107 protein-coding genes and 1 riboswitch (1 of these 108 running past the window's edge) are annotated in these 111,040 nt (G+C 67.0%); of the genes, 29 read left to right on the top strand and 78 right to left on the bottom strand.

Translation table 11 applies throughout. From position 1 onward, the window contains the following. Positions 1–83 precede the first annotated feature (83 nt). From trmB to ACN0WF_RS05805, 18 genes are all read right to left on the bottom strand, one after another. The gene (trmB, locus tag ACN0WF_RS05890; RefSeq protein WP_417771871.1) at positions 84–770 is read right to left on the bottom strand and encodes a tRNA (guanine(46)-N(7))-methyltransferase TrmB; all 687 of its coding nucleotides are present in this window, start codon (positions 768–770) and stop codon (positions 84–86) included. 144 nt (positions 771–914) lie between these two features. Continuing rightward, positions 915–2,087: a methionine adenosyltransferase gene (gene metK, locus ACN0WF_RS05885; protein ID WP_417771870.1), complete on the bottom strand. Its 1,173-nt coding sequence runs from the start codon at positions 2,085–2,087 to the stop codon at positions 915–917. 400 nt (positions 2,088–2,487) lie between these two features. Beyond that, positions 2,488–2,895 (bottom strand): helix-turn-helix domain-containing protein, encoded by a 408-nt coding sequence (locus ACN0WF_RS05880; RefSeq protein WP_417771869.1) that lies wholly within the window; start codon positions 2,893–2,895, stop codon positions 2,488–2,490. 207 nt (positions 2,896–3,102) lie between these two features. Further along, the gene (gene lnt, locus ACN0WF_RS05875) at positions 3,103–4,755 is read right to left on the bottom strand and encodes an apolipoprotein N-acyltransferase (RefSeq protein ID WP_417771868.1); all 1,653 of its coding nucleotides are present in this window, start codon (positions 4,753–4,755) and stop codon (positions 3,103–3,105) included. A gap of 161 nt (positions 4,756–4,916) precedes the next feature. After that, on the bottom strand, positions 4,917–5,876 hold the full coding sequence (locus ACN0WF_RS05870; protein ID WP_417771867.1) for a hemolysin family protein: 960 nt from the start codon (positions 5,874–5,876) through the stop codon (positions 4,917–4,919). Positions 5,877–6,066: 190 nt separating this feature from the next. After that, a complete protein-coding gene (gene ybeY / locus ACN0WF_RS05865; RefSeq protein ID WP_417771866.1) occupies positions 6,067–6,624 on the bottom strand; it encodes an rRNA maturation RNase YbeY in 558 nt (185 codons plus the stop codon). Continuing rightward, complete coding sequence (locus ACN0WF_RS05860) at positions 6,621–7,670, bottom strand: PhoH family protein (RefSeq protein WP_417772156.1); 1,050 nt, start codon at positions 7,668–7,670, stop codon at positions 6,621–6,623. The genes ybeY and ACN0WF_RS05860 overlap by 4 nt, the downstream gene beginning before the upstream one ends. Positions 7,671–7,784: 114 nt before the next feature. Beyond that, positions 7,785–9,236 carry a tRNA (N6-isopentenyl adenosine(37)-C2)-methylthiotransferase MiaB gene (miaB, locus tag ACN0WF_RS05855; RefSeq protein WP_417771865.1) on the bottom strand — a complete coding sequence of 484 codons (1,452 nt, stop codon included), beginning with the start codon at positions 9,234–9,236 and terminating at the stop codon, positions 7,785–7,787. A 90-nt stretch (positions 9,237–9,326) separates the two neighbouring features. Then, a complete protein-coding gene (locus ACN0WF_RS05850; RefSeq protein WP_417771864.1) occupies positions 9,327–10,238 on the bottom strand; it encodes a lysophospholipid acyltransferase family protein in 912 nt (303 codons plus the stop codon). Between the two features lie 4 nt (positions 10,239–10,242). Next, on the bottom strand, positions 10,243–10,626 hold the full coding sequence (locus ACN0WF_RS05845) for a Fur family transcriptional regulator (RefSeq protein WP_417772155.1): 384 nt from the start codon (positions 10,624–10,626) through the stop codon (positions 10,243–10,245). A gap of 170 nt (positions 10,627–10,796) precedes the next feature. Next, positions 10,797–11,285, bottom strand: coding sequence for a ribosomal protein S18-alanine N-acetyltransferase (rimI, locus tag ACN0WF_RS05840; protein WP_417771863.1), 489 nt, complete (start codon positions 11,283–11,285; stop codon positions 10,797–10,799). 13 nt (positions 11,286–11,298) lie between these two features. Beyond that, positions 11,299–11,985, bottom strand: coding sequence for a tRNA (adenosine(37)-N6)-threonylcarbamoyltransferase complex dimerization subunit type 1 TsaB (gene tsaB / locus ACN0WF_RS05835; protein ID WP_417771862.1), 687 nt, complete (start codon positions 11,983–11,985; stop codon positions 11,299–11,301). Positions 11,986–12,143: 158 nt separating this feature from the next. After that, positions 12,144–12,698: a NifU family protein gene (locus tag ACN0WF_RS05830; RefSeq protein ID WP_417771861.1), complete on the bottom strand. Its 555-nt coding sequence runs from the start codon at positions 12,696–12,698 to the stop codon at positions 12,144–12,146. Between the two features lie 243 nt (positions 12,699–12,941). Then, entirely contained in the window at positions 12,942–13,436 is a 495-nt protein-coding gene (locus tag ACN0WF_RS05825) for a universal stress protein (protein ID WP_417771860.1), read from the bottom strand. 94 nt (positions 13,437–13,530) lie between these two features. Then, on the bottom strand, positions 13,531–14,835 hold the full coding sequence (hslU, locus tag ACN0WF_RS05820) for an ATP-dependent protease ATPase subunit HslU (RefSeq protein ID WP_417771859.1): 1,305 nt from the start codon (positions 14,833–14,835) through the stop codon (positions 13,531–13,533). Positions 14,836–14,859: 24 nt separating this feature from the next. Continuing rightward, positions 14,860–15,990, bottom strand: coding sequence for a hypothetical protein (locus tag ACN0WF_RS05815; RefSeq protein WP_417771858.1), 1,131 nt, complete (start codon positions 15,988–15,990; stop codon positions 14,860–14,862). 36 nt (positions 15,991–16,026) lie between these two features. After that, positions 16,027–16,584: an ATP-dependent protease subunit HslV gene (hslV, locus tag ACN0WF_RS05810; protein ID WP_417771857.1), complete on the bottom strand. Its 558-nt coding sequence runs from the start codon at positions 16,582–16,584 to the stop codon at positions 16,027–16,029. A 132-nt stretch (positions 16,585–16,716) separates the two neighbouring features. Beyond that, positions 16,717–17,298: an NADPH-dependent FMN reductase gene (locus ACN0WF_RS05805; protein WP_417771856.1), complete on the bottom strand. Its 582-nt coding sequence runs from the start codon at positions 17,296–17,298 to the stop codon at positions 16,717–16,719. Positions 17,299–17,414: 116 nt separating this feature from the next. Here ACN0WF_RS05805 and ACN0WF_RS05800 point away from each other — a divergent pair, with 116 nt between their 5' ends. Continuing rightward, positions 17,415–17,768 carry an MmcQ/YjbR family DNA-binding protein gene (locus tag ACN0WF_RS05800; RefSeq protein ID WP_417771855.1) on the top strand — a complete coding sequence of 118 codons (354 nt, stop codon included), beginning with the start codon at positions 17,415–17,417 and terminating at the stop codon, positions 17,766–17,768. Between the two features lie 81 nt (positions 17,769–17,849). Here the strand turns inward: ACN0WF_RS05800 and ACN0WF_RS05795 are convergent, their stop codons facing one another. Next, positions 17,850–20,240 (bottom strand): 1-deoxy-D-xylulose-5-phosphate synthase N-terminal domain-containing protein, encoded by a 2,391-nt coding sequence (locus tag ACN0WF_RS05795; RefSeq protein WP_417771854.1) that lies wholly within the window; start codon positions 20,238–20,240, stop codon positions 17,850–17,852. 157 nt (positions 20,241–20,397) lie between these two features. Further along, complete coding sequence (locus ACN0WF_RS05790) at positions 20,398–21,603, bottom strand: methionine gamma-lyase (protein ID WP_417771853.1); 1,206 nt, start codon at positions 21,601–21,603, stop codon at positions 20,398–20,400. A 149-nt stretch (positions 21,604–21,752) separates the two neighbouring features. Here ACN0WF_RS05790 and ACN0WF_RS05785 point away from each other — a divergent pair, with 149 nt between their 5' ends. Continuing rightward, complete coding sequence (locus tag ACN0WF_RS05785) at positions 21,753–22,205, top strand: Lrp/AsnC family transcriptional regulator (protein WP_417771852.1); 453 nt, start codon at positions 21,753–21,755, stop codon at positions 22,203–22,205. 42 nt (positions 22,206–22,247) lie between these two features. On the opposite strand, the gene ACN0WF_RS05780 is transcribed toward ACN0WF_RS05785, so the two are convergent. The 4 genes from ACN0WF_RS05780 to dnaK form a co-directional block, all read right to left on the bottom strand. Further along, positions 22,248–22,853 carry a class I SAM-dependent methyltransferase gene (locus tag ACN0WF_RS05780; protein WP_417771851.1) on the bottom strand — a complete coding sequence of 202 codons (606 nt, stop codon included), beginning with the start codon at positions 22,851–22,853 and terminating at the stop codon, positions 22,248–22,250. A gap of 114 nt (positions 22,854–22,967) precedes the next feature. Continuing rightward, positions 22,968–24,098: a molecular chaperone DnaJ gene (dnaJ, locus tag ACN0WF_RS05775; RefSeq protein ID WP_417771850.1), complete on the bottom strand. Its 1,131-nt coding sequence runs from the start codon at positions 24,096–24,098 to the stop codon at positions 22,968–22,970. Between the two features lie 11 nt (positions 24,099–24,109). After that, positions 24,110–24,997 carry an FkbM family methyltransferase gene (locus ACN0WF_RS05770; protein WP_417771849.1) on the bottom strand — a complete coding sequence of 296 codons (888 nt, stop codon included), beginning with the start codon at positions 24,995–24,997 and terminating at the stop codon, positions 24,110–24,112. A gap of 159 nt (positions 24,998–25,156) precedes the next feature. Next, the gene (gene dnaK / locus ACN0WF_RS05765) at positions 25,157–27,079 is read right to left on the bottom strand and encodes a molecular chaperone DnaK (protein WP_417771848.1); all 1,923 of its coding nucleotides are present in this window, start codon (positions 27,077–27,079) and stop codon (positions 25,157–25,159) included. Between the two features lie 386 nt (positions 27,080–27,465). Here dnaK and ACN0WF_RS05760 point away from each other — a divergent pair, with 386 nt between their 5' ends. The 8 genes from ACN0WF_RS05760 to modC all read left to right on the top strand — a co-directional run bounded on the left by ACN0WF_RS05760 (position 27,466) and on the right by modC (position 34,647). Then, positions 27,466–28,950 carry a SulP family inorganic anion transporter gene (locus ACN0WF_RS05760; protein WP_417771847.1) on the top strand — a complete coding sequence of 495 codons (1,485 nt, stop codon included), beginning with the start codon at positions 27,466–27,468 and terminating at the stop codon, positions 28,948–28,950. A 32-nt stretch (positions 28,951–28,982) separates the two neighbouring features. Beyond that, a complete protein-coding gene (locus ACN0WF_RS05755; RefSeq protein ID WP_417771846.1) occupies positions 28,983–29,837 on the top strand; it encodes a universal stress protein in 855 nt (284 codons plus the stop codon). A 115-nt stretch (positions 29,838–29,952) separates the two neighbouring features. After that, entirely contained in the window at positions 29,953–30,591 is a 639-nt protein-coding gene (gene pdxH, locus ACN0WF_RS05750) for a pyridoxamine 5'-phosphate oxidase (protein ID WP_417771845.1), read from the top strand. Positions 30,592–30,834: 243 nt separating this feature from the next. Next, positions 30,835–31,323, top strand: coding sequence for a DUF992 domain-containing protein (locus tag ACN0WF_RS05745; RefSeq protein WP_417771844.1), 489 nt, complete (start codon positions 30,835–30,837; stop codon positions 31,321–31,323). Positions 31,324–31,458: 135 nt separating this feature from the next. Further along, the gene (locus ACN0WF_RS05740; RefSeq protein ID WP_417771843.1) at positions 31,459–31,839 is read left to right on the top strand and encodes a winged helix-turn-helix domain-containing protein; all 381 of its coding nucleotides are present in this window, start codon (positions 31,459–31,461) and stop codon (positions 31,837–31,839) included. A 120-nt stretch (positions 31,840–31,959) separates the two neighbouring features. After that, positions 31,960–32,754, top strand: coding sequence for a molybdate ABC transporter substrate-binding protein (modA, locus tag ACN0WF_RS05735; protein WP_417771842.1), 795 nt, complete (start codon positions 31,960–31,962; stop codon positions 32,752–32,754). Between the two features lie 103 nt (positions 32,755–32,857). Then, on the top strand, positions 32,858–33,553 hold the full coding sequence (gene modB / locus ACN0WF_RS05730) for a molybdate ABC transporter permease subunit (RefSeq protein WP_417771841.1): 696 nt from the start codon (positions 32,858–32,860) through the stop codon (positions 33,551–33,553). Further along, the gene (modC, locus tag ACN0WF_RS05725) at positions 33,550–34,647 is read left to right on the top strand and encodes a molybdenum ABC transporter ATP-binding protein (protein ID WP_417771840.1); all 1,098 of its coding nucleotides are present in this window, start codon (positions 33,550–33,552) and stop codon (positions 34,645–34,647) included. The genes modB and modC overlap by 4 nt, the downstream gene beginning before the upstream one ends. 12 nt (positions 34,648–34,659) lie before the next feature. Here the strand turns inward: modC and ACN0WF_RS05720 are convergent, their stop codons facing one another. Then, entirely contained in the window at positions 34,660–36,381 is a 1,722-nt protein-coding gene (locus tag ACN0WF_RS05720; RefSeq protein ID WP_417771839.1) for a SulP family inorganic anion transporter, read from the bottom strand. A gap of 89 nt (positions 36,382–36,470) precedes the next feature. Next, the gene (locus tag ACN0WF_RS05715) at positions 36,471–36,767 is read right to left on the bottom strand and encodes a helix-turn-helix domain-containing protein (RefSeq protein WP_417771838.1); all 297 of its coding nucleotides are present in this window, start codon (positions 36,765–36,767) and stop codon (positions 36,471–36,473) included. 227 nt (positions 36,768–36,994) lie between these two features. On the opposite strand from ACN0WF_RS05715, the gene ACN0WF_RS05710 reads away from it, so the two are divergent. Both ACN0WF_RS05710 and ACN0WF_RS05705 read left to right on the top strand, forming a co-directional pair. Further along, positions 36,995–37,612, top strand: a complete 618-nt coding sequence (locus tag ACN0WF_RS05710) for a 2-hydroxychromene-2-carboxylate isomerase (protein WP_417771837.1) — start codon at positions 36,995–36,997, stop codon at positions 37,610–37,612. Continuing rightward, positions 37,609–38,118, top strand: a complete 510-nt coding sequence (locus ACN0WF_RS05705) for a GNAT family N-acetyltransferase (protein ID WP_417771836.1) — start codon at positions 37,609–37,611, stop codon at positions 38,116–38,118. Before ACN0WF_RS05710 ends, ACN0WF_RS05705 begins: the two co-directional genes overlap by 4 nt. On the opposite strand, the gene ACN0WF_RS05700 is transcribed toward ACN0WF_RS05705, so the two are convergent. Then, entirely contained in the window at positions 38,082–38,681 is a 600-nt protein-coding gene (locus ACN0WF_RS05700) for an RBBP9/YdeN family alpha/beta hydrolase (protein ID WP_417771835.1), read from the bottom strand. The two genes, ACN0WF_RS05705 and ACN0WF_RS05700, sit on opposite strands and share 37 nt — an antisense overlap. A 353-nt stretch (positions 38,682–39,034) precedes the next feature. Here ACN0WF_RS05700 and ACN0WF_RS05695 point away from each other — a divergent pair, with 353 nt between their 5' ends. The 6 genes from ACN0WF_RS05695 to ACN0WF_RS05670 all read left to right on the top strand — a co-directional run bounded on the left by ACN0WF_RS05695 (position 39,035) and on the right by ACN0WF_RS05670 (position 45,509). Next, on the top strand, positions 39,035–40,870 hold the full coding sequence (locus tag ACN0WF_RS05695) for an IlvD/Edd family dehydratase (protein WP_417771834.1): 1,836 nt from the start codon (positions 39,035–39,037) through the stop codon (positions 40,868–40,870). 105 nt (positions 40,871–40,975) lie between these two features. Continuing rightward, the gene (gene denD / locus ACN0WF_RS05690; protein ID WP_417771833.1) at positions 40,976–41,962 is read left to right on the top strand and encodes a D-erythronate dehydrogenase; all 987 of its coding nucleotides are present in this window, start codon (positions 40,976–40,978) and stop codon (positions 41,960–41,962) included. 19 nt (positions 41,963–41,981) lie between these two features. After that, a complete protein-coding gene (locus ACN0WF_RS05685) occupies positions 41,982–42,869 on the top strand; it encodes an NAD(P)-dependent oxidoreductase (RefSeq protein WP_417771832.1) in 888 nt (295 codons plus the stop codon). 39 nt (positions 42,870–42,908) lie between these two features. Next, the gene (locus ACN0WF_RS05680; protein ID WP_417771831.1) at positions 42,909–43,739 is read left to right on the top strand and encodes a GntR family transcriptional regulator; all 831 of its coding nucleotides are present in this window, start codon (positions 42,909–42,911) and stop codon (positions 43,737–43,739) included. A gap of 163 nt (positions 43,740–43,902) precedes the next feature. Next, complete coding sequence (locus ACN0WF_RS05675) at positions 43,903–44,637, top strand: SDR family NAD(P)-dependent oxidoreductase (RefSeq protein ID WP_417771830.1); 735 nt, start codon at positions 43,903–43,905, stop codon at positions 44,635–44,637. Positions 44,638–44,666: 29 nt separating this feature from the next. Then, positions 44,667–45,509 carry a fumarylacetoacetate hydrolase family protein gene (locus tag ACN0WF_RS05670; RefSeq protein WP_417771829.1) on the top strand — a complete coding sequence of 281 codons (843 nt, stop codon included), beginning with the start codon at positions 44,667–44,669 and terminating at the stop codon, positions 45,507–45,509. A 199-nt stretch (positions 45,510–45,708) separates the two neighbouring features. On the opposite strand, the gene ACN0WF_RS05665 is transcribed toward ACN0WF_RS05670, so the two are convergent. The 6 genes from ACN0WF_RS05665 to ACN0WF_RS05640 form a co-directional block, all read right to left on the bottom strand. Beyond that, on the bottom strand, positions 45,709–46,116 hold the full coding sequence (locus ACN0WF_RS05665; protein ID WP_417771828.1) for a F0F1 ATP synthase subunit epsilon: 408 nt from the start codon (positions 46,114–46,116) through the stop codon (positions 45,709–45,711). A 24-nt stretch (positions 46,117–46,140) separates the two neighbouring features. Further along, positions 46,141–47,580, bottom strand: a complete 1,440-nt coding sequence (atpD, locus tag ACN0WF_RS05660; RefSeq protein WP_417771827.1) for a F0F1 ATP synthase subunit beta — start codon at positions 47,578–47,580, stop codon at positions 46,141–46,143. 24 nt (positions 47,581–47,604) lie between these two features. Continuing rightward, positions 47,605–48,486 carry a F0F1 ATP synthase subunit gamma gene (locus tag ACN0WF_RS05655; RefSeq protein WP_417771826.1) on the bottom strand — a complete coding sequence of 294 codons (882 nt, stop codon included), beginning with the start codon at positions 48,484–48,486 and terminating at the stop codon, positions 47,605–47,607. A 33-nt stretch (positions 48,487–48,519) separates the two neighbouring features. Further along, on the bottom strand, positions 48,520–50,049 hold the full coding sequence (gene atpA / locus ACN0WF_RS05650; RefSeq protein WP_417771825.1) for a F0F1 ATP synthase subunit alpha: 1,530 nt from the start codon (positions 50,047–50,049) through the stop codon (positions 48,520–48,522). After that, the gene (locus ACN0WF_RS05645) at positions 50,049–50,609 is read right to left on the bottom strand and encodes a F0F1 ATP synthase subunit delta (RefSeq protein ID WP_417771824.1); all 561 of its coding nucleotides are present in this window, start codon (positions 50,607–50,609) and stop codon (positions 50,049–50,051) included. Before ACN0WF_RS05645 ends, atpA begins: the two co-directional genes overlap by 1 nt. Positions 50,610–51,040: 431 nt before the next feature. Continuing rightward, positions 51,041–53,284, bottom strand: coding sequence for a primosomal protein N' (locus tag ACN0WF_RS05640; protein ID WP_417771823.1), 2,244 nt, complete (start codon positions 53,282–53,284; stop codon positions 51,041–51,043). A gap of 275 nt (positions 53,285–53,559) precedes the next feature. On the opposite strand from ACN0WF_RS05640, the gene fsa reads away from it, so the two are divergent. The 3 genes from fsa to ACN0WF_RS05625 all read left to right on the top strand — a co-directional run bounded on the left by fsa (position 53,560) and on the right by ACN0WF_RS05625 (position 56,805). Beyond that, positions 53,560–54,213, top strand: coding sequence for a fructose-6-phosphate aldolase (gene fsa / locus ACN0WF_RS05635; RefSeq protein ID WP_417771822.1), 654 nt, complete (start codon positions 53,560–53,562; stop codon positions 54,211–54,213). A gap of 1,134 nt (positions 54,214–55,347) precedes the next feature. After that, positions 55,348–56,319, top strand: coding sequence for a tyrosine recombinase XerC (locus ACN0WF_RS05630; RefSeq protein WP_417771821.1), 972 nt, complete (start codon positions 55,348–55,350; stop codon positions 56,317–56,319). Between the two features lie 60 nt (positions 56,320–56,379). Further along, positions 56,380–56,805: a hypothetical protein gene (locus tag ACN0WF_RS05625; protein WP_417771820.1), complete on the top strand. Its 426-nt coding sequence runs from the start codon at positions 56,380–56,382 to the stop codon at positions 56,803–56,805. A 179-nt stretch (positions 56,806–56,984) separates the two neighbouring features. Here ACN0WF_RS05625 and lpdA read toward each other — a convergent pair whose 3' ends face one another. From lpdA to ACN0WF_RS05565, 12 genes are all read right to left on the bottom strand, one after another. Then, entirely contained in the window at positions 56,985–58,394 is a 1,410-nt protein-coding gene (gene lpdA, locus ACN0WF_RS05620) for a dihydrolipoyl dehydrogenase (protein ID WP_417771819.1), read from the bottom strand. 75 nt (positions 58,395–58,469) lie between these two features. Beyond that, positions 58,470–59,228, bottom strand: a complete 759-nt coding sequence (locus tag ACN0WF_RS05615) for an SDR family oxidoreductase (RefSeq protein WP_417771818.1) — start codon at positions 59,226–59,228, stop codon at positions 58,470–58,472. A gap of 40 nt (positions 59,229–59,268) precedes the next feature. Then, the gene (locus ACN0WF_RS05610) at positions 59,269–59,883 is read right to left on the bottom strand and encodes a LysE family translocator (RefSeq protein ID WP_417771817.1); all 615 of its coding nucleotides are present in this window, start codon (positions 59,881–59,883) and stop codon (positions 59,269–59,271) included. Between the two features lie 16 nt (positions 59,884–59,899). Then, on the bottom strand, positions 59,900–60,466 hold the full coding sequence (locus tag ACN0WF_RS05605; RefSeq protein ID WP_417771816.1) for an HXXEE domain-containing protein: 567 nt from the start codon (positions 60,464–60,466) through the stop codon (positions 59,900–59,902). Positions 60,467–60,590: 124 nt separating this feature from the next. Further along, positions 60,591–62,138, bottom strand: a complete 1,548-nt coding sequence (gene odhB, locus ACN0WF_RS05600) for a 2-oxoglutarate dehydrogenase complex dihydrolipoyllysine-residue succinyltransferase (protein WP_417771815.1) — start codon at positions 62,136–62,138, stop codon at positions 60,591–60,593. Positions 62,139–62,320: 182 nt separating this feature from the next. Further along, positions 62,321–65,305, bottom strand: coding sequence for a 2-oxoglutarate dehydrogenase E1 component (locus ACN0WF_RS05595; RefSeq protein ID WP_417771814.1), 2,985 nt, complete (start codon positions 65,303–65,305; stop codon positions 62,321–62,323). A 209-nt stretch (positions 65,306–65,514) separates the two neighbouring features. Further along, on the bottom strand, positions 65,515–66,423 hold the full coding sequence (gene sucD / locus ACN0WF_RS05590) for a succinate--CoA ligase subunit alpha (RefSeq protein WP_417771813.1): 909 nt from the start codon (positions 66,421–66,423) through the stop codon (positions 65,515–65,517). Then, the gene (gene sucC / locus ACN0WF_RS05585; protein ID WP_417771812.1) at positions 66,423–67,622 is read right to left on the bottom strand and encodes an ADP-forming succinate--CoA ligase subunit beta; all 1,200 of its coding nucleotides are present in this window, start codon (positions 67,620–67,622) and stop codon (positions 66,423–66,425) included. The genes sucD and sucC overlap by 1 nt, the downstream gene beginning before the upstream one ends. Before the next feature lie 75 nt (positions 67,623–67,697). Next, a complete protein-coding gene (gene mdh, locus ACN0WF_RS05580; protein ID WP_417771811.1) occupies positions 67,698–68,660 on the bottom strand; it encodes a malate dehydrogenase in 963 nt (320 codons plus the stop codon). A 109-nt stretch (positions 68,661–68,769) separates the two neighbouring features. Next, on the bottom strand, positions 68,770–69,945 hold the full coding sequence (zapE, locus tag ACN0WF_RS05575; RefSeq protein ID WP_417771810.1) for a cell division protein ZapE: 1,176 nt from the start codon (positions 69,943–69,945) through the stop codon (positions 68,770–68,772). A 185-nt stretch (positions 69,946–70,130) separates the two neighbouring features. After that, positions 70,131–70,559 carry a carboxymuconolactone decarboxylase family protein gene (locus ACN0WF_RS05570; RefSeq protein WP_417771809.1) on the bottom strand — a complete coding sequence of 143 codons (429 nt, stop codon included), beginning with the start codon at positions 70,557–70,559 and terminating at the stop codon, positions 70,131–70,133. A 33-nt stretch (positions 70,560–70,592) separates the two neighbouring features. Continuing rightward, on the bottom strand, positions 70,593–71,162 hold the full coding sequence (locus ACN0WF_RS05565; RefSeq protein ID WP_417771808.1) for a protease inhibitor Inh/omp19 family protein: 570 nt from the start codon (positions 71,160–71,162) through the stop codon (positions 70,593–70,595). 298 nt (positions 71,163–71,460) lie between these two features. Here ACN0WF_RS05565 and ACN0WF_RS05560 point away from each other — a divergent pair, with 298 nt between their 5' ends. Then, complete coding sequence (locus ACN0WF_RS05560; protein WP_417771807.1) at positions 71,461–72,033, top strand: GNAT family N-acetyltransferase; 573 nt, start codon at positions 71,461–71,463, stop codon at positions 72,031–72,033. 49 nt (positions 72,034–72,082) lie between these two features. Here the strand turns inward: ACN0WF_RS05560 and ACN0WF_RS05555 are convergent, their stop codons facing one another. Beyond that, positions 72,083–72,532, bottom strand: a complete 450-nt coding sequence (locus tag ACN0WF_RS05555; RefSeq protein WP_417771806.1) for a low molecular weight phosphatase family protein — start codon at positions 72,530–72,532, stop codon at positions 72,083–72,085. 215 nt (positions 72,533–72,747) lie between these two features. Beyond that, positions 72,748–73,095, bottom strand: a complete 348-nt coding sequence (locus ACN0WF_RS05550; RefSeq protein WP_417771805.1) for a carboxymuconolactone decarboxylase family protein — start codon at positions 73,093–73,095, stop codon at positions 72,748–72,750. 137 nt (positions 73,096–73,232) lie between these two features. Between ACN0WF_RS05550 and ACN0WF_RS05545 the strand changes: the two genes are divergently transcribed. After that, a complete protein-coding gene (locus tag ACN0WF_RS05545) occupies positions 73,233–73,610 on the top strand; it encodes an MAPEG family protein (protein ID WP_417771804.1) in 378 nt (125 codons plus the stop codon). Between the two features lie 88 nt (positions 73,611–73,698). Here the strand turns inward: ACN0WF_RS05545 and ACN0WF_RS05540 are convergent, their stop codons facing one another. From ACN0WF_RS05540 to ACN0WF_RS05485, 12 genes are all read right to left on the bottom strand, one after another. After that, positions 73,699–74,604 carry a carbohydrate ABC transporter permease gene (locus tag ACN0WF_RS05540; protein WP_417771803.1) on the bottom strand — a complete coding sequence of 302 codons (906 nt, stop codon included), beginning with the start codon at positions 74,602–74,604 and terminating at the stop codon, positions 73,699–73,701. Between the two features lie 14 nt (positions 74,605–74,618). After that, positions 74,619–75,551, bottom strand: coding sequence for a carbohydrate ABC transporter permease (locus ACN0WF_RS05535; protein ID WP_417771802.1), 933 nt, complete (start codon positions 75,549–75,551; stop codon positions 74,619–74,621). Positions 75,552–75,691: 140 nt separating this feature from the next. Next, positions 75,692–77,008 (bottom strand): ABC transporter substrate-binding protein, encoded by a 1,317-nt coding sequence (locus ACN0WF_RS05530; protein WP_417771801.1) that lies wholly within the window; start codon positions 77,006–77,008, stop codon positions 75,692–75,694. A gap of 124 nt (positions 77,009–77,132) precedes the next feature. Continuing rightward, positions 77,133–78,197: an ABC transporter ATP-binding protein gene (locus ACN0WF_RS05525; protein WP_417771800.1), complete on the bottom strand. Its 1,065-nt coding sequence runs from the start codon at positions 78,195–78,197 to the stop codon at positions 77,133–77,135. Between the two features lie 344 nt (positions 78,198–78,541). Beyond that, positions 78,542–79,540, bottom strand: a complete 999-nt coding sequence (locus tag ACN0WF_RS05520; protein WP_417771799.1) for an ABC transporter permease — start codon at positions 79,538–79,540, stop codon at positions 78,542–78,544. A gap of 22 nt (positions 79,541–79,562) precedes the next feature. Beyond that, positions 79,563–81,077 (bottom strand): sugar ABC transporter ATP-binding protein, encoded by a 1,515-nt coding sequence (locus ACN0WF_RS05515; protein ID WP_417771798.1) that lies wholly within the window; start codon positions 81,075–81,077, stop codon positions 79,563–79,565. Between the two features lie 90 nt (positions 81,078–81,167). Further along, the gene (locus ACN0WF_RS05510) at positions 81,168–82,232 is read right to left on the bottom strand and encodes a sugar ABC transporter substrate-binding protein (RefSeq protein ID WP_417771797.1); all 1,065 of its coding nucleotides are present in this window, start codon (positions 82,230–82,232) and stop codon (positions 81,168–81,170) included. Between the two features lie 248 nt (positions 82,233–82,480). Beyond that, positions 82,481–83,185 (bottom strand): ribose 5-phosphate isomerase A, encoded by a 705-nt coding sequence (gene rpiA / locus ACN0WF_RS05505; protein ID WP_417771796.1) that lies wholly within the window; start codon positions 83,183–83,185, stop codon positions 82,481–82,483. 45 nt (positions 83,186–83,230) lie between these two features. Further along, entirely contained in the window at positions 83,231–84,070 is an 840-nt protein-coding gene (locus ACN0WF_RS05500) for a MurR/RpiR family transcriptional regulator (RefSeq protein ID WP_417771795.1), read from the bottom strand. A 20-nt stretch (positions 84,071–84,090) separates the two neighbouring features. After that, the gene (gph, locus tag ACN0WF_RS05495) at positions 84,091–84,765 is read right to left on the bottom strand and encodes a phosphoglycolate phosphatase (protein WP_417771794.1); all 675 of its coding nucleotides are present in this window, start codon (positions 84,763–84,765) and stop codon (positions 84,091–84,093) included. Positions 84,766–84,793: 28 nt separating this feature from the next. After that, positions 84,794–86,311, bottom strand: a complete 1,518-nt coding sequence (xylB, locus tag ACN0WF_RS05490; protein ID WP_417771793.1) for a xylulokinase — start codon at positions 86,309–86,311, stop codon at positions 84,794–84,796. 1 nt (position 86,312) lies between these two features. Continuing rightward, on the bottom strand, positions 86,313–87,779 hold the full coding sequence (locus tag ACN0WF_RS05485; protein ID WP_417771792.1) for an NAD-dependent succinate-semialdehyde dehydrogenase: 1,467 nt from the start codon (positions 87,777–87,779) through the stop codon (positions 86,313–86,315). A gap of 249 nt (positions 87,780–88,028) precedes the next feature. Here ACN0WF_RS05485 and ACN0WF_RS05480 point away from each other — a divergent pair, with 249 nt between their 5' ends. From ACN0WF_RS05480 to ACN0WF_RS05465, 4 genes are read left to right on the top strand one after another with little or no spacing between them, the layout of a single operon-like run. Beyond that, positions 88,029–89,174 (top strand): fumarylacetoacetate hydrolase family protein, encoded by a 1,146-nt coding sequence (locus ACN0WF_RS05480; protein ID WP_417771791.1) that lies wholly within the window; start codon positions 88,029–88,031, stop codon positions 89,172–89,174. After that, positions 89,171–90,130 carry a C-terminal binding protein gene (locus ACN0WF_RS05475; RefSeq protein WP_417771790.1) on the top strand — a complete coding sequence of 320 codons (960 nt, stop codon included), beginning with the start codon at positions 89,171–89,173 and terminating at the stop codon, positions 90,128–90,130. The genes ACN0WF_RS05480 and ACN0WF_RS05475 overlap by 4 nt, the downstream gene beginning before the upstream one ends. A 29-nt stretch (positions 90,131–90,159) precedes the next feature. Further along, positions 90,160–90,921 carry an SDR family NAD(P)-dependent oxidoreductase gene (locus tag ACN0WF_RS05470; RefSeq protein ID WP_417771789.1) on the top strand — a complete coding sequence of 254 codons (762 nt, stop codon included), beginning with the start codon at positions 90,160–90,162 and terminating at the stop codon, positions 90,919–90,921. 24 nt (positions 90,922–90,945) lie between these two features. Beyond that, the gene (locus ACN0WF_RS05465; protein WP_417771788.1) at positions 90,946–91,983 is read left to right on the top strand and encodes an NAD(P)-dependent alcohol dehydrogenase; all 1,038 of its coding nucleotides are present in this window, start codon (positions 90,946–90,948) and stop codon (positions 91,981–91,983) included. A gap of 24 nt (positions 91,984–92,007) precedes the next feature. On the opposite strand, the gene ACN0WF_RS05460 is transcribed toward ACN0WF_RS05465, so the two are convergent. The 6 genes from ACN0WF_RS05460 to ACN0WF_RS05435 all read right to left on the bottom strand — a co-directional run bounded on the left by ACN0WF_RS05460 (position 92,008) and on the right by ACN0WF_RS05435 (position 98,864). Continuing rightward, positions 92,008–93,330, bottom strand: coding sequence for a TRAP transporter large permease (locus ACN0WF_RS05460; RefSeq protein WP_417771787.1), 1,323 nt, complete (start codon positions 93,328–93,330; stop codon positions 92,008–92,010). Beyond that, on the bottom strand, positions 93,327–93,926 hold the full coding sequence (locus ACN0WF_RS05455) for a TRAP transporter small permease subunit (protein ID WP_417771786.1): 600 nt from the start codon (positions 93,924–93,926) through the stop codon (positions 93,327–93,329). Before ACN0WF_RS05455 ends, ACN0WF_RS05460 begins: the two co-directional genes overlap by 4 nt. A gap of 64 nt (positions 93,927–93,990) precedes the next feature. Continuing rightward, a complete protein-coding gene (locus tag ACN0WF_RS05450) occupies positions 93,991–95,067 on the bottom strand; it encodes a C4-dicarboxylate TRAP transporter substrate-binding protein (RefSeq protein ID WP_417771785.1) in 1,077 nt (358 codons plus the stop codon). A gap of 56 nt (positions 95,068–95,123) precedes the next feature. Continuing rightward, positions 95,124–97,499, bottom strand: a complete 2,376-nt coding sequence (locus ACN0WF_RS05445) for a xanthine dehydrogenase family protein molybdopterin-binding subunit (RefSeq protein ID WP_417771784.1) — start codon at positions 97,497–97,499, stop codon at positions 95,124–95,126. Next, on the bottom strand, positions 97,493–97,996 hold the full coding sequence (locus ACN0WF_RS05440; RefSeq protein WP_417771783.1) for a (2Fe-2S)-binding protein: 504 nt from the start codon (positions 97,994–97,996) through the stop codon (positions 97,493–97,495). The genes ACN0WF_RS05445 and ACN0WF_RS05440 overlap by 7 nt, the downstream gene beginning before the upstream one ends. Then, positions 97,989–98,864, bottom strand: coding sequence for an FAD binding domain-containing protein (locus ACN0WF_RS05435; protein WP_417771782.1), 876 nt, complete (start codon positions 98,862–98,864; stop codon positions 97,989–97,991). The genes ACN0WF_RS05440 and ACN0WF_RS05435 overlap by 8 nt, the downstream gene beginning before the upstream one ends. Before the next feature lie 163 nt (positions 98,865–99,027). On the opposite strand from ACN0WF_RS05435, the gene ACN0WF_RS05430 reads away from it, so the two are divergent. Then, positions 99,028–99,687 (top strand): TetR/AcrR family transcriptional regulator, encoded by a 660-nt coding sequence (locus tag ACN0WF_RS05430; protein ID WP_417771781.1) that lies wholly within the window; start codon positions 99,028–99,030, stop codon positions 99,685–99,687. 36 nt (positions 99,688–99,723) lie between these two features. On the opposite strand, the gene ACN0WF_RS05425 is transcribed toward ACN0WF_RS05430, so the two are convergent. Beyond that, positions 99,724–100,341, bottom strand: coding sequence for a CoxG family protein (locus ACN0WF_RS05425; protein WP_417771780.1), 618 nt, complete (start codon positions 100,339–100,341; stop codon positions 99,724–99,726). A 211-nt stretch (positions 100,342–100,552) separates the two neighbouring features. Then, positions 100,553–101,896, bottom strand: a complete 1,344-nt coding sequence (locus ACN0WF_RS05420) for an NAD(P)H-dependent oxidoreductase (RefSeq protein WP_417771779.1) — start codon at positions 101,894–101,896, stop codon at positions 100,553–100,555. A 116-nt stretch (positions 101,897–102,012) separates the two neighbouring features. Between ACN0WF_RS05420 and ACN0WF_RS05415 the strand changes: the two genes are divergently transcribed. Continuing rightward, positions 102,013–102,684, top strand: coding sequence for a thiamine diphosphokinase (locus tag ACN0WF_RS05415; protein ID WP_417771778.1), 672 nt, complete (start codon positions 102,013–102,015; stop codon positions 102,682–102,684). A 25-nt stretch (positions 102,685–102,709) separates the two neighbouring features. Here ACN0WF_RS05415 and ACN0WF_RS05410 read toward each other — a convergent pair whose 3' ends face one another. From ACN0WF_RS05410 to ACN0WF_RS05360, 11 genes are all read right to left on the bottom strand, one after another. Continuing rightward, on the bottom strand, positions 102,710–103,486 hold the full coding sequence (locus tag ACN0WF_RS05410; RefSeq protein WP_417771777.1) for an ABC transporter permease: 777 nt from the start codon (positions 103,484–103,486) through the stop codon (positions 102,710–102,712). Beyond that, positions 103,483–104,211: an ABC transporter ATP-binding protein gene (locus ACN0WF_RS05405; protein WP_417771776.1), complete on the bottom strand. Its 729-nt coding sequence runs from the start codon at positions 104,209–104,211 to the stop codon at positions 103,483–103,485. Before ACN0WF_RS05405 ends, ACN0WF_RS05410 begins: the two co-directional genes overlap by 4 nt. Next, on the bottom strand, positions 104,208–104,942 hold the full coding sequence (tenA, locus tag ACN0WF_RS05400) for a thiaminase II (protein ID WP_417771775.1): 735 nt from the start codon (positions 104,940–104,942) through the stop codon (positions 104,208–104,210). The genes ACN0WF_RS05405 and tenA overlap by 4 nt, the downstream gene beginning before the upstream one ends. A 45-nt stretch (positions 104,943–104,987) precedes the next feature. Then, entirely contained in the window at positions 104,988–105,923 is a 936-nt protein-coding gene (locus ACN0WF_RS05395) for an ABC transporter substrate-binding protein (RefSeq protein ID WP_417771774.1), read from the bottom strand. Between the two features lie 17 nt (positions 105,924–105,940). After that, on the bottom strand, positions 105,941–106,591 hold the full coding sequence (locus ACN0WF_RS05390) for a thiamine phosphate synthase (protein WP_417771773.1): 651 nt from the start codon (positions 106,589–106,591) through the stop codon (positions 105,941–105,943). Next, a complete protein-coding gene (locus ACN0WF_RS05385) occupies positions 106,588–107,361 on the bottom strand; it encodes a thiazole synthase (protein WP_417771772.1) in 774 nt (257 codons plus the stop codon). Before ACN0WF_RS05385 ends, ACN0WF_RS05390 begins: the two co-directional genes overlap by 4 nt. Positions 107,362–107,364: 3 nt before the next feature. Next, complete coding sequence (gene thiS, locus ACN0WF_RS05380) at positions 107,365–107,562, bottom strand: sulfur carrier protein ThiS (RefSeq protein WP_417771771.1); 198 nt, start codon at positions 107,560–107,562, stop codon at positions 107,365–107,367. Further along, positions 107,531–108,571 carry a glycine oxidase ThiO gene (thiO, locus tag ACN0WF_RS05375; RefSeq protein ID WP_417771770.1) on the bottom strand — a complete coding sequence of 347 codons (1,041 nt, stop codon included), beginning with the start codon at positions 108,569–108,571 and terminating at the stop codon, positions 107,531–107,533. The genes thiS and thiO overlap by 32 nt, the downstream gene beginning before the upstream one ends. After that, positions 108,568–109,422, bottom strand: coding sequence for a bifunctional hydroxymethylpyrimidine kinase/phosphomethylpyrimidine kinase (thiD, locus tag ACN0WF_RS05370; RefSeq protein WP_417771769.1), 855 nt, complete (start codon positions 109,420–109,422; stop codon positions 108,568–108,570). Before thiD ends, thiO begins: the two co-directional genes overlap by 4 nt. Before the next feature lie 121 nt (positions 109,423–109,543). Continuing rightward, positions 109,544–109,646: riboswitch (TPP riboswitch) on the bottom strand. Between the two features lie 14 nt (positions 109,647–109,660). After that, on the bottom strand, positions 109,661–110,959 hold the full coding sequence (locus ACN0WF_RS05365) for a diaminopimelate decarboxylase (RefSeq protein ID WP_417771768.1): 1,299 nt from the start codon (positions 110,957–110,959) through the stop codon (positions 109,661–109,663). Positions 110,960–110,963: 4 nt separating this feature from the next. Beyond that, positions 110,964–111,040 carry the 3' end of a class I SAM-dependent methyltransferase gene (locus ACN0WF_RS05360; RefSeq protein WP_417771767.1) on the bottom strand. It continues 691 nt past the right edge of the window, so only the last 77 of its 768 coding nucleotides appear in the window; its start codon lies beyond the right edge, outside the window; the stop codon is at positions 110,964–110,966.

Raw genomic sequence — 111,040 nt, 5'->3', positions numbered from 1 at the left:
GCCCCGCGCACCACGGCCCGCGCCGTGCCCTTTGCCGGGCATGGCGGCGGACGCCCCGTTCGCGACGGCATATCGAGGCCGGATCAACGCCGGCGAAACTCGAGGTAGTGGCCGCGCCGGCCTTCACGGAAGGCCTTTTCCTCGTAGCGCGTACCGGACCAGGGCTGCCATGGCTCACGCCAGTCGGCGGCCTTCTCAGCCGTCCAGTCGAAATCGTCCCGGGCAGCGAACCGGGCGAGCGCCCAGTCGACATACGTGTCGATGTCGCTGGCGAAACGGTAGACCGCGCCCGGCTTCAGCACGCGCGCGAACCGGTCGATGTTGGTCGGATTTACGAAGCGGCGCTTCCAGTGCCGCCGCTTCGGCCAGGGATCCGGATAGAGCTGGTAGATGCCGTCGAGCGCGCCTGCCGGCAACCAGTCGAGCAGCTTGATCGCGTCATCGTCGAAGACGCGCACATTGTCGAGCCCCTGCTCGTCGACCTCCACCACGGCCTTGGCAAGGCTGTTGACGAACGGCTCGACGCCAATGAAACCGGTGTCGGCCAACCGACCGGCCTCATGCAGGAGATGCTCGCCACCACCGAAGCCGATCTCGAGCCAGACCGAGCCAACCGGAGCCTCGAACAAGGTCCGCAGGTCCGCCGGGGCGGGTGCGGAAAGATCGACGTTCAGGCGCGCGATCGCCGCATCGAACTGGGTTCGCCTGTTGACGCGCAACGGCTTGCCGACGCGCCTGCCGAAGAAGGAACCCTTGGTGTGATCGGTCATTGGGTGACGTCCGCCAAATGCGCCCGCGGCCTTACACCGGCCGCGCGAGGCCACGGGCCTGCGTACGGGCGATGCGTAAAGCGTCGCCCGGCACATGCGTCTGGCACATGCCGGGCGGGGCGACTGTCTCTCGTATCCGCGCGCTTAAGAAACGGCGTCGCGCAGGGCATGCACCAGGTCGATCTTCTCCCAGGAGAAGCCGCCATCGGCCTCCGGCTCACGACCGAAGTGACCGTAGGCCGCGGTGCGGGCGTAGATCGGGCGATTGAGGCTGAGGTGCTGGCGAATGCCACGCGGCGTCAGGTTCATGACCTCACGAACGGCAAGCTCGAGCTTCTCCTCGGCAACATTTCCCGTGCCGTGCAGGTCGACATAGACCGACAGCGGCTCGGCGACGCCGATGGCGTAGGAAAGCTGGATGGTGCACCGGTCGGCGAGATTGGCCGCAACGACGTTCTTGGCCAGATAGCGCGCCGCATAGGCGGCCGAGCGGTCGACCTTCGTCGGATCCTTGCCGGAGAACGCGCCGCCGCCATGCGGAGCCGCGCCACCGTAGGTGTCGACGATGATCTTGCGCCCCGTGAGGCCCGCGTCGCCGTCGGGTCCGCCGATCACGAACGCGCCGGTGGGGTTGACGTGCCATACGGTATCGTCGCCGATCCAGCCGCCGGGAATGGCGGTGCGGATGTAGGGCTCGACGATCTGGCGGATGTCGTCGGAAGACAGGCTGCCGTCAAGGTGCTGCGTCGACAGCACGATCGAAGTGATTCCGACCGGCAGGCCGTTCTCGTAGCGAACAGTGACCTGGCTCTTGGCATCCGGACCGAGAACAGGCTCCTTGCCGGACTTGCGCGCCTCGGCGAGAATCTCGAGAATCTTGTGCGAATAATAGATCGGCGCCGGCATCAGCTCCGGGGTTTCACGGCAGGCGTAACCGAACATGATGCCCTGGTCGCCCGCGCCCTCGTCCTTGTTGTCGGCCGCATCGACGCCCTGCGCAATATGCGCCGACTGCGCGTGCAGGTAGACCTTGACGTCGCAGTTCTCCCAGTGGAAGCCTTCCTGCTCGTAGCCAATGTCCCTGATCGCCATGCGCGCCAGATGCGCGATGTACTCATTGGTGATCGACGCGGGACCGCGGGTCTCGCCAGCGATCACAACGCGGTTCGTCGTGGCCAGCGTCTCGCAGGCAACACGCGCTTCCGGCATTTCGGAAAGAAAAGCGTCGACGACCGTATCGGAAATACGGTCGCAGACCTTGTCGGGGTGTCCCTCCGAAACGGATTCGGAAGTGAAAAGGTAGTTTTGACGAGCCACGTTCAACCGTCCTTCTGGGAAGAAATCGAAACAGGCGGCAGGATCACCCCGACGCCTGGCTCGACACATGCCAGTGAAGGCGCGGCTTCGTCAAGTTGATCGGAGGGTTCACGAGCGAACCGCCTCCGCGAATGGCAAAAAAATCCTCGAAAGCCCCCGATTGTGTCGGGACGCCTATTGCCGATTGCGGTTCAGCCTATTTCTGGCGGGAAATCTCGCTCGATCGAACGGGCGCGTCCACCCGGAGTGGACGCCGCGCCACGCGCAAATGAAACACCGACATCATTGACAAGGGGCGCATGCGCGCCCCGTTCAACCGCTCATGCTCCGGCCGGCCCTGTTTCCGGTCGGCCGGAGAGATATCGGTTCAGGCTCCCAACGCGAGGCCGCCCCGCGTGGGTCAGGCCTCTTCGCCGGCGAGCGCGCGAACCAGCTCGACCACACGGCGGCGAACCTTGGCGTCCTCGATGCGGACAAAAGCCTTGTTGAGCGAAAGGCCTTCCGAAGAGGAAAGAAAGTCGACAACATAGGAGGCCGGCTTGGCCTCGCCGAAGCCGGCAGCTTCGTCGGGCGTTCCCGGAGCGTCCTCGAAAAAGAAAGCGACCGGCACTTTCAGGATCGTGGCGATATGCTGAAGCCGGCTTGCACCAATCCGGTTGGTGCCCTTTTCATACTTCTGAATCTGCTGAAATGTAATTCCAAGAGCCTCGCCGAGCTTTTCCTGGCTCATGCCAAGCATCATGCGACGCAGGCGAACGCGACTTCCAACATGCACATCGATGGGGTTCGGTGCTTTTTTGCTGCTCATTATTTGTCTTCTTTCCGGTTTCGGGGATTTCTGTGACCAGACTTATTTTTATTTAGTCACATCAATAAAGAACTGCCAACGCGCGTTCACCACCCCCCCGGCGACGAGGTGCCGGCACGTTTTCTTCACGGCAGTTTCACAGACTACAACCCGCTGTACGATACGCGCGGATGCGGTTGTTATGATGCCGTGCCGCGCGTCGACTCGTCAATCATTACGCGCATCCCCTACGTATCGCGTCACGACAAGGAGTCCAAGCGAAAGAATCAGGATAATTAACAATGCCTTTTGTCGTATTATTTCCGACGCTATCGGCTTCATTGCCGAGGGAAGGCGGATGTCAATCCTGTCCGTGACGCCGAGAGAGCGGCTCGCGATGACCCGACCGAGCGGATCCACCACCGCGGAAATCCCGGTGTTCGCAACCCTGACCAGCGGAAGCCCTTGTTCGATCGCGCGCATTCGCGACAAGGCGAAATGCTGGTAGGGGCCGGCGGTCTCCCCGAACCATGCGTCATTGGTGACGTTGAGGAGAAAGCCCGGATGCTCGGGAAGTCCTTCCGCAACGACGGGGAAAATCGCCTCGTAGCAGATCATCGGCAGAAACGACGGACCTTCGACCGGAGCCAGAAGGCGCGGACGGAACCCGGCCCGGAATTCGCCGGGCAGCGGCACAAGCTTGGTGAGCCCGATCGCCTCGAGCCAGGGCTTGAGCGGCAGATACTCTCCGAAGGGAACCAGATGCACCTTGTCGTAGGCGTCACGGATCTCGCCGTCGCCGCCGAGCACATAGACGCTGTTGTAGAAAACGCGACCGCCGTCCTCGACACTGGCGCGAACTGCTCCGGTCACCAGCGTGTCGCGCGGGCCGAGCAGCGCGGCGATGGCCGCCAGCGCGTCGGGGGTTTCCGTCAGCAGGAAGGGAAGCGCGGACTCCGGCCAGATGACGAGGCGCGGCAACGTGTCCGTTCCACTCTCCCCCAGCTCGTCGCGCCAGGGCGCGCGGCTCATCTCCAGATAGGTCTCGAAGACGCGGGCGCGGTTTTCCGGCAACCACTTCTCTTCCTGCGGAATGGAAGGCTGAACGAGGCGCAGCGCCACGGGCTGCGGTTCCGGCACCTGCCTCAGCGCGAGACGGGCAGCGCCCAGCCCCGCGACCGCGATGAAGAGCGAGATGGAAAACACAGCCATGCGACGACCGCCGCGGGAGCCATCTGCAAGACCGGCCAGGCCGCAAAAGATCAGGGCGACGACAAAGCAGAGCCCGTAGAGGCCGATCACGGAAACCGGTTGGGCCAGCGCCGTGACGCCCGCGAATGCGTGAGCCCAAACGTTCCAGGGGAACCCCGTCAGCACATGGCCGCGCAGCCAGTCGCCGCAGGCAAGCGACAGCGCAAGCACCAGCATCCTGTCCCAGCCATCACGCCAGAACAGACCGGCGACCGCAACCGAGAGCCCGGTGAACAGCGCCAGCCCGGCCGGCAGGGCGACAACCGCGAGCGGGATCATCCAGGCGAAGACGTCGGCTTCCACCAAAAAGGCGCGACCGATCCACCAAAGGCCGGCCAGATGAAAGCCAAAGCCAAACCACCAGCCGATGGCCAGCGCAGGCCTGAACCTTGCCCGGCGCGGGCCGCCAACCTGCATGGCACCATCGATGAGCCAGACAAGGCCCGGGAAAGAGACGGCAAGGACGGGAAAGGCGCCGACCGGCGGCATGGCAAGCGCGGACAGCGCGCCAAGCAGAAGGGACAGAAGCCACCGACGCCAGCCGTCGGCAAGAAGAAACACCTGCGCCACTCGCAGCACTGCCGCAGCTCCTGTTGGTTGCGCGCCATGCGCACCGGCGCGACCGCTCATGCGGCATCCGCCATGCGGCGCGACGAGCGGGGTCCCGCCAGGCCCGGCCAAAACGAATCGCCCGCGCGTTCACGGACGATCCTCGCCAGCGCTTCCAGGGTCAAGAGCCGCGCATTGCGGAACCGGCGGTCAGCCCGCCCGGCGTTGCCGCTTCAGCGCTCTCAGGAGGCAGCATCGGGTCGGCGCACCCGCCGGCGTGCGTCCACGCCACGAGCCTCGGGCCGGCGGGCGCGGATCCGCAGGCGCTTGATGCGACGCGGGTCGGCATCGAGAACCTCGAACTCATAGCCCGGCAGTTCGCGGGCGGCGAGAAGCTCGCCGCGCACCGGAACGCGCCCGACCAGCGAGAAGACGAGGCCACCGAGCGTATCGACTTCCTCGGCAAGGTCGCCAAGCTGGAAATCGGTGCCGAGCGCCTCCTCGACCTCCTCGATCGGCACGCGCGGATCGGCGGTCCAGATGCCGTCGCCGGACTTTTCGATCATCGCCTCCTCGTCCTCGTCGTGCTCATCCTCGATGTCGCCAAAGACCGTCTCGACGATGTCCTCGAGCGAAACGAGACCTTCCGTTCCGCCATATTCGTCAATGACCAGGGCCATCTGAACGCGGTCGGCCTGCATGCGGGTCATCAGATCCGTCGCGGGCATGGAGGGGGGCACGAAAAGCACGGAGCGAATGATCCCGGCCTCGGAAAGCGGGGTGGAAAGATCCACCTGCGACAGATCCAGGTCGATCTCGCTGTTCGACCCGGCCTCCGTCTCGCGCGGCGTGCCATTGGTCGAACGCGCGTAGAAATAGGCCACCAGATCCTTGATGTGGACCATACCGCGCGGATCGTCGAGACCCTCGCGATAGACCGGCATGCGCGAATGGCCGGACTCGCGGAATACATCCATCAGCCGACCGAGCGAGACCGTGTCCTCGACCGCATCGATGTCGGCGCGCGGAACCATGACGTCATCCACGCGCAGCTCGCGCAGACGCAGGATGTTGGACAGCAGAATCCGCTCTTCAGGCGTGAAGCTGGTGCTCGGCCCGGCATCACGGGCAAGCTCGTCCTGAAGGTTCTGGCGCAGTGACGCGGGACCGTAGCGCCGGGACACGACGAGCCCGCGCACCATGGCGAGCACACGTCTCCGCCATTCCCTGAAAAGGCGGAACGGCGCAAGTGAAAAGGGATCCGTCCGTCGCCGCGCTGGACTGGCCGGATCTGTGGCGGTCTCTTCGCCGGGGGCGGCTTCGCCTCCCGTCTGACGGGGAGCGGAAGAAGTCTCGGAACTTCGGGCCTCGGAGTCGTTCATCTCGTATTTGTCACCCGGCACGGCCGGGGAACCTGTTCTCCATGTCATCATCGGTGCCGGGCGGATCGAGATAGGGGTCCGCGATGCCAAGCGTCGCGAGAATCCGCCTCTCGAGATCTTCCATCTCCTCGGCTTCGTCATCCATGTGGTGATCGTAACCGAAAAGGTGAAGGAACCCGTGCACCACAAGATGCGTCAGATGATCGAAAAAGGCGAGATCCATCTCCCCCGCCTCGCGCACGACCGTCTCGCGCGCCAGAATGAGATCCCCGAGCAACGGGCCATAGGGAGGCTTGTCTTCGTCTCCACCCGGGAAGGACAGAACGTTGGTCGCCGTGTCCTTGCCCCGCCACTCGCGATTGAGCTCGCGCACGCGGGAATCGTCGGCAAGCACCACCGAGAGCTCAGCCCCCGGCAGCAACCGGAGCGCCGCGATCCGGCACGCGGCGGCAACCGCGCGCGCGACGAGCGCCTCAAGTTCGTCCTCGTCGCCCCATCCATCGGCCTCGATGGCGAGATCGATCTCGGGAAGCGTCACGTCGGATTCCGTTTCCCGGGCAGGGTTCATGCGCGCGGCTCCCGCGGACGCCGCTCGGGTTGCGCCGGAACATTGCCGCCTGCAGCCGCCGCTTCCGCCCGCTCCGAAGCCTCGCGACCGGCCGCGTCATAGGCCCGCACGATACGCGCCACAAGCTCGTGACGAACGACGTCGACGTCGGAAAAGCGCACCGTCGCCACACCCTCGACGCCTTCCAGAAGGCCCAGCGCCTCGCGCAGACCGGAAATCTGCCCGGGCGGCAGGTCAACCTGGCTCGGATCGCCGGTGATGATCATCCGCGAATTCTCGCCGAGACGGGTCAGGAACATCTTCATCTGCATCGAGGTGGTGTTCTGCGCCTCGTCGAGGATCACCGCCGCGTTGGAGAGCGTGCGCCCGCGCATGAAGGCCAGCGGCGCGACCTCGATCATGCCCGACTGCAAGCCGCGCTCGACCTTTTCCGCCGGCATCATCTCGTAGAGAGCGTCGTAGAGCGGGCGCAGGTACGGATCGATCTTCTCCTTCAGGTCACCAGGCAGGAAGCCGAGCCGCTCGCCCGCCTCGACCGCCGGTCGCGACAGGATCAGGCGCGCGACATCTCCGCGCTCCAGAAGTGCGGCCGCATAGGCAACCGCCAGGAAGGTCTTGCCTGTGCCCGCCGGACCGACGCCGAACGTCAGGTCGCAACGGTCCATCGCGCGAATGTAGGCATCCTGCGCCGGGGTGCGTGCGAGCACCGTCTTGCGCCGGGTCGAGATCTGGGCGAACGCGAGATGCGACCGCCGCTCGAAGGTCGGGAGATCCAGTTGCGCCTCCTCTGCCGCCGCCATCCGCAGCGCGCCTTCGACGTCACCCGGATGCAGCTCCTGCCCTTGCTGCAGACGCGCGTAAAGCGCCTCCAGCGCGCGGCGAGCCTGCTCGCAGCCGGAATGCCGTCCCTTGATGATCACCTGATTGCCACGGGCCACCGCGTCCACGCCGAGCCGTTGCTCGATCAGCGCGAGGTTCTGGTCGAACTGGCCGAAGAGATCGCCGACAAGACGATTGTCGTCGAAGGCCAGCACGACATGCGTCATGTCGGAGGCGGGAACCGCGTCGCGGTTGCCGTTCCGGCTGGGGGTCCGGCTGTCGCCGGTCAAACGGCTTCTCCTGACATCCTGTCTCCTGACGCCCCGCCGCGTCGGTCCACCTTACGCCGAGGCTGAGGTTGCGACGGGGTCATTGTGCCCTGTCACCACCTCGGCGAACAGGGAATTCGCACCGGTTCCGGTGATTTCCACCGCAAGAATCCGGCCGATCAGGCTCTCCGGGCCGTCGACCAGAACCGGCTGCAGCCAGGGCGACCGCCCGGCGATCTGACCCGCGTTACGGCCCGGCTTTTCGAACAGGACCTCACAGCGGCGCCCGACCATTGAGGCGTTGAAGCCGGCCTGCTGGGCGGCGATGAGCGCCTGCAGCTCATGCAGGCGCGCGGTCTTCACGTCCTCCGGCACCTGATCGCCCATGCTTGCGCCGGGCGTACCGGGACGCGGGCTGTACTTGAAGGTGAAGGCGGAAGCGTAGCCGACCCTTTCCACCAGATCCATCGTGTCGCGGAAGTCGGCATCGGTCTCGCCGGGGAAACCGACGATGAAGTCGCCCGAAAGCGCCAGGTCCGGGCGCGCCGCGCGAATCCGGTCGATGAGGCGGAAATAGTCCTCGCGCCCATGCTTGCGGTTCATCGCCTTGAGAATGCGGTCCGAGCCAGACTGAACGGGAAGATGCAGATAGGGCATGACCTGCGGCAGGTCGCGATGCGCCTCGATCAGCGCATCGTCCATGTCACGGGGATGACTGGTGGTGTAGCGCAGCCGGTCGAGCCCCTCGATGCCGGCGAGCCGACGCAGCAGCTCCCCGAGCCCCCAGGTGCGACCATCCGCGCCCGCGCCGTGCCAGGCGTTGACGTTCTGCCCGAGCAGCGTCACCTCGCGCACGCCGCGCGCGGTCAGCCGCTCGGCCTCCGCGACGATCTGCTCGACGGAACGCGAGACCTCGGCGCCGCGGGTGTAGGGCACCACACAGAAGGTACAGAATTTGTCGCAGCCTTCCTGAACGGTGAGAAAGGCTGTGAGCGCGCGCTTGCCGTCGCGCGCCGGCGCAGGCGTTGCCAGATGGCGAAACTTGTCCTCGACCTCGAAGTCGGTCTCGACGACATTCTCTCCCGTGCCCGCCCGGCGCAGAAGCTCCGGCAGGCGGTGATAGGTCTGCGGCCCGAAGACGAGATCGACCACCGGCGCGCGGCGGGAAATCTCCTCGCCTTCCGCCTGGGCGACGCAGCCGGCAACCCCGATCACCGTCGCCTTGCCCTGCTCGGCACGCTCCGCCTTGAGCTTGCGCAGACGGCCAAGCTCCGAATAGATCTTCTCCGCCGCCTTCTCGCGAATGTGGCAGGTGTTGAGGATGATGAGATCGGCATCCTCAGCGCTCTGCGTCGCCTCGAAGCCTTCCGGCGCCAGCGCGTCGGTCATGCGCTCGCTGTCGTAGACATTCATCTGGCAGCCGTAGGTCTTGACGAAGACGCGGCGCGGCGTCGCCCCGACGCGCGGCAGGGCCGTCGCCTCGGCGGGGGAAGCGTCCAGGGCGGTGGAGGTCTCGTCGGTCATCCTGTCTCCGGGCGGGTCCAAGCCCCCCTTCTATATTCGTGTCAGCGGCAAACGCGATTGAAAGCGGGCGCGATTGAAAGCGGGCCTGCTTTAGCCGTTTTTGGCGCGCTTGAGAATAGGGGGCGCGCCCGCGTCAGGCGATCCCGCCGGTTCGGGCGCCGCCGCACCGACCTCCCGCGCCCCGCGATCTTCCGCGCTTGCCACGAGATGGGGCCCCAGCGGCCGTCCGGCAAGGGCCCCGGCCGCCATGTCGCGCACGCTGCGCTCGAGGCGAAGCGCCAGCGCCTTGCGATCCTCGCCCGGCGACACCCGCAAGGGCTCGCCCCAGACGACGGTCACGTCGATTCCGCCCTGCCGGACCACATTCATGAAATGCGGCACCATCTCCATGTCGCCGTACCAGGCGACATGATTGCGGAACTGGCGTCCCATCGGAAGTCCGTGAAGATGGGTGTAGGCAAGCGCCAGCGGCTGGATCCAGACATCATCGCCCTCGCCGGCGACCGCATGGCGGGCAGCGCCGATCAATGCCGAACGGAATGCCAGAACCTCATTGCCGCTGCTGGAGGTCCCCTCGGCGAAGAGCACCATGGCGTCTCCGGCGGCAAGACGAGTGCCCAGTTCCTGCGCGGTGCGGCCGGTGGCGCTGCGCCGCTGGCGATCGACGAACACCGAGCGCTGGAGCTTTGCGAAAAGACCGAAGACTGGCCAGCCGGCCACCTCGGACTTGGCCACGAAGGACAGCGGCATGCGGCCGCCGAGAACGGTGATGTCGATCCAGGAAACGTGGTTTGCGGCGATCAGCAGCGGTCGCCCCGCGGCCGGACTGCCGACCTCACGGACACGGATGCCGACAAGCGCGCAGGCCATGCGGTGCCAGACGACCGGCAGCCGACGCTTCACCTGGCCGCCGGTCTTCATCGCAAGCCACTGGACCGGGATGAGCGGCAGGGTGATCGCCGTCAGGATCCCCAGCACCAGGACCGCCCGCAGCCGCGCCATGTCCCTACTCCCGTTCCTTGGTTCCCAGCGGCACGCCGTAGAGTTCGAGGCGGTGGTCGACAAGCCGGAAGCCGAGGCTGCGGGCGATGGTCTCCTGCAGCCGCTCGATCTCCTCGTTGCGGAACTCGATCACCCGACCGGTCTTCAGGTCGATGAGGTGGTCGTGGTGCTCGTCCGGCACTGTCTCGTAGCGCGCCCGTCCGTCGCGGAAATCGTGACGCTCGATGATGCCCGCGTCCTCGAACAGCTTCACCGTGCGATAGACGGTGGAAATCGAAATACGCGAATCCTGCTCGACGGCGCGACGGTAGAGCTCCTCCACATCCGGATGGTCGCTCGCGTCCTCGATCACGCCGGCAATGGTGCGCCGCTGCTCGGTCATGCGCATGCCCTTGGCAATGCACTGCTCCTCAAGCGTCTGCGCGCTGCCGGGGACTGGCTCGCGCGAATGCGGGGGAGCGGAGCGGGGGGAACCGGTATCGGTCATCTCGCCTGTCCTCTTGCGGCCTGCCTCGCTGCCCGGCGGGCGGGCGGAGGGAACCCTCGTCGCCTTGCCGATTACGCCAGATCGATGCGCATGACAAGCGCGCCGCCGTCGCCCTCGCTCGCCTGGTAATACCCCCGGCGTTCGCCCACCTGGCGAAATCCGAGGCGGCGATAAAGGGCAAGGGCGGCTTCATTGGCCGCATCGACCTCCAGAAACAGCATCGCCACCCGATCGGCATAAAGCCTCTGGAAAACAGCGCGCAGCAGCTTGGCACCGATGCCGCGCCGGCGCTGGCGCGGATCGACGGCAATGGTCAGGATCTCCGCCTCGTCGGCGGCGACGCGCACCACGGCAAAGCCAAGCGCCGCACGGCTCCCCAGCACGCTGTCGCGCCGTGCCTTGAGCACGAAAACACCGGGCTGCGTGGCGAGCCGCGACAGTTCATCCGCGCCCCAGGAGAGGCGGAACGAGCGTTCGTGCAGATCGGCGAGTTCCGGGAAGTCCTCGAACACGGCCTCCTCGAGAACCGGCGCCGGCGTGGCAAACCACCACATGCTCATGCCGCAACCCCCTTCACGCCAGCAATCTCGTGTCGCGAACCGCCGGCTTGGCGTCCGGCGGTCGCAGGTAAAGCGGTTCAGGCGGCCCCTCCGGGGCGGTGGCCGCACGCCCCAGTCGCGCCACGCAGCAAATGTCCGGCCAGCCGGCATCGCCAAGAACGACGAGGCCGCGCTGCGCGGCGCATGTTGCGACGCTGGCCGCGCCGCTGCCGAAAAGCTGATCGCCCTCGGCCAGGGCGGCGGCAAGAGCCGAGACCTCCGCAACCCGCGGGGCATCGAGCGGCGTTCCGTCGCCGGCGAAGCCCTGCACATAGACCTCATTTCCCTTGGCAGCGATGACGGCATGGACCGGACGGGCCGGATCGAAGGCCGCGCTGCGGCGTCCCGCCTCGGCCAGCGCCGCCAGCGTGGTGACGCCGACGGCCGGTGCGCCAACCACCAGAGCGATGCCGCGCGCTGCCGAAAGGCCGACCCGCAGCCCCGTGAAGCTGCCCGGCCCCGTCGTCACGACAATGCGGTCGAGGCTCGCGAAGGTAGCTCCCGCCTCCGCCATGACCTCGCCGATCATCGCCATCAGCCGCTCCGCATGGCCGCGCCCGAGCACCTCGCTCGCCTGTGTCAGGCGCGCGTCTTCTCCCGCGCCGTCGAGGACGGCGACCGAGCAGGCATCGAGAGAGGTGTCGAGGGCGAGCAGGCGCATGGCAGGAGCAAACCAGTTTCGCTGAGGTCCGTCGATCAGACCTATTGATAGTGACCTGCCCTTAGTCGACGCAGGCGAAGGCGGCAAGCCGAAAGCCCCTGAAACGGAAAAGGCCCAGCCTTGCGGCCGGGCCCTCTCGATTTCGGTGGGGGGAAGCCTCAGAGGGCGCGAACTTCCTCCACCTCGGGAACGAAGTGGCGCAGGAGGTTCTGGATACCGTGCTTCAGGGTCGCCGTCGACGATGGGCAACCCGAGCAGGCGCCGCGCATCGACAGATAGACGACACCATCGCGGAAACCGCGGAAGGTGATATCGCCCCCGTCCTGGGCAACGGCCGGGCGAACGCGGGTCTCGATCAGTTCCTTGATCGTCCCAACGGTCTCCTCGTCGCCGTCCTCGAAGAACTCCTCGTCGCTGTCGGCGAGGGCCTCGCTGGCCATGACCGGCGCGCCGGACATGAAATGCTCCATGATCGCACCCAGCACCGCCGGCTTGATGTGCTGCCAGTCGACATCGCCCTTGGTGACGGAGATGAAGTCATGGCCGAAGAAGATGCCCTCGATGCCGGAAACCTCGAACAGCTTCTGCGCCAGCGGCGAGGCGCTGGCGTCCTCGGACTTGCGGAAATCCATCGTGCCCTCACTCAGGACGATGCGGCCGGGAAGGAACTTCAGGGTCGCCGGGTTCGGCGTGGCTTCTGTCTGGATGAACATGTCGGTCGTCCTCGTTCGCGGAGAATGCCGGTGCGTCCCGTTGCATCCTCGCTCGGATATCCTCATCGGCCAAGATGACCCGCCTTGCGCGCTGTCACCTGACCGGGCGGTCTCCCGCCTGTCGTTGACCCCAGTATATAGGGTCGGGCCCGGATAAACCAGATTGGAATGGTTCCAGACTATGTATTTTCCTGAAGGTGGGCACCCGGAAGGGTCGTCCTGCCGAAGGAAGATCGCTGCGGATCAGGCCAGAGCCGCGATTGCCTCGTCGTCGAGCGTGCCCGGAACGATGGTCACCGGGATCGGGAAACTCGCCGCGCCCTTTCCGGCAATGGCTGTGACCAGCGGGCCGGGGCCCTCGGAGCTGCTGCCGGCCGCCAGCACCAGAATGGCGATGTCGGCGTCATCCTCGATCAGGTTGAGGATTTCCTCAGACCTGTTGCCTTCCCGGATCACCTGTTCCGGCTCGGTGCGGGCGACGGCACGCACCCGGTCGGCGGCGCGCGAGAGGCAGGTCGTCGCCTCCTCGTGCGCCTCGGCGCGCATGATGTCCTCGACCCCGAGCCAGTGCTGAAAATCGCCCGGAGCCACGACATAGAGAAGGATCACCGTGCCACCGGTCCGCTCGGCTCGCTTGGCCGCATAGACGATGGCCCTGTCGCACTCGCTGGTCTCGTCGACGACGACCAGGAACTTGCGCTTGTGACCGTCCTCGAAACTCTTTCGGATCGCTACCATGCGCGCATGCTGCCATCGGGCCGGCGTCGCGGCAAGCGGCATGGAGCCGCAGGCCGGACGACGACGGCCGGTTTTCCGAAGATCCCACCACCCGTCACAGAATGAACCTCGACAAATCGATGTTCTTGGCGAGTTCCCCGATGTTGTCGCGCACGAAGTCGCCGTCGATGACGACCTTCTTTTCGCCAAGGTCGGGCGCGGTGTAGGAAATCTCGTCGAGCACGCGTTCCATCACCGTCTGCAGGCGGCGCGCGCCGATGTTCTCGACCGTGGCGTTGAGATCGACGGCAATGGAGGCGATTTCCGCGATGGCGTCGTCGGTGAACTCGAGTTCCACCGATTCGGTCGCCAGCAGAGCCACATACTGCTTGATGAGGCTTGCCTCCGTATCCGTGAGGATAGCGCGGAAGTCATCCTTGGTCAGGGCGCGCAGTTCGACGCGGATCGGCAGTCGGCCCTGCAGCTCCGGCAGCAGATCCGACGGCTTGGCGACATGGAAGGCGCCCGAGGCGATGAACAGGATATGGTCGGTCTTCACCGGCCCGTGTTTGGTGGACACCACCGTGCCCTCGATCAGCGGCAGCAGGTCGCGCTGCACGCCCTCGCGCGACACATCGCCGCCGGAGCGCTCGCCCCGGGCACAGATCTTGTCGACCTCGTCAAGGAAGACGATGCCGGAGTTCTCCACGAGGTCGATCGCCTCCGCCGTCAGCTTCTCCTCGTCGAGCAGCGCATCCGCTTCCTGCTCTATGAGGAGCTGGTAGCTGTCGCGCACGTTGACATGGCGCGGCTTGGTCTGACCGCCGAGTGCCTTGCCCAGCATGTCGGAGAGGTTCATCACCCCGACGTTGCCGCCGGGCATGCCCGGAATGTCGAAACTCGGCATCTGCGGCTGCGCCCGGACCTGGATCTCGATCTCCTTGTCGTCGAGTTCGCCGTCGCGCAGCTTCTTGCGATAGCTGTCCCGCGTCGCGGGGCTCGCGCTCTTGCCGACCAGCGCATCGAGCACACGCTCCTCGGCCTGGAGATGGGCCTTGGCCTCCACCGCCTTGCGCTTGGCGGTGCGCACCAGCGCGACGCCGGCCTCGACCAGGTCGCGCACGATCTGGTCGACATCACGGCCGACATAGCCGACCTCGGTGAACTTGGTCGCCTCGACCTTGACGAACGGCGCATGGGCGAGCTTTGCAAGCCGACGGGCGATCTCGGTCTTGCCGACGCCCGTTGGGCCGATCATCAGGATATTCTTCGGCATCACCTCCTCGCGCAGCCCTTCCTCGAGCTGCTGGCGACGCCAGCGGTTGCGCAGCGCAATGGCCACGGCGCGTTTGGCGTCCTTCTGGCCGATGATGTGCCGGTCGAGCTCGGAAACGATCTCGCGGGGGGACAGATTGGTCATTTGCGTGTCTTTCCCTCGATGAAGTCAGTCAAATGCGGGGACGTATCGGGCAATCGGCGTCGCGGTGACCGCCCGCCCGACAAGGCGGCGCACACCCCGCCAGGCGGACCCGAGAATCAGAATGAAGCCGCCAAGAACGATCAGCGCCATGGCCAACGCGCTCTCGCTGGAAACATCGGCCTCGACCAGCAACTGCCCGATGGCGACGCCGAAATAGCTGAGGCCGGAGACGAGCAGGGCGCGCCGGTCGACCACCACCGCCACGAAGGCGAGCGCCAGGAAGGAGCAGATGACGACGGCGGAAGCGAGCGCCGACTGCGTGGCAAGCTCATCGAAAAGATAGCCAAGAACCGAATGAGCGATAAGCGGCGCCGCCAGCAGATGAAGCCAGAAGGCCTTGTCGCTGGCAACGGTCGCCCGCCGCAGATCCCTGGCATCGAACCGCATCGCCGCGGCGAAGCAGGCCAGCCCCGCGATCAGCGAGAAGGTCGCCGGATGGTCTCCCAGGAAGCCGGGCGCGGCCACCTCCACGGGGACCGCCGCGAGCAGCAGGAGCGTTGCGGCAATGACGGCCACGCCCACGGGCACGCGAAACCGCCAATAGTGAAGCGCCCCACCGGCAAAGCCCAGGAAGGTCGGCAGAAGCATCAGGAGCGTCTCCGGCTGCCGTGCCAGCGCGTCGCCTGGATTGTCTGCACCGCTCGAGAGGCCGATCGCCGCCAGCAGAAAGGCGGGCGCGAAGGCGATCGTCAGCAGGAACGACGGCAAGGCAAGCCGCATCCTGCGAGCGAAAACCTCCGAAAGTCCCCATATCACCGCGGCAACCACACCGGCCGAGACAACCAGCGACACGGCATCGCTCAGCGCAAAAGAAAGACCGAAGAGCAAGACAGCGATGCCAATCGCAATGAAGACGTCGTGAAAGCCGCGCGCGAAGCGGACCTCCTCCGCATCCACGTGGCTGACCGAGACGTCGTCGTCTTCCCCCGCGTCGACCCAGAAATCCGCAAGCCGGCCAGCCTGCTCCTGAGACAGGACGCCAGCCGCGACGGCGTCATCCAGCCGTTGCGGATCGAGAGGCTCGGCGCGGCGGCCCGCCACCGGTCGCGGCGTCGGATCCGGAGCGGCCTGGTCAGCGTGCGTGGGAGCGCTCATGCGCGCGCTCCCGGCTTTCCCGGCACGCTCGCCTGCTTACTCCGCATCCAGCGTCTCGATGGTCAGATTGCCGTTGGTGTAGACACAGATCTCTCCGGCAATCGCCATCGCCTTGCGGGCGATGGCCTCGGCCTCGAGGTCCGTATCGACGAGCGCGCGCGCGGCCGCCAGCGCGTAGTTGCCGCCCGAGCCGATCCCCATGACACCGCCTTCCGGCTCCAGCACGTCGCCGGTTCCCGTCAGCACCAGCGAGACGGACTTGTCGGCGACAAGCATCATCGCCTCGAGCCGGCGCAGGTAGCGGTCCGTTCGCCAGTCCTTGGCAAGCTCGACGCAAGCGCGCATGAGCTGGCCAGGGTATTGCTCGAGTTTCGCCTCAAGCCGCTCGAACAGCGTGAAGGCATCGGCCGTGGCACCGGCGAAACCGGCGATCACCTCGCCCTTGGCCAGGGGGCGCACCTTGCGCGCCGTCGCCTTGATCACCGTCTGGCCGAGCGAGACCTGGCCGTCGCCGGCGATCACAACCTTGCCGCCCTTGCGCACGCTCAGGATCGTCGTGCCGTGCCAGCCCGTGGGATCGTCTTGCCCGCGCATCTTCGCCTCGTCTGCTTGTCTGTCGCGCCATGCACCATGCTGCGCATGACTTCTCCGGACTGCCTATGTAAGCGGCCGGGTCGCGATTGCAAATCCGGGGCGATGCCGCAGGCCGGCCCCAAAGCGGCCAGGCTACCTGCGCAGGCGCGCCTCCTCGATCATGCGCGCAACCATCGTCTTGAGCATTTCGCTGGCCCGTTCATTGGTCAGATCGTCGTGTTCATCATAGGCGGAACCTGCATTGGGAACGGTCACCATCTCCGGAATCACCAGCGCGCCGAGGCCGATTTCCAGGATGGTGCGCAGGCCCATCAGCCCGCGAATGCCGCCCAACGCGCCGGGCGAGGCCGCACCCAACGCAAAGACACGGTTCCTGAAGGCAGCAGCCGGCGGCTCGCCCGAATCGGACAGGCGCGACACCCAGTCGAGCGTGTTCTTCAGCAGCGGCGTTACTGCGGTGTTGTATTCCGGAGATGCGATGAAGATAGCATCGTGGCGCTGGAACAGCGTCTTCAGCCGCCGGGCTTCCTGCGGAACGCCCTTTTCCTTTTCCAGATCCTGGTCGAAGATCGGCAGAGGATAGTCGGCAAGCGAGATCTGCGCTACGTCAGCGCCCTCAATCGCCGCGCGCTTCGCCACCAATCCGGCGAGACGGGTGTTGAACGAGGCGGCGCGAATGGAGCCGGAAAGAACGAGAATGCGGATATCCTTCATGAAATTTCCTTTTTCAAGCTGACCTTGCCTGGGGTGGCCGCAGCCCCCCGTCACCGGGATATAGGCCGACGACGGGACGGGTCATCTCCCCTTTTTCAGAACGGAACGTGCCGACGATGACCCGCAACGAATTCGATGCCTTCTGCGCAAGTCTGCCCGCCACCACCCATGTGGTGCAATGGGGCGAGGCATCGGTGTGGAAGGTTGGCGGCAAGATCTTCGCGATCTGCTCGAGCTGGGCGACGAACGGCGTCGACGCGATCTCGTTCAAATGCTCGCAGCTCAGCTACACGATCCTGACCGAGCTGCCGGGCATTGTCCCCGCCCCCTATCTCGCCCGGGCGTCGTGGGTGCAGGTGCGTGCGCCGGCAGCGCTGTCGCAGGACGATCTTCTTGCCCATATAGAGGAGGCACACCGGCTGATCGCGGCGAAGCTGACACGGGCGCAACGCGCCGATCTCGGCCTTTGATAAGCCGGCTTATAAAACAACGAATGAGCAAGAAAAAGGGCCGGTGAACCGGCCCTTTTCCGTCTTTCGCGGGCTTTGCCTTCAGATCGGGGCGGCAAGGCGGACCGGACGTCCGGGCGCAAGCTCCGAGGCCGCGGCGACGATGGCATCCGCATCGATGCCGAAATGGTGGTGCAGGTCGGCGATGGTGCCGGTCTGGCCGAAGTGCTCGACCCCGAGCGCCGCCGTGCGGTGGCCGCAGACAGACCCCAGCCAGCCGAGCGTCGCCGGATGGCCGTCAAGCACGGTGATCATCGTGCAATGGGGCGGCAGTTTCGTCAGCAGACGCTCGATGTGGCTCATGGCCCCGCGCGCGCCGCGCTTGCGCATCCGCATAGCCGCGTGCCAGCCGGCATTGAGCCGGTCGGCCGACGTCACCGCGAGCACGCCGATGTCGCGACGGTCGGAGCCGATGCGGCCCGCCGCCTCGATCGCCTCCGGCCCGACAACACCCTGATAGGCGATCACCACCTCGCAGTTCGGGCCCGGCTCGCGCAGCCAGTAGGCGCCATCGATGACGCCGCGCCGAAAGGCCTCGTCCTCGCGGCGCATGGGCTGCTCCAGCGCGCGTGTCGAAAGCCGCAGGTAGACCGAGCCGCCCGTCTCGTCGCGCAGCCAGGTGCGCTCGTCATGAACCGCGTCGCCATCACGCTGCAGATAGTCGAAGCTCCAGTCCATGATCACCGAAAGCTCGTCCAGCCAGGCCGGCTCGAAGGAGGCGAGGCCATCCTGACTCATGCCGATGAGCGGTGTTCCGACCGACTGATGCGCGCCGCCCTCATGCGCCAGCGTCACGCCGGAGGGCGTGCCCACCACCATGAAGCGCGCATCCTGATAGCAGGCATAGTTCAGCGCATCGAGGCCGCGGGAGATGAACGGATCGTAGAGCGTGCCGACCGGAATGAGGCGTTCGCCGAAGAGCGAGTGCGACAGGCCGGCCGCGCCCAGCAGCAGGAACAGGTTCATCTCGGCAATGCCGAGCTCGATATGCTGCCCCTCGGGGGAGAACGCCCATTTCTGCGTCGAGGGAATGCGCTCGTCGCGGAACGTGTCGGCGACCGCATCGCGGGCGAAGAGGCCACGCCGGTTCACCCAGGGGCCGAGGTTGGTGGAAACCGTCACGTCCGGCGAGGTGGTCACCACGCGGCTGGCCAGCGGATGGTCCGACTTGGCGAGACTGTCGAGGATCTTGCCGAAGCCTGCCTGCGTGGAAAGCACCTTGTCATCGAGGAAATGCGGCCCCGGCGTCTCGATCCGGTCGGCGCTGTGCCGGCGCGGCCCCGGTGCGAAGAAGGGCGTTTCGCGAACGAGACGGCAGATTGCCTCGTCGCTCATGTCGAGCCCTTCGCCGGGTGCCCATTCGTGGCCCTCGCGCACGCCCATCGCCTGACGGAATCCATCCATCTGGGCCGGCGTCATCAGACCGGCGTGGTTGTCCTTGTGACCGGCAAGCGGCGTGTTCCAGCCCTTGATCGTATAGGCGACAAAGGCCACCGGCCGGTCGTGAAGGGCCTGCTCGGCGAAGGTCGCGGCCAGTGTCTCGAGGCAATGGCCGCCGAGATTGGTCATCAGTTCCTGCAGCTCTGCGTCGCTCCTGCGGTCGATCAGCGCGCTGACCTCTCCCTGATCGCCGATGTCGTCCTGCAGGCGCTTGCGCCAGGCGGCGCCGCCCTGGAAGGTCAGCGCCGAATAGAGCGCGTTGGGACAAGTGTCGATCCAGTCGCGCAGATGCGCGCCGCCGGCCTCCGCGAAGGCGGCGCGCTGCAAGGCGCCATGCTTGATGCGCACCACGTCCCATCCGAACGCGCCGAAGATCGCTTCGATGCGCCCGGCCAGCCCCTCGCGCACGACGCCGTCGAGGCTCTGGCGGTTGTAGTCGATTACCCACCAAGTGTTGCGCAGGTCGTGTTTCCACCCTTCCTGCAAGGCCTCGTAGACGTTGCCCTCGTCGAGCTCGGCGTCGCCGACAAGCGCCACCATGCGCCCCTCGGGCCGCTCACCCGCCCAGGATTTCGCCGCGAGATAATCCTGGATCATTGACGAGAACGCGGTGATCGCGACGCCGAGACCGACCGAGCCAGTGGAAAAATCGACATCGTCGATGTCCTTGGTGCGGCTTGGATAGGACTGTGCGCCGCCAAAGGCGCGAAACGCCTCCAGCTTTTCGCGCGTCTGGTTGCCGGCGAGATACTGCATGGCGTGGAAGAGCGGCGAGGCATGCGGCTTCACCGCCACCCGGTCCTGCGGGCGCAGCGCGGCGAAGTAGAGCGCCGTCATGATTGATACCATGGAGGCACAGGACGCCTGGTGGCCGCCCACCTTGAGGCCATCCCCCTTCTCCCGCAGGTGGTTGGCATTGTGTACCGTCCAGCAGGCGAGCCAGAGCAGCTTCTTTTCGATGGCCTTCAGTTCGGCCTTGCGCGCGGCATCCATGAGCTTTGCCTTCTCCTCCGATCATGGCAGATGCGCCCGACCTTATCGGGCGCATCCGGGTAATTTCTGATCCATATCAGCCGCACCCACTGCCATGAATTGAAATTTTATCCCCCATTTCGGCAATTCTCGCGAAAATTCGCACCTGCCGTTCCCGTCAGGCCGCGACGCGGCGGACACGGTCGAGCGCTTGCATCAGGTCGGCGAGAATGTCGTCGAGCGATTCCAGCCCGACCGAGATGCGCACGAGGCCGTCGGAAATTCCGTGGTGCGCGCGTTCCTCGGGCGTGTAGGTCGAATGGGTCATGCTGGCGGGGTGCTGCGCCAGCGTTTCGGCATCGCCCAGGCTGACGGCTCGGGTAACCAGGCAGAGCCCGTCGAGGAATTCCATTCCTGCGGCAAAGCCGCCTTTGAGTTCAAGTGCGATCATACCGCCAAAACCGCGCATCTGCCGACAGGCGAGATCATGCTGCGCGAAGGTCGCCAGCCCCGGATAGAACACCCGCGCCACCGCCGGATGGGCCTCAAGCGCCTCGGCAACGGTCCGCGCGCTGGCGCAATGCCGCTCCATGCGCAGCTCCAGCGTCTTGAGGCCGCGCAGCACCAGATGGGCGGTAAGCGGCGCCATCACCGCGCCGGTCATGTCCTTGAGGCCGAAAAGGCGCACCTCCTGCATGTCGTCCGCCGAACCGATGGCAACCCCGGCGACGAGATCGCCATGACCGCCCAGATACTTGGTGGCGGAGTGGACGACGATGTCGGCCCCCAGTTCCAGAGGCCTTGTCAGCACGGGCGTGGAGTAGGTGTTGTCGACCACCGTGCGCAAGCCGGCCTTGCGGGCGACGGCGGACACCGCCGCGATGTCGACGAGACGCATGTTCGGATTGGCCGGGGTCTCGAAATAGACGAGCCGCGTCGACGGGGTCAGCGCCGCCGCGACATTCGCGGGATCGCGCATGTCCACATGGGTGACGGTGACGCCGAATTTCGCCAGACCGTGATGCAGGAAGGAAAACGTGCAGCCATAGAGCGTCTGGTCGACGAGCACTTCGTCGCCCGGCGCCAGAAAGGTCCACAGCACCGAGGAGATAGCACCCATGCCCGAGGCGGTGGCAACGGCGGCCTCGCCGCCCTCAAGCGTTGCCATGCGGGCTTCCAGCAGGGAGACGGTGGGGTTGGAGATCCGGCTGTAGACGTGGCCCGCGCGCTCGCCGGCAAACATCTCCCCGCCCTCGCCCGCAGTTTCGAAGGCGAAGGTCGAGGTCATGTGAACCGGGGGCGTGAGCGCGCCCTCGTTCTGCATCGGGTCGTAACCGTGATGAATGGCGCGCGTGGCAAAGCCTGCTTCGCGGTTTCTGATCATCGTTCGCTCTCCTGTGGCGGGAGGCGCGACCCCTCGCCGCGTATCCCTCGTTCCCGATGTCAGAATAAGGGCGTATCAGCGCATTTTTCCGGCTATCTCCGCTCCAAGTGGGGCTACTCTTGGCAGATCCCGCCAATCTGGAGAAAAGCATGGACGATACGGACCGCAAGATCCTGCGTGAACTGCAAAGGGACGGACGCCAGACGATACAGGAACTTTCCGAACGGGCGGGGCTCTCGCCGTCGCCCTGCCTGCGGCGGGTGCGCAACCTGGAAAAGGCGGGCATCATTTCGGGCTACGCGGCGATTGTCGACCAGGAAGCCTACGGCCTGCCGGTAACGGTGTTTCTTCAGGTCAAGCTCAGCCCGCACACGGAGCAGACCGTCGCGGCCTTCGAACAGGCGGTCGCGCGGATCGACGAGATCATGGAGTGCTACCTGATGGCCGGCGACCGGGACTATCTGGTCAAGGTCGTCGTCGCCTCGCTCGCCGACTACGAGGATTTCATGCGCCGGCGCGTGCACAAGCTGCCGGGCATCGCCTCGCTCGAATCGAGCTTCGCCTTCGGTGTGATCAAGCAATCGCAGGTGTTACCGGGGTGACACCGGCGCCGGAGCAATCCCGGCGCCTGTCGCCCCTCTGGCTCAGGCGTGGGCGCGGTAGACCCAGACCCGCGCCGGCGGCAGGTTCTTGAGGATCCAGCCGGAACGCTGGATGCTGAAGACGTCCGGATCCGGCGCGATCGGCGGCACAAGCGCATAGGAGAACTGGATGAAGGGAGCGCCCGCCGGCATCAGCTCGAACGCCTGCATGAGCAGGGCGCGACGCTCTTCCTTGGGGCGCGAGAACAGCGGCATGGACGAGACGATGCTCGCCAGCGATCGCGGCTCGACATGGGCAAGCGTCTCGCGCAGGCGATAGGCGTCGCCGCTCACCACATCCATGTCGGGATAGCGCCGGCGCAGGAGCTGGCAGAAGCTTTCGTTGTACTCAAGTGCGATGACGCGCGCGGGAGCGACGCCACGCTCGAGGATGGCGCGGGTGACGACACCGGTGCCCGGGCCGATTTCCAGGATCTTTCCCGGCCGGTCGACCTCAAGAAAGGAAGCCATGCGCCGCGTCAGGTCCGGCCCCGACGGGCTTACGGCTCCCGTGGTCAGCGGGTTTTCCGCCCAGCTGCGGATGAAGCGCACCTCGTCGGCAAGTTTTTCCTTGATGCCCTTGACCTTGCGCGCCGACATTTCGAGCATGAGCCGATCAACCTCCTGTGACTTCCTACAACACTCGCGATCGGCCGTGGCAAATTCAAGGCAACGGCAGAGGCGGCGCGATCGCAAGCGCCGGGTGACAGGGGCGGAACGGCGTCAGTTGCCGCCCAGATTGTCGAGGAAGTCCTTCACCTTGGCGAAGAAACCATGGGATTCGGGGTGGGTTTCCTTCGACGATTCGGTCTCGAACTCGGCCAGCAACTCGCGCTGGCGCTTGGTCAGATTGGCCGGCGTTTCCACCGTGACCTGAATATAGATATCCCCGTGATGTTGCGAGCGCATGACCGGCATGCCCTTGCCACGCAGGCGGAACTGCTTGCCCGTCTGGGTTCCCTCGGGAACCTTGACCCTGGTCATCTCGCCGCCGAGCGTCGGCACCTCGAACTGGCCGCCGAGCGCCGCCGTGACCATCGACACCGGCACGCGACAGTAAAGGTCCGCCCCGTCGCGCTGGAAGAATGCGTGCGGGCGCAGCGACAGGAAGATGTAGAGGTCCCCAGAAGGGCCGCCGCGCAACCCGGCCTCGCCCTCGCCGCCGAGGCGAATGCGCGTGCCGTCCTCGATGCCGGCGGGAATGTTCACCGACAGCATCCGGTTCAGCGTCTTGCGGCCGGTGCCGTTGCAGGAGGTGCAGGGGTCGGCGATGACCTGACCGCGCCCCTGGCAGGAAGCGCAGGTGCGCTCCAGTGTGAAGAAGCCCTGCGCGGCGCGCACGCGGCCGGAACCGCCGCAGGTGCGGCAGGTGGTGGGCTGGGTGCCGGGCTTTGCGCCCGAGCCGGAACAGGCCTCGCAGGAAATCGAGGTCGGAACCTCGATCTCGACCGTCTTGCCCGTGTAGGCGTCTTCAAGCGAGATCTCGAGGTTGTAGCGCAGGTCCGCGCCACGGTCGCGCCCGCCGGAACGACGGCCACCGCCGGCCATGCCGAAGAACTCGTCGAAAATATCCGACATGGCCGATGCGAAGTCGCCCTGATTGCCGCCACGCGCGCCCATCCCGCCGTTCTCGAAGGCGGCGTGGCCGAAGCGGTCGTAAGCAGCCCGCTTCTGCTCGTCCTTCAAGGCGTCATAAGCCTCACTGACTTCCTTGAAGCGGTTTTCCGCGTCCGAGTCGCCCGGATTGCGATCCGGATGGAACTGCATCGCCAGCTTGCGGTAGGCGCTCTTCAGAACCGTACCATCCGCGTCGCGGGAAACGCCCAGAACCTCGTAGTAGTCTCGCTTTTCCATCGAAGCATCCATCAGCTTTCGCCGCCGGCGCGAACGCCCGTTTCGTGCGGCGCGCGCACCAGAAGCGCATTCAGCCGCGTGCGGCGATCAAGTTCGTATCCATTGTCGAGACAGACGCGCACGACGGAGGGTAGCTCCCGGCCCTTGCCCGCCTCGACCACGATCAGGTCCGGCCACAGCGTTGGCGGCGCGCCTGCAAACATCGAACGAAGTGCGGCCTCGTCATGCCCTTCCAGATCGATCTTCATCGCATCGATCCGGGCGATCCCGTGGCGCGCGCAGATTTCCTGTACCGGAAGCACCTCGAAGGTGCCCTCCTCGTCGGTGCCGGCATCGCGCACCCGGTGTTCGCCGCGGTTGCCGTCATGGGCGACGATGGCACCGCGCCCCGCCGTCTCGCCGACCGCGCAAGCCGCGACCATCACGCAGTCGACGCCGGAGGCCGAGAGGTTTCCCTCCAGTCGGGCGCGGGTCACCGGATCCGGCTCGACCGCCAGACCGACAACGTCGCGCCCCGCCTGCCGCGCCACGGACACCATCCAGAGGCTGTAGAGGCCGACGTTGGCGCCGAGGTCGACGAAAACGAAGGGGGCAGACGACGATGCCGCAAAAGCACGGGCAAGCGCCTCGCGCTCCTCGGGGTCGAAGTGCTGCGCACCGGCGACGGCGCGCTTCTCGCAGCGGTTGGTCGTCGGGTAGAGCCGCGCACCGATGGTCGGAAACACCTCGGCGACATCGATCGGGCCGGCGCTGCGACCGACGCTGATCTTGCGCAAGGCCGACACCAGCATGCGCCCGGCACGGTTCGCCGGCATGCGCGCGGCCAGCCGACGCAGACCTTCGGCCGGCCAGGGCAGGGCGTAGGTGCCAAATGGCGGATCGAGCGAACGCAGTTTCATGCCCCCGGAACCTTTCCCGGCTTACCGGCCCGGGCGCCGCCACACACGGCGGTGCCGGACCGGACCGCGGGCGGACGGGCGCGCCGGCCCTTCCGCCTCAATGCGGAAAACGGCGCCCCTCCTTTCGGAAGAACGCCGCTTTCCCGGTCAGTTGGCCAGTCAGGCCGACTTCTTGTCGTCGTCGTCGCGCACTTCCTCGAAGTCCGCGTCCACAACATCGTCATCGGCCTTGGGGGCATCCTCGGTCTCGGAGGAGGCCTCGCCGTCCTCCTCGGCCTGGGCTGCCTTGTACATGGCTTCGCCGAGCTTCATGGAGACCTCGGCCAGAGCCTGGGTCTTGGCCTTGATGTCCTCGAGATCCTCGGTGCCAAGCGCCGACTTCAGCGTCTCTGCAGCCTGCTCGATGGCACCCTTGTCCTCAGCCGAGACCTTGTCGCCATAGTCCTTCAGCGACTTCTCGGTCGAATGGACGAGAGCCTCGCCCTGGTTACGGGCCTCGACAAGCTCCTTGCGCTTCTTGTCGTCGTCCGCATGCGCCTCGGCGTCCTTGACCATCTTCTCGATGTCGGCATCGCTGAGACCGCCCGAGGCCTGGATGCGGATCTGCTGCTCCTTGCCCGTGCCCTTGTCACGCGCCGACACATTGACGATGCCGTTGGCGTCGATGTCGAAGGTCACCTCGACCTGCGGCACGCCGCGCGGTGCCGGCGGAATGCCGACCAGATCGAACTGGCCGAGCATCTTGTTGTCGGCCGCCATCTCGCGCTCGCCCTGGAACACGCGGATCGTCACCGCTGTCTGGTTGTCCTCGGCGGTGGAGAAGGTCTGGCTCTTCTTCGTCGGGATCGTCGTGTTGCGGTCGATCAGGCGGGTGAACACGCCACCCAGCGTCTCGATGCCCAGCGACAGCGGCGTCACGTCGAGCAGCAGCACGTCTTTGACGTCACCCTGCAGAACGCCGGCCTGGATCGCGGCGCCCATGGCCACGACTTCGTCCGGGTTGACGCCCTTGTGCGGCTCCTTGCCGAAGAAGGTCGAGACGACCTCCTGGATCTTCGGCATGCGGGTCATGCCGCCAACGAGAACGACCTCGTCGATCTGGCCGGCCGCGATGCCGGCATCCTTGAGAGCCGCCTTGCAGGGATCGATCGTGCGCTGCACGAGATCCTCGACGAGGCTCTCGAACTTGGCGCGCGTGAGCTTCATCGTCAGGTGCTTCGGGCCCGAGGCATCGGCCGTGATGAACGGCAGGTTGATCTCGGTCTGCGACGAGGACGACAGCTCGATCTTGGCCTTCTCCGCAGCTTCCTTGAGGCGCTGCAGGGCAAGCTTGTCGCCCTTGAGGTCGATGCCCTGGTCCTTCTTGAACTCCGAGGCGAAATAATCGACCAGGCGCATGTCGAAGTCCTCGCCGCCGAGGAACGTATCGCCGTTGGTGGACTTCACCTCGAACACGCCGTCGCCGATCTCGAGGATCGAGACGTCGAAGGTGCCGCCGCCGAGGTCATAGACCGCGATGGTCTTGCCGTCGTTCTTGTCGAGACCGTAGGCAAGCGCTGCCGCCGTCGGCTCGTTGATGATGCGCAGCACCTCGAGGCCGGCGATCTTGCCCGCGTCCTTGGTGGCCTGACGCTGGGCGTCGTTGAAATAGGCCGGAACGGTGATGACCGCCTGCTCGACCTTCTCGCCGAGATAGCTTTCGGCGGTTTCCTTCATCTTCTGAAGAATGAAGGCGGAGACCTGCGAGGGGGAGTACTTCTCGCCTTCCGCTTCGACCCAGGCGTCGCCATTGCCACCCTTGACGATGGTGTAAGGAACCAGGTCCTTATCCTTGGCGACGGTCGGGTCGTCGTAGCGGCGGCCGATGAGGCGCTTCACCGCGAAGAGCGTGCCCGTCGGGTTCGTCACCGCCTGGCGCTTCGCCGGCTGGCCGACGAGGCGCTCACCGTCGTCGTTGAACGCAACCATCGACGGCGTCGTACGGGCGCCTTCCGAATTTTCGATAACCTTGGGGGCTTTGCCGTCCATGACGGCGATGCACGAGTTGGTCGTGCCGAGGTCGATACCGATGACCTTTGCCATGTTGTCCTTCCTTTCCAGCAAACCGGTCGGACCCGTTACGGCATCGGACCGGTTCCTATTCTCGAAACGTCTTTTCTAAACGTCCAGAGCTGTCGCCTTTGGCGTGTCCGCAGCTTCGGGCAGCCCGGCGACATGACGTGAACGCTATATATGTTGGGCCCGCCCGCATCGCAAGGCTGGCTGAGGCAGGCATTCGGCGCGCCCCCGGCGCGGGCGGCGTCAAGCAGGCCTGGGAACCGCGCAAGGCTGCGGCTGTTGCATCGCAGCAGAAATACGGATATCGAGACCGCTTGCCCCCGCGGCCCCTCTCTTGACGTCGCGGCCCCGAGCCCCGCCCGTCAGCTTGCGCGTTTCGCGCAACGGACAAGAGCCGCCACGGACCCGCCATGTTCTCCCTTTCCGCCTATCGCGCACAGTGGACCGGAAACGTCCGCCGCGACGTTCTCGCCGGCCTTGTCGTCGCTCTCGCCCTGATCCCCGAGGCCATCGCCTTTTCGATCATCGCCGGCGTCGATCCCAAGGTCGGCCTCTACGCCTCCTTCTGCATCGCCGTCGTCACGGCCTTTGTCGGCGGCCGGCCGGGCATGATCTCCGCCGCCACCGCCGCCACCGCCGTGCTGATGGTGACGCTGGTGCGCGATCACGGCCTGCAGTATCTGCTCGCCGCCAGCGTGCTGGCCGGCGTGCTGCAGATCGGTGCCGGCTACGCCCGGCTGGGCGGGCTGATGCGCTTCGTCTCGCGCTCGGTGATGACCGGCTTCGTCAACGCGCTGGCCATCCTTATCTTCCTGGCGCAGCTGCCCGAGCTCACCGGCGTGTCCTGGCTGACCTATGTCATGGTCGCCGCCGGCCTCGCCATCATCTACCTGTTTCCCAAGCTGACCACGGCGGTCCCCTCGCCGCTCATCTGCATCCTGGTTCTGACTGCCGCGACCATGGCCTTCGGGTTCGACGTGCGCACCGTCGGCGACATGGGGGATCTGCCGGATTCCCTGCCGGTCTTCCTGCTGCCCGACATCCCGCTCAACCTCGACACGCTGATGATCATCTTCCCGTATTCGGCCGCGGTCGCTGTCGTCGGCCTGCTGGAATCGCTGATGACCGCCTCGCTCATCGACGAGCTCACCGACACGCCGAGCGACCGCAATCAGGAGTGCGTCGGCCAGGGCGTCGCCAACATCGCCTCCGGCTTCATCGGCGGCATGGCAGGCTGCGCCATGATCGGCCAGTCGATGATCAACGTGAAATCCGGCGGTCGCGGACGGCTTTCGACCTTCTGCGCCGGCGCGATCCTGCTCGTCCTCATCGTCGCGCTTGGCGAATGGGTCGCCCGCATCCCGATGCCGGCGCTGGTCGCGATCATGATCATGGTGTCGATCGGCACGTTCAGCTGGTCCTCGATCAAGAACCTCAAGGACCACCCGCGCTCTTCCTCCGTTGTCATGCTGGCCACGGTCGCGGGCGTGCTCGCCACCCACAATCTGGCCATCGGCGTCCTCATTGGCGTGCTGCTCTCCGGCATTTTCTTCGCCGGCAAGATCGCCCAGATCTTCCGCATCACCTCGACGCTGTCGCCGGACGGCAAGGCGCGCACCTATGTGGTCGAGGGCCAGGTCTTCTTTGCCTCGGCCGAGGCCTTCTCCGCCGCCTTCGACTTCCGCGAGGTGCTGGAAAAGGTCACCATCGACGTCAGCCGCGCCCACATCTGGGACATTTCGTCGGTTGCCGCGCTCGACATGGTGGTGCTCAAATTCCGCCGCGAGGGCGCCGAGGTTGAGATCGTCGGCATCAATGCAGCCAGCGAGACCATCGTCGACAAGCTGGCCATCCACGACAAGCCGGGCGCGCTCGAGCGCCTGATGGGCCACTGACGCCACGCCCGAGAGCTGGGAAAGGACATCCGATGCGCAAACTGGTCGCCCTCGTCGACGGATCGCTCTATTCGCAAAGCGTGTGCGAACTCTCCGGCTGGATAGCCGCCCGCACCGGTGCCTCCGTCGAGGCGCTGCATGTCATCGGCCGCCGCCAGGCGGAAGGCGGCGCGGCAAACCTTTCCGGCAGCATCGCGCTCGGCGCCCGCACCACGCTGCTCAACGAGCTCTCCGAGCTCGACGAGCGCATGGCCAAGCTGTCGCAGGCGCGCGGCCGCGCTATCCTGGATGACGCCGCCGCCAGCCTGAGCGCCTCGGGCGCGCAGACCGTGACGACGCGCCTGCGCGCGGGCGACCTGCTGGAGACGCTGGAGGAAACCGAGGCGGATGCGGACGCCATCGTCCTCGGCAAGCGCGGCGAAGCCGCCGATTTCGCCAGGCTGCATCTGGGGTCGAATCTCGAGCGCATCGTGCGTGCCGCCAGCAAGCCGGTGTTCGTCGCCGCTCGCGCCTTCCGCCCAATAAAGCGCGTGCTCATCGCCTTCGACGGCGGCGCGAGCAGCCTCAAGGCGGTCGACCATGTGGCGCGCAGCTCCGTCCTTGCCGGTCTCGACATCCGCCTGCTGACCGTCGGCGCGGATACGCCCGAGTCCCGCAGCCGCCTGGAAGGCGCCGTCGCGACGCTGTCGGCCGGTGGTCACGCGGCAAGCTTCGCCTTTCGCTCGGGCCAGCCCGACAAGGCGATTGCGGAGGAAGTGGAGCAGGAAGGCATCGATCTTCTGGTGATGGGTGCCTACGGCCATTCGCGCATCCGCTCGCTGATCATCGGGTCGACCACCACGGAGATGGTGCGCTCCTGCAAGATCCCGGTGCTTCTGCTGCGCTGATGCTCGCCCCTCCTGCGGCGAGCGAGGGTGGCAGGAGCGCGCGGCTGCGATATAAGTCGTTGCAGCGTTTTGCACGGCGGCCCGGCCGCCGACCAGCACAGGATGATCTTGCAGGATGACCGCCGAGACCGACACCGCCGCCAGCCCCGACGCGCTCGAAAAACAGATCTCGCAGGGCGATCCCTTCGCGATCTTCGGCGAATGGCTGGCTCTGGCGGAACGCAAGGAGCCGAACGACCCCAATGCGATGGCCATCGCCACCGCCGGCAGCGACGGGCTGCCGGACGTGCGCATGGTGTTGATGAAGGAATATGACGAGCGCGGCTTCGTCTTCTACACCAACACCGAATCACAGAAGGGCCAGGAGCTTGCGCAGAACATGCAGGCATCCGGCGTGCTGCACTGGAAGTCACTGCGCCGACAGGTCCGTTTTCGCGGACCGGTGGAACTGGTCACCGAGGCGGAGGCGGACGCCTATTTCGCTTCGCGGCCGCGCGACAGCCGCATCGGCGCCTGGGCAAGCCAGCAGTCGCGGCCGCTGGAAAGCCGGTTCGCCCTGGAAAAGGCCGTCGCCAAGCAGGCCCTGCGCTTCGGCATCGGCGAGGTTCCCCGGCCGCCGTACTGGACCGGCTATCGCATCCGTCCGCTCTACATCGAGTTCTGGATGGACCGCCCCTTCCGCCTGCATGACCGCCACATCTTCCGCCGCGACCAGCCGGACGGCTCGTGGACGACCGAGCGTTTCTATCCCTGACAACCGCGCCCGGACCGGAAGATCCGCCGGCCTGGGCATTTTTCTCGCGAGCCACGCTCGACACGCCCCGCGGACACAGCGTCGCAGGGACTGGCATTCACAAGTGTACCACCGCACATAAAAAGCGCGGTCCCGTCGAAAACCTGCCCGCGCGGATGAAACCTTTTCCGCATCCATCCGTTATCGACACAACATCCCAACGCGGCCGCCGCTACAGGCATGCCGCAACCATCGGAGGACTTCATGCGTCGGACCATCGGCCTTGCCGGAACCGCCCTTCTCGCCCTTATCGTTTCCTCGCCCCTCGCCTTCGCGCAGAGTTCGAAGCCGGGCGTCGAGATCGGCAAGCTGACCTGCAACGTCGAGGGTGAAAGCAACTTCATCATCGGCGGCAGCAACACGCTTGCCTGCACGTACCAGCCCGCCAATGGCGGTCCGACGGCCTTCTACAGTGGCGAAAGCCACGAGTTCGGCCTCGACATCGGCACGCAGCGTGATGCAACGCTCGTCTGGGGTGTTCTGGCTCCCGCCGCGGACACCGACCCCGGCGCTCTGGCAGGAAAATATGCGGGTGTAACCGCTGGCGCGAGCCTCGGTGCGGGCCTGAAGGCCAACGCTCTGATCGGCGGCCTCGACAAGTCGATCGCGCTCAACCCGCTCAGCATCGAGTCCCAGACCGGCACCAACCTGACCATCGGCGTCACCTCGCTGGTGCTGAAGTACACCAACTGAGCCGGCATTCGACCGACAGACTGACAAATGTTCGATGAGGGTGGCGGGCCGGAGAGGCCCGCCACCCTTTTTCGTGGGAGCAGTAAGTTTTCCGCGGCGGATGACAAGCCCGCGCGGCGGCGGTACCAACGGGCCATGACACGCGACACCACACCTCCCGGCGTCAGGCTGCGGCTGGTCTTCGAGCCCGACACCGCCTTCGGCCCCGGCAAGGCGGACCTTCTCGAGGGCATCGCCGAGACCGGCTCCATCGCCGCTGCCGGCCGCCGCATGGGCATGAGCTACAAGCGCGCCTGGACGCTGGTGGAAGAAATGAACGGCATGTTCGAGCTGCCGCTGGTGCACAGCAGCCGCGGCGGGGCGGCGGGCGGCGGTGCACGGCTGACAGCGGACGGCGAGAGGGCACTCGATCTCTATCGCAGGCTGGAGGCGAAGGCCCGCGAGGCGGGCCGCAACGAGATCGCCCAACTCAGGGCCATGGCGCGCGGCGCCGGCGGCGGCACCTCTTCCGGCTGATCGGCCAGCCGCTTTCGATCACATCGATATGTACGGACGGAAATAACGGTTGCACTCCATTCGACGTGAAGCGATATTTCCATCCGTACATATCGAATCCTCGCAATCCGGAGACGCCACATGTCCCTGAAGCTCCCCTCCTCGGCAAGCCTGCGCGCCGGAATTCTCGCCTTCGCCCTTGCTTGCGGACTTGGCGGGACCGGGAACGATGCCCGCGCCGACGACATCACCGTCTTCGCTGCCGCGAGCCTCAAGAATGCCATGGACGAAATCGCCCCGGCCTTCGCCACCGCCACCGGCGACAGGCTCGTCGTTTCGCTTGCCGGAAGCTCGGCACTTGCCCGCCAGATCCAGGCCGGGGCGCCGGCCGATCTCTTCATCTCGGCCAACGTCAAATGGATGGACACGCTTGCCGCCGACGGCCTGATCCGGGCCGACACCCGGGTCGACCTGCTCGCCAATTCCATCGTCCTCATCGCCCATGGCAAGGATGCCGGCCCGGTCGAGATCGCCCGCGACATGGATCTCCCCGGCCTCCTTGGAGAGGGACGGCTGGCCATGGCACTGGTCGACGCGGTGCCGGCCGGCATCTACGGCAAGGCAGCGCTGACAAGTCTCGGGCTTTGGGACGCCGTCGAACCGAGCGTGGCGCAGGCCGACAATGTGCGCGCCGCACTCGCCCTCGTTTCCAGCGGTGAGGCGCCGTATGGCATCGTCTACGCGACCGACGCGGCGGCCGACGACAACGTGACCGTCGTCGCCACTTTTCCCGCCGACACCCACCCCGCGATCATCTATCCTGCCGCGCTGACGCAGGAGGCCAACACGCCGGCGGCGACAAAGGCGCTGGCGTTCCTGAGGGGCGCGGAAGCGCGCAAGGCCTTCGAGCGGCAGGGCTTCGTCGTCCTCGACTGACGATCCCCGCCCTTTCACGTTCGCGCGCGTCATGACACGAAACAGGCGCCGCCCGGAGCGGGTGTTCCGGACGGCGCAGGTCCAGACAGGTGATCGAGGTCGAATGGATTTCCTGAGCCCGGAGGAATGGAGCGCGGTGGCGCTGTCCTTGCGCGTGTCCTTCTGGGCCACGCTCGTGAGCCTGCCGCTCGCCGTCGCCGTTGCCCTTCTGCTGGCGCGCGGACGCTTTTTCGGGCTTCAGCTCCTGAACGGCCTCGTGCATCTCCCCCTGATCCTGCCGCCGGTGGTCACCGGCTATCTGCTGCTGATGACCTTCGGGCGCAAGGGGCCGGTGGGCGCGTTTCTCGACCAGGCCTTCGGCATCGTCTTCGCCTTTCGCTGGACCGGGGCGGCGCTGGCGGCCGGCATCATGGCCTTTCCGCTGATGGTGCGCGCCATTCGCCTCGCCATCGAGGCGGTCGACCCGAAGCTGGAGGAAGCGGCGGGAACGCTGGGGGCGTCGCGCCCGCTGGTCTTCGCCACGGTGACGCTGCCGCTGATCCTGCCCGGCGTCGTCGCCGGGGCGATCCTCGCCTTCGCCAAGGCGATGGGCGAATTCGGGGCGACCATCACCTTCGTGTCCAACATCCCCGGCCAGACCCAGACCCTGCCCTCGGCGATCTATGCCTTCCTGCAAGTGCCCGGCGGCGAGACCTCGGCCGCGCGTCTTGTCGGCGTCTCCATCGTCATCTCCATGACAGCTCTGTTGCTGTCCGAATGGGTCGGCCGCTCCATCGCCAGCAGGATACGCGGCTCATGAGCATCTCCGTCGCCATCCGCCACGCCTTCCCGGGCTTCTCCCTCGACGTCGCCTTCGACGCCCCCGACGGCGTCACGGCGCTCTTCGGTCGCTCCGGCTCGGGCAAGACCAGCGTGGTCAACGCCATCGCCGGCCTGCTGAAGCCGGACGGCGGTCACGCGCGGGTCAACGGCATGACGCTCTTCGATCGCGAAACGGGCGCCTTCCTGCCGCCGCATCGCAGGCGCATCGGCTACGTCTTCCAGGAGGGGCGGCTGTTTCCGCATCTCACCGTCTGCCAGAATCTGTCCTACGGGCGCTTTTTCTCGTCACGCGGTGCCAGGCAAGAGAGCGAGGCGGGTTTCGAGCGGATCGTGCACCTGCTCGGCATCGACCATCTGCTCGCCCGCCGCCCGGCGACGCTGTCGGGCGGCGAGAAACAGCGCGTCGCCATCGGCCGGGCGCTGCTCGCCCGCCCAAAACTGCTGCTCATGGACGAACCGCTGGCGGCGCTCGACGAGGCGCGCAAGGAAGAAATCCTGCCGTTTCTGGAAAGACTGACACAGGAAACCGAAGTCCCGATCCTCTATGTCAGCCACTCGGTCGCCGAGGTCGCCCGGCTGGCCTCGACCGTGGTCATGCTGCAGGACGGAAAGGTGACGCGCGCGGGACCGCCGGTCGATGTGCTGACCGACCCTGCCGCCGTGCCGGCGCTTGGCGTGCGCGACGCCGGTGCGGTGCTGGCGGGCATGATCTTGGAGCACCATGCCGACGGTCTCAGCGAGATCGCCATCGCCGGCGGACGACTGCTGCTGCCGCAACTCGACGCCCCGGAAGGCACGAACGTGCGCGTGCGCGTGCAGGCCCATGACGTGATCCTGGCGCGCGACGCGCCGACGGGCCTTTCGGCCCTCAACGTGCTGCCCGTGCGGATCACCGCGCTGCGGCGGGGCGAGGGTCCCGGCGTCGTTGTGCGGCTCGACTGCGGCGGGGCGTTGCTCCTGGCCCGCGTCACCCGCCGCTCGGCCGAGGCGCTGCGCCTTGCCCCCGGCCTGGAGTGCCACGCCATCCTGAAGTCCGTCGCCATCGCCCCGAGCGACGTCTGGATCGCCTGAGCGACCGCCTGTTCAGGCGGTCGCGACGGCGGCGTGGGCAACCCTCAGCCCATCCGCGACATTTGCCTCGAAGTCGACCAGCGGCGGGCAGATGCCCTGGGCGGCGAGGTCGCGCTTCACCTCCTTGCGCAGGCCGGTGAGCACGACGCGCACGCCCCTCCGCGCCGCCTTGTCGGCGAGACCGCGGATGGTGTTGGCCGCCGTCGAATCGAGGAAGGGCACGGCGGCGAAATCGAGCACCAGCGCCTTGTGCGTGTCGGCGATGCGGTCGAGCACCGAGCCAATGGAGGCGGCGGCGCCGAAGAAGAACGCGCCGGTGATGCGGTAGACCACCACGTCCGGATCGTTGGTCACCCCCTCGTCATAGGGCTTGCGGTCACCATTGGCATCGTCGGCGCGGTCCTCCGCCACCAGCGGCGTGTGCCGCTCCACCGCCACCGCCTTCGACATGCGGTGGATGAACAGCACCGAGCCCAGCGCAAAGCCGACGACAATCGCCTCGGTGAGATCGCGGAAGATGGTGAGCCCCAGGGTCGCCAGCAGCACGATGGCATCGCCGCGCGACGTCATCAGCAGCGTGCGGATGGCGTGTTTCTCGATCATGTTCCAGGCAACCACCGCCAGAAGCCCGGCAAGGCTGGCAAGCGGCACATACTGGGCCAGCGGCGCGGCGACCAGCATGAACACCAGCAGGAAGGCGGAGTGCAGCATGCCGGAGACCGGCCCATGCGCGCCTGAGCGCACGTTGGTCGCGGTGCGCGCGATGGTGCCGGTGACGCAAATGCCGCCGAAAAGCGCGGAGGCCGCGTTGGCGACACCCTGCCCGACGAGCTCGCAGTTGGAGCGGTGGCGGCGACCGGTCATGCCGTCGGCGACGACCGCCGACAGCAGCGATTCGATGGCCCCAAGCAAGGTGAAGCCGATGGCGTTCGGCAGGATCGCGGCGATCCGCTCAACCGAGAAATCCGGCAGCGACGGCGCTGGCAGGCCGCTCGGAATCCCGCCGAAGCGCGAGCCGATGGTGGCGACCGGCAGATCGAGCCCCCAGGTCGCGAGACCGGCGAGCACCACCGCGATCAGCATGCCCGGCCAGTGCGGGCGCACCCGCTTGAGGCCGACGATGATGACGATGGTGACCAGCGCCAGCCCGAGGCTCGCGGGCTCGAGGCTCGGCAGGGCCTCGTAGAGGACGGGCAACTTCGCCAGCAGCGGTCCGGGTTCCGGGCCGACCAGCGTCAGGCCGAAAAGCTCCTTCAGCTGGCTTGCGAAGATGATCACGGCAATGCCCGCCGTGAACCCCACTGTCACGGGATAGGGGATGAACTTGATGTAGGTGCCAAGCCGCAGAAAGCCGGCGGCGACGAGCATCAGGCCCGAGAGGAACGTGGCGAGGATCAGGCCCTCCATGCCGTGCTGCGCGACCGTTCCCGCCACGAGCACGATGAAGGCGCCAGCCGGCCCGCCGATCTGGAAACGGCTGCCGCCGAGCAGCGAGACGAAGAAGCCGCCGACAATCGCCGTGTAGAGCCCCTGGGCCGGCGTCGCGCCGGAGGCGATGGCAATCGCCATGGACAGCGGCAGCGCGACGATGGCGACCGTCAGCCCGGCGACGGCATCCGCCTTCAGATGGGCGGCGGTGTAGCCCTCGCGCAGGACGGAAACCAGCTTCGGTGTGAACAGGTCAACGAAACCCGGCTCGTCGGAAACGGAGGGAGCGGAACGCTTTTCAGTCATGTCAGTCCGGCTGCCTTCTTGAAGAGGCGGCGGGATCGTCGGTCGTCTCGGCGGTCGCCGTCGCGGGTGGTCTGGTGGTTCTGCCGGTCTCAGCCTGAGCTGGACGGGGAAAGGTCGTTGGGGGCCGGTGCGGACGGGCTCGCCTCGACGAGGCGCACGCCGCGGCCACCGGAAACGCTCGCCGCATTGTCACCGATCAGTTCGACGCCGGAGCGGGACAGCGCCTCGACGACCTTGGCCAGCGTATCGACAACACCGCGCACCTGGCCGCCGCTCGCCTCCATGCGCTGGATCGTCGGCACCGAGACGCCGGCCCGCTCGGCAAGCGTCTTCTGGTCAATGCCGAGAAGGGCGCGCGCGGCGCGCATCTGAGCTGCGGTGATCATGCGGCCTGCGGCTCCAGCTTTAAGAGTAACGCTTCACATCTACATAATGATATCTGAGATATCAATATCCTTATTTCAGATACCAAATTCACCCATCGAGACGGCTCCCCCGCCCCGAGCACACCTCGCGCGACCTGCAAGGTTTTTCAATTGCGCCGACGCGACGCACGCGCCACGCTTCGCCTGGTGCCTGAAACGCGGGCCCACGAGACAGGGATGCACGCCTCATGGACGCACACACGCCGGATGGCGCCATCGAATTCTGGTTCGACTTCGGTTCGGCATACGCCTATTTCGCGGCCCTCGGCATCGACGCACTGGCCGAACGTGTTGGCCGGCCGGTGCTCTGGCGCCCCTACATGCTCGGCACCGCCTTCAAGGCGACCGGCGCGCGCGGACTGTCCTCGACGCCGCTGAAGAGCGATTACGCCCTGCGCGACTGGCAGCGCCTCGCCCGCCTGCATGGCGTCCCCTTTTCTCCCCCGTCCGGGCATCCGACGGTCGCGCTGGCCGCGACGCGGGCCTTCTATCACCTCGAGGAGGAAGCACCGGATCTTGCCCGGCGCTTCGCGGCTGCCATGTTCGCCAGCTACTATCGGGGTGAGAAGGATGCCGGCAACGCACAGGACGTCGCCGACATCTGCGCCGCGCTCGGCGCTGACCGCGCCGCCGTTCTCGCCGCGCTGGACGCGCCGGGGCTGAAGGCCCGTACCAGGGAGATCGGCGAAGGAGCGGTGGCGCGCGGCATCTTCGGCTCGCCCTTCTTCGTCGTCGACGGCGAACCCTTCTTTGGCGCCGACCGCATGGCAATGATGGAGGACTGGATCCGGCGAGGCGGCTGGTGACACGCGGCGAGAACGGCGGCGAAGACCGGTCGGGACAGCTCACCCTGCGCCCGCTAGCGCTGGACGACACGCCGGCCTTCGCCCGCCTGCTGGCGGATTATGGCCAGGAGATGCGGAACGGGTCGGCAACCGCCGCCGCCGGCACGGCTGCCGAGGAAGCAGCGGCTGCGCGCCTGCTTGCCGACCCGCTCGCCCACATCCTCGGTGCCTTCGACGCGGAGATGCTCGTCGGCTTCGCGCTCTACTTCGACCTTCCCGAGGCGATCTCGTCGGGACGCGCGGGCCAGCTCGACGACCTTTTCGTCGCGTCCGGGGCGCGCGGCCGGCGTCTTGCCGAAAGGCTCGTTTCGGCGGTCGCGGCGCAGGGCAGGTCGCGTGGCTGGGTGCACCTGCGCTGGCTCGTGCCCGAGGAGAACCGATCCGCCCTCAGGCTCTACGACCGGATCGCCGAGCAAGCCCCCTGGAAAAGCTACGTCCTGAGGCTCGAGGCCGCGGATCGCCGATAGGCGAGCATGGCCCGAAAGGCCTCGAACAGCGCAAACCCCTGCGGCCAGTCACCCAGACCGCTGGCCCCGTTGATGTGGCCCAGCGGCCCGGCGACGAAAAAGCTCGCGCCCCAGTAATCGGCGCGTGCGCGGCAATAGTCGAGATCGCCGTAGGGATCGGACTCGCTTGCCACGACGAGCGAGGGAAAAGGCAACGGATCGTCCGGCGCGCCGGCGAAGGAGGCTGCTTCTGCCGGGAAAACCGGGCCGGCGGGATCGGGCACGGCGACGAGGACCGCGCCGGCAATCGGCGCAGCCCCCTCGTTCGACCTCGCCCGCGCCGCCACCCAGTGCGGCACCAGCAGGCAGGCGAGGCTGTGGGCGAGCAGCAACGGCGGCGCGCCGGAGCGCGCCCGTGCCTCCTCCACCGCACGCTCGAGCGCGTCGATCCAGTCGCCAAGTTCCGGCCTGTCCCAGTCCGAAGGGGCGAACCGGCTGAAGTCGCGGTCGCGGCGCTCCCAGACCGTCTGCCAGTGCGCCTCCCCCGAACCGCCGATGCCCGGAACCACGATTGTCGCCACCATGTCGCATCTCCCTCGCCGTGCTTGCCCGCAACGTCCAGGATCGACGCTTATCCGAGCCGTCGCCGGTGCTGAAGTGAGAAAGCCTGAACCTCCCGGAAACCCACCTCAGGGACATAAGGAACAACGTATCCACAGAAACCAAAAGGACAGGTCCACTGTCCCAAGGTCGCGACATCCTGTGAGCACGGGACAGCCTTTTCACGGCGGTTTCATGCAATTTTACAAGGATATTCGCCCCCTCTCGGCGCAGGGAAAGCAGCGGAGAGACGAAATTTGCACTTGATGAAAGTTTGTATACATTGTCGATAGCCGACGGGTAAAACCGTAGCCGCAGCCGACACGCCGGAGACACCATGAGCAACGCGCACGACAAGAGCAAAGCGCCCAAGACATCCAACCTGCGCTCGCGCGCCTGGTTCGACAATCCCTCCAACCCGGACATGACCGCGCTCTATCTCGAGCGCTACCTGAACTACGGCCTGTCCCAGGAGGAACTGCAATCCGGCAAGCCGATCATCGGCATCGCCCAGACCGGCTCGGACCTGTCGCCGTGCAACCGGCACCATCTGGAGCTGGCCAAGCGCGTGCGCGAGGGCATCCGCGAGGCAGGCGGCATCGCCATCGAGTTTCCCGTACACCCGATCCAGGAGACCGGCAAGCGTCCGACCGCCGCGCTCGACCGCAACCTCGCCTATCTGAGCCTCGTCGAGGTGCTCTACGGATATCCGCTCGACGGCGTCGTGCTGACCGTGGGCTGCGACAAGACAGCCCCGGCCTGCCTGATGGCGGCGGCGACGGTCAACATTCCCGCCATAGCCCTGTCGGTCGGGCCGATGCTCAACGGCTGGTTCCGCGGGCAGCGCACCGGGTCGGGCACCATCGTGTGGAAGGCCCGCGAGATGATGGCCGCTGGCGAGATCGACTATGAGGGCTTCGTCGCGCTGGTCGCCTCGTCCGCCCCCTCGACCGGCTATTGCAACACCATGGGCACCGCCTCGACGATGAACTCGCTGACCGAGGTCCTCGGCATGCAGCTCCCCGGTGGCGCGGCGATCCCCGCCCCCTATCGCGACCGCCAGGAGGCCGCCTATCGCACGGGCCTGCGCATCGTCGACATGGTGCATGAGGACCTGAAGCCGACCGACATCATGACCCGCGCGGCGTTCCTCAACGCGATCCGGGTCAACTCCGCCATCGGCGGCTCGACCAACGCGCCGATCCACCTCAACGGCATCGCCCGCCACCTCGGCGTGGACCTGTCCATCGACGACTGGCAGACGCACGGCGAGAAGATCCCGCTGCTGGTCAACATGCAGCCGGCGGGAGAATATCTCGGCGAGGACTATTATCACGCCGGCGGCGTGCCCGCGGTCGTCAACCTGCTGATGCAGCAGGGGCTGATCGAGGAAGATGCGATGACCGTCAACGGCCGGAGCATCGGCGACAACTGCCGTGATGCGAAAGTGCTCGACGAGAAGGTGATCGTTCCCTTCGACAAGCCGCTGAAGGAAGCGGCCGGTTTCCGGGTGCTGCGCGGCAATCTTTTCGATTCCGCCATCATGAAGCTCTCCGTGGTCACCCAGGAGTTCCGCGACCGCTATCTCTCCAACCCGGATGACCCGATGGCCTTCGAGGGGCCGGCGATCGTCTTCGACGGACCGGAGGATTATCACGCCCGCATCGACGACCCGGCCCTCGCGATCGACGAGACTTCGGTGCTGTTCATGCGTGGCACCGGCCCGATCGGCTATCCGGGCGCCGGCGAGGTCGTCAACATGCGCGCGCCCGACTACCTCCTCAAGCGCGGCGTCACGGCGCTGCCGTGCATCGGCGACGGCCGCCAGTCGGGCACCTCCGGCTCGCCGTCGATCCTCAACGCCTCACCCGAGGCGGCTGCCGGTGGCGGGCTGGCACTGCTGCGCACCGGCGACCGGGTGCGCATCGACATCAACAAGGGCACGGCCAACATCCTCATCTCCGACGAGGAGCTGGCGAACCGGCGCAAGGCGCTCGAGGAGGCCGGCGGCTACGTCTATCCGGCGCACCAGACCCCCTGGCAGGAGATCCAGCGCGGCATCGTCGCGCAGCTCGAGGCGGGCATGGTGCTGGAACCGGCGGTGAAGTATCAGCGGATCGCCCAGGGCGGGGCCGACGGCACCATGCCGAGGGTGCCGCGCGACAATCACTGACAACCAACGCCTCTTGCCCGCCGGACAAGCACGGGCAGGAGGCAGACCGCGAAACGCGAAGTTCAACAGACGTCGAATGACTGAAACGGAAGGGGAAGGGCGCCCATGCGCATCCTGATTATCGGAGCCGCCGGAATGGTTGGCCGGAGGCTCGCCGAAAAGCTGATTGCCGAGGGAACGCTCGGCGGCAAGACAATCGACACCATTCACGCCGTCGACGTGGTCGAGCCCCAGCTCGCCGCGCGCACGGGCGGCCCGCGCATCGAGGCGGCGGCAGGCAATGTTGCCGACGAGGCGACGGTGAAAACCTTCGTCGCCGGCAGGCCCGATGTGATCTTCCATCTCGCGGCGATCGTTTCCGGCGAGGCCGAGGTCGAGTTCGACAAGGGCTACGCCATCAACATGGATGGCACCCGATACCTGCTGGAGGCCGTGCGCCACCAGGGCGACGACTATGTGCCGCGGCTGGTCTTCACCTCCTCCATCGCCGTCTTCGGCGCACCTTTCCCCGAGAAGATCGACGACACCTTCTTCACCGCGCCGCTGACAAGCTACGGCGCGCAGAAGGCCATCGGCGAGCTGCTCCTGTCCGACTACACCCGCAAGGGCTTCGTCGATGGCATCGGCATCCGCCTTCCGACCATCGTCGTGCGCCCCGGCAAGCCCAACAAGGCGGCCTCGGGCTTCTTCTCCGGCATCATCCGTGAGCCGCTCGCCGGGATCGAGGCGATCCTTCCGGTCGAGGACGGCGTGCGTCACTGGGTGGCGAGCCCGGCTGCGGCCGTCGGCTTCCTCGTCCATGCGGCGACGATGGACACGAGCGTCCTCGGCGACCGGCGCACCCTCACCATGCCGGGGCTCTCGGTCACCGTTGCGGAAATGATCGAGGCGCTGCGCAAGGTCGCCGGCGACGACGTGGTCAAGCTCATCCGGCGCGAGCGCGATCCGCAGATCGTGAAGATCGTCGAGGGCTGGCCGCGCGACTTCGTCGCCGCGCGGGCGGAAGAGGTCGGCTTCACCGCCGACGCCGATTTCGAGAGCATCATTCGCGCGCATATCGCCAGCGAGGACGTGAGCAAGACGGCAAACTGAACCAGGGAAGGGGCGCGGCATGACGGAAAAGGCTGCTATCGGCTTCATCGGCGTCGGCCTGATGGGCCACGGCATGGCGAAGAATCTGGTGGAGAAGGGGCATCCCCTCGCCGTTCTCGCACACCGCAACCGCGCCCCGGTCGAGGATCTCGTCGCACGCGGCGCGTTCGAGGCCGGCGATATCGCCGAGCTCGCCGCCCGCAGCGAGGTGATCTTCCTGTGCCTGCCCGGCAGCCCGGAGGTGGAGCGCGCCGTCGGCGAGATCCTTGCCGCCGGCGCCGAGGGCAAGACGGTGGTCGATTGCAGCACCGCCAACCCGGTCTCCACCCGCGCGCTTGCCGCACGGATGGCGGAGGCCGGCGGCGCGCTGTGTGACGCGCCGCTGTCGCGCACCCCGGCCGAAGCCTGGGAAGGCACGCTCGACGTCATGGCCGGGGCGCCGGAAGACCTCTTCGCCAGGCTCGAACCGATCCTGTCCACCTTCGCCACCAAGGTCGTGCGCGTCGGCGATGTCGGCGCCGGCCACACGATGAAGCTTGTGAACAACTTCCTCTCGCTCGGCTATGGCGCGCTCTATGCCGAGGCGCTGGCCATCGGCGCGCGCAACGGGATCGACGCGGCGACGGTCGAGGCCGTCGTCGGCGGCGGGCGCATGGATTGCGGCTTCTTCCAGACGTTCATGCGCCATGTGGTGCATGGCGACAAGAATGCCCACCGCTTCGCCCTGCGCAACGCCCACAAGGACATGCGCTACGTCGTCGGTCTCGCCAACGAAAGCGGCATCGCCTCGCATGTTTCCTCCGCGGTCAAGAACAGCTATGCCACCGCGGAGGCAACCGGTCATGGCGAAGACTACCTGCCGGAGATCGCGGCGATTGTTGCCCGGCTCAACGGCATCGGGCGCTAGGACGCCGCCGCCAGGCACAATAAGAAGTCGGGGAACCGCGTGCGGGAAGAGCGGAAGGACAAGGACGGCGACAACGGACGGGCCGGAGCCAAGGGACCGGCACGCCGCGGGCAGGCGCGCGCGGCGCCCTCGGGCGCGGCAGGCAGCGACAAGTCGGCCGGCTCTCCCGTCAGCGTGCGCGCCCGGCCGAGCCTTCAGGGCATCTCCAAGCTTCCGGCCCGTGACCGCGCCTATCACGAGCTGAGATACCGCATCCTCGAGGGCCGCCTGCCGCCGGGCACGACGCTGCTCGAGACCGAGGTCGCCAATCTCCTGTCGTTGAGCCGCACCCCGGTGCGCGAGGCGCTGATCCGCCTCGAGGAGGAGGGCCTCGTCGAGGTGCGCCCGCGTCACGGCATCACCGTCAAGGCGCTCTCCATCGAGGAAATCCAGCAGATCTACGAGGTCTTCTCGGCGCTGGAGGTCAAGGCGGCGCAGCTCACCGCCCGTCGCGGCATCAGCGACGCCGACCACGACCGGCTCGACGGCATCCTCTCCCAGATGGAACGGGCGACGCTGCGCGGCGACATCGAGCAATGGTCGGAGCTCGACGACATCTTCCATTCCGAGCTCGTCGCGCTTTGCGGCAATCCGCGCCTGCAGGGCATGCTGCGTCAGCTCTGGGACATGCAGTACCGCGCCCGCATCGCCATCGTGAAGCTGCGGCCGCTGCCGGTGCTTTCCGACGCCGAGCACCGGGAGATCCTCGCCGCCATCCGCGCCGGCGACGAGGCCAGGACGAGCCTGCTGCACCAGCGTCATCGCGACCGGGCCGACACCATGCTGCTGTCGCTGTTGCGCGGCCAGTCGGCCATCGGCGCGCCGAGTTGATCCATTGCCGCTTGCCTGCCTCTCGCGAGCGCTCAAGCAAGCCGGCTTTTTCCTTTCGCTGCCGTGACTTCGTCGCGTGCGAAATCGCACGGCGCGCCCTTTTCATAATGTATACATTGTGATTATGTGGACGCGGGAGAATCGCGCCGAGGGAGGAGGTGCCATGAACACGATCGACTTGAACGGCCGCCGTGCCGTAATCACGGGGGCGGCCCAGGGCATCGGCTTTGCCGCAGCCCGTCGCTTCATCGACAGCGGCGCGGACGTCGTCGCCTGGGACATCAACGCCGACGCGCTCGACAAGGCGGTCGCCGCGCTCGGGCCGAAGGCAAGTGGCCGCCAGGTCGAGCTGAGCGACGAAACCGCCGTCGCCGCAGCGGCGAAGGCTGCCGGCGATATCGACATCCTCGTCAACAACGCCGGCATTACCGGCGGCAACGGCGTCACGTGGGAGCTGGAGCCCGAGATCTGGCGACGGACGCTCGAGGTCAATCTCGTGGCTCCCTATCTGACCTGCCGCGCACTGGTGCCGGGGATGATCGAACGTGGCTACGGGCGGATCGTCAACGTTGCCTCCATCGCCGGCAAGGAGGGCAACCCCAACGCCTCCCACTATTCGGCATCGAAGGCCGGGCTGATCGCGCTGACCAAGTCGCTCGGCAAGGAGCTGGCCAAGGCAGGCGTGACCGTCAACTGCATCACGCCGGCCGCCGCCCGCACGCCCATCTTCGACCAGATGACCCAGACGCATATCGACTACATGCTGTCGAAGATCCCGATGGAGCGCTTCCTCGAGCCCGAGGAGGCCGCCGCCATGATCGCCTGGCTGGCTTCGGCGGACTGCTCCTTCTCGACCGGCGCCGTCTTTGACATTTCCGGCGGCCGTGCCGTCTACTGACCCTCATCCAAACCAGCAGGACACGTGAAATGAAACTGTTGCGCTACGGCCCCGCGGGCCAGGAAAAGCCCGGGATCCTCGCTTCCGACGGCTCGATCCGCGATCTCTCCGGCACCGTTGCCGACATCGCCGGCGATGTGCTGTCGAGCGATGGCCTTGCCCGCCTCGCCGCCATCGATCCGCTGTCGCTTCCCGCGGTTTCCGGCGCCCCGCGCATCGGTCCCTGCGTCGGCGGCACGCAGAAGATCATCTGCATCGGCCTCAACTACTCCGACCACGCGGCGGAGACCGGCGCCGAGCCGCCGAGTGAACCGATCATCTTCGCCAAGGCGCTCAACGCCCTTTGCGGCCCCAACGACGATGTCGAGATGCCGCGCGGCTCGTCGGCGCTCGATTGGGAGGTCGAGCTTGCCGTGATCATCGGCAAGCGGGCCAAATACGTCAGCGAAGCCGATGCGATGGACCATGTTGCCGGCTACGCGATCATGAACGACGTTTCCGAGCGTGACTTCCAGACCAAGCGGTCGGGCCAGTGGACAAAGGGCAAGAGCCACGACACCTTCGGCCCCCTCGGCCCCTGGCTCGTGACCCGCGACGAGCTTGCCGACCCGCACAATCTCGACATGACGCTGGACGTCAACGGCGTGCGCCGCCAGACCGGCAATTCCAACACGCTGATCTTCAACGTGCCGCATGTGATTTCCTACCTGTCGCAGTTCATGACGCTGATGCCGGGCGACGTCATTTCCACCGGCACGCCTCCGGGCGTCGGCATGGGCATGAAGCCGCCTCAGTACCTGAAGCCGGGCGACGTGATGGAGCTTTCCATCGCCGGCCTCGGGTCACAGCGCCAGACGGTCGTCGCCGCCTGAGCCACGACTTTTCCGCTTTCCCGGGTGCCGCGCGGCGCCCGGACCGCACTGCACTGCCCCCTTGGGCGCACCGCCTCGCCGGTGCGCCCTTTTTTTGTGCCCTCGCAGGCGCGCCGCGTCCACTCAGGAAGGCTGCCCAACGAAAAACGCCCGGGAGCGGTGCTCCCGGGCGTTTGATATTACTGGCTGGTGGCTCGGCTCAGAGCGACTTCAGCGCTGCCTCGACATCGCGAAGCTGCTGGAGCGTCTGCAAGGCCCTGTCGCGAACGGCCTCGTCGGAGGCATCCTTGACGTCCTCTTCCGCGTCGCGGATCTGCTTGGCGATTTCCTCCGCGTGGAGTTCCTCGCTCTTGATCGCACGCTCGGCCAGAACGGTCAGACCATTCGCGCCGACCTCGGCGAAGCCGCCGCGGACGAAGAAGTCGAGTTCGTCACCGCCCGTCCGGGAAACCTTGAGGAACCCCGGGCGCAGCGTTGCAACGAACGGCGCGTGACCGGCCATGACGCCGAACTCGCCCTCGCTTCCCGGCACGACCACCTGCGTCACCTCCTCGGAGACGAGCAGGCGCTCCGGCGAAACGAGCTCGAACTGGAATGCTGCGGCCATATCGGTCCTCTATTCCTGGTTTGGTTAGGCCGCTTCGGCCGCCAGACGCTGCGCCTTCTCGATCGCCTCATCGATGGAACCGACCATGTAGAAGGCCGCCTCCGGGAGGTGGTCGTACTCGCCGTCGACCAGGCCCTTGAAGCCCTTGATCGTGTCTTCGAGCGCAACGAGCTTGCCCGGCGAACCGGTGAAGATCTCGGCAACGAAGAACGGCTGCGAGAGGAAGCGCTCGATCTTGCGGGCGCGCGCCACGGTGAGCTTGTCCTCTTCCGAGAGCTCGTCCATGCCGAGAATGGCGATGATGTCCTGGAGCGCCTTGTAGCGCTGCAGGGTCGCCTGCACGGCACGGGCCGTCTCGTAGTGCTCGTCGCCGATGATGCGCGGATCAAGGATACGCGAGGTCGAATCGAGCGGATCCACGGCCGGGTAGATGCCCTTCTCGGCGATCGAACGGTTGAGAACCGTCGTGGCGTCAAGGTGGGCGAAGGTCGAGGCCGGCGCCGGATCGGTCAGATCGTCGGCCGGCACGTAGACGGCCTGCACCGAGGTGATCGACCCCTTGGTCGTGGTGGTGATGCGTTCCTGCATCGCACCCATGTCGGTGCCGAGCGTCGGCTGGTAGCCCACGGCCGAGGGAATACGGCCGAGAAGCGCCGACACTTCCGAACCCGCCTGCGTGAAGCGGAAGATGTTGTCGACGAAGAACAGCACGTCCTGGCCTTCGTCACGGAAATGCTCGGCGACGGTGAGGCCGGTCAGCGCCACGCGGGCACGGGCTCCGGGGGGCTCGTTCATCTGGCCGTAAACCAGCGCGCACTTGGAACCTTCGGTCGAACCGTCGTGCTCCTTGGGATCGCGGTTCACGTTGGACTCGATCATCTCCCAGTAGAGATCGTTGCCCTCACGGGTACGCTCACCCACACCGGCGAAGACGGAGTAGCCGCCGTGCGCCTTGGCGATGTTGTTGATCAGCTCCATGATGAGCACGGTCTTGCCGACGCCGGCGCCGCCGAACAGGCCGATCTTGCCGCCCTTGGCGTACGGCGCGAGCAGGTCGACGACCTTGATGCCCGTCACGAGGATTTCCGCCTCGGTGGACTGCTCGGTGAAGCTCGGGGCTTCCTGGTGGATGCCGCGCTTCGTCTCGTGAACGATCGGGCCAGCCTCGTCGACCGGCTCGCCGATGACGTTCATGATGCGGCCGAGCGTGCCTGCACCGACTGGAACCGAGATCGGCTCGTTGGTGTCGACGACTTTCTGGCCGCGAACGAGACCTTCGGTCGCGTCCATGGCGATGGTGCGAACCGTGTGCTCGCCGAGATGCTGGGCCACCTCAAGCACGAGGCGGTTGCCGTTGTTGTCGGTCTCAAGGGCGTTGAGAATCGGCGGCAGGTGGTCGTCGAACTTGACGTCGACCACGGCGCCGATGACCTGAGTGATCCGCCCGACTGCTTTGTCAGCCATATTGCTATCCTCGTCTCGATCCGGTCAGAGCGCCTCGGCGCCCGAGATGATTTCGATCAGCTCCTTGGTGATCTGAGCCTGCCGCTGACGGTTGTAGTTGAGCGTCAGCTTGTTGATCATGTCACCGGCGTTGCGCGTGGCGTTGTCCATCGCGCTCATACGCGCACCCTGCTCGGAAGCCGCATTCTCAAGAAGACCCCGGAAGATCTGCACCGAGATGTTGCGCGGGAGAAGATCCTCGAGGATCTCCGCCTCGTCCGGCTCGTACTCGTAGAGCGTGGCCGCCTCTTCGCTCTCGGATGCCGACTTGTCGAAGGTCACCGGAATGAGCTGCTGCGCCGTCGGGATCTGGCTGATCACCGACTGGAACCGTGCGTAGAACAGAGTGCAGACATCGAACTCGCCCGCATCGAACATCTTGCGAACGAGATCGCCGATCTCGTCTGCGTTCTCGAAGGCGACGCGCTTCACATGCCGCAGTTCCACGGTCTGGATGATGTGGCTCGCGAGATCGCGCTTCAGAAGATCGAAGCCCTTCTTGCCGACGCAGACGATCTTCACCGTCTTGCCCTGCGCGATCAGCGTCTTTGCCCGCTCGCGCGCCAGCTTGGCGATCGAGGAGTTGAAGCCGCCGCACAGGCCGCGCTCCGCCGTGGCGACGACGAGCAGGTGCACGTCGTCCTTGCCGGTCCCGGCGAAGAGGCGCGGTGCGTCGTCACGCCCCTCGAATGCGGTGGCGATGTTGGCGAGCACCGCCTCCATACGCTCCGCATAGGGCCGCGCGGCCTCGGCCGCCTCCTGCGCGCGACGCAGCTTCGCCGCGGCCACCATCTGCATGGCCTTGGTGATCTTCTGCGTCGCCTTAACGGAGGCGATCCGGTTTCGTAAGTCCTTCAGGCTCGGCATGGCCGCCCCTTGTCCTGGATGCCGTCGGTCGCGTCAGGCGAAGTTCTTGGCGAAGGCCTCGATGGCCGCCTTGAGACGAGCCTCAAGGTCGGCGTCGAGCGCCTTCTTCTCCCAGATACCATCCAGGAGATCCGCATGTTCGCCGCGCAGGTTCAGAAGCAGACCGTCTTCAAAGTCCTTGACCTTGTTGACCGGCAGCTTGTCCAGGTAGCCATTGACGCCGGCATAGATGACGGCGACCTGCTCCTGGGTCTTCAGCGGCTGGAACTGACCCTGCTTCAGAAGCTCGGTCAGGCGCGCACCACGGTTCAGCAGGCGCTGGGTCGTGGCGTCGAGGTCCGAACCGAACTGGGCGAAGGCCGCCATCTCGCGATACTGGGCCAGCTCGCCCTTGATCTTGCCGGCAACCTGCTTCATCGCCTTGATCTGAGCCGAGGAGCCCACGCGCGACACCGACAGACCGACGTTCACCGCCGGGCGGATGCCCTGGAAGAACAGATCCGTCTCGAGGAAGATCTGGCCGTCGGTGATCGAGATCACGTTGGTCGGAATGAAGGCCGAGACGTCGTTGCCCTGGGTCTCGATGACCGGAAGGGCGGTCAGCGAACCGGCGCCATTGGCGTCGTTGAGCTTGGCCGAACGCTCGAGCAGGCGAGAATGGAGATAGAACACGTCGCCCGGGAAGGCTTCACGTCCGGGCGGACGACGGAGAAGCAGGGACATCTGGCGATAGGCCACGGCCTGCTTGGTCAGATCGTCGTACCCGATCACGGCGTGCATCGCGTTGTCGCGGAAGAACTCGCCGATGGCGGTGCCGGAGAACGGCGCCAGGAACTGCAGCGGCGCCGGATCGGAGGCCGTCGCGGCGACGATCACCGAGTACTCGAGAGCGCCCGATTCCTCGAGCTGCTTGACGAACTGGGCGACGGTCGAACGCTTCTGGCCGACGGCGACGTAGATGCAATAGAGCTTCTCGCCCTCATTGTCCGTCGCGTGCATCGGCTTCTGGTTCAGGAACGTGTCCAGAATGATTGCCGTCTTGCCGGTCTGACGGTCACCGATGACCAGCTCGCGCTGGCCGCGGCCGACCGGGATCAGAGCGTCGATGGCCTTGAGGCCCGTCGACATCGGCTCGTGAACGCCCTTGCGCGGCAGGATGCCCGGCGCCTTGACGTCGACGCGGCGCATCTCGGAACCCTCGATCGGGCCCTTGCCGTCGAGCGGCTGGCCGAGCGGGTCGACGACGCGGCCGAGCAGGCCCTTGCCAACCGGGATCTCGACGATGGCGCCGGTCCGCTTGACCGTGTCGCCTTCCTTGATGTCGCGGTCGGAGCCGAACAGCACGATACCGACGTTGTCGGTCTCGAGGTTCAGCGCCATGCCCTTGATGCCGCCGGGGAATTCGACCATCTCACCGGCCTGGACCTTGTCGAGGCCATAGACGCGAGCGATGCCGTCACCGACAGAAAGCACATGACCAACTTCCGAAACTTCGGCTTCCTGGCCGAAGTTCTTGATCTGGTCCTTGAGGATGGCGGAGATTTCCGCGGCCCGAATATCCATCAGCCGACCTCTTTCATAGCGAACTTGAGGGAATTGAGTTTGGTCTTGAGCGAAGTGTCGATCATCCGGCTACCGACCTTGACCACCAGGCCACCGATCAGAGAGGGATCGACCTTCGCCGAAATCATCACCGACTTGCCCGTCGCCTCATTCAGCGACTTCGTGAGGGACGCCAGCTGCTCGTCGGAGAGCGCGCTGGCCGACACCACGTCGGCGGGAAGCTCGCCACGGCGCTCTGCGAGCGCGGCGCGGTAGGCGACAATCATCGACGGCACCGCGAAGAGGCGGCGGTTGCGGGCAGCGAGCTTCACGAAGTTCGCAGCAAGGCCGCCGATGCCGGCCTTGTCGAGAACGGCGGTCAGCGCCTTGAGCTGCTCGTCGGCGGAGAAGACCGGGCTCGTCACGAGACGACGCAGGTCTTCGCTGTCCTGGAGAAGCTTCTCGAACGCGGAGAGTGCCTTCTCGACCTCCGCCACGGAGCCCTGCTCCTCTGACAAGTCGAGCAGCGCCGTCGCATAACGGGAAGCCACACCTGAAATGAGAGTTACGTTGTCGGTCACAGGGTCCGTGCTCTCTGAGGCGGGTTTAAGCCCATACGTCCGGCAAAGCCGTCCGCAAGGCGTTGGTAAATCGACATTTTTCAGACCGGGGAAGATGCGAGCCCGCTCGTACCCCGCAAAGCCGCGCTTCGATTAGCACAGGCTTCACATGTGAGCAACATAGCGGCGCGACTCAAATGCGCCAAACTTCAGGAAAATGGGCACATGTGGAGGAAACCGGCCCCGAGCGGGCCGTCAAACCCGCTTTTTCCGTCCCGCCGCAATGTCCCGCCAAGCCCGGGATTCCCTGTCCCGGCCACGGTTTCCCCGGCTATCGCCAGCGTATCGCGGCATTTTCGACTTTTCACGCGCGAAAATGACGTAATTTTGTCGCGCCCCGACGGCGGGACGGCTTTTTCCGGCATTTTTGCGAATCCGCTAGGCCTGCCCCGTCAAAAGAAGCTCTGCGGATCGACGTCGACCTGGACGCGGACTCCGCCGCGCGGTTTCGGCGCGGCCACGAGCCAGGCCCGGAGCAGCTTCTGCAGGTCGACACCGCGCGGTGCCATGGCGAGCAGGCGGAAGCGGTGGCGGCCGCGCACGACGGCCATCGCTGCCTCGGCCGGACCGAGCACGGTCAGCGAGGGATCGGCCGGCACGCAGCGGGCAAGGGCGCGGGCCTGCGCTTCCGCCGCAGCCTTGTCGGGGCCGGAGACGACGAGCGCCGCGAGCCGGCCGAAGGGCGGCAGGCCGGCAACACGTCGCGCGGCGATTTCGGCATCGTAGAAGGCACGGCTATCCCCGCTGGCAAGCGCGCGGATCACCGGATGCTCGGGCGCATGGGTCTGCAGGAACCCGCGTCCGCCGCCGCCAATGCGCCCGGCGCGGCCCGTCACCTGGGCGAGGAGCTGGAAGGTGCGCTCGGCCGCGCGCGGGTCTCCGTTGGCCAGTCCGAGATCGGCGTCGATGACGCCCACGAGCCGCATCAGCGGGAAGTTGTGGCCCTTGGCGACGAGCTGGGTGCCAACGACGATGTCGGCCCCGCCCTCCTCGATCACCTTCATCTCGCGCTTCATGCGCTCCGTCCCGCCCTGCATGTCGGACGACAGCACGAGCACGCGCGCCTCGGGAAAAAGGTCGCTCGCCTCCTCGGCGATGCGCTCGACTCCAGGGCCGCAGGCAACCAGCGACTGGGTGTCGCCGCAGGCAGGGCAATGGTCCGGCGTCGGCTCGCAATGACCGCAATGGTGGCAGGCGAGCTGCCCGCGAAACCGGTGCTCGACCAGCCAGGCGGAACAATTGGGGCACTGGAACCGGTGGCCGCAGGTGCGGCAGAGCGTCAGAGGAGCGTAGCCGCGCCGGTTGAGGAACAGCAGCGACTGACCGCCGCCGGCGAACGTGTCGGCGATCGCCCGGCGCAGGACCGGCGCGATCCACTGACCGCGATCGGGACCGTCCTGGCGCAGATCGACGATGGAGATCTCAGGCATGGGCGCGCCCGTCGCCCGCTCGGGCAGTTCGATCAGCCGGTAACGTCCGGCATCGGCGTTGACCCGGCTTTCGACGGACGGCGTCGCCGAGGCCAGCACCACCGGAAAGCGCGACAGATGGCCGCGCACCACCGCCATGTCGCGGGCGTTGTAGGGCACCCGGTCGTCCTGCTTGTAGGCCGTGTCATGCTCCTCGTCGACGACGACGAGCCCCAGCTCGCAGAACGGCAGGAACAGCGCCGAGCGCGCGCCGACGACGACCCGCACGTCGCCGTTGCCGACGCCCCGCCACACGGCGGCGCGCTGTTTCGGCGTGATCTGCGAGTGCCATTCGGCCGGGCGCACGGCGAAGCGGCGCTCGAACCGCTCGAGAAAGGCGCTGGTCAACGCGATCTCGGGAATGAGCACCAGCGCCTGCCGGCCCTGGCGGATCGCCTCAGCCACGGCCTCGAAATAGACCTCCGTCTTGCCCGAGCCGGTGACGCCGTCGATGAGGAAGGTGGCAAACCCCTTGCCGACCGCCTCGACCAGCGTGTCCGCCGCCGCCTGCTGGCTCCCGGTGAGCGGTATCCTGGCAAAATCCGGATCGGGCGCGGGCGGCGCGGGTGAGCGGCGCATCTCCACCACCTCGAGAGCGCCGTGGGCGATCAGCCCGTCCACCACCGAGGTGCTGACGCCGGCGGCATGGGCAAGCCCGCTCTTCGACCAGGCGAAGCCGTCCTCCAGGACCGCCAGCACACGCTTGCGCGCCGGTGTCAGGCGCTCCGGCGCGGCCACCGCCTCGACCCGCCGCACGCCGGCCACCGGCGGTTCGGGCTCCAGGGCTGCTTCCGAGCGCAACACCATGCGCAGCACCATGCCGGGCGTCGCCAGCGTCCAGCCGGCAACCCAGTCGACCAGGGCGCGCAGATCCTCCCGGAGCGGCGGCACGTCATCATAGACATGGAGGATGTCCTTGAGCCGTGCCGGGGCCACCCCGGCCGCATCCTCTTCCAGCCCCCAGACCGCGCCGACGACCTCACGCGGGCCGAGCGGAACGCGCACGATGGTGCCGGGCTCGACCGTCATGCCCTCGGGCACCCGGTAGCTGTAGGCCATGCCGATGGCGACCGGCAGCAGCACGCGGGCCAGCTTCGGCACGTTGCGGCGCGGGCCATCCTTCGCGAAGAGATCGTCGATGGTGCGGGCGGGCGGGCGGTTCGTCATGGTCCTGCGGCGGGTCGTCGGGCAGTCGCGGCCTTGTGCGCCGCGCGGCGGGCGAATCGGACGCCTCCCCGGGAGCCACCCTACGCCCATCGCCGCGCGGATTGCAGAGCGGCGTGGCGGATGTCGTCATTCACGTCTTTTGCGCTTTTCGCAAGCGGGCGCGTCTTTTTGCGGGCGGGACGGTTCCCGGCCCGGCTTAAAATGGTAAGGAGACGGGGCGCGGGCAATGCCGCCCGGCATTCGACACCATTCCGCCAAGGGAGCCCTGCCCCGCCATGAAGTTCTTCGTCGATACCGCCGACACCGGCGAGATCCGCGACCTCGCCGAAACCGGTCTCCTGGACGGCGTGACGACCAACCCCTCGCTGATCCTCAAGGCCGGCCGGCCGATGAAGGACGTGATCGCCGAGATCTGCGATCTGGTCGAGGGTCCGGTCTCCGCAGAGGTCACCGCGACCGAGGCCGAGGCGATGATCGCCGAAGGCCGCTCGCTTGCCGCCATCGCCGACAACATCGCCGTCAAGCTGCCGCTGACGCTGGACGGGCTCAAGGCCTGCCGCGCGCTCAGCGGCGACGGCCACATGGTCAATGTCACCCTGTGCTTCTCGGCCAACCAGGCGCTGCTCGCCGCCAAGGCCGGCGCCAGCTTCATCTCGCCCTTCATCGGCCGGCTCGACGATATCAACATCGACGGGCTCGACCTGATCCGCGAGATCCGGGTGATCTACGACAATTACGGCTTCGAGACCGAGATTCTCGCCGCCTCGATCCGTACCGCCAACCACGTCAAGGATTGCGCGCTGATCGGCGCCGACGTCGCCACGGTGCCGCCGGCGGTGCTGAAGGGCCTGGTCAAGCATCCGCTGACCGACAAGGGCCTCGAGCAGTTCCTCTCGGACTGGGCCAAGACCGGCCAGAGCATCCTGTAAGACCGGGCGCCTCGCGCCTGTGATCAGTTCGGGGCCGGGGGGCAACCTCCGGCCCTTTTTTGTGCCAAGCTTCCTGCACCCCTGCGACCATCCTCCCGGGCAAACGCCAGGCGTGCCTCCGAAAGGTTCGAGCGTGTCGCCCCCCCCGAGACTGCGGCCCCCCTCCGGGGCCGGGGCGACAGGGCGGGGGCTCTGGAAACGAGTAGGCCCCGGGTCAAGCCCGGGGTGACACCGAGGTGGGGGGAGCGGCCTACGGGGCGAGGAGCGGATCTCGGCCCTTGCGCATACCTCAATCATCAGCCCCCTCACCTTCCCCCAACCCTCGCATACCTCAGTCTTCAACCCTTCAACTTGCCCCCCCCGCACACACCTGCCCTCAGTGCTCACTCGGCCTTCGCCCCTCCACCAAACGTCATCCCGGGCTTGACCCGGGACCTAATCCACGCCGGCACAGGCCGCAGCCGCACCTCAACATCGCCTGCCTTCGCCGCAACCGCCCTCCCGGGCAAACGCCAGGCGTGCCTACGGGGCCGGGACAACGGGGCGGAGGCTCTGGAAACGAGTAGGCCCCGGGTCAAGCCCGGGGTGACACCGAGGTGGGGGGAGCGGCCTACGGGGCGTAGGAGCGGATCTCGGCCCTTGCGCGTACCTCAATCATCAGCCCACCCTCACCTTCCCCAGTCCTTGCATGCCTCAGTCGTCAACCCTTCAACTTGCCCAGCCCCCGCACACCCCAGCCTTCAGTGCTCGCACCACCCCAGCCCTCAGCGCTCCCTCGGCCTTCGCCCCTCCACCGGACGTCATCCCGGGCTTGACCCGGGACCTAATCCACGCCGGCACAGGCCGCAGCCGCACCTCAACATCGCTTGCCTTCGCGGCAACCGCCCTCCCGGGCAAACGCCAGGCGTGCCTCCGGGGCCGGGGCAACGGGGCGGAGGCTCTGGAAACGAATAGGCCCCGGGTCAAGCCCGGGGTGACGGCCGGGCCGGCGTGCCGGAGTGGGCGTGTCGGAGCGGGTGCCGGAAGACTTGCGGGAAAAGCGCGGACGTTACGGCAGGTCGGCGGCGGTCGCGGGTCACATCGCCGCAAGGCCAAATGCGCGCGAAAATCGCAGGCGTCTGCTAGAATCGCGCGATGACGGATGGCGATTCGCTTCTTGTGTGTGCAAGGCCGGATGTGAACGCGGCGGTCGGCGACTGGCTCGATCACCTTGGTGGTGAGCGCCGCCTCGCCGACAAGACGCTCATTGCCTATGAGCGCGACCTGCGTCAGTTTCTCCGTTTCCTGACCGGACATCTTGGCGAACCGCCAGCGCTCGCCCATCTCGCCGACCTTCGCCCGGCCGACTATCGCGGTTTCCTGGCAAGCCGCAGGCAGAGCGGCGTCGGCAGCCGATCACTGGCGCGCGGACTGGCGGGCGTGCGTTCCTTCCTGCGCTTTCTCGAAACGCGCGGGCAGGTGAATGCTGCGGCAAGCACGGTCGTGCGCCCGCCCCGGCAACCCCGCTCGCTGCCCAAGCCGGTTTCGGCCGGAGACGCCATGACCCTTGTCGACGCCGACAGCGGGCTTGACGCGGAACCCTGGATCGCCGCCCGCAACGCCGCTGTGCTGACGCTGCTCTATGGCTGCGGGCTGCGCATCTCCGAAGCGCTGTCGCTGACCGGGCGCACGGCCCCGCGCAAGGGCACCAGGACCCTGCGCGTGCGCGGCAAGGGCGGGCGCGAGCGCATCGTGCCGGTGCTGCCGGTGGTGAGCGAGGCAGTGGAGAGCTATCTGGCGCTCAACCCCCATGCGCCGCAGCCCGACGGGCCGCTGTTTCTCGGGGCACGGGGCGGGCCGCTCAATCCACGCATCGTGCAATACGCCATGGCGCGACTGCGCAGCGCGCTCGGCCTGCCCGACAGCGCCACGCCGCACGCGCTGCGCCACTCCTTCGCAACACATCTGCTCGCCGGCGGCGGCGACCTGCGCACCATTCAGGAACTTCTTGGCCACGCGAGCCTTTCCACCACGCAGATCTATACCGAGGTCGACGCCGCGCGCCTGCTCGATGCCTTCGACAAGGCTCACCCGCGCGGCGGGACGTCCGCCGCGCGCACGCCATAGACACGCGCCTACCGCTGTTGTCGCGCGCGTGACAGCAGCCAACCCGCCCGAGAGGCCGCCATGCACCTGATGCTCCCTGCCCTTTCGACGCTCTTCCTGGCGCTGGCGGTGCTTCTCGTCCCCACCGATGCCATTGCCGAGGAGAGGACCTGCATCACGCCCGAGACCGGACATTGGATCAACACCAGGGCGCGGACGCAGCAGATCCGCCGGATCGAGATCGAAAGCCGCTGCGTTGGCAAGGACGGCGTCGCGTTTCGCATGCGCGCCTTTGTCAAATGCGCACCGCGCGACTGCAAATGGGGATGGGTGCAGGCACATAGAAACGCCACGGGCCGGATCGTCGCCACCTTCCCCGGACTGTTCGGCGCCCGGGAGATCGAGATCATCACCATGGACGACCGGATCGAGGCACTGGTGACGCTTCATCCGCATGATCGCAACGCCAGGCCCGAGTTTCACGCGGCGATCATGACAAGGCAGTAAGCCGGCTTATAAAAGGAGTTTCCCGGGCGGCACGCCATCGAAGCGCTTGTTTTCACGCCGTCTCCGCGACCGGGCTCGCCCCGGTGAACAGCCTGCGAAACGCAAACCGCCCGCGCCGGAGAGACCGGCGCGGGCGGATCTTGTCGTTATGCGATGCGCGGCCGGGCGGGCCGCGCCACTCAGGCGTGGATCGGCTTGGAGAAGGCGGCCATGGCGGCTTCCTTGACCCCCTCGCTCATCGTCGGATGGGCATGGCAGGTGCGCGCCAGATCCTCCGACGCGCCGCCGAATTCCATCAGCACGGCCGCCTCGTGGATCATCTCGCCGGCACCATGGCCGATGATGTGAACGCCGAGCACCCGGTCGGTCTGCGCGTCGGCTAGCACCTTGACGAAGCCCTCGGTGTGGCCCATCGCCTTGGCGCGGCCGTTGGCCATGAAGGAGAACTTGCCGACCTTGTAGTCGACGCCCTCGGCCTTCAGCGTCTCCTCGCTCTTGCCGACATCGGCAACCTCGGGCGAGGTGTAGACCACACCCGGGATGACGCCGTAGTTCACGTGGCCGGCCTGGCCGGCGAGGATCTCCGCCAGTGCAACGCCCTCATCCTCGGCCTTGTGGGCGAGCATCGGGCCGGCGATCACGTCGCCGATGGCGTAGATGCCGGCGACATTGGTCTGGTAGTGGCCGTCTGTCTTGACCCGGCCGCGCTCGTCGAGCGCGACGCCGGCCTCCTCAAGGCCGAGGCCGGCGGTCACGGGACGGCGGCCGATGGCGACGAGCACCACGTCGGCCTCGAGCGTCTCGGCCGCGGCCTCGCCGCCGGCCGCGGGCTCGACCGTGACGGCGACCTGCTTGCCCTTCTTCTCCACCGCCGTGACCTTCGTCGACAGGCGGAACTCCATGCCCTGCTTCTTCAGGATGCGCTGGAACGACTTGGAGACGTCGCCGTCCATCGGACCGAGGATCTTGTCCATGTATTCGACCACGGTGACCTCGGCGCCAAGACGGCGCCAGACGGAGCCGAGCTCGAGGCCGATGACGCCGGCGCCGATGACGATGAGCTTGCCCGGAACCTTCTCCAGCGTCAGCGCACCGGTGGAGGAGACGACCTGCTTCTCGTCGATCTCGACGCCGGGAAGCTGGACCACGTCGGAGCCGGTGGCGATGACGATCGCCTTGGCCTCGACGGTTTCGGTCTTGCCCTCCGCCGACGTCACCTCGACGCGACCGGCGGAAACGATGCGGCCGGTGCCGTGGAACGGCGTGATCTTGTTCTTCTTGAACAGGAAGTCGATGCCGGTGACGTTGCTGTCGACGACCTTGTCCTTGAAGGCGAGCATCGCCTTGAGGTCGAGCTTCGGCTTGCCGACCTTGATGCCCATGCCCTCGAAGGAATGCTCCGCCTCCTCGAACTGCTCGGAGGCATGCAGCAGCGCCTTGGAGGGAATGCAGCCGATGTTGAGGCAGGTGCCGCCATGGGTGGCGCGCTTCTCGACGACCGCGACCTTGAGGCCGAGCTGGGCCGCCTTGATGGCGCAGACATAACCGCCGGGACCGGTGCCGATGACGACGAGATCGAAGTTGGACATTGCTTTCGCCTCTTTTCCTGTTCGCAAGGGCGGACCGCGCCGCCGTTGTTCATGTTAGTCCGTGACGCCGGCGTCTCAGGGCACGACGGCCCGGGCGCCCGACACGTCGAGGATGGCGCCGGAGGTGTAGCTCGCCGCATCCGAGAGCAGCCACGCGATGGCCTCGGCGCATTCATTCGCCGTTCCCGCCCGCCCCATGGGAAGCTCGGCGGCCATGCGCGCCGCGCGATCGGGATCGCCGCCCGAGGCGTGGATCTCCGTCTCGATGATGCCCGGACGCACGGCGTTGACGCGGATGCCCTCGCGCGCCACCTCCTTGGCAAGACCGACGGTGAAGGTATCGATCGCGCCCTTGGCGGCGGCGTAGTCGATATATTGCGACGGCGAGCCGAGCTTCGCGGAGGCCGACGACAGGTTGACGATCCCTCCGCCCTTGCCGCCATGCGCCGTGGACATGCGCTTCACCGCTTCACGGGCGCAGATCATCGTTCCGAGCACGTTGACGTCGAACATGCGCCGCAGCCGCTCGAAGGACATGTCGGTGAGCGGTGCCGCGACATCGACCACGCCGGCGTTGTTGACCAGGCCCGTGAGCCGGCCGAGCCGGTCGGCTTCGGCGAAGGTCTTCAGGCAGTCCGCCTCGCTCGCCACGTCGGCCTGAAGGGCCACCGCCTTGCCGCCGCGCGCCCGGATCCCGGCAACCACCTCGTCGGCGCGGGCCGGGCTGGAGACATAGGTCAGCAGCACGGTGGTGCCTGGCGCCGCCAGACGCAGGGCGGCGGCCGCGCCAATGCCCCGGCTTCCCCCCGTCACGATCACAACACTCTCGCTCATCGGATCCCCTGTTCGTTCGTTTGAACGGCCCGCAGCCGCCCTAGCGCTCCGCCAGTGCCAGACGCAGGCCGAAACCGGCGAACGCAACGGCTACCGTGCGCCCGAGCCACGCCATGGCACGGCGGCTTGACAGGAGCCTTGCCCCCACCGCCGCCGCGAACAGACCGTAGCCGATGAAAACCACCAGCGTCAGCCCCATGAAGACGCCGCCGAGCCCCAGCACCTGCAGCGTGACCGGCCCGGCCTGCGGGCTGACGAACTGCGGCAGGAAGGCCAGGAAAAACAGCGAGAGCTTCGGGTTCAGCACGTTGATGAGAAACCCGTTGCGCGCCACCGCGACCAGATCCGCCGGCCCGGCGGCCGCGCGATCGAAGGCGAGCGGGCCGCCTTGCCGCAGCGCCTGCCAGGCGAGGTAGAAGAGATAGGCGGCGCCGGCGTATTTCAGCACCTGAAAGGCAAGCGCGCTGGCATGAAGCAGGGCCGCGAGCCCGAACATCGCGGCCAGCAGTGCCGGGACGATGCCAAGCGTGCAGCCAAAGGCCGCAGCGATGCCCGCAGCCCGCCCCCGGGAGAGCCCCGTGGCCACCGTGTAGACCACGCCAGTGCCCGGAACGAGCACCACCACGAGGGCGGTGAGAAGAAATTCGGGTCCCATAAACACCTCCTCCTCGTCAGGCGCTCGCCAGCCTGCGACGCGCCGTCACCATGATCGCGCCATGAAGCACAACGACGATGGCAAGCGAAACTGCGTGCAGGGCAAGTGTCTCCTGCGGCCCCAGTTCGGCAAGCCCCCATGCTCCAAGCGGCAGGAACAGGGCGAGGGCCGTCCAGAGCCCCGGATTGACGCGCCGCATGGCGAGCGCCTGCACCAGATGCAGAACCGCGTTGACCAGCACGAGATAGATCCCGATCAACCCCCACCCTTGCGCGACGGCGCGCATCAGCCAGAGCGTCACGACCATGACGCCCCACACGCCGAAGACGTTGATCACGAAGACGTCGCGCACGCTCAGCGCCTCGCGTCCGCGCCCGATGGTGGCGTTGACGAAGAGACGGAAGCGGTCGCCGTCATGTTCCTCGAGCTGGTGCAGCATGTAGACGGGCAGGACAAGCCAGACCAGGAGCTGGCCGAGTGGCCAGCCGGCAGTCAGGAGCGGAGAAAGCGCCAGAAGGCCGACGCCGGCAAGCGCGCCGCCGTAAACCCAGTTCGCCTGCAAACGGCTGACGGTTGCCTTCATGCCCGCTTCCCCTCGACCGGCCGCCCGGACGGGCGCGCCGTATGCCGCGAGCGGCAAGGATCACACCCGCAGGGACAGGCTCCGGACGGGATCGCCGCCCGGAGCCCGTGTTCGTTCGCCGGGATCAGAGGTCGAGGACGAGACGCTGCACGTCCTCGAGGCTCTCCTTGACGCGCACGAGGAAGGTCACCGCCTCCTTGCCGTCGACGATACGGTGGTCGTAGCTGAGCGCCAGATACATCATCGGGCGGGCAACGATCTGTCCGTTCACGACCATCGGCCGCTCCTGGATCTTGTGCATGCCGAGAATGCCCGACTGCGGCGCGTTGAGGATCGGCGAGGACATCAGCGAGCCGTAGACGCCGCCGTTGGAAATGGTGAAGGTGCCACCCTGCATGTCGTTCATGCCGAGCTTGCCGTCACGCGCCTTGCGGCCGAGGTTGGCGATTTCCTTCTCGATCTCGGCGATCGACATCTGGTCGGCATCGCGCACCACCGGCACGACGAGGCCGCGGTCGGTGCCGACGGCAACGCCGATGTGACAGAAGTTCTTGTAGATCACGTCGGTGCCGTCGATCTCGGCGTTGACCGCCGGGATCTCCTTCAGCGCATGGCAGACGGCCTTGGTGAAGAAGCCCATGAAGCCAAGCTTGACGCCGTGCTTCTTCTCGAAGAGATCCTTGTAGGACTTCCGCAGCTCCATGATCGGGCCCATGTCCACCTCGTTGTAGGTGGTCAGCATGGCGGCCGTGCTCTGCGCGTCCTTGAGACGGCGGGCGATGGTCTGGCGCAGCTTGGTCATGCGCACGCGCTCTTCGCGCGCCGCATCCTCGGCGACCGACGGGGCACGGGCGGCAGCCGGCGCGGAGGCGGCGGGCGCGCTCTGGGCGAAGCCGGCGGCAGCGGCGGCGATCACGTCACCCTTGAGCACTTGGCCGCGCTTGCCCGAGCCCTCGACCTGCGAGGCATCGACGCCCTTTTCGGCCAGCATCTTCGACGCGGACGGAGCCGGCGGCATGGACGATGCGGCGGCTGCCGGCTTCGCGGCGGCCTTGTCAGCGCTCGGAGCGGAGGCAGCGGCGGCAGCGCCGGCGCCGGTTGCGATGCGGGCGAGAAGCGTGCCCGGGCTCACCGTGTCGCCGGTGGCGACCGCGATCTCGACGATCTTGCCGCCAGCGGGCGCCGGAATTTCCTGAGCTGCCTTGTCGGTCTCCAGCTCGACGAGGATGTCGTCGGCCTTCACCGTGTCGCCGACCTTGACGAACCATTCGCCGACATCGGCCTCGGTGACGCTCTCGCCAGCCGAGGGCACCACCACGTCGACGGTCTCGCCGCCCTTGTCGTCGCCACCCTTGTCGTTTCCACCCTTGCCGTCATCGGACTTCGCCGCGGCGGCGGGCGCGGACTTCGCGGCGGCAGGCTTGGCGGCGCCAGCGCCTTCCTCGATCTGGCCGAGCAGCGTGCCGACCTCGACGGTGTCGCCTTCCTTGACCAGGATCTCCCCGAGGGTTCCGGAGGCCGGGGCGGGGACTTCCACCGTTACCTTGTCCGTCTCCAGCTCGACGATCGGCTCGTCGGCATTCACCTGTTCGCCGGGCTTCTTGAACCACTGGGCAATGGTTGCCTCGGTTACGGATTCGCCAAGCGTGGGCACTCGAATTTCGGTCGCCATGATCTCAATCTCTTTCATCCGGTGGCAGCGCGGGGCGGAAGCGGTCCCGACGCAATGCGACGGACCTGCCGGGGTCCGCCCTGTCCCGTGGCGCGGTCCGGCGCACGGGCGAAAAATCGGTCAGACTTCTTGACGGCGGTGGCGCGGGGCCGGCGTCATGCCGCCCCCGCGCCGCGCCCGCCTTATTCGGCGAAGGCCTCGTCCAGGAATGCCTGCAACTGGGCCAGATGCTTCGACATCAGGCCGGTCGCGGTGGCCGCCGAAGCGGCGCGACCGACGTAGCGCGGACGCTGGTGCTTGGCATCGATCTGCGACAGGACCCATTCGATGTAGGTCTGCACGAAGAACCAGGAACCCATGTTCTTGGGCTCTTCCTGGCACCAGACGATCTCGGCGTCCTTGAACCGCGACAGCTCGGTCACCAGGGCCTTGGTCGGGAACGGATAGAGCTGCTCGACGCGCAGGAGATAGACATCGTCGATGCCGCGCTTCTCGCGCTCCTCGAACAGGTCATAGTAGACCTTGCCCGAGCTCAGAACGACCCGGCGGATCTTCTTGTCGTCGACCAGCTTGATGTCGCTCATGCCCGGATGCTGGGCATCGTCCCACAGCAGCCGATGGAAGCTCGACCCCTCGGCGAACTCGTCGAAGCGGCTCACGGCGCGCTTGTGGCGCAGCAGCGACTTCGGCGTCATCAGGATCAGCGGCTTGCGGAAGTCACGCTTCAGCTGACGGCGCAGGATGTGGAAGTAGTTCGCCGGCGTGGTGCAGTTGGCGACCTGCATGTTGTCTTCCGCGCACATCTGCAGGAAGCGCTCGAGACGGGCGGAAGAGTGCTCCGGTCCCTGCCCCTCGTAGCCATGCGGCAGCAGGCAGACGAGGCCCGACATGCGCAGCCACTTGCGCTCGCCCGACGACAGGAACTGATCGAAGATCACCTGCGCGCCATTGGCGAAATCGCCGAACTGGGCTTCCCAGAGCGTCAGCGCGTTCGGCTCGGTCAGCGTGTAGCCGTATTCGAAACCGAGCACCGCCTCTTCCGAGAGCATCGAGTTGATGACCTCGTAGCGCGACTGGTCGTCCCGCAGGTGATTGAGCGGGATGTAGCGGCCCTCGTCTTCCTGATCGTAGAGGACGGAGTGGCGCTGCGAGAAGGTTCCACGCTCGCAATCCTGACCCGACAGACGCACAGGATGCCCCTCGAGCAGCAACGTGGCGAAGGCCATCGCCTCGGCCGTTGCCCAGTCGAAGCCCTGGCCGGTCTCGAACATCTTCTGGCGGTTGTCGAGGAACCGACGGATCGTGCGGTGCACGTTGAAGCCGTCGGGAACCGTGGTCAGCGCCTTGCCGACCAGCTCCAGCTCGCCGCTGGCGACGCCGGTCTGGCCGCGACGCGGATCGTCGAGATCCTGCGCCTGGCGCATGCCGGCCCACTTTCCGTCGAGCCAGTCGGCCTTGTTCGGCTTGTAGGCCTGTCCGGCGTCGAACTCGGTGTCGAGACGCGCGCGGATCTCGGCCCGCATGGCGTCGACCTCCTCGGCGGAAACCACACCCTCGGCCACCAGCTTGTCCGCGTAGATCTGCAGCGTCGTGGGATGCTTGCGGATCTTGCGGTACATGATCGGCTGGGTGAACGCCGGCTCGTCGGACTCATTGTGGCCGAAGCGGCGGTAGCAGATCATGTCGATCACCACCGGCTTGCCGAAGAGCTGACGGAACTCGGTGGCGACCTTGGCGGCAAAGACCACCGCTTCCGGATCATCGCCGTTCACGTGGAAGATCGGCGCCTCGATCATCTTCGCCACATCGGACGGATAGGGCGAGGAGCGCGAGAAACGCGGATTGGTCGTGAAACCGATCTGGTTGTTGATGATGAAGTGGACCGAACCGCCGGTGCGGTGGCCGCGCAGGGCCGACAGGCCGAAGCACTCGGCCACGACGCCCTGGCCGGCGAAGGCCGCATCGCCATGCAGCAGCAGCGGCATCACCTTGGAGCGATCGACCTCGGTCGTCTCGACGAAACGGCCGTCGACGGCGGAAAGCTGATCCTGCTTGGCGCGCGCCTTGCCGAGCACCACCGGATCGACGATCTCCAGATGCGACGGGTTGGCGGTGAGCGACAGGTGCACCTTGTTGCCGTCGAACTCGCGGTCCGAGGAGGCGCCGAGGTGGTACTTCACGTCTCCGGAACCCTCGACGTCGTCGGGTGCGAAGGAGCCGCCCTTGAACTCGTGGAAGATCGCGCGCAGCGGCTTGCCGAGAACCTGTGCAAGCACATTGAGGCGGCCACGGTGGGCCATGCCGAACAGGATTTCCTTCACGCCAAGCGCGCCGCCGCGCTTGATGATCTGCTCAAGCGCGGGCAGCAGCGCCTCGCCACCATCGAGACCGAAGCGCTTGGTGCCGGTGTATTTGACGTCAAGGAACTTCTCGAAGCCCTCGGCCTCGAGCAGCTTGTTGAGGATCGCCTTCTTGCCCTTCGGCGTGAACTCGATCTCCTTGTCCGGTCCCTCTATGCGCTCCTGGATCCACGACTTTTCGGCCGGGTTGGAGATGTGCATGAACTCGACGCCGAGCGTCGAGCAATAGGTCCGCTTGAGGATGTCGAGCATCTCGCGGATGGTCGCGAACTCAAGACCCAGCACGTGATCGATGAAGATCTTGCGGTCCCAGTCTTCCTCGGTGAAGCCGTAGGACGAGGGGTGCAGCTCCTCGTGATCGCCGGGCTGGCTGAGGCCGAGCGGATCGAGGTCGGCGTGGAGATGGCCGCGCATGCGGTAGGCGCGGATCATCATCAGCGCCCGCACGGAATCGCGCGACTGCCGCTGCACCGCGGCTTCCGTCAGCGCCTCGCCACGGGTGTCCGCCTTGGCCTTGATCTTGTCGCCGAGGGTCTTTTCGACCGGCGCCCAATTGCCGTCGAGGGCATTGATCAGGTCGCCATTGGCCGAGATCGGCCAGTCGGGCCGCTTCCAGGATGCGCCGCGCGCCTCCTTCAGAACGTCCGCCTTCTCGTCCGAGAGGTTCGAGAAGAAGTCGCGCCACGTCTCGTCGAGCGAGCCGGGGTCTTCCTTGAAGCGCGCATAGAGATCTTCAATATACGCTGCGTTGCCGCCGTACAGAAACGACGTCATCGCGAATGCATTGTTCGCGTCCTGTCGAGCCATCACACCATAGCGGGGTTGCCCCCGCCCGCCTTGTTGAGGGGAGCCCTTTCACGCAGCGCCCCTGTCGAACGGAAGTGGGACAGAGCCGCGCGATGCGTGTCCCGCGCGGCTCCTTCTCAAGATCGGTACACGGGAACACTCCCCAAGGGAAGATCCCGTCCACATATGTGTCCGCGGCCCCGGTAAACAAACCGATACCGCCAGAAAAATCAGCCCTTGAGAACCTCGAGCAGGGTCTCGCCGAGCTTGGCCGGGGACGGGGAGACGCGAATGCCGGCCTCTTCCATCGCCGCGATCTTGTCCTCTGCGCCGCCCTTGCCGCCGGAAATGACGGCACCGGCATGGCCCATGGTGCGGCCCGGAGGCGCCGTGCGGCCCGCGATGAAGCCGGCCATCGGCTTGCTGCGGCCCTTCTTGGCCTCGTCCTTGAGGAACTGCGCGGCCTCTTCCTCGGCCGAGCCGCCGATCTCGCCGATCATGATGATCGACTTGGTCTCGTCGTCGGCGAGGAACATCTCCAGCACGTCGATGAACTCGGTGCCCTTGACCGGATCGCCGCCGATGCCGACGGCCGTGGTCTGGCCGAGGCCGGCGTTGGAGGTCTGGAACACGGCCTCATAGGTGAGCGTGCCAGAGCGCGAGACGACGCCGACCGAGCCCTTCTTGAAGATGGAGCCCGGCATAATGCCGATCTTGCACTCTTCCGGCGTCAGGACGCCCGGGCAGTTGGGGCCGAGCAGGCGCGACTTCGACTTCTCGAGCTTCGCCTTGACCTTCACCATGTCGGCGACCGGAATGCCTTCCGTGATGCAGACGATGAAGGGGACCTCGGCGTCGATGGCCTCGATGATGGCGGCCGCGGCGCCTGCCGGCGGCACGTAGATCACCGAAGCGTCGGCACCGGTCGCCTCCTTGGCCTCGCCAACCGTGGCGAAGATGGGAAGGGAAGCCGCCGAATCGAGACCCGAGGTCCAGCTTTCGCCGCCCTTCTTCGGGTGCACGCCGGCAACCATCTTGGTCCCGTAGTAGTTAAGCGCCTGCTCCGTGTGGAACGTACCGGTCTTGCCGGTCAGGCCCTGAACGATGACCTTGGTGTCCTTGTTGACCAGAATGGACATTAAGCAGCCTCCTTCACAGCCTTGACGATCTTCTGGGCAGCGTCGTCGAGATCATCGGCGGCGATCACGTTGAGACCGCTCTCGTTGATGATCTTCTTGCCGAGCTCGACGTTGGTGCCCTCGAGGCGCACCACCAGCGGCACCTGCAGGCCGACTTCCTGCACCGCAGCGATCACGCCTTCCGCGATCACGTCGCAGCGCATGATGCCGCCGAAGATGTTGACCAGGATGCCCTTCACGTTCGGATCGGACGTGATGATCTTGAACGCCGCCGTCACCTTCTCCTTGGAGGCGCCGCCGCCCACGTCGAGGAAGTTGGCCGGCTCCGCGCCGTAGAGCTTGATGATGTCCATGGTCGCCATGGCCAGGCCGGCGCCATTGACCATGCAGCCGATGTCGCCATCGAGCGCCACATAGGCGAGGTCGTATTTGGACGCCTCGATCTCCTTGGCGTCCTCCTCGGTGATGTCGCGCAGCTCCACCATGTCGGGATGGCGGAACAGGGCGTTGCCGTCGAAGGACACCTTGGCGTCGAGAACGCGCAGGCGGCCGTCCTTCATGACGATCAGCGGGTTGACCTCGAGAAGGCTCATGTCCTTCTCGACGAAGGCCGTGTAGAGGATCGGGAACAGCTTCTCGCCGTCGGCACGGGCCTCGCCGGACAGCTCCAGCGCGTCGCAGAGCTTGGCCGCATCGGCCGCCGTGACGCCCGTGGCCGGGTCGATCGGCACCGTGTGGATCTTCTCCGGCGTCTCCTCGGCGACGGCCTCGATGTCCATGCCGCCCTCGGTCGAGACGACGAAGGCCACGCGGCCGACGGTGCGGTCGACGAGGATGGAGAGGTAGAGCTCACGCTCGATGTCGGCGCCGTCCTCGATGTAGAGGCGGTTCACCTGCTTGCCGGCCGGGCCGGTCTGCTTGGTGACGAGCGTGTTGCCGAGCATCTCGGCGGCATGCGCCTTCACCTCGTCGAGCGAAAAGGCGAGGCGGACGCCGCCCTTCGCGTCGGGGCCCAGTTCCTTGAACTTGCCCTTGCCGCGACCACCGGCGTGGATCTGCGACTTCACGACCCAGAGCGGGCCGGGAAGCGACTTGGCGGCGGCCTCGGCCTCGGCCGCCGTAAAGATGGCGACACCCTCGGCCACCGGCGCGCCATAGGCCTTGAGGACCTGCTTGGCCTGGTATTCGTGGATATTCATGCGTCTATCCCCCGTGTTCGATGGAGACGGCTCGCGTCATGCGAAACGGGAGGCCGCGAGGCCTCCCGATCCGTGTCACGCCAGCGCGGGCTGGATCTTCTTGCAAGCCTCGACGAGGCCATCGACGGCGGCGACAGACTTGTCGAAACTCGCCTTCTCGTCGCCTTCGAGACTGATCTCGATGATGCGCTCGACGCCACCGGCGCCGATCACGGTCGGAACACCGACATAGGTGTCCTTGAGGCCGTACTGGCCATCCAGATGCGCGGCGCAGGGCAGCACGCGCTTCTTGTCCTTGAGGTAGCTCTCGGCCATGGCGATGGCGGAGGCGGCCGGGGCGTAGAAGGCCGAACCGGTCTTCAGCAGGCCGACGATCTCGGCGCCGCCGTCGCGGGTGCGCTGGATGATCTCTTCCAGACGCTCGGCCGTGCACCAGCCCATCTTGACCAGGTCGGTCAGCGGAATGCCGGCGACGGTGGAGTAGCGCGCGAGCGGAACCATCGTGTCGCCATGGCCGCCGAGCACAAACGCGGTGACGTCTTCCACCGACACGCCGAACTCCTCGGCGAGGAAGTAACGGAAGCGCGAGGAATCGAGCACGCCGGCCATGCCGACGACCTTGTTCGCCGGCAGGCCGGAGAACTTCTGCAGCGCCCAGACCATGGCGTCGAGCGGATTGGTGATGCAGATGACAAAGGCATTGGGCGCATGCGCCTTGATGCCCGCGCCCACCTGCTCCATCACCTTGAGGTTGATCTCGAGCAGGTCGTCGCGGCTCATGCCGGGCTTGCGCGGCACGCCGGCGGTGACAATCACCACGTCGGCGCCAGCGATCGCCTCGTAGGAGTTCGCGCCCGACAGCTTCGCATCGAAGCCGTCGACAGGGGAGGATTCGGCAAGGTCGAGCGCCTTGCCCTGCGGCGTGCCTTCAGAGATGTCGAAGAGCACGATGTCGCCGAGTTCCTTCAGGCCGGCGAGGTGGGCGAGCGTGCCGCCGATCTGTCCAGCGCCGATCAGAGCGATCTTGTTCCGAGCCATATCCTATTGCTTCCCTTTACGTAAAATGGAGCATCGACCGTTCCGAACGGTCGCGCATGGCACTAAACCCTTTGTGCCTTGCGTGCAAGTTAATCGAAGGGCGGAACGCCTAGCCGGCGGCCTCGTCCGGATCGCTCAACCAGGCTTCGGAACGCATCTCCACGAGCCGCGAGACGGTGCGGGCGAACTCGAAGGATTCCGTACCTGTGGTGGCGACATAGAGCCCGTCCGGCTCGGCCGCGGCGGAGACAACCAGCTTGTTGCGGGTGTTGTAGAGCGTATCCACCAGGTTGATGAAGCGCTTGGCGGCATTGCGCTGAGCCAGGTCCATCACCGGCACGTTCTCGACGATGAACGTGTGATAGGAATGCGCGAGGCGCTGGTAGTCCGCAGCGCCCAACGGCCGCTCGCACAATTCGGCGAAGGAAAAGCGTGCAACGCCGGCGGCCGTGCGCTCGACCGGAATGATCCGCCCCTTGGCCTCCAGCTCCTCCTTGTGGACGGGCAGCCCATGGGTGAGCTTGCGCCACAGTGCATCGACGGCCGCGTCGGCCTGCGGCCCGAGCGGCGTCAGGTAGAGCGGCGCCCCGGCCAGTTTCTCCATCCGGTAGTCGGTGCGCGCATCCAGGCAGACCACGTCGACCCGCGTCTTCAGAAGCTCGACAAACCCGAGGAAATGCCCCCGGTTGAGGCCGTCGCGGTAGAGGTCGTCCGGATCGACGTTGGAGGTCGCGACGACCACCACGCCGAGCTCGAACAGCCGGGTGAACAGCCGGCCGAGGATCATCGCGTCGGCAATGTCCGTCACCGCGAACTCGTCGAAGCACAGCAGCCGGACTTCGTCTGCGAGAGCGGCGGCGACCGGCGGAATCGGATCGTCGCCGGAGATCTTGCCGTCGCGAATGGCGTTGCGCACCGCATAGACGCGCTCATGCACGTCGGCCATGAACTCGTGGAAGTGTACCCGCCGCTTCTTCTTCGTCACCGCGACGTTGAAGAACAGGTCCATCAGCATGGTCTTGCCGCGGCCCACCTTTCCCCAAACGTAAAGCCCGCGCACCGGCTCGCCGGAGCCCTTGCGCTTGCCGAAAAGCCAGCCGAGCGCGCTCTTCTTCGACACCGGTCCGGTCTCCGCCAGGCGAATGTTGAGCCTGTCGAGCGCCGCCACGACCTCGGTCTGCGCCGGGTCCCGCTCGATCTCGCCGGCCGCGATCAGCGCCTCGTAGCGCCCCGCAACGGTGTGGGCGATGGGCAGCGTGCCGCCGGGCATCCCGCCGGCGCTCATCGTGCCCTCCCCGCAAGGGCGTGGGCGCACGGGAAAGCGGCACGGCGCGAGGCCTGCCGGCAACGGTCATCGGATCGAACGGTCACGGAACCCTCGGGGATTGCTGGAACTTGTGGCTGGATAGCGCGCATGCGGGAGGGCACGCAAGCGCAAGGACGGCATGGCCGCCTCCCGCGCTCCGGCGCTTAGCCGGCGTCCGGCTCGCGGGCACCGGCGAAGGGCACGCCGAACGCGGCGTCGACGGGCACCTGAAGGCCGATCGCCAGCCGGTTGGTCTCGCTTGCCATGCCGACGATCGCCATGAGTTCGCCGAGCTCGGCCTCGCTCATGCCTTTGGCGCGGGCTGCCGCCGTGTGGGAGCGGATGCAATACTCGCAGGAATTGGCGATGGAGACGGCCACATAAAGCATCTCCTTCACCTTGGGATCGAGCACGCCCGGCCCCATCACGTCCTTCAGGCTGGCCCAGGTGCGCTCCAGAAGCGCCGGATCATTGGCCAGAACCCGCCAGAAATTGTTGATGAAGTCGGTCTTGCGGGTGGCACGGATGTCATCGATGACGGCGGCGGAGCGCGCCGGCATCTCGTCATCCTCAAGAAGCGGCCAGACGGACATGTTCTCTCCCCTCCCCACAGAAGCACCAGCTGATCAGCGGAAGACGCGGATCGGCTGGCCCGTCGTGGTGCGGCCCGAGAAGCTCTCGGCTCCGGTCGCATAGAGCTCGGCCACCGTCGTGCCGCCGGCGTCCTTGAGGATCACCTGCTTGCCCTGAAGGTCCCAGGCCGAGATCGTCTGCATCTGCGGGGTGGCGCAGCCGCGCGAGTTGGCGCGGTAGCCGCCGCTCCAGGTGGTCAGCGTCATGAACAGCTTGCAACTGTCGGAGCCCGAGGTGACGGACCAGCCGCCAAGCATGTCGGAGCGGCCGATCTCGCGCGCCGAGGCCGGCGCGGCGCCGCCGAGCGGGTCGACGGAGGCGACATCGGTTCCCGCCGCACCGTCGAGCGGAGCACCGTCGACGCCGAGCTGCCCCTGCTGGCCCTGCGCGCCATAGGTCGGATCGAGCGGTTCGAGAGACTGGCTGGAGACGGGGGCCGTCGGCGTCGCGGGCAGCGGCGCCGGACGGCTGCTGCCGTAGCCGAGACGCTGGCAGCCGGCCAGCGCGACGGTCAGGCACAGCGCTGTCGCCAGAGGCGCGGAGGCGCGGACGGAACGGATCATGATGGACTATCCTTGCTCGGTCTGGTCTTGCCCGGCGTGCGCGCGAGGAGACCGATCGGGCCCCTCCAACCGCTTCGCCGCCATTAACGATCATCTCAAGTGTTGTTCTTTTTTGGTAACCAAATCGTTGACGGCCCGCATGAGGGGCAGCAGATTGGGACCAAATGATGGCCCTGACGTTTTCGTAAGGAGGAGGAGAGCGGGGTACGGCCACGAATCCGCCGCAGTGATCGGCGATACATGAGCAAAGGTCTGGGGAGACCCGAGGAGCGGTGCCTGTAAACGCCAGGAGCACCGCATGACGCAAGTGCATGACCCCGTAACAGCCGGATACTTCCGCAAACTCTCCTACGCCGACCAACCACAATTTCGCGATCACCTGCTGCGCCTCGATCCGGACGCGCGCCGGGCCCGCTTTGCCATGATCGCCAGCGATCCGTTCCTGCGCTGCTATGCCGAGACCAGCTTCACGCTCGGAACGGTGATCCATGGCTACTTCCTGCAGGGCACGCTGCGCGCGGTTGCCGAATTGCGCTCCATCGGCGAGGGAGAAGCCGCAGAGGCTGCCTTCTCGGTCGAGCGCGGCTTCCAGCAATCGGGTGTCGGCACGCGGCTGATGGAGCTGACGCTGATCGCGGCGCGCAATCGCGGGTGCAGCCACATCCTGATGAACTGCCTCGCCACGAACCGGGCGATGCAGCAGCTCGCGCGCAAGTTCTCCAACGATCTGACCTTCGAGATGGGAGATGTGGTCTGCCACATCGCCCAGCATTCGGCCTCGCCGTTCAGCCTGCTGCGCGAGCAGATCGCGGATCTCTTCGGCGCGGTCTCGGAGATGATCGACGGCGTGCGGCCGCAGCCGCGCGGATGAGAGGCGGCCGGGCGAAAGGATCCCGCCCGGCATGCGTCGTATCGCCGGCTCAGGCAGCCGGCATGGCGAGGCCGGCTGGCCCGAAGAGATCGCCGGCAAGGCCCGTGTCGATGGCGCCGCGCAGGCGGCGGAAGGCGGCGCGCAGGGCTTCCTTGCCAACCAGCCTGCCGGTCGCCTCGGCGCCCAGGCGCCAGTCAAGCAGCCTGGTCGCGACCGGCCAGGCCTTGCGTGTCGAATAGAGGGCCGCCGGCGTCAACCCGACGACGACATCCGGCACCGGCGCATGCGGCAGGCAAAAGAGCTCCCAGCTCTTGGGCTCCAGCTCGGCATCCTCGATGCCGCTTTCGCCAAGAACATGCACCACGCCGTACGCAAGCGCCGGAGCCGGCGCGATTCCGGCGGAAAAGGCACGGATACGCCCTTCCCCGACGGTGTTCAGATAGGCCTCCGCCATGGGACTGAGCCTGGCGTTGTCATCGCACAGGAACAAGACCGTCATCGGCATCGTCACTCCTTGCCGCTTGGCTCCCGAATCGCCCCCGCCTCGCGAGGCAGGTTCTAGGCGTCGTCGGAGACGGGATTGTGACGAGATCCGAAAGGCTTGATGGCAATCCCGGGGCATTCAAATCAGCCTCCGCAGGATTGCCAAGGGTGAGAAGCTCGCTCCCCGCCCCGGCAGTCCGGCGTCAAGGCGCGGCCGCAAAGCCGCGCCTCTCACTCCTCGCAGAAGGCGTCATAGGCGGCGAGCGCCTCCGCGCCATAGATCATCGACGGTCCGCCGCCCATGTAGACGGCGACGCCGATCGTCTCCATGATCTCCTCACGGGTGGCGCCGTATTTGGCCGAGGCCTTGGCGTGATAGGCCAGGCACCCGTCACAGCGCGCGGCGATGCCGATCGCCAGCGCCATCAGTTCCTTGGTCTTGGAATCAAGCGCGCCGCCGGCGATCGCCGCCCGCGCGATCTCGTGAAACCCCTTGGCGACGCCGGGAATGCCGCCGCGCAGCTCGCCCATGCGCTTGTCGGTCTGGGTGATGAAGGATTGCCAGTCGCTGACTGCCATGGCCTGAAACTCCGAATTCTGGTTGCACGTCGCCCCATGGCGGGGACTATGACCGCACGACCCGCCGGGACGCCTTGCGCTGGATCAATCGGATGCACCGCGCGGGCGCCCCCCTCACAGCAGGAAAGGTACACCCTATGCCCTTCGCCCTCTGGTGCGTTCTCGTTGCCGCGGTACTGCCGCTGCTCTCGGTCTTTCCGGCGAAGCTCTCGAAGGACTACGACAACAACCGTCCGCGCGATCCGGCCTACTGGAAGGACGGTTTCCGCGCGCGCGCCGCCGGCGCCCAGGCCAACGGCTTCGAAGCGTTTCCCATGTTTGCCGTGGCGGTGATCGTCGGTCTCGGCCAGGGCGGCGACGCGGAGTGGATCGACAGCCTCGCCGCGCTCTTCATCGCCATGCGCCTGGTCTATGTCTTCTGCTACTGGAGCGACCGGGCAACGCCGCGCTCGCTCGCTTGGGCGGTCGGCTTCGCCTCGACGCTGGCGATCTTCACAAGCCCCGTGTGGAGCTGACGCCAGACCGGCAACCCGCTGCGGACCCGCCCGCCGGAAAGGGATCTCCTTCCGGCGGGCGGGTCCGTGCGCAAGGCTTGCCCGCGCCCTATTCCTTCACCGCGCCGGTCATCGACGAGACGTAGTAGTCGACGAAGAACGAATAGAGGATCACCACCGGCAGCGAGCCCAGCAACGCGCCGGACATCAGCGCTCCCCATTCGTAGATGTCGCCGCGCACCAGCTCGGTCAGCACGCCGACCGGCACCGTCTTGTTCTCCGAGGAGGAGATGAAGGTGAGCGCGTAGATGAACTCGTTCCACGACAGGGTGAAGGCGAAGATGCCGGCCGAGATCAGCCCCGGCACCGCCAGCGGCAGGATCACCTTGGTCAGGATCTGCCAGCGGCTCGCCCCGTCGACCAGCGCGCTCTCCTCCAGCTCGAAGGGGATAGTGCGGAAGTAGCCCATCAGCAGCCAGGTGCAGAACGGGATCAGGAACGTCGGGTAGGTCAGGATCAGCGCCAGCTTGCTGTCGAAGATGCCGACCTGGAAGACGATGAAGGCAAGCGGGATGAACAGGATCGACGGAGGCACCAGATAGGCCAGGAAGATCAGCAGCCCCGTCACCCGCGCCCCGGTGAAACGCACCCTCTCGATGGCGTAGGCGGCAAACACCGACGCAAACAGCGAGATCACGGTGGAGGCGACCGACACCAGCATCGTGTTCCACAGCCAGCCGGGGTAGGACGTTTCGAACAGCAGGAACTTGATGTGCTCCAGGGTCGGCTTGACCACCCAGAACGGGCTGTAGTTCGTGTAGTCGGTGAGCTGGTGGTTCGGCTTCACCGCCGTGATCGCCATCCAGTAGAAGGGGAACAGCATCACGAAGACGAAGCAGCCCAGCGGCAGATAGATCGTCAGGATGCGCCGTGGCAGCGTGTTGAACTGCGCCAGGCCCTCGACATTGTCGGCATGCACGGTGGCGGAGCTCTCGGGGGTCGTGTGATCGGACATCGTGTCGCCTCTCCTCAATCGCCGCCGCCCTGCTGCCACTTGCGCCGCTGCAGCCCGAGATAGCTGAACAGGATGGCGCCGAGCAGGAAGGGAATCATGGCGACCGCGATGGCCGCGCCCTCGCCCAGCTGGCCGCCGGGAATGGCGCGCTGGAAAGACAGGGTCGCCATCAGGTGGGTCGCGTTGACCGGACCGCCGCGGGTGAGCACGTAGATGAGCTGGAAATCGGTGAAGGTGAACAGCACCGAGAAGGTCATCACCACCGCGATGATCGGTGAAAGCAGCGGCAGCGTGATCTTGGTGAAGCGCTGCCAGGAGGTGGCCCCGTCAAGGGCGGCCGCCTCGTTCAGCGACTGCGGGATGGTCTGCAGCCCGGCCAGCAGCGAGATCGCCACGAAGGGAATGCCCCGCCAGACGTTGGCGGCAATCACCGAGGCGCGCGCGTTGTTGGGATCGCCGAGGAAGTTGATCGGCTGGTCGATCCAGCCAAGCTCCAGCAGCACATAGGAAATGATCGAGAACTGGCTGTCGTAGATCCACCAGAAAGCCATCGCCGAGAGCACCGTCGGCACCACCCAGGGCAGCAGCAGAACGGCGCGGAAGAAGGTCTTGAACGGCAGGTGGTTGTTGAGGATCAGCGCCAGCCAGAGGCCGAGCGCGAATTTCAGCACCGAGGCGACGACCGTGTAGAGCAGCGTGTTGTACACCGCCAGCCAGAAGATCGGGTCGCCCGACAGCCACTGGTAGTTTTCCAGCCCGATGAAGACGCCGGCGCGGCCGATGCGTGTGTCCGTGAACCCGAGCCAGACGCCCAGGCCCAGCGGATAGGTCAGGAAGCACAGCAGGAAGATCACCGCCGGCAGCATGAACAGGAGGCCGAGCCCGTTGCGGCTTTCGAAGAGCCACCGGAAGATCGAGGCCGAGCGCTCAGGCCGAATGTCGGACATTGGCAGGACGCCTTTCGTTACGCGTTGTCGGTCAGGTCGCGATGTCGGTCAGCCGAGGGAACCGGTCCGGCTGACGACGCCGGCCCCCTCGGAAGGCCCCGGCGCCCGGGCGGGCGAACGGCCCGCCCGGGCGTCCCGCATCAGCGGTAGTAGCGGGCGATGCGGCGCGCGGCGTTGGCAATCGCCTCGTCCGTCGAGCGCTGGCCGGTGACGGCCTCGGCGAACATGTCGACGACCACATAGTCGGCCATGACGCCCGCCGATGCCGGGCCGAGCGGGCCGGCATAGCCGTTCGGACGCAGCGATTCCGACGCCTTCGCGTAGGGCGCGTGGATCGGGTTCGAGGTCCACACCGGATTGGCCGCGAAGGCCTTGAGCGGCTGGCAGCAATAGGCGCTGGCGCCCTCGAGCCAGGCGTTCATCTGGTCCGCCTGATACATGAAGTTCAGGTAGGCCTTGGCCGCGTTCGGGAACTTGCAGTGCTTGAAGATCGACAGCGTCGAGGTCTGGTGCAGCTCCACCGACTTGCCCACCGGGCCGACCGGCAGGTTGGTCGTGCGGATGTCGTCGGCGATCTCCTTCAGCGCCGGGTCCTTGGTCGCGGCGTAGTAGAGCGACACGCCGTTCGCCGTCAGCGACACCTGGCCGGCGAGGAACGCGCGGTTGTTGTTGATGTCGAGCCAGCTTTCGGTGCCCGGAATGAAGGTCGCGTAGAGCGCCTTGGCGTATTCGATCGCCGCCCGCGTCTCCGGGCTGTCGATCGCCACCTTGCCGTTCTCGTCGACGGTCATGCCGCCGTGGCTCCACAGCAGCCAGTGGGCATAGTTGTTGCCGTCGCCGACGGCCTTGCCATGCGGGAAGCCGGCCGGGGTGCCCTTCTCGTTGAGCGCCTTGCAGAGCGCCAGGAAGCCGTCGGTGTCGGTCGGGAACTCGTCGAAGCCGGCCGCCTTCATGTGGCTGTCGCGGTAGCAGATGGCGTTGCCGATGGCGCAAAGCGGCACCGCGATGAAGCGATCGCCCTGCTTGGCATAGCCGGCAAGGCCGTCATACCAGCCGCCATACTGCTCGCCGAGCGCGGTCGCCAGATCCGTCACGTCGACCAGCTTGTCGGGATACTGGAACGGATCATCGAACCACGTCATCACCATGTCCGGGCCCGAGCCGACGTTGGCGGCGACGGCGGCCTTCGGACGCACGTCCTCCCAGCTTTCCTGGTCGATGCGCACCTCGACGCCCGTCGCCTCGGTGAAGGCCTTGGTGTTGTTGTTCCACGCCTCTTCCTCGCCCTTGACGAAGGGGACCCAGCGCAGCAGGCGAAGGGATGCTCCCTCCTCCGGCTTGAAGGCCGCGGCGGCGGCCTGCGCGAGCGCGTGGCGCGAACCGAGCGAGCCGGCCAGGGCGCCTCCAAGGGCAAGGGTGGCTGTTCCGGAAAGAAATGTCCTGCGATCAATCGTCATTGCAACGTCTCCTCCTGACTTTGGCGCCGTCCGGATGGACGCGCCGGCGGTCTGCCGCCGCCTGGGTGGCGGGCGCAATCGTGCCCGCCTCTTGCCGCGCGTCCTCCCAAACGCGCGGAATCCATCACGCCGAAAGCCGCTTGCCCCCTTCCGCGTCGAAGAGATGCACGGCTTGCGGATCGATGGAGATCTTCAGCGTCTCGCCGGGCCGCGCGGTAATGCGCTCCCTGAAGACGCAGGTGACCTCGACGTCATCCATCTTGGCGACCACATGGGTTTCCGATCCCGTCGGCTCCACCACCTCCACGGTGAGCGCGACGTCGCCGCCCAGATGGATCGCCTCGGGCCGGATCCCGCAAACGAGATCGCGGCCAGGCTCCGCCGCCCCCGGCGCGGCAACGGCGATGCGCTGCCCTCCGCGGGTGACAAACACGCCCCGGTCGGCGTCATCGAGACGGCCCGGCGCCATGTTCATGGCCGGCGATCCGATGAAGCCGGCGACAAACAGGTTCGCCGGCCGGTCGTAAAGCTCCAGCGGCTCGCCCACCTGCTCGACGATGCCGTCGTGCATGACGACGATCTTGTCGGCCATGGTCATGGCCTCGATCTGGTCGTGGGTGACATAGACGGTGGTCGTCTTCAGCCGCTGGTGCAGGTTCTTGATCTCGGTGCGCATGGAAACGCGCAGCTTGGCGTCGAGATTGGACAACGGCTCGTCGAACAGGAACACCTGCGGATCGCGCACGATGGCGCGACCCATGGCGACGCGCTGGCGCTGGCCGCCGGACAATTGCCGCGGATAGCGTTCGAGCAGATGGGTGAGGCCGAGGATTTCCGCCGCCGGCGCAACCTTGGCGGCGATCTCGCTCTTCGACGCACCCTTGAGCATGAGCGAGAAGCCCATGTTCTCCGCCACGGTGATGTGAGGGTAGAGTGCGTAGTTCTGGAACACCATGGCGATGTCCCGGTCCTTCGGCGGCAGGTCATTGACCACCCGGTCGCCGATCAGGATTTCGCCGGAGCTGATATGCTCAAGGCCTGCCAACATCCGCAGAAGTGTCGATTTCCCGCATCCCGAAGGGCCAACGAGAACGACGAACTGCCCCTCCTCGATGTCCACCGAGACGCCGTGCAGCACCTCCACTTGCCCAAACGCCTTGCGCACATCTCGAAATGTCACTGGGGCCATTAAGGTCCTCCCTCCTTAATGTATTCATTAAGTCATAGTGTCCGCATTCCTTCCCCAGCGCAACAGCGGATTTTTCTTTTTGTTTCACGCCCTAATGCGCGGCAATACGACATGAATCAACGTATGCAGAGATTGATTTCAATGTCTCGCAAACAGCATTCGGCGGCGATCAGGGAGGCGGATCGCCTGCGTTCTCCCCCCGTAAAACCGTGTTGGCCGGACGCGAAAACGCGCCGGCAGGAGTCGCCGGCGCGGCGTGTAGAAACGCGAAAGACGCCGGACCACGCGGCCCCGGCGTCTTTCGTTTCCTGCAGGAAGTAGGGAGAGAGGGAGACGGGTGGCGCTCAGCCGAAATAGCGCACGCGCAGCGCGTCGATGGCCACGGCGATGAAGATCATCAGGCCGCCGATCATGCCGACGTAGAAGGAGGGCACGGAGACGATCGCCAGCCCCACCTGGATCACCGTCAGGAGCAGCACGCCACCGAGCACGCCGAGCACGTTGCCGCGCCCGCCGAAGACGCTGACGCCGCCAATGATCGGCGCGGCGATGGCATAGAGCAGGTAGCTCGAGCCCTGGTTCGAGGTGATCGCCATCTGCCAGGAGGCAAGCAGGAAGCCGCCGACGCCGGCCAGAAACCCGGAGAGCGTGTAGGCGATGATCTTGGTGCGGGCGACGCGGATGCCGGCGGAGTTGGAGGCGACCGGATTGCCGCCGACGGCATAGATGGAGCGGCCGAGCACCGTGTAGCGCAGCATGACGCCGACGCCGAGGAGGGCGGCAACGAAGATCAGCGGCATGACCGGCCAGCGGTCGATCGCCGCCTGGCCGATCCAGACGTAACCGTCGGCCATGTTGGTCAGCGTCCGGCCCTGCGTGAGCGCCAGCAGCGCGCCTTGCAGGATGATCATCATCGACAGGGTCTGGATCAGCGAAACCATGCGCAGGCGGGTGATGCACAGGCCGTTGAAGAAGCCGACGAAGGTCGCCGCCGCAACGCCGAGCAGCATGGCGGGAAACCATGGCAGGCCGAGATCGGAATAGGCCAGCACCCCGAGCGCGGAGGAGAAACCGAGGTTGGCCGGGATCGAAAGGTCGATCTCGGCGACCATCAGCGGCAGCGCCACGGCGAGGCCGAGCATGCCGAGAACCGTGGCCTGGACCATGATGTTCTGGAGGTTCAGCACGCTCAGGAAGAACTCGTTGAACAGGCCGAAACCGAGCACGAGGGCGACGAGCCAGATCCAGACCACATTGTGCAGGACCCAGCCGACATTGCGGCGCATCCGGTCCCGGCCGGCCTGCGCGGGCGCGCTCGGGAGCGCTGTATCAGCGTTCGTCATGACGTTTCCTCGTTCCATCGCCTCAGGCCTGGGCCACGGCGCGCAGTTCTTCGTTGGAGATCCGGTCGCCGGTCAGCGTCTCGTGGACCCGCCCGTCGCGGAAGACACACACCCGGTCGACGGCGCGGACAAGTTCGTCCGTGTCTGTCGACACGATGATGACGCAAAGCCCCTCGCGGCTCAGTTCGTCGATGATGCGCAGCACATCCTGCTTGACGCCGACGTCGATGCCGCGCGTCGGCTCGTCGAGAATGAGCAGCCGCGGCTGCGTCGCAAGCACCCGCCCCAGGCAGACCTTCTGCTGGTTGCCGCCGCTCAGTGTGTCGACGGGAGCCGCGGGGGTCGCCGCCTTGATGCCCATGCGTCGGAAATAGTCGAGACTGACGCGCTCCTCCGCCGCCTGGTCGATGAAGCCGAACCGGGCGCGGGCGCCAAGCGAGGACAGGGCGATATTCGCGGCGATCGACATGCCGCCGACAGCGCCATCGCGGCGCCTGTCGTCGGAGAGATAGGCAATCCGCCGGTCGAAGGCCTCACGCGGATCGCGCGGCATCGGCTCGCGGGCGCCGCCGTCGAAGGCGATGCTCCCGCCCCCGACCGCGTGCAGGCCGAAAAGCACACGGGCAAGCTCCTTGGCGCCGGCACCGGGCAGGCCGGTGAAACCGACGATCTCGCCCGGCCACAGATCGAGCGCCGCGACGTCGACGTCGGCGGCGCGAATGTCGCGCAGGGCCACGGCGGGGCGCGTGCGCGGGAAACTTCTCCGCTCGCGCTGGAAGAGATCGAGACCGCGTCCCAGAACCAGCTCGGACAACTGCGAGGATGTCATGTCCGCCACGCTCTGCGACCCGCCCGCCAGGCGGCCGTCGCGCAGCACCGAGACCGCATCGCAGATCTCGAGGATCTCGTCGTTGTAATGCGAGATGAAGATGAAGGTGACGCCCTCATTCTTTAGCCGGCGCATGAAATCGAAAAGCTGCCGCCGGTCGGGCACCGTGAGCGCCGCCGTCGGCTCGTCGAGGATGATCACCCGGCCGCCGGAAAACATGGCGCGCAGGATGTTGAGCTTGCGCCGCGCCACGGCGTTCAGCCGCCCGGCGAGCGCACCCGGATCGATGCCCGACCCCTCGAGCATGCGCGCTGCCTCGCCCTTCAGCCGCCGCCAGTTGACGAGGCCGCCGCGCGACGGCCAGATGCCGAGGAAGAGGTTCTCCGCCGCAGTCATGTGGTCGATGATCATCGGCTCCTGGGTGACGAGAAAGACGCCCGCCTCTTCCATGTCGCCGACGCTTGAGCCGACGATCTCGCGCCCGTTCAGAAAGATCCGGCCCGAGGTCGGGGTGCGCTGGCCGGAGACGATGCCGACGAGCGTACTCTTGCCCGCGCCGTTTTCTCCCAGAAGCCCGTGGATCGTTCCACGCCGGATCTCGAGGCTGACGCCCTGCAGCGCCGCCTGATGGCCGTAGGTCTTGCCGAGGTTCTCGACACGCAGCACCGCATCGCCTTCCGAAGCGGAATTCGCGCCTGGTGTCGTCATGGGGATTGCCTTCTTCACGAGACGGTGCGGAGCGGGACGCCCCGCCGCGGCCGGGCCGCGACGGGACAAGGGGAACACGTGCACGGCCGATCAGGTGTAGGGAATGCCCCATTCCTTTTCCGCCACCGCGCCCCAGTGACGCGGATCGGAGGCGTTGGAGCCGTCGATCACGAAGGGCGGAATGATCAGCGTCGGGCCGGTCTTGCCGTCGACGATCTCACCCTTTTCCCAGAAGTACTTGTCGTTTTCATAGGCGCCGAGCGGCACCGCCTCGCCCTTGAGCGCATGTTTCGCCAGCATCTCCACCGCGATCTCGCCATAGGCAATCGGGTCCTGCGAGACGCAGGCATCCATGTAGCCCTCCTGGATCCATTTCAACGCGATCGGCTCGCCGTCGATGTTGACGAAGATGACGTGGCCGTCCTCGCCGACCTTCTTCCAGCGGTCCTTCTGCTGAAGGGCGGTGACGATGCCGCGCGAGGGCGAGTCGCTCGGCGCGTGCACCGCGTCGAGATCGGGATGCTCGGAGAGCGTCGCCAGCGTCACCGATAGCATCTGCTCGAGCTGTCCCTCGGTCGGGCGCGCGATATAGGTGATGTCGGGATACTTGGCGAACTCCTCGTCCATGCCTTCCTTGCGCTGACGCCAGGCAACGCTGGCCAGGGCGCCGTAGCAGTTCAGCACCTTGCCCTTCGGGCTGCCATGGCGCTCGACGAGACGCTTGATGATCTCCCGCGCCGCCATCACGCCGCCGATGTGATTGTCGAAGCTGACGGTGATCGCGACATCGCCGCCGTCCGCCGGCGTGTCGATGATCGCCACCGGGATGTTCTGGCGGTTGTAGCGACGGATCGAGCTGGCGATCGCCTGGCTGTCGATGGGGTCGGAGACAATGGCCGAGGGCTGGGAGAGCATCAGGCTCTGCCACTGCTCGAGCTGGCGGGTGTTGTCGAAGTTGGCGTTGGTCGCCTGGAATTCCCAGGAACGCCCCTGCACCGCCCGCTTCACCGCCTCCTCCTGGATGACGAAGAAATAATAGTCGAGGCTCTTGTTGCTGTAGGGAATGAAGACGCGGTCCTGGGCACGCAGCGTGCCCCCCGCAAGCGCCGTCATCCCCAACGCGGCACCACCTGCCAGAACGCTCCGGCGCGTCATTTTCCAATCCGTCACCATCATTTCCTCCCTTGGACAATGGCTGATGTAGTTTTGCTATATTTTTTGTTGAGCTGTCAAGAAAAAGCCCTGCGATCCATAGCATTTCTGCCGATGCTCAAAGCTCAACCCCGAGACAAAATCCACCCGCCCCTTCCGAAAACATTCGGAAAGATCAACAAGAAATGGAAATTATCTGCAATTTCGCGCCACCTGATTGATCAGGCGGCGATTAATTGAGTTTTACTACATTATCGCATGCGAACGTAGGACGTGCCGTCGAAGCAGCCGACGACCATGCCGGCGGATTCGCGCGTGAAGAGGCCGTTCTCGACAACGCCGGGGATGCGGTTCAGCTCCAGTTCGAGCGCCGCGGGAACAGGAATGACGCCACAGGCGCAATCGAGGATGAAATTGCCGCTGTCGGTCACCACAGGCTGGCCGTCGCGCATGCGCCGGGCGATCGCGGCATCGCCGACGCCATTGGAGGCAAGCGCGCCCGCCACCATCCGCTCGGTCTGCTTCCAGGCGAACTGGACCACCTCGACCGGCAGCGGAAACGCCCCGAGCCGGTCGACGATCTTGCTCTCGTCGCACACGGTGATCATCCGCTTCGAGGCATGGGCGACGATCTTCTCCCACAACAGGCAGGCGCCACCGCCCTTGATCATGTTGAAGTCGCGGTCGATCTCGTCGGGGCCGTCGATGGTAAGGTCGATCTCGCCGATGTCGTTCGGGTCGGTGATGGCGATACCGACCTCGCGGGCGACGTCGATGGTCGAACGCGAGGTGGTGGTGCAGGTCAGGCGCAGGCCGCCGGCGACATGCTTGCCGAGTTCGCGCACGAAGAAATGCGACGTGGTGCCCGAGCCGAGCCCGAGCTTCATGCCGTCGCGCACGAATTCCTCGATGACCCTGCGTCCGGCAATCTTCTTTGCTTCATCCTGAGCCGACATGGGCAACCTTTCCGTGATGTTGGGGCGCGCGGGTGAAGCCCCGCGTCAGATCTTGTCCGTCTGCCAGCTGTCGAGCGCTGGCAACTGGTCGGGAAACTCGCTGCCGCTCATGACCGCGATGGCCGTGACCAGCATGTTGACGACGAGATGGTGGTTCAGCCGCGAGGCAAGCGGCGTCATCAGTTCCGTGCGGTCGTAGGGGAGCACGGCGACGAGGGCGTCGGTGACGCGGGCAAGCGGGCTGTCGGCGGCGGTGATGGAAACGACGCGCGCGCCACCCGCCCGGGCGGCGATGGCGATCTCCACCATCTGCTTGGTGTGGCCGGACTGGGAGAAGATCAGCGCCACCTCGCCGGGGCGCGAGGCCTCGGCATGCATCCACTGCTTCTTGCGTCCAACGACGGCGGCGCAGCGCATGCCGAGGCGCTGGAACTTGTGCTCGGCATCGATCGCCGTCACCTCGGAAATGCCGGTCGCATAGATGCCGGTCCAGGTGCCGGCGCGCAGAAGGCCGGCCGCATCCTCGACCTGCTGGGGAACCAGATCCTCCAGAACCCGCTGTATCGCGTTGAGCGAATTGCGGCAGGTCTTGCGGACGATGTTGTCGATGCCGTCGCGCGCGACGATCTGCTCATAGGCGAAGGGCGCCGAGGGAACCAGGCTCTGCGCCAGGTTGAGCTTGAAATCCTGGTAGCCGTCGAAGCCGAAGCGGCGGCAAAAACGGATGATCGTCGGATCGCTGACGGAGCAGTTCTCCGAGAGCCGCGCCATGCTCATATGGATGACGTCGCCCGGCACCGAGCTGATGAAATCGGCCACGCGCTTCTCGGCGGCGCCCATGCCGTCGCGCTCCTGCTGGATCCGCTGAAGAAGGCTGATGGTCACGAGTGTCTCCCTGTCTGCGGTCACGCGGGCGTTACCGCCGGGTCCGGTCGATATGCCAAGAGATCCGAGAGGCGCGCGAGCCGCGCCTGCGCCGGCACATCGACCTCGGGCCCGCCGCCCCAGGGCACGACGAAGAACGGCACCCCGGCGCTCCGGGCGGTGTTTCGGTCGACCGGCGTGTCCCCGATATACGCGAAGGAGCCGGGCGCAAGCCCCATGCGCTCCGCCACCGCGAGAAGATGCCCTGGATCAGGCTTGCAGGCCGGCACCGCGTCGGCGCCGAGCACCGCGTCGAAGAGCGGCGCGAGGCCGAGGAGCTCGAGAATGCGGCCGGTGAGCGCATGCGGCTTGTTGGTGCAGATGCCCAGGCGAAAACCGGCCTGCCTGAGCTCGGCGAGATCCTCGCGCACATGCGGAAAGAAGCGCGTGCGCTCGGCTGGCCTTTCGCCATAGGCGGCGATATAGGCGGCAAGCAGCGACGTAATCTCGTCCTCGCCAGCGGAAATCCCCTTGTCGGCGACGATGTCGGCAACGAGGCGGCGCGGGCCGTTGCCGAGAAAACTCTCGACATAGGCGACCGGCAGTTCCGGCCAGCCGCGTTCGGCGAAGCAAGCGTTGATGGCGGCTGCGATATCCGGAGCGCTGTCGATCAGCGTGCCGTCGAGATCGAAGATGAGGGCGCTGTATCCTGGCATGCGCGCTGAGGTCCTTTCGGTCGTCATGTCACGGGTCAAGGTCTGGATGGCCGAGCGCGGCAAGGCTGTCGTGAAGGGCGGGGTAGAGCGCCTGGTAGATATCGTGGGCGCGCCGGTAGATCGCTGTCGCGCCGGGGTCGGGTGTCTCGCGCGCCAGCTCGCGCAGCGTCGCGGCCGCCGCCGTCGCATCCGGCCACACACCGGCTCCGACACCGGCGACAAGGGCCGCGCCAAAGGCCGCGCCTTCCGCCGCCCCCTCGCAGGTCACCACGTCGCAGCCGAAGAGGTCGGCCTGCATCTGCCGCCACAGGAGGGACCGGGCGCCACCGCCCGACGCCTTGACGAGATGGCCGGGAATGCCCATTGCCCGCATCAACCCGTGCATGTCGTAAAAGGCGTGTACCACGCCCTCCATCACGGCGCGGGCGAGGTCGCCGGCGCCGTGACGCGCGGTCAGGCCGACGAGAGCGCCGCGCGCGGCCGGGTCGGGATGAGGGCAGCGCTCGCCGTTGAGATAGGGCAGGAACAGAAGGCCGCGCGCGCCCGGCGGCGCGGTTTCCGCGCGCGCCACGATCTCCTCGAAATCGAACGCCTCGTTGCCCCAGCCGCGCAGAACCTCGCGAAACCAGCTCATCGCGCCACCGGCGTTGAGCGACACGCCCATGGCGTGCCACGTCGCGGGGCTGACGTTGCAAAACACCTGGATACGGCCGTCGCCGCTGTCGATGGGCGCGTCGAGCGCGGCGGCGAGAATGCCCGCCGTGCCGATGGTCGTCTGCAGCTCGCCGGGCGCGATCACCCCCGAGCCGATGGTCTGGATGACGCTGTCGCCACCGCCGCCGACGACCGGCGTGCCCGCGGGCAGACCGAAGAGTTCGGCACCGGAGTGGCTCACCCGACCGCTGACCACATGGGATTCGTGACAGGGCGGCAGGATGGCGGGGTCGATGCCGAGCGTCTCGATCAGCCCGGTCGCCCAGCGCCGTCGGCGGGTGTCGAACAGACCCGTGCCGGATGCGTCCGAGACCTCGGTCGCGATCTCTCCGGTCAGGACGAGACGCAGGTAGTCCTTGGGATTGAGCACATGGCGAAGCCGGGCGAAGAGGTCCGGCTCGTGCCGCTTCATCCAGAGGATCTTGCCGCCGGTATAGCCGACCAGCATCCGGTTGCCGGTCGCAGCCAGAAGCGCCTCGAGCCCGCCGGCGGCCTGCGTGATCTCCTCGCACTCCGCGCCGTTGCGCTGGTCGTTCCAGAGGATCGCCTTGCGCAGCACCTTTCGCTCGCCATCCAGCGGCGTCAGCCCGTGCATCTGCCCGGACAGGCCGACGGCGAGCACCGTCGTGCCCGGCGCGGCGGCAAGGGCGCCGGCCACCGCCTTGCGCGCGCCCTCAACCCAGAGCGCCGGGTCCTGCTCCGTCCATCCGGGTCGCGGCTGGTCGAAGGGATAGGCTGCGGTGTCGGCGGCGATCACGCCGCCGTCGCGCCCGATCAGCAGCGCCTTGCAGGCGGAAGTGCCGATATCGATGCCAAGCAGTGCCTCGCCCATCTCACACCTCACCGTGGAAGAGGCGGACATGCTTGAAGTTGAAGTACTCCAGCATTCCCTCTCGGCCGTGTTCGTAACCGACGCCGCTCTGCTTCCGCCCGCCATAGGGCGCGTTCATGATGCCCGCGTCGACGGAATTGAGCGCCACATTGCCGTAGTCGAGATGCGCGGACAGGCGCTGAACCTCACCGAGATCACGGGTGTAGGCATAGGCCGCAAGGCCGTAGGGCGTGTCGTTGGCCAGCGCGATGGCCTCGTCGAGCGTATCAAAGGGAGCAACGCCGACCAGCGGACCAAAGGTTTCCTGCGACATGACCAGCATGTCCTGACGGCAGTCGGCGACGATGGTCGGCCGGAAGAAATGCCCGCTGGCGAACTCCGCCCCCTGCGGCGCGGCTCCGCCGGCGACGAGCCGTGCGCCCTTGTCCAGCGCATCGGAGAGATGCTCACGGGTCTTGGCAAGCGGCTCGGCCGAGGCCATCGCGCCGAGATCGGCGTCGGGCCGCTCCAGGCCGTTGCCGATTGTCAGCGCGCCGGCGGCGCGGGCAAATCCCTCGAGGAACGCATCATAGACCGGCCGGGCCACATAGATGCGATTGATAGCGATGCAGATCTGCCCCATGTTGCGGAAGGAGCGCCGGGCCGCGCCCTTGACCGCCGCATCGAGATCGGCGGCCGCCGTCACGATCATCGGACAGTTGCCGCCAAGCTCCAGCGACAGGCGCTTCACCTGCGGGCAGCTTTGCTGAATGTGAAGGCCAACCGCGCTCGAGCCGGTGAAGGCGATCTTGTCGACGCCCGGATGTTCCACCAGCGCCTGCCCGACGACCGAGCCCTTGCCGGTCAGGACATTGACCACGCCGGCGGGAATGCCGGCCGCGGCCACCTTCGCCGCGATGGCAAGCGCCGTGAAGGGGGTGAGCTCGGCCGGCTTGATGACGATGGTGCAGCCGGCGGCAAGCGCACCGCAGAGCTTCCAGCCCACGAGTTCCGCCGGATAGTTCCATGGCGTGATCGCGCCGACGACGCCAATCGGCTCGCGCACCACCAGGCTCTGGAAGCCGGGCTGGTCATTGGGCACTATCTCCCCATGCACGCGCACCGCTTCCTCGGCATAGAAGTGACAGGCCTCGGCAAGCTTCAGGATCTCGCCCCGCGCCTCGTTGACGGGCTTGCCCTGCTCCAGCGTCATGATGCGCGCCATGGCGTCCGCGTCCGCGCCGATCAGGTCGCCGAGCCTGTGCAGCACCTCGGCGCGCCGGCGCGCCGGCAGGCCTGCCCAGGGGTGGAAGGCCCGACGCGCGGCGGCAACGGCCGCCTCGATCTCTTCCGCCGTCGATGCCGCTATGTGACCGATCACCTCTCCGGTCGCGGGATTCTCGACCGCGACGCGGGGACCGGCACCTGGCCGGAAGGCTCCCTCGACAAAGATCATCCCGCCCAGATCGGCAACATCCTCACACGGCATTCGCATTCCTCCCGGCCACAGCGCATGGCATCCTGTTTTTTCCAGAAATATAGGATTACTACATTTTTGCAAGACCCACCCTGACACAACCGCCCAGCACGCTGGCTCGATCAGCGCAAAAATGAAAATAATCCTTTTAATTCAAACAAAAACGAGGAGATCGAAAAAATTCAGATGCCCCATGACAAGTCCGCTTGACTTTCCAAACGCTACATAAATAGTTTTACTACAAAATCAGAGGAGACTCCCATGCTGCCAGACTTTCCGGACGCCGCGCGCCTCGTCGGCCGCGTCTGGCGCGCCGACCTCGGCGCGCCGGCCGTGGCGATCCTGCGCGCAGGCCGCGTCATCGACGTCACCAACGCGGTGACCAGCGTCGCCGATTTTCTCGACAACGATCCGGCCGGCCGCTTCGACACGCTGGAGGGCGAGGACATCGGAGGGATCGAGAAATTCCTCCTCGACCCTGCCGATATCGGGTACGGCGCCGCACGCGACTGCCTGCTCGCGCCCTGTGACTTCCAGCCGCTGAAAGCCTGTGGCGTGACTTTCGCCCAGAGCATGATCGAGCGCGTCATCGACGAGCGCACCGCCGGCGATCCGGCACGCGCCGACGAGATCCGCCAGCGCATCGGCACGCTCATCGGCGGCAGCCTGTCGAACATCGAGGCGGGATCGGAGAAGGCGGCGGAGGTCAAGGCGGCGCTGCAGGCGGAGGGCCTGTGGTCGCAATACCTTGAGGTCGGCATCGGCCCCGACGCCGAGGTCTTCACCAAGTCGCAAGTGCTTTCCGCCGTCGGCCACGGTGCCGAGGTCGGCATCAACCCGATCTCCGCCTGGAACAATCCGGAGCCCGAGGTGGTGCTTGCCGTCGACAGCCGCGGCGGCATCGTCGGCGCGACGCTCGGCAATGACGTCAATCTGCGCGACGTCGAGGGACGCTCGGCCCTGCTGCTCGGCAAGGCCAAGGACAACAATGCCTCCTGCGCGCTCGGCCCCTTCATCCGCCTCTTCGACGCGGAGTTCGCGCTTGCCGACATCGAGCGGGCGACGATCGCCCTCAAGGTCACCGGCCAGGACGGCTTCGTCATGGAGGGGCACTCGGACATGGCCGAGATCAGCCGCAAGCCGGCGGAGCTCGTGCGCCAGACGCTCAATGCCTGCCACCAGTACCCCGATGGCTTCGTCCTCTTCCTCGGCACCATGTTCGCCCCGACGCAGGACCGGGCGGAGCCCGGCTCGGGCTTCACCCACCGGCCCGGCGATGTGGTCGAGATCTCGACCCCGCTTCTCGGCACGCTGCGCAACACGGTGACCACTTCCGACAAGGCGCGGCCCTGGACCTACGGCCTGCGCCAGGCGATGCGCGACATCGCGCGGCGGAGCGGCTCGTGAGCAAGAAGCGTCTCGTCGTCACCGACCAGTCCTTCGGCGGCACCGCGCAGGAACGCGCGGCCGCCGAGGCATGCGGCGCCAACTTCAGCGACAACCAGTGCGCCGACGAGGCGCAGACACTCGCCGCCACCGGAGGCGCGCAGGTCGTGCTCAACAATTTCGCGCCAATGACGCGGCGGGTGCTCGCCGGCCTTGCCCCCGGCGCCACGGTGGTTCGCTACGGGGTCGGCACCGACAATGTCGACCTGGAGGCGGCCCGCCAGCTCGGTGTGCGTGTCTGCAACGTTCCGGACTACGGCATCGAGGAGGTTGCCGACCACGCGGCGGCGCTGGCGCTGGCGCTCGCCCGCCGTCTTCGCGCCTTCGACGCCGGCATCCGCGCCGGCGACTGGCGGATCGGTGCCATGGTGGAGGCGGTTCCCTCGCTGCGCCAGGCCACCGTCGGCATTCTCGGCATGGGCCGCATCGCCCAGGCCTTCGCCCGGCGGATGGCGGGCTTCGGCTGTGCGCTCATCGGCCATGACCCCTATGTGAGCAACCGCGAGGCCGAGGCACGCGGCATCGAGCCGGTGCCGCGCGACGCGCTGATCGCGCGTGCCGACATCCTGTCGCTGCATGTGCCGCTCACCCCCGAGACGCGCCACGTCATCGACGCGAAGGCGCTGGCGCGCATGAAGCGCGGCGCGATCCTGATCAACGTGTCGCGCGGCGGCCTCGTCGACGACGACGCACTGGCGGCGAGCCTGTCCTCAGGACATCTCGCCGGCGCCGGGCTCGACGTGTTCGAGACCGAGCCGCTGGCGCCGGATGCGGCCCTGCGCAAGGCCCCGAACGCGATCCTGTCGCCGCATGCGGCCTTCTATTCCGATGCCTCCGTGCGCCGACTGCAGCAACTGGCCGCCGAGGAGGCGATGCGCGCGCTGCGCGGCGAGCAGCTGCGCTGCGCGCTGACCTGAAACCTGCCGAACCACCCGAGGGAGGGGCGATGACCTATCGTTCGAGACTTGATCTTACCGGCAAGCTGGCGCTCGTCACCGGCGCGGGCCAGGGCATCGGCGCCGCCTGCGCGGCGGCGCTGGCGGAGACCGGAGCGCGGGTGATCGTCACCGACATCGACGCCGCACGGGCCGAGGCCCGGGCCGAAACGCTGCGGGCGGGCGGGGCAATCGCCAGCGCCGCCGCCCTCGATGTCACCGACAGCGCCCGGCTCGACGACCTGGCGGCCGCGCTGGAGCCGCTCGACATTCTCGTCTGCAACGCCGGCATCGTCTCCAACGTGCCGGCGCAGGACATGAGCGACGACGAATGGCAGAAGGTGATCGACGTCAATCTGACCGGCGTCTTCAAGACCTGCCGGGCGTTCGGCCGGCGCATGCTGGCGGCCGGTCGCGGTTCCATCGTCAACATCGGCTCCATGTCCGGCGACATCGTCAACACGCCGCAACCGCAGTGCCACTACAACGCCTCCAAGGCCGGCGTGCACCATCTGACCCGCTCGCTCGCCGTCGAATGGGCAACGCGGGGCGTGCGGGTCAACGCCGTCGCGCCGACCTATGTGGCGACACCGCTGCTCGACGGGCTGGAGAGCCAGCCGGGGCTGATCGAGCGCTGGATCGACCTGACGCCGGGCGGGCGCATGGGCCAGCCGGAGGAGATCGGCTCCATCGTCCAGTTCCTCGCCTCCGACGCCTCGAGCCTGATGACCGGCGCCATCGTGCGCGCCGACGCCGGCTACACCTGCATCTGACGCAAGACACCCCGGGAGGCCCTCATGCCCCTTGCCCTCGTTCTGGAGCGCGCACGCGAGCTTCGGCTGCGCGACATCGACCTCGGCTGGACACTCGGCCCCCGCGACGTGCGCATTCGCATGGATGTGGTCGGCGTGTGCGGCAGCGACATCCACTATTACCGGTACGGCCGCATCGGCCCCTTCGTCGTCGAGAATCCTATGGTTCTCGGCCATGAGGGCGCCGGTACGGTGCTGGAATGCGGAGCGGAAGTGAGCAGGCTCGCGGTCGGCGACAGGGTCTGCATCGAGCCGGGCGTGCCCGACTTCGCCAGCCGGGAAAGCCGGATAGGGCTCTACAATCTCGACCCCTCCCTCACCTTCTGGGCGACGCCGCCCGACCACGGATGCCTGACGCCGGAAGTGATCCATCCGGCGGACCTGTGCTACCGGCTTCCGGAAAACGTCAGCCATGCCGAAGGGGCGATGGTAGAGCCGCTCGCCGTCGGGTTGCAGGCGATGATGAAGACGCCGGTCAAGGCTGGCGACGTGGCGCTTGTCACCGGCGCCGGCCCGATCGGCATCCTCACCGCGCTGTCGGCCCTGGCCGCCGGCTGCGCGCGCGTGCTCGTCTACGATCCGGCCGCGGCGAAGCTGGAGATCGCGGCACGCTACGACGGGATCGTGCCGGTCGCCGCGCACGAAGGCACGCTTGCCGGAGCCGTGCGAGCGGCGACCGGCGGATGGGGCGTCGACGCGATGTTCGAGTGTTCCGGCGCGGCCGCCGCCTTTTCGGAGGTCGCAGCCCTGGTGCGCCCGGGCGGCACGCTCACCTGCATCGGCATGCCCACCGGCCCGGTTCCGATCGATATCGTCTCGCTGCAGCTGCGCGAGATCGCGGTGGCGACGGTGTTTCGCTACGCCAATGTCTACGACCGCGCGGTGGCGCTGATGGCCAGCGGCCGCATCGACGTCAAACCGCTGGTGTCGGCGACCTATCCGTTCGGGGACAGCATCGCCGCCTTCGAGCGCGCCGATGCCGCCCGCCCCGACGACGTCAAGATCCAGATCGCCTTCGCCTGAGCCCGCGCACCGGACGCCCGCGCGCTACATCAGCCCGCGGGCGAGCCACGTGGTCGTCGCCGGCACCAGTGCGATCAGCACCAGAACGGCGAGCATGATCCCCACATAGGGGGCCGCCCCGAGAAAGATCGTCTCGACCTTGATCCGGTCGTCATCGAGCGAGGATTTCACCGTGAAGGCGGAAATGCCGAAGGGCGGCGTCAGCAGGCCGATCTCGACGGCGATGACCGTGATGATGCCGAAGTGGATCAGGTCGAGCCCCAGCGACTTGGCGATGGGAGCGGCGATCGGCACCACGATCAGCAGGATCGAGGTGCTGTCGAGGATCATGCCGAGAAGCAGCACCAGCAGCACATAGACGGCGAGGAAGCCGTAGGCCCCCAGGCCGAGTTCGCCGATCAGCCGGCCGACTTCCATCGGGATGCCGGCCATGGTCAGCATGCGCGAATAGGTGCCCGCGGCAATCAGCAGAAACAGGATGCCGACGGAGATATAGCCGGTCTCGCGGATGATCTGGCGGCTGTTCGCACCCGTCAGCCGGCCGCGCAGCAGCGTCACCACCAGCGCGCCGGCAGCCCCCACGGCGCCGGCCTCCGTCGGCGTGAAATAGCCGCTGTAGAGGCCGCCGAGCACCAGGACGACGAGCGCGGCGAGCGGGAAGAGCTTGCGCAGGGCCGAGCCGAGGGTCTCGCTGTGCTCGATCTTCACCTGGTGGCCGGGCACGATCACCGAACCCGGCAGGAAGCGGGCGACAAACAGGATCATGGCGATGAAGGCAAGCGCCATGATCAGGCCGGGAATGAGGCCGGCAAGAAACATGCGGCCGATGGATTCCTCGGCAAGCACCCCGTAGATGATCAGCAGCAGGCTCGGCGGGATCAGCATGCCAAGGATCGAACTGCCGGCGACCGCGCCGACGGCGAAGCGGGGCTGGTAGCCGTGGCGGATCATCTCCGGTACCGCGACGCGGGTGAAGACCGCCGCCGAGGCGATGGAAATGCCGGTGACGGCAGCAAACACCGTGTTGGAGGCGACCGTGGCGACGCCGAGCCCGCCCTTGACCTTGCGCAGCGCCCATTCGGCCACGTCGAACGTGTCCTTGCCGACGTTCGAGATGCTGATCAACAGTCCCATCAGCACGAACATCGGGATGGTGGCGAAGATGTAGTCGGAAATGCCGCCGTAGAAGGTCAGCGACATGAGCCGCGTCGCCAGGTCGAAATTGCCGCGCATCAGCCAGACGCCGACGAAGGACAGCAGCATGAGCGCAACGCCGATGTGCAGGCCGACGAGGATCAGCGGCAGCAACAGGGCGATGAGGACCAGTCCGATTTCAAGCGCGCTCACGACCGCTCCTCCTGTGCCGATGCGGCATACGTGGCGTCCGCGCGGCCCCGGCCGACGGCCGTCAGCGACACCCAGATGCGGACGGTGAAGGCGAGCGCCGACGCGGCGAGCCCGGTGACAAGCATCAGCCGCACCGGCCAGGTCGGAAAGGTGAAGACCCCCTGCACGCCATAGAACTCGGACGTCGCGATGCTCTTTTCCAGAAAGCCGATGCTGCCGCCGAGCGTCACCGCGAAGACGGCGAGGCCGGCGAGCGCGAACAGCGCCTCAAGCAGACCGGCTGCCGCGGGAAAGCGCGCGCCCAGCGGCGCGATGACGAGATCGGTGCGCGTCAGCCGGTTGTGCAGGATCGTCTCGGGAAGCTGCAGGCTGACGATGCCGATGATCGAGAAGGACGCGATCTCGGCGACGCCGGTGATCGGCGCGTTGAAGAAGGACCGCCCGATCACGTCGCAGCAGATGAGCGCCATCAACGCCACCAGCCAGATGCCGCCGAGCCAGGACAGGGCGCTGAGCGCGCCCGCAAGCAGCCGCGCGGGCAGGCTCTTTCGCGCGGCCGGCGGCGTCTTGCCCGCCTGTGAAATCTCGCTGGTCATCTCTTCCCCCGGTTTGCCTCCGCGCGGCCGTGGCCGCGCGGAGGCACGTTGGTTCGTTCCTTGATCAGTCCGTGAGACCGGCCGACCAGTCGCGGGCGGGCTCCTTGCCGGCGGCCTTGAGGCGGGACATGTACTCCCGCATCACGAGCTTCGCCGGCAGGCCGGCGGCCTCGTTGGTCTCCACCCATTTGGCGGCGATGTCTGGCAGGCCATCGACCCACTTCTTGCGCTCGGCCTCGGGAAGGGTGCTGATCTTCGCCCCCTCCTTCTCCATCTGCGCCATGGCCGCCGCGCTGTTCTCGGTGATCTGTTTCGCCAGCGCGTCACGGTAGAGCTTGCCGGCGGCGACGATGGCCTTCTGGACATCCTCCGGCATGCTGTCGAACCGGTCCTTGTTCATGCCCACGGCACCGAGATACATGGCACCGATGTTGACCCTGGTGATGTAGGGGGCAACCTCATGCACCTTGGTCGGCAGGATGCCGGTGGCAAAGGACAGCGTGCCCTCGGAAACGCCGGTCTGGATATCGGTGTAGTAGGTGGTCAGCCCGCCATCGACGGGGATGGCGCCGGTACCCTCGAGCCAGGTCGCCGAAACGCCGGGCGCGGAGATCTTGCGCCCGTCGAGGTCGGCGACCGAGTTGACCGGGAAATTCGTCAGCAGGTCGTAGCTGTCCGTGCCGGCGCCGCCGAGGAAGACGACATTGTTCTGCTCCCAGGTCGCGGTGATCTCCGGGAACTCCTCCTGAATGCTGTCGACGACAGAAAGCACCGTGGCGAGATCGTCGGTGGCGAAGGGCGCGAAATAGGTGACGTTCTGCAACGGCAGCGACGAGCTTTCCCACAAGGTGCCGATCCAGCCGATGTCGGTGAGGTTGTTGGCAACCGCACTCAGCGTCTCCCGGTACTTGTAGAGCGACCCGCCGTAGGCCTCCGTCCAGACGATGCGGTAATCCGAACCCTCTTCCTCCAGAAGGCGGTTCACCGCCGGCTTGAACACCTCGTCCATCACGCCGACCCAGTGAATGGTCGTGGGATGGCTCGAGGCGATGGTGAGGTTGATTTCCTCGAGTGCGGAGGCGGCCGTCGCGGAGAGCGACAGGAGCGCCGTTGCGGCCAACAGGGCCTTGCAGGACTTCATGCGGTTTTCCTCCATCTTGCGTTCCTAATCATCGCTCCCCTTCTGCGGGGGAGGCGTCAGACCTTGCCGAGCGCCTGCAATATGCGCTCGGGCGTGAAAGGCATCCGCGACACGCTGGCGCCGAAGGGCGCGAGCGCATCGTTGATCGCGTTCATAACGGCCGCCGGCGCGGCCGCCGTTCCGGCCTCGCCGACGCCCTTGGCGCCCAGCGGCGAGGTTTCGGTCGGGGTCTCCACGTGCCCCACGTGGATGTCGGGCATCTCGGCGGCCATCGGTGCCAGATAGTCGGCCATGGTGCCGCACAGGAGCTGGCCCTCGGGGCTGTAGAGACACTCCTCGAACAGTGCCCCGCCGAGGCCCTGCACGACGCCGCCGCGCACCTGCTCGTCGACCAGAAGCGGGTTGATCACCGTGCCGCAGTCTTCCACCACCCAGTGATCGAGCAGGCGCACCTGGCCGGTGTCGACATCGACTTCCAGATACGAGGCCTGGACGCCATTGGTGAAGGCGAAGGGGTAGCCCTGGGGCACATGGTGGCGCGCGGCGGTCATCTCGGCATGAAAGCCGGCCGGCAGCGTGTCGGGCCGGAAGTAGGCGATGCGGCCGAGCTCGCTCAGCGGCAGGCGTGGCTCGCCGGTCGCCCTGGTCACCACCTCGCCGCCATGGATGTCGAGCGCCTCCGCCTGCGTCTGCAGGATGGTGGCGGCGACCGCAAGCAGGTTGTCCTTGAGCGCCGCCGCCGTCTTCATCACCGCGACGCCGCCGATGCCGGCCCCGCGCGAGGCCCAGGTGGCTCCGCCATAGGGAGACGTCTGGGTGTCGCCGGTGTAGACCTTGACCCGCTCCAGCGGCACGCCGAGGTGGGTCGCGGCGATCTGGGCCATGATCGTCTCGGTACCCTGGCCCTGCTCCGTGACGCTGACCATGACGCGGATGTCGCCGGAGGGCTCCATCTTCATCACGCAGCCGTCCTGCGCCGAGATGCGCGCGCCGCCGACGCCGTAGAAGGCCGGCCCGGGGTTGGTGATCTCGATGAAGGTGGCAAAGCCGATGCCGCGATGGACGCCGCGCCGGCGCGCCTCCGCCTGCTCCCGCCGCAACCGGTCGTAGTCCATCATCGCAGCGAGACGGGCGTGGCATTCCTCGTGCGACAGGCGCTCGAAGATGTAGCCCGTCGGCGAGGTGTGGGGATACATGTCCTGCGTCACCACATTGCGCCGGCGCATGTCGAGCGGGTCGATGCCCAGCGCCCGGGCTGCCTGGTCGACGAGCCCCTCGGTCACCGCGCAGGCGACCGGATGGCCAACGGCGCGGTACTGGCACATCGGCGTCTTGTTCTGGAAGACGACGCTGAGGCGACCGCGGTACGCCGGCATCCGGTAGGGTCCGCCCATCAGGCGGATCGCCTGGTTGCCCTCCACCGCGCTGGTGCGCGGATAGACCGAGAAAGGCCCGATTCCGGTCAGGTCGTCGACGTCCATGGCCAGGATCTCGCCCTCGGCGGAGACCGCCATGCGCGCCTTCACCCGGTGGTCGCGGGCGTGGATGTCGGTCTGGAAGGCCTCCAGCCGGTCGGCCACGAACTTGACCGGACGGCCGTGGCGGATGGCGAGCGCGCAGGCTGCCATCTCCTCGCCGTAGACATGGAGCTTGAGGCCGAAGGAACCGCCCACATCCGGCGCGATCACCCGCACATGACCTTCCTCAAGGTCGAAGTGGCGGGCAAAGACGTCCTGCATCTGGAAGGGCGTCTGGGTGGAATGATGCACGGTGAGCTGGCGAAGCGACGGGTCGAAGTCGGCGACCATCGAGCGCGGCTCCAGCGTCAGCCCGGTGTGGCGACCAAAGTGGAACTCACCCTCCGCCACATGGGCGGCGCCGGCGAAGGGCGCCTCGACCTCGCCCTTGTGCAGGTCGAGGCGGAAGGCAAGATTGTCGCCGAGGTCAGGGTGCAGGACCGCCGTCTGCGGGGCGAGTGCCGTCTCCGCATCGACAAGCGCCGGCAACGCCTCCCAGTCGACCTCGACAAGGTCCGCGCCATCCTCCGCGAGCGCGCGGCTGTCGGCGAGAACCGCGACGACCGGCTCCCCGTGCCAGAGCGCGCGCCCGACGGCGAGCGGATATTGCTCGGGCGACTTCAGCCCCGGAAAATGGCCGAGAACACCGACCCACGGGCGGCACATGGTCTTCATGTCCTCGCCGGTGACGACGTCGATCACCCCTGGCAGGGCCCGCGCCGCCTCGATGTCGACCGACAGGATCCGGGCATGGGCATGAGGGCTGCGCACGAAGGCGACATGGGCAAGGTTGCGGAAGGCGATGTCATCGACATAGCGCCCCCGGCCCTCGGCGAGACGCCGGGCGTTCTCGCGCGGCACCCGCTGCCCGACGAAATCCTGGCGCCCGCTTTCGGTGTCCTGCGGCTTCAGCACGGCGCGGCCTCCCCGGCCGGCGCCATCGCCAGTTCCTCGGCGGCGGCAAGCGTCGCGTCGACGATGGCGTGATAGCCCGTGCAGCGGCAGAAGTTGCCCGAGATATAGTCGCGCAAGCCCGCGCGCGTCGGCGTCTCGTCCGAGGCCAGATACTGATGCGCGGTCAGCAGCATGCCGCTGGTACAGAAGCCGCATTGCAGGGCGTTGCGCTCGTGGAAATGGCGCTGCAGCACCCGCATCGCCGGATCGTCGGCAAGCCCTTCGAGGGTGCGCACGTCACAGCCCTCGGCCTGAATGGCGAACATCAGGCAGGCGCGGGCGATGCGGCCGTCGACATAGACCGTGCAGGCACCGCACACGCCGTGCTCACACCCCAGATGCGTTGCCGTCAGCCCCACCGTGTGACGCAGGAAGTCGGCCAGCGTCATGCGCTGTGGCGCCTCATGGGTCACGGTTCTGCCGTTGAGCGTCAGGGTAACGGGAAAGAGACTATCCATGGGTCGGTCCGGCCCCGGTTGCAATGTCGCGAAGAAGGCGCACGGTCAGCACGCGCATGAGATGGCGCTTGGTGGCCACGCCATTGTGAAGATCGGCCGTGGGCGCGATGTCATCGGCCAGAGCATCGAGCACGGGGCCGGTGTCGAGATCGGCGAGCGACTGGCCGGCGAGCGCCTCCTCGGCGGCGCGCGCCCGCTGCGCCTTGTCGGCAACGGCGAAGAAGGCGAGCCGGGCGCCGGCGATGCGTGCCCCCTCCAGATCGATGCGGAAGGCCCCGCCGACGGCGGCGTAATCGCCGGCGCGGCGGGCGAATTCGTCGATGCCGCAACGCTGCTCGACCCGGGCGGCGGGAACGCGGATCGCCGAGACGATCTCGCCAGGCTCCAGGTCGACCGCATAGGTGCCGAGGAAGAAGTCCTGTGCCGGCACCGCACGCACGCCGGCCTGGGCCGTGACGAGGATCGTCGCGTCGAGCGCCAGCATGACCGCCGGCATTTCGGAGGCGGGATCGGCATGGACGAGATTGCCGCCGAGCGTGCCGCGCGAGCGGATCGCCTCATGGGCGATCAGCGGCACGGCCGCGTGAACCAGCGGGGCATGGCGGGCGACGAGCGCGGAGCCGCGAAGGTCGGCATAGCGCGTCATCGCGCCAATCTCGATCGAGTCCGCCGTCTCGCGAATGCCGGCAAGGCCGGGCAGGCCGGCGATGTCGACGAGCACCTTCGGCCGCGCCATGCGCATCGCCATGGCCGGCACGAGGCTCTGTCCGCCGGCGATCACCTGCGCATCGTCGCCATAGGCGGCGAAGATGTCGTGGATCTCGTCGAAACTTGACACGCGCACGTAATCGAAAGGCGCTGCCTTCATGTCCTCCCCCCGGCGGCTTCCTCGCGGCCGTTGTCGGTCGCTTTTTTGTTTATCGTTTGATAAATAACAACATCATCGCGACCCCGAGTCAATATGGATTTTCTGTCGCTTGATGCGCCTGCGGGCAGCGGCTAAGCAGACAGGCAAAAGCGGGCGGACCAGAATGGATGTGAAGGACAGGAAACGACTTTCGCCGGAACTCCGCGAAAGACAGATCGTCGCCGAGGCGATCTCCTTCTTCGCCGACCAGGGATTCGGCGGGCAGACCCGCGAGCTGGCGAAGCGCATCGGCATCACCCAGCCACTGCTCTACCGCTATTTCTCCAGCAAGGACGCGCTGATCGAGAGGGTCTATCAGGACGTCTTCGTCGGCCGCTGGAAGGAGGACTGGCAGACCATCCTCGTCGACCGCGCGCTGCCCCTGCGCGACCGGCTGTCACGGATCTACCGCGACTACGCGCGGGTCATCGACAACCGCGAATGGCTCAGGATCCTGATCCTTGCCGGCATGAAGGGCGAAAGCCTGAACCGGCGCTATCTGGAGCAGGTGCGCGAAAAGCTGATCGAGCCGCTGTGCCGGGAAATGCGCCACGAGGCGGGACTGCCCACGCCGGAAGAGGTGCCCGTGACCAGCCGCGAGACAGACCTTGCATGGTCCTTTCACGGCACCTTCGTCTATCGCGGCATCCGCAAGTGGATCTACGAGATCCCCATCGAGGACGATGTCGACGCGGTGGTCGACAGCGCCATCGAGACGTTTCTCGGAGGTTTCCCGAAAGCGCTGCCGGCGATGCTCGCCGCACAAACGGCGGCAGACGGCTAGAGCCGGCCTGCCGACGCCATTGGCGGCGCCCCGCCGCTAGCCGGCGAGCAGGCCTGCGGCGAGCAGCAGGACGGCGAGCGCCAGAAGCACGCCATTGATCCGCGCCTGCAGGAGAATGGCGCGAAGAAGCCGTTCCGCCCCGCCCGCGGCCGCTGATGCGGGCAGGCCACCCGCCACGCCGACGGCCGGAGCCCCCGCTGTCACCGGAGCGCCGCCGCCCGTGACCTCCCGTTCCAGCGCCTCCATCATCAGCCGGATGTTGCGCATCGAAACCGCTTCGACAAGCCGGCCGCCCAGCGCGGCGAGCTTGCCGCTCATCACCGTCTCGGCCGTATAGGCAATGCGGGTTCCGCTCCCGGTCTCCTCCAGCCGGATCACGGCCGCCCCCTTCGCCTGTCCGGAGGCACCGCCATCGCCGGATCCAACGATGCGAAAGCTCTCCAGGTGCAGCATGTCCTCCAGCCGCACCTTGCCGCGAAAGCGCGCGCGGATCGGTCCGACCTTGACACTCGCCACGGCCGCATAGCTGTTCTCGCCCGTCGCCTCCAGATGCTCGCAGCCGGGCAGGATCCGGGCGAGGCTGTCGGCTTCCGTCAGCGCTTCCCAAACCCGCTGCCGCGGCGCGGCGATCTCATACACTCCCGAAAGGTCCATCGTCCCCTCCCCATCCGCAAGACACATCCGCCCGCGCCGGATCAGGCCGCGTGCGTCTTTCGTTATTTATCATTCGATAAATTAATACGCAAGACAGGCGGCCGGAGCTGGCGCAAGCTGTTGGGCCGAGGTCGGGCGGGCCGGGCGACGCCGGCGAGCCGGCGCGGGCGCCCGCGGCCGGCCTTTCCGGCCCCGGAGAGGCAGCTTCGCCTCAGGTGGGAGCGAAGGTCTCTTCCATCTCGCGGCGGAAGCGAACGGCGGTTTCCGTGGTGTCGATCGCCACGTCGTCCCACCTCAGCATGGCACCCTCGGCCACATCCCGCACGAGCCGGACGTTGGCAGCGAGACCGAGCGGCAGGCAGCCGCCGGCCAGCGACCTGGCCGCCGGCTGCTGCTTGCCCCAGACGGTCGCCCCACCCTCGCCGTCGAGCATCTCGCCGGCCTTGAGGTCGCGCTTGGCGGTCGCCACCACATCGGCGACGAAGCCCACGGGCGATCCGGTCGGCTCCCGGCGCAGCACCGCGGAGGCCACCGACACGCCGAGTTCCATGCCGATCATATGGGTCGGCCGATAGAGAGCGGCGTAGCGGCCGGTCTCGTCTTCCAGCATGTGATACTCGCTGAAGCAGCGGCTGGCGTAATCGGTCTCCGCCTCGATCACGACGAACGTGCCCATGGCAAGGTGATGGGGAACGTCCGCGCCGTCACGGGTGAGCGAGGACACGACCTCGGTCGTGCCGGTGATCGGCAGGGTGCCACCGGCCTCGCGCGGGCGCAGCACGCTCGACAGCTCGAAGCGGCTCGCCGGCGGAAACGACAGCCCGTCCTCCTGCGCGACCAGGCCGGTGGCATTGCAGACCGCCGTCATCTCGATCCCCGACTTGGTGCCATCGAGGAACGAGTTGAACATCTTCGGGTTGATCAGGCTGCGGTCGGTGATGCCCAGGTACTGGACCAGCACGTCCCACACGGTCTCCGGTGTCAGCTTGTGATAGGTCGGCACGTAGCGCGTGCCCTTGCCGGCGCAGACAACCTTGAAACCACAGGTCCGCGCCCAGTCGACATGCTCGCAGATGAGCGCCGGCTGGTCGCCCCAGGCGAGCGAATAAACGAGACCGGCAGCCTCGGCGCGGCGCGCCAGCAGCGGACCGGCGAGCACATCCGCCTCGACGTTGACCATGATCAAGTGCTTGCCCGCCTCGATGGCGGCGAGCGCGTGGCGGATGCCGACGGCCGGGTCGCCGGTGGCCTCGATGACCACGTCGATGCGCCCGTCGGCGAGCACACCGGCCAGATTGTCGGTGACGAGGGTCGCGCCGGTATCGATCGCCGCGTCGAGGGAGCCGGCTGTCGACTGCTCGTCCGGCCAGCCGCAGGTGGCGAGCGTGCGCCGGGCCCGGGCCGGGTCGAGATCGATGATCGCGGCGACATGCACGCCGCGCGTCAGGCGGGCTTGCGTCAGATACATCGAGCCGAACTTTCCCGCGCCGATGATGGCGACGCGAACGGGACGCCCGGCCGTGTCGCGGGCCGCGAGCATGCGAGACAGATTCATGACTTTCCTCCCTTTTTGCGGAGAATGGGCCATGAAAAACAGCTATGACAAGCACAATCGCGCCCGCCCGGGGACGCCCCGCACCACACCGCCCCACGCAGGGAGAGCCAACGACCATGCAGCCTCGAGCGCCGTTTCTGATCCTGCTCGGCGGCGAATTGACGCCGACGCAGCGTCTTTCGCGACAAGTCGAAGGCGCGCGGGTGATCGCCGCCGACAACGGCATTCGCCATGCGCGCACCCTCGGCCTGACGCCCGAGCTGTGGGTCGGCGACTTCGATTCCAGCAGCGACGACCTGCATGCCGCCTTTCCCGACGTGCCGCGCGATGCCTATCCGGCGGCCAAGGACATGACCGATGGCGAAATCGCGGTCGAAGAGGCGCTGGCGCGCGGCGCGGATGGGCTGGTGATCGCCGGCGCGCTGGGGGGCGCGCGCTCCGACCACGCCATGCAGAACGTGCTCAACGGCGTGGCCCTGGCGCGGCGCGGGATTCCGGTCCTGATGACCAGCGGCGGCGAGGAGGCCTGGCCGGTCCTGCCGGGCCGCCGGGAGATCGCGCTTGAGACGGGCGCGCTCTTTTCCGTACTCGCCATCACCGACCTGAGCGGACTGACGCTTGAAGGCGTGCGCTGGCCGCTGTCACGCAAGTTCGTGCCGATGGGCGGCTCGCTGACCCTGTCGAACCGGGTGGCGCGCGAGCGCGACACCATCGCCGTCACGCTCGAGGAAGGCATCGGCGTCCTGCTGGCGCGGCCGGACGACAGGGACGAGCCGGAAGCAGGCTGAGCCGAACCTGCCTCCGCGACCGACGTCAGATCGTGTCGGTGCTTTCCCGCGACCAGGAGACCATGCGCCGGGTCAGCCAGGAAACCACCCCGTAGAGCGCCACGGCGAAGATCGCCAGCACGAAGAGGCTGGCGAACATCAGGTCCGTCTTGACCTGACCGTTGGCCAGCAGCATCAGGTAGCCAAGGCCCTTCGAGGCGCCGACCCATTCGCCGATGACAGCGCCGATGGGCGCGTAGACGGCGGCAAGGCGCAGGCCCGAGCCGAAGGCCGGCAGACCGGCGGGAAGCCTCAGGAAGAAGAGCGTCCTGGCCGGCGTCGCGCCCATCGTGCGGGCAAGATCGAGCAGGCCCGGATCGGTGCGTCGCAGTCCGTCGTAGAAGGTCGAGACCACCGGAAAGTAGATGATCAGCAGCGCCATGGCGATCTTCGAGATCATGCCGAATCCGAGCCACAGGGTCAGGATCGGAGCGAGCGCGAAGACCGGGACCGCCTGGCTGAAGACCATGATCGGCAGCACGATGCGCCGCGCCAGAGGCGAGACCATCAGATAGAGGGCGGTCGCCCCCCCGAGCCCGGCGCCAAGGGCGAGACCGATCAGGACCTCGGCGATGGTGGTGGTCGCATGATCGGCGATGAGACCGGCATTGGCGACGAGCGTCTCGGCGACGCGAACGGGGCCGGGCAGAATGAAGGCCGGTGCGCCGGTCGCCCAGACAATCGCCTGCCAGGCGCCGAGCGCAACGGCGGCGGCAATGAGCCCGTCACCAAGCCTCCCGGCAAATCCCTGTGTCCCGCTCATGCCGCTTCCCCCTTCAACGCCCGGAAAAGCCGGACCTGCATGTCCATCGTCTCCGGCGCCTCGACCGCGCGGATGGGCAACAGCGCGGGCGCCTCCACCTCCGCAAGCCCTTGTTCGGACAAGATGAAAATGCGGTGTCCGAGGCGCACCGCTTCCGCTGGATCATGGGTGACGAGCAGCACCGTGCGGCCTTCCAGCGTCTCGAAGGCAAGCTCCTGCATCTCGGCGCGGGTGCGTGCGTCAAGGGCGGCGAAGGGTTCGTCGAGAAGCACGATGGGCCGGTCTTCCATGAGCACGCGGGCCAGCGCCACCCGCTGACGCATGCCGCCGGAGAGGCTCGCCGGCAGCTTGGCCGCATGTTCGGTAAGCCCCACCCGCTCGACGAGCGCACGGGCCCGCTCGAGATCGGCGCGTTCGCCGCGCAGGCGGGCACCGAGAGTGACGTTGCCGAGCACGTCGAGCCAGGGCGCGAGCAGATCGGTCTGGGCCATGAAGGCGATCCGGCCCGCGACCGCCTTGTTGTCGTCGGCGGTGATCGTGCCGGAAAAGCGACCGCCGGTGTCGAGCCCGGCAAGCAACCGCAGAACGGTGGACTTGCCGACGCCCGAGGGGCCGAGCAGGCAGGTCCAGCCGCCGGCGGAAATCATCAGGTCGAGACCGGAGAAGAGCGGCCTCCCGGCGTGATCGAAATCGCCGGAAAGCCGCAGGGTCGGGGCTTCGCTCACGCCGATCCGGCCTTTCCGCCGCCACGCAACCCCATGTCCCAGAAGGAGATTTCAAGCTCCGTCGCGGTACGGAAGCGCTTCGACACCGACGCCCAGCGCGCAAGCGCTGTGGGATCGTCGCCAAGCCTTGCACGGGTCGCGCCGTCGATCAGGGCAGCGACCTTTCGGCAGATGTCCTGATAGTCGTCGCCGGCATAGGTGTCGATCCACTGGCGGTAGGGCGTTTCGGGGGCCGCCTCGCGGGCGAGCCTGAGGCCGATCTCGCCGTAGCCGAGCACACAGGGAGAGAGCGCCACGATCAGGTCGAGGAAATCTCCCGACATGCCCGCGTCCAGCACATAGCGGGTGTAGGCGAGATTTTCCCGTTCCTCGGCCGCCTCGATCAGCGCCGTTTCGGCAATGCCGGCCTTGCCGCAGATCTCGACATGAAGGCTCATCTCGGTGTTCAGCAACCCGTCGACCGTTCCGGCGGCGAAACGTGCCTCCTCGATCGAACCGGCCTTGACGACCGCGAGCGCCCAGGCGCGGGCAAAGTGGTAGAGGAACACATAGTCCTGAACCAGGTAGTGCAGGAACGCCTCCTGCGGCAGCGTGCCGTCGCCAAGCCGCTCCACGAAGGCGTGGCGGGTGTACGCCCGCCAGGCATCGCCGGCCTCGGCGCGCATGAGGGCGAAGCTCCTCGAGCCGAAGTCCGGGCCGAAGTCCTGCGAAACGCGGGGTGTCATCGTCATCTGCGGGTCTCTCCTCGTTGTCCGTTGTCCTCGGGCGGTGCCGCCTTACGGGGCCGATACGTCGAGGGCGATGTCGGAAACCGGGCGGATCGTCTCGATCAGGCCGCTCTCCTTGAGGAAGGCCTCGAAGCGGGCATAGCGGCCGTAGTCGAGGGCGGCCGGGCGCAGGGCGAAGCGGCGCACGGTGTCGGCGAAGGAGCGCTTGTTGAGTTCGTCGTCGAGCTCCGGAGAGGTCGCCGCGTAGAGCGCGAAGCTCTCTTGCGGATGGTTGACGATATACTGGGTGGCGCGCTCGGTGGCGGCGAGGAAGCGGGCGATCTTATCCTTGTCCATCGTCTGCGGATTGGCGACGTAGATCAGCTCGTCATAGGGGGGGACACCTTCCTCCTCGATGAAGAAGCAGCGGCCCTTGACACCCTGGAGCTCCATCTGGTGCAGCTCGACGTTGCGGTAGGCGCCGATCACCGCGTCGACCTGGCCGGACATGACGGCGGGCGCCAGCGACCAGTTGACGTTGATCATCTCGACGTCATCGGCCGTCATGCCGTGGCGCTTGAGAAGCGCCGTCACCTGGGCGCTCTCGACGCCGGAGACCGAATAGCCGATCTTGCGACCCTTGAGGTCGGCGATCGACTTGATCGGGCCATCGTCCTTTACCATCAAGCAGTTGAGCGGCGAGGCGATCAGCGTCCCGACCCGCTTGAGCGGCAGCCCCTCGGCCACCTGAAGGTGGATCTGCGGCTGGTAGGAAACAGCGAGATCGGCCTTGCCAGCAGCGACCATCTTGGGCGGTGCCGACGGATCGGCCGGGGCGATGATCTCGACGTCGAGGCCTTCATCAGCGAAATAGCCGAGTTCCCGGGCCAGGATCACCGGGCCGTGGTCCGGGTTGACGTACCAGTCGAGAAGCAGGGTCATCTTGTCGGCGGCGGCGGCCGGCAGGCTGACGAGCAGGGCGAGAACAAGGGCGAGCTTGCGCATTTCGGGCCTTTCACGTGCTAGAATTTCGAAATCCTGTCGCCCCGGGACGCCGATTTGTCGTGCGCCCGGGTGACCTCGATCCACTGGCGCGTGCGCGCCTCGGGATCGGCATTGAGCGTGATGTCGGTGACCACGGAAACGATGTCGGCGCCATGCTCGAAGGCGCCGGGGGCGCGCTCGGCGGTCATGCCGCCGATGGCGACGAGCGGGATATCCCCGATCCGCCGCTTCCATTCGCCGATCCGCTCCAGCCCCTGGGGCGCCCACTTCATCTTCTTCAGGATCGTGGGATAGACGGGCCCGAGCGCGATGTAGTCGGGACCGGCGGCGACCGCCGTTTCCAGTTCGTCATGGTCGTGACTCGACAGGCCGAGGCCAATGCCAGCGGCGCGGATCGCGGCCAGGTCGGCATCGGCAAGATCCTCCTGACCGAGATGGACGAAGCGGCAGGCCTCGTCGATGGCGATCTCCCAGTGGTCGTTGACGACCAGCATGCAGCGGTGCCGGACGGCGAAGCCCTCGGCGCGGCGGATCTCGCCGCGCAGCCAGGCGGCGTCCCGGTCCTTGATGCGAAGCTGGATCAGCCGGACGCCGAGCGGCACCAGCCGCTCGACCCAGTCGGCACTGTCGACGATCGGATAGAAGGGATCGAGCTTGAAGGCGGTCATTCGAGAAAGGCCTTTCCGAGAACCGGGGTCGAGGGGGCGGCCATGTCGCGCGGCTCCATCGCCACCGCCTCACGGGCGAGGCGGCCGGCGGCGACCGCCCGTCCGAAGGCGTCCGCCATGCGGACCGGATCGCCCGCCTTGGCAACCGCCGTGTTGAGCAGCACCGCGTCGAAGCCGAGCTCCATGGCGGCGGCCGCATGGGAGGGAACGCCGAGGCCGGCGTCGACGACGAGCGGAACCTCGGGAAAATGGGCGCGCATGGCGCGCAGCCCATAGACATTGTTGAGGCCCCGGGCCGAGCCGATGGGCGCGCCCCAGGGCATCAGGACCTTGCAACCGGCGGCAAGCAGCCGCTCGGCGATACCGAGGTCTTCCGTGCAATAGGGAAAGACCTGGAAGCCGTCGTCACACAGGATGCGCGCCGCCTCGACGAGGCCGACGACGTCGGGCGCCAGCGTCTCGGCGTCGTTGATGACCTCGAGCTTGATCCAGGACGTGCCGAAGACCTCGCGGGCCATCTTAGCCGTGGTCACCGCCTCCTTGACCGAATGGCAGCCGGCGGTGTTGGGCAGCACCTTGACGCCGAGGTCGCGGATGAAGGACCAGAAGTCCTGCCCCGAGCGCGAGGACCCGGATTCGCGCCGCAGCGAGACCGTGACGATGTCGGACCCGCCGGCGCGGATCGCCTCGGCCATGATCGCGGGCGAGGGATAGAGTGCGGTGCCGAGCAGCAACCGGCTCTCGACGGTCGTGTCGTAGAAGGTCAGCATGGATCAGCCTCCCTGCATCGGAGCGAGGATCTCGAGACGATCACCGTCGCGGACCCGGGTCGTCGCCCGCTCCTCTGCGGGGACGAACTCGCCGTTGACGGCCGTCGCGACGATGGCGTCGGCGTAGTCGAGCGCCTCGAGGACCGCGGCGAGCGATCCGGGCGCGAGGTCAAGCGGAGCGCCGTTGACGATGATGGTCATGGAAGAACTCCGGGCTGGAGGAAGGATCAAGGCAGAGGTCGGCCGCCTGCATGGCCAGTGCCGGCGCAAGCAGGAAGCCGTGGCGATAGGTGCCACCGGCGCGCAGGATGCGGCCGTCGTCGAGAAGCCGCGGCAGGTTGTCGGCGAAGGCGGGTCGCGCATCGACGCCGATTTCAAGGATCTCGGCCTCGGCGAAGGCGGGATGCAGCGCATAGGCCCCGCCGAGAAGCTCCATCATGGCGCGGGCGGTGATGCGGGTGCGCTCGTCGCTCTCGATCATGGTGGCACCGATCATGAAGACACCCGCGCCGCGCGGCACGATGTAGAGCGGAATGCGCGGATGCAGCAGCCGGACGGGGCGCGAGAGGGAGACGTCGGCGGAACGGACGATCAGCATCTCGCCCTTGACGCCGCGCAGGCCGGGAACCTCGTCGCGCGCCGCAAGCCCGCGACAATCGACAACCCGGTCTCCGGGCGCATCGGCCGGGTCGACCGCCTCACCGAAGCGCATCTCGACCCCGAGACCGGGAAGCCGCGCCGCCAGATCGGCCAGAGCACGGCGCGGATCCAGATGTCCTTCGCCGGCGAAGAAAAGCCCCTCGCGGAAGCGCCCGCCGAGATCCGGCTCAAGCGCGCCGATGCGGTCGCCATCGACCGTCTCGAAGTGCGAGGTAAGCCGCGCGAAGCGACGCAGCTCGCCCGTGTCGCGGGCCGGCGCCACCACAAGGGAGCCCTCGAGGGTCACGCCGCCGACGCGCTCGCCCCACCAGCCGATGGCCTGTTCGCCAAGCCGCACCACCGGCTCCTCGGCGCTCTCGCCCTCGCACCAGGGCGCCAGCATGCCGCCGGCCCACCAGGAACAGGAGGCCGGCCCCGGCTCCACCGCGCGCTCGAACAGGGTGACCTTCGCCCCGCGCTCGGCGAGCGCGCTGGCGACGCACAGCCCGACGACGCCGCCACCGATGACGGAGACGGTTTCGGCCGGAGAGGACAGACGGGCGTCGGTCATGGCCGGGCTCCCCAGAGACGATAGAAATGATGCACCGGCCCGTGGCCGGAGCCGACCGCGAGTGTGTCGGCGGCGGCAATCGCCCCATGCAGCCATGCGTGCGCGCTCGACACGGCCTCGGCGAGCGGCAGGCCGCGCGCCAGGCCGGCGGCGATGGCCGAGGACAGGGTGCAACCGGTGCCGTGGGTGTTCTTCGTCGCCAGGCGCGGCGCGGCAAGGCGAAGCGGCGCGGCGCCGGGCGCCAGCAGCAGGTCGACACAGACATCGCCGTCCGCGTGCCCGCCCTTCATCAGCACGGCAGGCCCGAGCGCCATCAGCCGGCGGCCCTGCTCGAGGCGGCCGGTCTCCTCGCTCGCCGGTTCCTCGCCGAGAAGGGCGGCCACTTCAGGCAGGTTCGGGGTGACCAGCGTGGCGCGCGGCAACAGCGTCTCGCGCAGCGCGGCGACGGCCTCGTCGCGCAACAGCTTGGCCCCGGACTTGGAAACGATCACCGGATCGAGCACCACCGGGCCGGCATAGGACGCCAGCGCGCGGGCAACGCAGGCGACGATCTCCGGCGAGGACAGCATGCCGATCTTGATCGCGCCGACGTCAAGGTCGTCGAGCACGGCGGCGATCTGCCTCTCGACCACGTCAAGGGGAATGTCGTGGATATGAGTGACGGCGCGCGTGTTCTGGGCGGTCACCGCCGTGAGCACGCTGGCACCATAGACGCCGAGGGCCGAAAATGCCTTGAGATCCGCCTGGATGCCTGCCCCGCCGCTGCTGTCGGAGCCGGCGATGGTCAGTGCGATGGCCGTGGGCGGAGCGGCGTCGGCACGCCTGTCTTGCGGTTCGATCTGCTTTGTCACGTCTCGTCCGTCGCGTCGGACGGCGCGGACCAAAGCCCGACGCCGCCACAGGGCGGTTTTCGGGGTCATGACGAAGAAGGGAGTGCAAATGGCCTGGCCGTGGCCTGCTCGCCCGACCTGGGCGAAGCGGTCATTCGTTCCCTACGCCGGCATGACCCGGATCAGGTTCAGTGGGTTGACGCGAACGCGTCTCTCAGCCGGCAAAGGCACCCCAACGAATAGTGGCAGGACGATAGGATCAGACGGCGATGCCGTCAAGACGGATCGCGGCGACGCCTGCGGACGGCGCTCGCGCGAGGGTGCGCGTGCCGTCGGCGAGGGTCGCAACATAGTCCTCGAACCGCTCAGCGCGGCGGATCTCGACGACGCGGCCATCGTTTTTCAGAAGCAGCTCCGCCGGCCGCAGCCGGCCGTTGTAGGTGAAGCCCATGGCCGCGCCATGAGCGCCGGTGTCGTGGATCCAGACCAGATCGCCGACGCGCGGGTCGGCGATCTGCCTGTCGACGGCGAACCGGTCGACGTTCTCGCAAAGCGAGCCGACCACATCGGCGGTGACCCGCCGGCGTCCGGCCTCGGCGAAGGGCAGCGTGACGTGATGATAGGCAGCGCTGTAGAAGCCCGGCCGCATCAGCGCCGACATCGAGGCGTCGAGCCCGACGATGAGCCGCCCCTTGTCGAGCCGGTTGACGACACGGGCGACAAGCACCCCGTGCGGACCCGAAACGTAGCGCCCGCATTCCATGAGGATGCGCGGCCGGCGGCCGGGGAAAGCCTCGCGCAGCAGCGCGACGAGGCCCGCGGCATAGGCGGCAAAATCGAACGCCGTCTCGCCGGGCCGGTAGGGAATGCCGAGGCCGCCGCCGAAATTGACGCTGTCGAACGCGATGCCGGTCTCTGCTTCCACCGCCCGCGCCGTCTCGACCAGATCGCGCGCGGCGGCGAGCGCGACGGCGACGGAGAGCTCGTTGGCGCAGGTCATGCCGTGAATGGAGAACCGGGTGGCACCACGCGCCAGCGCAAGCCTGTAGGCCTCGGCAAGCCGGTCGCGGGGAACGCCGAACTTCGACTGGCCGGCCGCCCCCATCAGCGCCGAGGTCGCAGCCGCCCCGTGCGGGGCGACGCGGAAGGCGACCGTGGCCGGAAGCTGCGTGGCAAGTGCCAGATGGGCCGCGTCGTCGAAGGTGATGCGCGCGCCGCGATCCAGCGCCATCGCCAGTTCGGCGCGCGTCGTGTTGTTGGAGGTGAAGACGATGGCCTCACCCGAAACGCCGACCTCGCCGGCGAGACGCAGCTCCACCGGCGAGGAACAGTCGAGGCCACTTCCTTCCTGCGCCAAGGCGCGAAGGATTGCCGGATTCGGAAGTGCCTTGACGGCAAAATACTGCGTCACCGGCCAGTCACCGAAGGCCGCGACCATCGCGCGGTGCGTGGCGCGGATGCCGGCCTCGTCATAGATGTGAAAGGGCGTTCCATAGCTTTCGGCGAGCGTGGGCACGACCTCGGCGAGACGGGCGGCGAACCCGGGGGCGGCCGGCATCGCCTCAGCCGGCCGCGCCGGAGGGATGCGCGTGCCCGCCCGCGTGGAAGCCCGTGGGCACGCAGCCGATGCAGATGGTGC

Origin of the sequence: Stappia sp. (genome assembly GCF_048268045.1) — a bacterium.
Taxonomy (GTDB): Bacteria; Pseudomonadota; Alphaproteobacteria; order Rhizobiales; family Stappiaceae; genus Stappia.
Note: the sequence above shows the minus strand (reverse complement) of the source record. Positions and strands in the feature narration are given on the sequence as shown.

What these genes read in the sequence shown, in the direction of transcription:
- modB (WP_417771841.1), top strand. Translation starts at nt 32,858, where the DNA reads ATGGATTTCCTGAGCCCGGAGGAATGGAGCGCGGTGGCGCTGTCCTTG.
- ACN0WF_RS05780 (WP_417771851.1), bottom strand. Translation starts at nt 22,853, where the DNA reads ATGCTCGAAATGTCGGCGCGCAAGGTCAAGGGCATCAAGGAAAAACTT.
- ACN0WF_RS05485 (WP_417771792.1), bottom strand. Translation starts at nt 87,779, where the DNA reads ATGCCGTGTGAGGATGTTGCCGATCTGGGCGGGATGATCTTTGTCGAG.
- ACN0WF_RS05560 (WP_417771807.1), top strand. Translation starts at nt 71,461, where the DNA reads ATGACGCAAGTGCATGACCCCGTAACAGCCGGATACTTCCGCAAACTC.
- ACN0WF_RS05510 (WP_417771797.1), bottom strand. Translation starts at nt 82,232, where the DNA reads ATGACGCGCCGGAGCGTTCTGGCAGGTGGTGCCGCGTTGGGGATGACG.
- ACN0WF_RS05530 (WP_417771801.1), bottom strand. Translation starts at nt 77,008, where the DNA reads ATGACGATTGATCGCAGGACATTTCTTTCCGGAACAGCCACCCTTGCC.
- ACN0WF_RS05870 (WP_417771867.1), bottom strand. Translation starts at nt 5,876, where the DNA reads ATGGTGCGCGGGCTCGTCGTGTCCCGGCGCTACGGTCCCGCGTCACTG.
- ACN0WF_RS05805 (WP_417771856.1), bottom strand. Translation starts at nt 17,298, where the DNA reads ATGAAGGATATCCGCATTCTCGTTCTTTCCGGCTCCATTCGCGCCGCC.
- dnaK (WP_417771848.1), bottom strand. Translation starts at nt 27,079, where the DNA reads ATGGCAAAGGTCATCGGTATCGACCTCGGCACGACCAACTCGTGCATC.
- ACN0WF_RS05665 (WP_417771828.1), bottom strand. Translation starts at nt 46,116, where the DNA reads ATGGCCGCAGCATTCCAGTTCGAGCTCGTTTCGCCGGAGCGCCTGCTC.
- ACN0WF_RS05450 (WP_417771785.1), bottom strand. Translation starts at nt 95,067, where the DNA reads ATGAAGTCCTGCAAGGCCCTGTTGGCCGCAACGGCGCTCCTGTCGCTC.
- fsa (WP_417771822.1), top strand. Translation starts at nt 53,560, where the DNA reads ATGAAGTTCTTCGTCGATACCGCCGACACCGGCGAGATCCGCGACCTC.
- ACN0WF_RS05695 (WP_417771834.1), top strand. Translation starts at nt 39,035, where the DNA reads ATGAGCAACGCGCACGACAAGAGCAAAGCGCCCAAGACATCCAACCTG.
- ACN0WF_RS05385 (WP_417771772.1), bottom strand. Translation starts at nt 107,361, where the DNA reads ATGCTGACCTTCTACGACACGACCGTCGAGAGCCGGTTGCTGCTCGGC.
- ACN0WF_RS05860 (WP_417772156.1), bottom strand. Translation starts at nt 7,670, where the DNA reads ATGACGCATGTCGTGCTGGCCTTCGACGACAATCGTCTTGTCGGCGAT.
- ACN0WF_RS05795 (WP_417771854.1), bottom strand. Translation starts at nt 20,240, where the DNA reads ATGGATGCCGCGCGCAAGGCCGAACTGAAGGCCATCGAAAAGAAGCTG.
- ACN0WF_RS05615 (WP_417771818.1), bottom strand. Translation starts at nt 59,228, where the DNA reads ATGAGCGAGAGTGTTGTGATCGTGACGGGGGGAAGCCGGGGCATTGGC.
- ACN0WF_RS05565 (WP_417771808.1), bottom strand. Translation starts at nt 71,162, where the DNA reads ATGATCCGTTCCGTCCGCGCCTCCGCGCCTCTGGCGACAGCGCTGTGC.
- ACN0WF_RS05815 (WP_417771858.1), bottom strand. Translation starts at nt 15,990, where the DNA reads ATGAGCGCTCCCACGCACGCTGACCAGGCCGCTCCGGATCCGACGCCG.
- ACN0WF_RS05520 (WP_417771799.1), bottom strand. Translation starts at nt 79,540, where the DNA reads ATGACGAACGCTGATACAGCGCTCCCGAGCGCGCCCGCGCAGGCCGGC.
- sucD (WP_417771813.1), bottom strand. Translation starts at nt 66,423, where the DNA reads ATGTCCATTCTGGTCAACAAGGACACCAAGGTCATCGTTCAGGGCCTG.
- ACN0WF_RS05365 (WP_417771768.1), bottom strand. Translation starts at nt 110,959, where the DNA reads ATGCCGGCCGCCCCCGGGTTCGCCGCCCGTCTCGCCGAGGTCGTGCCC.
- ACN0WF_RS05790 (WP_417771853.1), bottom strand. Translation starts at nt 21,603, where the DNA reads ATGATCAGAAACCGCGAAGCAGGCTTTGCCACGCGCGCCATTCATCAC.
- atpA (WP_417771825.1), bottom strand. Translation starts at nt 50,049, where the DNA reads ATGGATATTCGGGCCGCGGAAATCTCCGCCATCCTCAAGGACCAGATC.
- ACN0WF_RS05785 (WP_417771852.1), top strand. Translation starts at nt 21,753, where the DNA reads ATGGACGATACGGACCGCAAGATCCTGCGTGAACTGCAAAGGGACGGA.
- xylB (WP_417771793.1), bottom strand. Translation starts at nt 86,311, where the DNA reads ATGGGCGAGGCACTGCTTGGCATCGATATCGGCACTTCCGCCTGCAAG.
- ACN0WF_RS05595 (WP_417771814.1), bottom strand. Translation starts at nt 65,305, where the DNA reads ATGGCTCGACAGGACGCGAACAATGCATTCGCGATGACGTCGTTTCTG.
- ACN0WF_RS05755 (WP_417771846.1), top strand. Translation starts at nt 28,983, where the DNA reads ATGCGCAAACTGGTCGCCCTCGTCGACGGATCGCTCTATTCGCAAAGC.
- ACN0WF_RS05685 (WP_417771832.1), top strand. Translation starts at nt 41,982, where the DNA reads ATGACGGAAAAGGCTGCTATCGGCTTCATCGGCGTCGGCCTGATGGGC.
- ACN0WF_RS05745 (WP_417771844.1), top strand. Translation starts at nt 30,835, where the DNA reads ATGCGTCGGACCATCGGCCTTGCCGGAACCGCCCTTCTCGCCCTTATC.
- ACN0WF_RS05515 (WP_417771798.1), bottom strand. Translation starts at nt 81,077, where the DNA reads ATGACGACACCAGGCGCGAATTCCGCTTCGGAAGGCGATGCGGTGCTG.
- ACN0WF_RS05710 (WP_417771837.1), top strand. Translation starts at nt 36,995, where the DNA reads ATGGACGCACACACGCCGGATGGCGCCATCGAATTCTGGTTCGACTTC.
- thiO (WP_417771770.1), bottom strand. Translation starts at nt 108,571, where the DNA reads ATGACCGACGCCCGTCTGTCCTCTCCGGCCGAAACCGTCTCCGTCATC.
- ACN0WF_RS05390 (WP_417771773.1), bottom strand. Translation starts at nt 106,591, where the DNA reads ATGACCGCCTTCAAGCTCGATCCCTTCTATCCGATCGTCGACAGTGCC.
- ACN0WF_RS05555 (WP_417771806.1), bottom strand. Translation starts at nt 72,532, where the DNA reads ATGACGGTCTTGTTCCTGTGCGATGACAACGCCAGGCTCAGTCCCATG.
- ACN0WF_RS05625 (WP_417771820.1), top strand. Translation starts at nt 56,380, where the DNA reads ATGCACCTGATGCTCCCTGCCCTTTCGACGCTCTTCCTGGCGCTGGCG.
- miaB (WP_417771865.1), bottom strand. Translation starts at nt 9,236, where the DNA reads ATGACCGACGAGACCTCCACCGCCCTGGACGCTTCCCCCGCCGAGGCG.
- rpiA (WP_417771796.1), bottom strand. Translation starts at nt 83,185, where the DNA reads ATGTCGGCTCAGGATGAAGCAAAGAAGATTGCCGGACGCAGGGTCATC.
- ACN0WF_RS05825 (WP_417771860.1), bottom strand. Translation starts at nt 13,436, where the DNA reads ATGGTAGCGATCCGAAAGAGTTTCGAGGACGGTCACAAGCGCAAGTTC.
- ACN0WF_RS05465 (WP_417771788.1), top strand. Translation starts at nt 90,946, where the DNA reads ATGCCCCTTGCCCTCGTTCTGGAGCGCGCACGCGAGCTTCGGCTGCGC.
- gph (WP_417771794.1), bottom strand. Translation starts at nt 84,765, where the DNA reads ATGCCAGGATACAGCGCCCTCATCTTCGATCTCGACGGCACGCTGATC.
- thiS (WP_417771771.1), bottom strand. Translation starts at nt 107,562, where the DNA reads ATGACCATCATCGTCAACGGCGCTCCGCTTGACCTCGCGCCCGGATCG.
- ACN0WF_RS05760 (WP_417771847.1), top strand. Translation starts at nt 27,466, where the DNA reads ATGTTCTCCCTTTCCGCCTATCGCGCACAGTGGACCGGAAACGTCCGC.
- lnt (WP_417771868.1), bottom strand. Translation starts at nt 4,755, where the DNA reads ATGAGCGGTCGCGCCGGTGCGCATGGCGCGCAACCAACAGGAGCTGCG.
- trmB (WP_417771871.1), bottom strand. Translation starts at nt 770, where the DNA reads ATGACCGATCACACCAAGGGTTCCTTCTTCGGCAGGCGCGTCGGCAAG.
- ACN0WF_RS05715 (WP_417771838.1), bottom strand. Translation starts at nt 36,767, where the DNA reads ATGATCACCGCAGCTCAGATGCGCGCCGCGCGCGCCCTTCTCGGCATT.
- tsaB (WP_417771862.1), bottom strand. Translation starts at nt 11,985, where the DNA reads ATGCGCCTGCTCGCCCTCGACACCTCTCTCGATGCCTGCTCGGTCGCC.
- ACN0WF_RS05675 (WP_417771830.1), top strand. Translation starts at nt 43,903, where the DNA reads ATGAACACGATCGACTTGAACGGCCGCCGTGCCGTAATCACGGGGGCG.
- hslV (WP_417771857.1), bottom strand. Translation starts at nt 16,584, where the DNA reads ATGCGCGGGCAAGACGATCCCACGGGCTGGCACGGCACGACGATCCTG.
- ACN0WF_RS05425 (WP_417771780.1), bottom strand. Translation starts at nt 100,341, where the DNA reads ATGGACCTTTCGGGAGTGTATGAGATCGCCGCGCCGCGGCAGCGGGTT.
- ACN0WF_RS05430 (WP_417771781.1), top strand. Translation starts at nt 99,028, where the DNA reads ATGGATGTGAAGGACAGGAAACGACTTTCGCCGGAACTCCGCGAAAGA.
- rimI (WP_417771863.1), bottom strand. Translation starts at nt 11,285, where the DNA reads ATGAGCATGTGGTGGTTTGCCACGCCGGCGCCGGTTCTCGAGGAGGCC.
- ACN0WF_RS05550 (WP_417771805.1), bottom strand. Translation starts at nt 73,095, where the DNA reads ATGGCAGTCAGCGACTGGCAATCCTTCATCACCCAGACCGACAAGCGC.
- ACN0WF_RS05545 (WP_417771804.1), top strand. Translation starts at nt 73,233, where the DNA reads ATGCCCTTCGCCCTCTGGTGCGTTCTCGTTGCCGCGGTACTGCCGCTG.
- sucC (WP_417771812.1), bottom strand. Translation starts at nt 67,622, where the DNA reads ATGAATATCCACGAATACCAGGCCAAGCAGGTCCTCAAGGCCTATGGC.
- ACN0WF_RS05850 (WP_417771864.1), bottom strand. Translation starts at nt 10,238, where the DNA reads ATGGCGCGGCTGCGGGCGGTCCTGGTGCTGGGGATCCTGACGGCGATC.
- modC (WP_417771840.1), top strand. Translation starts at nt 33,550, where the DNA reads ATGAGCATCTCCGTCGCCATCCGCCACGCCTTCCCGGGCTTCTCCCTC.
- mdh (WP_417771811.1), bottom strand. Translation starts at nt 68,660, where the DNA reads ATGGCTCGGAACAAGATCGCTCTGATCGGCGCTGGACAGATCGGCGGC.
- ACN0WF_RS05770 (WP_417771849.1), bottom strand. Translation starts at nt 24,997, where the DNA reads ATGAAACTGCGTTCGCTCGATCCGCCATTTGGCACCTACGCCCTGCCC.
- ACN0WF_RS05540 (WP_417771803.1), bottom strand. Translation starts at nt 74,604, where the DNA reads ATGTCCGATCACACGACCCCCGAGAGCTCCGCCACCGTGCATGCCGAC.
- ACN0WF_RS05740 (WP_417771843.1), top strand. Translation starts at nt 31,459, where the DNA reads ATGACACGCGACACCACACCTCCCGGCGTCAGGCTGCGGCTGGTCTTC.
- denD (WP_417771833.1), top strand. Translation starts at nt 40,976, where the DNA reads ATGCGCATCCTGATTATCGGAGCCGCCGGAATGGTTGGCCGGAGGCTC.
- ACN0WF_RS05800 (WP_417771855.1), top strand. Translation starts at nt 17,415, where the DNA reads ATGACCCGCAACGAATTCGATGCCTTCTGCGCAAGTCTGCCCGCCACC.
- ACN0WF_RS05420 (WP_417771779.1), bottom strand. Translation starts at nt 101,896, where the DNA reads ATGAATCTGTCTCGCATGCTCGCGGCCCGCGACACGGCCGGGCGTCCC.
- ACN0WF_RS05830 (WP_417771861.1), bottom strand. Translation starts at nt 12,698, where the DNA reads ATGTTCATCCAGACAGAAGCCACGCCGAACCCGGCGACCCTGAAGTTC.
- ACN0WF_RS05605 (WP_417771816.1), bottom strand. Translation starts at nt 60,466, where the DNA reads ATGAAGGCAACCGTCAGCCGTTTGCAGGCGAACTGGGTTTACGGCGGC.
- ACN0WF_RS05455 (WP_417771786.1), bottom strand. Translation starts at nt 93,926, where the DNA reads ATGACCAGCGAGATTTCACAGGCGGGCAAGACGCCGCCGGCCGCGCGA.
- ACN0WF_RS05525 (WP_417771800.1), bottom strand. Translation starts at nt 78,197, where the DNA reads ATGGCCCCAGTGACATTTCGAGATGTGCGCAAGGCGTTTGGGCAAGTG.
- ACN0WF_RS05440 (WP_417771783.1), bottom strand. Translation starts at nt 97,996, where the DNA reads ATGGATAGTCTCTTTCCCGTTACCCTGACGCTCAACGGCAGAACCGTG.
- tenA (WP_417771775.1), bottom strand. Translation starts at nt 104,942, where the DNA reads ATGACGATGACACCCCGCGTTTCGCAGGACTTCGGCCCGGACTTCGGC.
- odhB (WP_417771815.1), bottom strand. Translation starts at nt 62,138, where the DNA reads ATGGCGACCGAAATTCGAGTGCCCACGCTTGGCGAATCCGTAACCGAG.
- ACN0WF_RS05670 (WP_417771829.1), top strand. Translation starts at nt 44,667, where the DNA reads ATGAAACTGTTGCGCTACGGCCCCGCGGGCCAGGAAAAGCCCGGGATC.
- ACN0WF_RS05640 (WP_417771823.1), bottom strand. Translation starts at nt 53,284, where the DNA reads ATGACGAACCGCCCGCCCGCCCGCACCATCGACGATCTCTTCGCGAAG.
- ACN0WF_RS05630 (WP_417771821.1), top strand. Translation starts at nt 55,348, where the DNA reads ATGACGGATGGCGATTCGCTTCTTGTGTGTGCAAGGCCGGATGTGAAC.
- ACN0WF_RS05480 (WP_417771791.1), top strand. Translation starts at nt 88,029, where the DNA reads ATGCTGCCAGACTTTCCGGACGCCGCGCGCCTCGTCGGCCGCGTCTGG.
- ACN0WF_RS05880 (WP_417771869.1), bottom strand. Translation starts at nt 2,895, where the DNA reads ATGAGCAGCAAAAAAGCACCGAACCCCATCGATGTGCATGTTGGAAGT.
- ACN0WF_RS05470 (WP_417771789.1), top strand. Translation starts at nt 90,160, where the DNA reads ATGACCTATCGTTCGAGACTTGATCTTACCGGCAAGCTGGCGCTCGTC.
- ACN0WF_RS05700 (WP_417771835.1), bottom strand. Translation starts at nt 38,681, where the DNA reads ATGGTGGCGACAATCGTGGTTCCGGGCATCGGCGGTTCGGGGGAGGCG.
- ACN0WF_RS05655 (WP_417771826.1), bottom strand. Translation starts at nt 48,486, where the DNA reads ATGCCGAGCCTGAAGGACTTACGAAACCGGATCGCCTCCGTTAAGGCG.
- ACN0WF_RS05535 (WP_417771802.1), bottom strand. Translation starts at nt 75,551, where the DNA reads ATGTCCGACATTCGGCCTGAGCGCTCGGCCTCGATCTTCCGGTGGCTC.
- ACN0WF_RS05415 (WP_417771778.1), top strand. Translation starts at nt 102,013, where the DNA reads ATGCAGCCTCGAGCGCCGTTTCTGATCCTGCTCGGCGGCGAATTGACG.
- zapE (WP_417771810.1), bottom strand. Translation starts at nt 69,945, where the DNA reads ATGAGCGCCGGCGGGATGCCCGGCGGCACGCTGCCCATCGCCCACACC.
- dnaJ (WP_417771850.1), bottom strand. Translation starts at nt 24,098, where the DNA reads ATGGAAAAGCGAGACTACTACGAGGTTCTGGGCGTTTCCCGCGACGCG.
- ACN0WF_RS05435 (WP_417771782.1), bottom strand. Translation starts at nt 98,864, where the DNA reads ATGAAGGCAGCGCCTTTCGATTACGTGCGCGTGTCAAGTTTCGACGAG.
- ACN0WF_RS05845 (WP_417772155.1), bottom strand. Translation starts at nt 10,626, where the DNA reads ATGCGCATGACCGAGCAGCGGCGCACCATTGCCGGCGTGATCGAGGAC.
- ACN0WF_RS05395 (WP_417771774.1), bottom strand. Translation starts at nt 105,923, where the DNA reads ATGCGCAAGCTCGCCCTTGTTCTCGCCCTGCTCGTCAGCCTGCCGGCC.
- ACN0WF_RS05610 (WP_417771817.1), bottom strand. Translation starts at nt 59,883, where the DNA reads ATGGGACCCGAATTTCTTCTCACCGCCCTCGTGGTGGTGCTCGTTCCG.
- lpdA (WP_417771819.1), bottom strand. Translation starts at nt 58,394, where the DNA reads ATGTCCAACTTCGATCTCGTCGTCATCGGCACCGGTCCCGGCGGTTAT.
- hslU (WP_417771859.1), bottom strand. Translation starts at nt 14,835, where the DNA reads ATGACCAATCTGTCCCCCCGCGAGATCGTTTCCGAGCTCGACCGGCAC.
- ybeY (WP_417771866.1), bottom strand. Translation starts at nt 6,624, where the DNA reads ATGAACCCTGCCCGGGAAACGGAATCCGACGTGACGCTTCCCGAGATC.
- modA (WP_417771842.1), top strand. Translation starts at nt 31,960, where the DNA reads ATGTCCCTGAAGCTCCCCTCCTCGGCAAGCCTGCGCGCCGGAATTCTC.
- atpD (WP_417771827.1), bottom strand. Translation starts at nt 47,580, where the DNA reads ATGGCTGACAAAGCAGTCGGGCGGATCACTCAGGTCATCGGCGCCGTG.
- ACN0WF_RS05720 (WP_417771839.1), bottom strand. Translation starts at nt 36,381, where the DNA reads ATGACTGAAAAGCGTTCCGCTCCCTCCGTTTCCGACGAGCCGGGTTTC.
- ACN0WF_RS05570 (WP_417771809.1), bottom strand. Translation starts at nt 70,559, where the DNA reads ATGTCCGTCTGGCCGCTTCTTGAGGATGACGAGATGCCGGCGCGCTCC.
- pdxH (WP_417771845.1), top strand. Translation starts at nt 29,953, where the DNA reads ATGACCGCCGAGACCGACACCGCCGCCAGCCCCGACGCGCTCGAAAAA.
- ACN0WF_RS05410 (WP_417771777.1), bottom strand. Translation starts at nt 103,486, where the DNA reads ATGAGCGGGACACAGGGATTTGCCGGGAGGCTTGGTGACGGGCTCATT.